The organism is Nitrosospira multiformis (assembly GCF_900111585.1).
GTDB classification, from domain to species: domain Bacteria; phylum Pseudomonadota; class Gammaproteobacteria; order Burkholderiales; family Nitrosomonadaceae; genus Nitrosospira; species Nitrosospira multiformis_B.
The window spans coordinates 1-97,306 of record NZ_FOHI01000009.1; the positions used below are offsets into that span (position 1 = coordinate 1).

Annotated in this window: 84 protein-coding genes, 1 tRNA gene and 1 pseudogene; 44 read left to right on the plus strand and 42 right to left on the minus strand. The window is 52.7% G+C overall.

From position 1 onward, the window contains the following. The 11 genes from BMW46_RS12405 to BMW46_RS12450 all read left to right on the plus strand — a co-directional run. Positions 1-191: c-type cytochrome (locus BMW46_RS12405; protein WP_371113513.1), on the plus strand; the 191-nt coding region annotated here is incomplete at its 5' end. Positions 192-345: 154 nt separating this feature from the next. Then, the gene (gene ctaD, locus BMW46_RS12410; protein ID WP_074708987.1) at positions 346-1,938 is read left to right on the plus strand and encodes a cytochrome c oxidase subunit I; all 1,593 of its coding nucleotides are present in this window, start codon (positions 346-348) and stop codon (positions 1,936-1,938) included. Between the two features lie 28 nt (positions 1,939-1,966). Next, positions 1,967-2,110 (plus strand): hypothetical protein, encoded by a 144-nt coding sequence (locus BMW46_RS15415; protein WP_177171089.1) that lies wholly within the window; start codon positions 1,967-1,969, stop codon positions 2,108-2,110. A 53-nt stretch (positions 2,111-2,163) separates the two neighbouring features. Continuing rightward, positions 2,164-3,015, plus strand: a complete 852-nt coding sequence (locus BMW46_RS12415; protein WP_074708988.1) for a cytochrome c oxidase subunit 3 — start codon at positions 2,164-2,166, stop codon at positions 3,013-3,015. 52 nt (positions 3,016-3,067) lie between these two features. Then, a complete protein-coding gene (locus BMW46_RS12420; protein ID WP_074708989.1) occupies positions 3,068-3,538 on the plus strand; it encodes an RrF2 family transcriptional regulator in 471 nt (156 codons plus the stop codon). 30 nt (positions 3,539-3,568) lie between these two features. Further along, complete coding sequence (locus BMW46_RS12425) at positions 3,569-4,351, plus strand: cyclic nucleotide-binding domain-containing protein (protein WP_074708990.1); 783 nt, start codon at positions 3,569-3,571, stop codon at positions 4,349-4,351. Between the two features lie 808 nt (positions 4,352-5,159). Next, positions 5,160-6,047 (plus strand): hypothetical protein, encoded by an 888-nt coding sequence (locus tag BMW46_RS12430; RefSeq protein ID WP_074708991.1) that lies wholly within the window; start codon positions 5,160-5,162, stop codon positions 6,045-6,047. A gap of 133 nt (positions 6,048-6,180) precedes the next feature. Then, entirely contained in the window at positions 6,181-6,480 is a 300-nt protein-coding gene (locus tag BMW46_RS12435; RefSeq protein ID WP_074708992.1) for a ComEA family DNA-binding protein, read from the plus strand. 308 nt (positions 6,481-6,788) lie between these two features. Then, positions 6,789-8,600 carry a translational GTPase TypA gene (gene typA, locus BMW46_RS12440; RefSeq protein ID WP_074708993.1) on the plus strand — a complete coding sequence of 604 codons (1,812 nt, stop codon included), beginning with the start codon at positions 6,789-6,791 and terminating at the stop codon, positions 8,598-8,600. A 131-nt stretch (positions 8,601-8,731) separates the two neighbouring features. Next, a complete protein-coding gene (locus BMW46_RS12445) occupies positions 8,732-9,355 on the plus strand; it encodes a DsbA family protein (protein ID WP_074708994.1) in 624 nt (207 codons plus the stop codon). Between the two features lie 48 nt (positions 9,356-9,403). Next, positions 9,404-9,901, plus strand: coding sequence for an RcnB family protein (locus tag BMW46_RS12450; protein WP_074708995.1), 498 nt, complete (start codon positions 9,404-9,406; stop codon positions 9,899-9,901). A gap of 74 nt (positions 9,902-9,975) precedes the next feature. On the opposite strand, the gene BMW46_RS12455 is transcribed toward BMW46_RS12450, so the two are convergent. The 3 genes from BMW46_RS12455 to BMW46_RS12465 all read right to left on the minus strand — a co-directional run bounded on the left by BMW46_RS12455 (position 9,976) and on the right by BMW46_RS12465 (position 12,835). Beyond that, complete coding sequence (locus tag BMW46_RS12455; protein ID WP_074708996.1) at positions 9,976-10,635, minus strand: hypothetical protein; 660 nt, start codon at positions 10,633-10,635, stop codon at positions 9,976-9,978. A 474-nt stretch (positions 10,636-11,109) separates the two neighbouring features. Next, positions 11,110-12,180: a phosphotransferase gene (locus tag BMW46_RS12460; RefSeq protein ID WP_074708997.1), complete on the minus strand. Its 1,071-nt coding sequence runs from the start codon at positions 12,178-12,180 to the stop codon at positions 11,110-11,112. A 208-nt stretch (positions 12,181-12,388) separates the two neighbouring features. Then, positions 12,389-12,835, minus strand: a complete 447-nt coding sequence (locus BMW46_RS12465; RefSeq protein WP_011381082.1) for an exosortase system-associated protein, TIGR04073 family — start codon at positions 12,833-12,835, stop codon at positions 12,389-12,391. 496 nt (positions 12,836-13,331) lie between these two features. Here BMW46_RS12465 and BMW46_RS12470 point away from each other — a divergent pair, with 496 nt between their 5' ends. Beyond that, positions 13,332-15,935 (plus strand): glycosyltransferase family 39 protein, encoded by a 2,604-nt coding sequence (locus tag BMW46_RS12470; protein ID WP_074709054.1) that lies wholly within the window; start codon positions 13,332-13,334, stop codon positions 15,933-15,935. A 132-nt stretch (positions 15,936-16,067) separates the two neighbouring features. Further along, on the plus strand, positions 16,068-17,534 hold the full coding sequence (locus tag BMW46_RS12475; protein ID WP_074708998.1) for a DUF4139 domain-containing protein: 1,467 nt from the start codon (positions 16,068-16,070) through the stop codon (positions 17,532-17,534). 183 nt (positions 17,535-17,717) lie between these two features. Here the strand turns inward: BMW46_RS12475 and BMW46_RS12480 are convergent, their stop codons facing one another. The 4 genes from BMW46_RS12480 to pdxJ form a co-directional block, all read right to left on the minus strand. Beyond that, positions 17,718-18,152, minus strand: coding sequence for an Hsp20/alpha crystallin family protein (locus BMW46_RS12480; RefSeq protein WP_074709055.1), 435 nt, complete (start codon positions 18,150-18,152; stop codon positions 17,718-17,720). 275 nt (positions 18,153-18,427) lie between these two features. After that, positions 18,428-19,477, minus strand: a complete 1,050-nt coding sequence (gene nagZ / locus BMW46_RS12485; RefSeq protein WP_074708999.1) for a beta-N-acetylhexosaminidase — start codon at positions 19,475-19,477, stop codon at positions 18,428-18,430. After that, entirely contained in the window at positions 19,478-19,855 is a 378-nt protein-coding gene (acpS, locus tag BMW46_RS12490; protein WP_074709000.1) for a holo-ACP synthase, read from the minus strand. It lies immediately after the preceding gene. After that, positions 19,852-20,577 (minus strand): pyridoxine 5'-phosphate synthase, encoded by a 726-nt coding sequence (gene pdxJ / locus BMW46_RS12495; protein WP_074709001.1) that lies wholly within the window; start codon positions 20,575-20,577, stop codon positions 19,852-19,854. Before pdxJ ends, acpS begins: the two co-directional genes overlap by 4 nt. 288 nt (positions 20,578-20,865) lie before the next feature. Here pdxJ and BMW46_RS12500 point away from each other — a divergent pair, with 288 nt between their 5' ends. Continuing rightward, positions 20,866-21,240: a YidH family protein gene (locus BMW46_RS12500; RefSeq protein ID WP_074709002.1), complete on the plus strand. Its 375-nt coding sequence runs from the start codon at positions 20,866-20,868 to the stop codon at positions 21,238-21,240. Positions 21,241-21,339: 99 nt separating this feature from the next. Here BMW46_RS12500 and BMW46_RS12505 read toward each other — a convergent pair whose 3' ends face one another. The 12 genes from BMW46_RS12505 to BMW46_RS12560 form a co-directional block, all read right to left on the minus strand. Beyond that, positions 21,340-22,200, minus strand: a complete 861-nt coding sequence (locus BMW46_RS12505) for an MBL fold metallo-hydrolase (protein ID WP_074709003.1) — start codon at positions 22,198-22,200, stop codon at positions 21,340-21,342. 158 nt (positions 22,201-22,358) lie between these two features. Further along, positions 22,359-23,087, minus strand: a complete 729-nt coding sequence (recO, locus tag BMW46_RS12510) for a DNA repair protein RecO (protein WP_074709004.1) — start codon at positions 23,085-23,087, stop codon at positions 22,359-22,361. Positions 23,088-23,319: 232 nt separating this feature from the next. Further along, positions 23,320-24,228 carry a GTPase Era gene (era, locus tag BMW46_RS12515; protein ID WP_074709005.1) on the minus strand — a complete coding sequence of 303 codons (909 nt, stop codon included), beginning with the start codon at positions 24,226-24,228 and terminating at the stop codon, positions 23,320-23,322. Positions 24,229-24,342: 114 nt separating this feature from the next. Then, positions 24,343-25,035 (minus strand): ribonuclease III, encoded by a 693-nt coding sequence (rnc, locus tag BMW46_RS12520; protein WP_074709056.1) that lies wholly within the window; start codon positions 25,033-25,035, stop codon positions 24,343-24,345. Positions 25,036-25,108: 73 nt separating this feature from the next. After that, the gene (lepB, locus tag BMW46_RS12525; protein WP_074709006.1) at positions 25,109-25,915 is read right to left on the minus strand and encodes a signal peptidase I; all 807 of its coding nucleotides are present in this window, start codon (positions 25,913-25,915) and stop codon (positions 25,109-25,111) included. A 108-nt stretch (positions 25,916-26,023) separates the two neighbouring features. Then, positions 26,024-27,820: a translation elongation factor 4 gene (gene lepA, locus BMW46_RS12530; RefSeq protein WP_177171094.1), complete on the minus strand. Its 1,797-nt coding sequence runs from the start codon at positions 27,818-27,820 to the stop codon at positions 26,024-26,026. A gap of 250 nt (positions 27,821-28,070) precedes the next feature. After that, positions 28,071-28,340, minus strand: coding sequence for a glutaredoxin family protein (locus tag BMW46_RS12535; RefSeq protein ID WP_074709008.1), 270 nt, complete (start codon positions 28,338-28,340; stop codon positions 28,071-28,073). After that, positions 28,341-29,762, minus strand: coding sequence for a DegQ family serine endoprotease (locus BMW46_RS12540; protein ID WP_074709009.1), 1,422 nt, complete (start codon positions 29,760-29,762; stop codon positions 28,341-28,343). Between the two features lie 123 nt (positions 29,763-29,885). Beyond that, positions 29,886-30,875: a MucB/RseB C-terminal domain-containing protein gene (locus BMW46_RS12545; protein WP_074709010.1), complete on the minus strand. Its 990-nt coding sequence runs from the start codon at positions 30,873-30,875 to the stop codon at positions 29,886-29,888. Between the two features lie 9 nt (positions 30,876-30,884). Beyond that, positions 30,885-31,448 carry a sigma-E factor negative regulatory protein gene (locus BMW46_RS12550; protein ID WP_074709011.1) on the minus strand — a complete coding sequence of 188 codons (564 nt, stop codon included), beginning with the start codon at positions 31,446-31,448 and terminating at the stop codon, positions 30,885-30,887. A gap of 1 nt (position 31,449) precedes the next feature. After that, entirely contained in the window at positions 31,450-32,052 is a 603-nt protein-coding gene (gene rpoE / locus BMW46_RS12555) for an RNA polymerase sigma factor RpoE (RefSeq protein WP_011381063.1), read from the minus strand. A gap of 449 nt (positions 32,053-32,501) precedes the next feature. Continuing rightward, positions 32,502-32,843, minus strand: coding sequence for a four-helix bundle copper-binding protein (locus BMW46_RS12560; protein ID WP_074709012.1), 342 nt, complete (start codon positions 32,841-32,843; stop codon positions 32,502-32,504). 215 nt (positions 32,844-33,058) lie between these two features. Between BMW46_RS12560 and BMW46_RS12565 the strand changes: the two genes are divergently transcribed. Both BMW46_RS12565 and nadB read left to right on the plus strand, forming a co-directional pair. Then, positions 33,059-34,033, plus strand: a complete 975-nt coding sequence (locus BMW46_RS12565) for a cation diffusion facilitator family transporter (protein WP_074709013.1) — start codon at positions 33,059-33,061, stop codon at positions 34,031-34,033. Between the two features lie 147 nt (positions 34,034-34,180). Beyond that, positions 34,181-35,785 carry an L-aspartate oxidase gene (gene nadB / locus BMW46_RS12570; RefSeq protein WP_074709014.1) on the plus strand — a complete coding sequence of 535 codons (1,605 nt, stop codon included), beginning with the start codon at positions 34,181-34,183 and terminating at the stop codon, positions 35,783-35,785. A 40-nt stretch (positions 35,786-35,825) separates the two neighbouring features. Here the strand turns inward: nadB and BMW46_RS12575 are convergent, their stop codons facing one another. Together BMW46_RS12575 and BMW46_RS12580 are read right to left on the minus strand one after the other, a co-directional pair. Beyond that, positions 35,826-36,263, minus strand: a complete 438-nt coding sequence (locus BMW46_RS12575; protein WP_074709057.1) for a hypothetical protein — start codon at positions 36,261-36,263, stop codon at positions 35,826-35,828. Then, positions 36,260-37,195: a zinc dependent phospholipase C family protein gene (locus BMW46_RS12580; RefSeq protein WP_074709015.1), complete on the minus strand. Its 936-nt coding sequence runs from the start codon at positions 37,193-37,195 to the stop codon at positions 36,260-36,262. The genes BMW46_RS12575 and BMW46_RS12580 overlap by 4 nt, the downstream gene beginning before the upstream one ends. A 194-nt stretch (positions 37,196-37,389) precedes the next feature. Here BMW46_RS12580 and BMW46_RS12585 point away from each other — a divergent pair, with 194 nt between their 5' ends. Beyond that, positions 37,390-39,219: an ABC transporter ATP-binding protein gene (locus BMW46_RS12585; protein WP_074709016.1), complete on the plus strand. Its 1,830-nt coding sequence runs from the start codon at positions 37,390-37,392 to the stop codon at positions 39,217-39,219. Positions 39,220-39,280: 61 nt separating this feature from the next. Here the strand turns inward: BMW46_RS12585 and BMW46_RS12590 are convergent, their stop codons facing one another. Together BMW46_RS12590 and BMW46_RS12595 are read right to left on the minus strand one after the other, a co-directional pair. After that, positions 39,281-40,225 (minus strand): CysB family HTH-type transcriptional regulator, encoded by a 945-nt coding sequence (locus BMW46_RS12590; protein WP_074709058.1) that lies wholly within the window; start codon positions 40,223-40,225, stop codon positions 39,281-39,283. Positions 40,226-40,629: 404 nt separating this feature from the next. Next, complete coding sequence (locus tag BMW46_RS12595) at positions 40,630-41,178, minus strand: protein YgfX (RefSeq protein ID WP_074709017.1); 549 nt, start codon at positions 41,176-41,178, stop codon at positions 40,630-40,632. 115 nt (positions 41,179-41,293) lie between these two features. Between BMW46_RS12595 and ygfZ the strand changes: the two genes are divergently transcribed. The 15 genes and pseudogenes from ygfZ to BMW46_RS12670 all read left to right on the plus strand — a co-directional run bounded on the left by ygfZ (position 41,294) and on the right by BMW46_RS12670 (position 64,780). Continuing rightward, positions 41,294-42,340 carry a CAF17-like 4Fe-4S cluster assembly/insertion protein YgfZ gene (gene ygfZ / locus BMW46_RS12600; RefSeq protein ID WP_074709018.1) on the plus strand — a complete coding sequence of 349 codons (1,047 nt, stop codon included), beginning with the start codon at positions 41,294-41,296 and terminating at the stop codon, positions 42,338-42,340. A gap of 202 nt (positions 42,341-42,542) precedes the next feature. Continuing rightward, a complete protein-coding gene (locus tag BMW46_RS12605) occupies positions 42,543-45,467 on the plus strand; it encodes a bifunctional glycoside hydrolase/polysaccharide deacetylase family protein (protein WP_256377059.1) in 2,925 nt (974 codons plus the stop codon). Next, positions 45,457-48,204: a tetratricopeptide repeat protein gene (locus BMW46_RS12610; RefSeq protein ID WP_074709020.1), complete on the plus strand. Its 2,748-nt coding sequence runs from the start codon at positions 45,457-45,459 to the stop codon at positions 48,202-48,204. Before BMW46_RS12605 ends, BMW46_RS12610 begins: the two co-directional genes overlap by 11 nt. After that, positions 48,201-49,472, plus strand: a complete 1,272-nt coding sequence (locus tag BMW46_RS12615) for a protein PelD (protein ID WP_074709021.1) — start codon at positions 48,201-48,203, stop codon at positions 49,470-49,472. Before BMW46_RS12610 ends, BMW46_RS12615 begins: the two co-directional genes overlap by 4 nt. Further along, positions 49,472-50,611 (plus strand): protein PelE, encoded by a 1,140-nt coding sequence (locus tag BMW46_RS12620; protein ID WP_074709022.1) that lies wholly within the window; start codon positions 49,472-49,474, stop codon positions 50,609-50,611. The genes BMW46_RS12615 and BMW46_RS12620 overlap by 1 nt, the downstream gene beginning before the upstream one ends. Continuing rightward, a complete protein-coding gene (gene pelF, locus BMW46_RS12625; RefSeq protein WP_143121464.1) occupies positions 50,608-52,191 on the plus strand; it encodes a GT4 family glycosyltransferase PelF in 1,584 nt (527 codons plus the stop codon). Before BMW46_RS12620 ends, pelF begins: the two co-directional genes overlap by 4 nt. Positions 52,192-52,195: 4 nt before the next feature. Beyond that, complete coding sequence (pelG, locus tag BMW46_RS12630; RefSeq protein WP_074709023.1) at positions 52,196-53,566, plus strand: exopolysaccharide Pel transporter PelG; 1,371 nt, start codon at positions 52,196-52,198, stop codon at positions 53,564-53,566. 542 nt (positions 53,567-54,108) lie between these two features. Further along, the gene (locus BMW46_RS12635) at positions 54,109-55,104 is read left to right on the plus strand and encodes a ComEC/Rec2 family competence protein (RefSeq protein ID WP_074709024.1); all 996 of its coding nucleotides are present in this window, start codon (positions 54,109-54,111) and stop codon (positions 55,102-55,104) included. 41 nt (positions 55,105-55,145) lie between these two features. Next, on the plus strand, positions 55,146-55,280 hold the full coding sequence (locus BMW46_RS15610; RefSeq protein WP_143121465.1) for an efflux RND transporter permease subunit: 135 nt from the start codon (positions 55,146-55,148) through the stop codon (positions 55,278-55,280). After that, a complete protein-coding gene (locus BMW46_RS12640) occupies positions 55,277-56,368 on the plus strand; it encodes an efflux RND transporter periplasmic adaptor subunit (RefSeq protein WP_368086241.1) in 1,092 nt (363 codons plus the stop codon). Before BMW46_RS15610 ends, BMW46_RS12640 begins: the two co-directional genes overlap by 4 nt. A gap of 21 nt (positions 56,369-56,389) precedes the next feature. Further along, positions 56,390-59,569, plus strand: coding sequence for an efflux RND transporter permease subunit (locus tag BMW46_RS12645; RefSeq protein ID WP_074709026.1), 3,180 nt, complete (start codon positions 56,390-56,392; stop codon positions 59,567-59,569). Continuing rightward, positions 59,553-60,989, plus strand: coding sequence for a TolC family protein (locus tag BMW46_RS12650; protein WP_139176891.1), 1,437 nt, complete (start codon positions 59,553-59,555; stop codon positions 60,987-60,989). Before BMW46_RS12645 ends, BMW46_RS12650 begins: the two co-directional genes overlap by 17 nt. A 93-nt stretch (positions 60,990-61,082) precedes the next feature. Beyond that, positions 61,083-61,708, plus strand: a pseudogene (locus BMW46_RS12655) (IS6 family transposase); the annotation flags it as partial. A gap of 1,140 nt (positions 61,709-62,848) precedes the next feature. After that, positions 62,849-63,688 carry a hypothetical protein gene (locus BMW46_RS12665; RefSeq protein ID WP_074747480.1) on the plus strand — a complete coding sequence of 280 codons (840 nt, stop codon included), beginning with the start codon at positions 62,849-62,851 and terminating at the stop codon, positions 63,686-63,688. Positions 63,689-63,799: 111 nt separating this feature from the next. Continuing rightward, positions 63,800-64,780 (plus strand): glutathione S-transferase family protein, encoded by a 981-nt coding sequence (locus BMW46_RS12670; protein ID WP_074709030.1) that lies wholly within the window; start codon positions 63,800-63,802, stop codon positions 64,778-64,780. A gap of 93 nt (positions 64,781-64,873) precedes the next feature. Here BMW46_RS12670 and BMW46_RS12675 read toward each other — a convergent pair whose 3' ends face one another. Further along, positions 64,874-66,373 carry a RimK family protein gene (locus BMW46_RS12675; RefSeq protein ID WP_074709060.1) on the minus strand — a complete coding sequence of 500 codons (1,500 nt, stop codon included), beginning with the start codon at positions 66,371-66,373 and terminating at the stop codon, positions 64,874-64,876. A gap of 62 nt (positions 66,374-66,435) precedes the next feature. Then, positions 66,436-67,809, minus strand: coding sequence for a hypothetical protein (locus BMW46_RS12680; RefSeq protein ID WP_074709031.1), 1,374 nt, complete (start codon positions 67,807-67,809; stop codon positions 66,436-66,438). A gap of 274 nt (positions 67,810-68,083) precedes the next feature. Between BMW46_RS12680 and BMW46_RS12685 the strand changes: the two genes are divergently transcribed. Further along, the gene (locus BMW46_RS12685; RefSeq protein WP_371113514.1) at positions 68,084-68,836 is read left to right on the plus strand and encodes a c-type cytochrome; all 753 of its coding nucleotides are present in this window, start codon (positions 68,084-68,086) and stop codon (positions 68,834-68,836) included. Beyond that, positions 68,833-70,146 (plus strand): c-type cytochrome, encoded by a 1,314-nt coding sequence (locus BMW46_RS12690; RefSeq protein ID WP_074709032.1) that lies wholly within the window; start codon positions 68,833-68,835, stop codon positions 70,144-70,146. The genes BMW46_RS12685 and BMW46_RS12690 overlap by 4 nt, the downstream gene beginning before the upstream one ends. A gap of 68 nt (positions 70,147-70,214) precedes the next feature. Here BMW46_RS12690 and BMW46_RS12695 read toward each other — a convergent pair whose 3' ends face one another. From BMW46_RS12695 to BMW46_RS12710, 4 genes are all read right to left on the minus strand, one after another. Then, positions 70,215-71,483, minus strand: coding sequence for an NADH:flavin oxidoreductase/NADH oxidase (locus tag BMW46_RS12695; protein WP_256377060.1), 1,269 nt, complete (start codon positions 71,481-71,483; stop codon positions 70,215-70,217). A gap of 164 nt (positions 71,484-71,647) precedes the next feature. Further along, positions 71,648-71,911 carry a hypothetical protein gene (locus BMW46_RS12700; protein ID WP_074709033.1) on the minus strand — a complete coding sequence of 88 codons (264 nt, stop codon included), beginning with the start codon at positions 71,909-71,911 and terminating at the stop codon, positions 71,648-71,650. A 98-nt stretch (positions 71,912-72,009) separates the two neighbouring features. Continuing rightward, on the minus strand, positions 72,010-72,447 hold the full coding sequence (locus BMW46_RS12705) for a CHRD domain-containing protein (protein ID WP_074709034.1): 438 nt from the start codon (positions 72,445-72,447) through the stop codon (positions 72,010-72,012). 295 nt (positions 72,448-72,742) lie between these two features. Continuing rightward, positions 72,743-73,234 (minus strand): CreA family protein, encoded by a 492-nt coding sequence (locus BMW46_RS12710; RefSeq protein WP_074709035.1) that lies wholly within the window; start codon positions 73,232-73,234, stop codon positions 72,743-72,745. A 317-nt stretch (positions 73,235-73,551) separates the two neighbouring features. Here BMW46_RS12710 and BMW46_RS12715 point away from each other — a divergent pair, with 317 nt between their 5' ends. Further along, positions 73,552-73,905 carry a DUF488 domain-containing protein gene (locus BMW46_RS12715; RefSeq protein WP_074709063.1) on the plus strand — a complete coding sequence of 118 codons (354 nt, stop codon included), beginning with the start codon at positions 73,552-73,554 and terminating at the stop codon, positions 73,903-73,905. Between the two features lie 237 nt (positions 73,906-74,142). On the opposite strand, the gene BMW46_RS15180 is transcribed toward BMW46_RS12715, so the two are convergent. The 4 genes from BMW46_RS15180 to ypfJ all read right to left on the minus strand — a co-directional run bounded on the left by BMW46_RS15180 (position 74,143) and on the right by ypfJ (position 78,407). After that, positions 74,143-75,024, minus strand: a complete 882-nt coding sequence (locus tag BMW46_RS15180; RefSeq protein ID WP_143121466.1) for a PEP-CTERM sorting domain-containing protein — start codon at positions 75,022-75,024, stop codon at positions 74,143-74,145. Positions 75,025-75,479: 455 nt separating this feature from the next. Beyond that, a complete protein-coding gene (locus BMW46_RS12730) occupies positions 75,480-77,117 on the minus strand; it encodes a phospholipase D-like domain-containing protein (protein ID WP_074709038.1) in 1,638 nt (545 codons plus the stop codon). Positions 77,118-77,197: 80 nt separating this feature from the next. Further along, positions 77,198-77,512 carry a phage protein NinX family protein gene (locus BMW46_RS12735; RefSeq protein ID WP_074709039.1) on the minus strand — a complete coding sequence of 105 codons (315 nt, stop codon included), beginning with the start codon at positions 77,510-77,512 and terminating at the stop codon, positions 77,198-77,200. Positions 77,513-77,543: 31 nt separating this feature from the next. Next, the gene (ypfJ, locus tag BMW46_RS12740) at positions 77,544-78,407 is read right to left on the minus strand and encodes a KPN_02809 family neutral zinc metallopeptidase (RefSeq protein ID WP_074709040.1); all 864 of its coding nucleotides are present in this window, start codon (positions 78,405-78,407) and stop codon (positions 77,544-77,546) included. A 298-nt stretch (positions 78,408-78,705) separates the two neighbouring features. On the opposite strand from ypfJ, the gene BMW46_RS12745 reads away from it, so the two are divergent. Then, positions 78,706-78,876 carry a hypothetical protein gene (locus BMW46_RS12745; protein ID WP_256377061.1) on the plus strand — a complete coding sequence of 57 codons (171 nt, stop codon included), beginning with the start codon at positions 78,706-78,708 and terminating at the stop codon, positions 78,874-78,876. Between the two features lie 60 nt (positions 78,877-78,936). Here the strand turns inward: BMW46_RS12745 and BMW46_RS12750 are convergent, their stop codons facing one another. Continuing rightward, positions 78,937-82,251 carry a bifunctional diguanylate cyclase/phosphodiesterase gene (locus BMW46_RS12750; RefSeq protein WP_074709042.1) on the minus strand — a complete coding sequence of 1,105 codons (3,315 nt, stop codon included), beginning with the start codon at positions 82,249-82,251 and terminating at the stop codon, positions 78,937-78,939. A gap of 264 nt (positions 82,252-82,515) precedes the next feature. Between BMW46_RS12750 and BMW46_RS12755 the strand changes: the two genes are divergently transcribed. Continuing rightward, positions 82,516-83,394 (plus strand): hypothetical protein, encoded by an 879-nt coding sequence (locus BMW46_RS12755; RefSeq protein ID WP_074709043.1) that lies wholly within the window; start codon positions 82,516-82,518, stop codon positions 83,392-83,394. An 82-nt stretch (positions 83,395-83,476) separates the two neighbouring features. Here the strand turns inward: BMW46_RS12755 and BMW46_RS12760 are convergent, their stop codons facing one another. Next, positions 83,477-84,205 (minus strand): HAD family hydrolase, encoded by a 729-nt coding sequence (locus tag BMW46_RS12760; protein ID WP_074709044.1) that lies wholly within the window; start codon positions 84,203-84,205, stop codon positions 83,477-83,479. Between the two features lie 31 nt (positions 84,206-84,236). Beyond that, on the minus strand, positions 84,237-85,232 hold the full coding sequence (locus BMW46_RS12765; protein ID WP_074709045.1) for a phosphotransferase: 996 nt from the start codon (positions 85,230-85,232) through the stop codon (positions 84,237-84,239). 275 nt (positions 85,233-85,507) lie between these two features. Here BMW46_RS12765 and BMW46_RS12770 point away from each other — a divergent pair, with 275 nt between their 5' ends. Continuing rightward, positions 85,508-86,617 carry an NAD(P)/FAD-dependent oxidoreductase gene (locus BMW46_RS12770; protein ID WP_074709046.1) on the plus strand — a complete coding sequence of 370 codons (1,110 nt, stop codon included), beginning with the start codon at positions 85,508-85,510 and terminating at the stop codon, positions 86,615-86,617. 63 nt (positions 86,618-86,680) lie between these two features. Here the strand turns inward: BMW46_RS12770 and ygiD are convergent, their stop codons facing one another. Further along, entirely contained in the window at positions 86,681-87,460 is a 780-nt protein-coding gene (gene ygiD / locus BMW46_RS12775; RefSeq protein ID WP_371113515.1) for a 4,5-DOPA-extradiol-dioxygenase, read from the minus strand. Between the two features lie 157 nt (positions 87,461-87,617). Further along, the gene (locus BMW46_RS12780) at positions 87,618-87,806 is read right to left on the minus strand and encodes a hypothetical protein (RefSeq protein WP_074709048.1); all 189 of its coding nucleotides are present in this window, start codon (positions 87,804-87,806) and stop codon (positions 87,618-87,620) included. Positions 87,807-88,100: 294 nt separating this feature from the next. On the opposite strand from BMW46_RS12780, the gene BMW46_RS12785 reads away from it, so the two are divergent. After that, the gene (locus tag BMW46_RS12785; RefSeq protein ID WP_256377062.1) at positions 88,101-90,086 is read left to right on the plus strand and encodes a GumC family protein; all 1,986 of its coding nucleotides are present in this window, start codon (positions 88,101-88,103) and stop codon (positions 90,084-90,086) included. A 101-nt stretch (positions 90,087-90,187) separates the two neighbouring features. Here the strand turns inward: BMW46_RS12785 and BMW46_RS12790 are convergent, their stop codons facing one another. Together BMW46_RS12790 and BMW46_RS15420 are read right to left on the minus strand one after the other, a co-directional pair. After that, a complete protein-coding gene (locus BMW46_RS12790; protein ID WP_074709049.1) occupies positions 90,188-90,550 on the minus strand; it encodes a hypothetical protein in 363 nt (120 codons plus the stop codon). A gap of 36 nt (positions 90,551-90,586) precedes the next feature. Beyond that, positions 90,587-90,907 carry a hypothetical protein gene (locus BMW46_RS15420; protein ID WP_177171091.1) on the minus strand — a complete coding sequence of 107 codons (321 nt, stop codon included), beginning with the start codon at positions 90,905-90,907 and terminating at the stop codon, positions 90,587-90,589. A gap of 155 nt (positions 90,908-91,062) precedes the next feature. Between BMW46_RS15420 and BMW46_RS12795 the strand changes: the two genes are divergently transcribed. Further along, positions 91,063-92,499 (plus strand): homospermidine synthase, encoded by a 1,437-nt coding sequence (locus BMW46_RS12795; RefSeq protein ID WP_256377063.1) that lies wholly within the window; start codon positions 91,063-91,065, stop codon positions 92,497-92,499. 149 nt (positions 92,500-92,648) lie between these two features. Here the strand turns inward: BMW46_RS12795 and BMW46_RS12800 are convergent, their stop codons facing one another. Further along, complete coding sequence (locus tag BMW46_RS12800) at positions 92,649-92,846, minus strand: hypothetical protein (RefSeq protein ID WP_074709050.1); 198 nt, start codon at positions 92,844-92,846, stop codon at positions 92,649-92,651. 545 nt (positions 92,847-93,391) lie between these two features. After that, entirely contained in the window at positions 93,392-94,630 is a 1,239-nt protein-coding gene (locus BMW46_RS12805; protein ID WP_074709051.1) for a vanadium-dependent haloperoxidase, read from the minus strand. Between the two features lie 342 nt (positions 94,631-94,972). On the opposite strand from BMW46_RS12805, the gene BMW46_RS12810 reads away from it, so the two are divergent. The 4 genes from BMW46_RS12810 (at position 94,973) to BMW46_RS12820 (ending at position 97,071) form a co-directional block, all read left to right on the plus strand. After that, positions 94,973-95,191: a hypothetical protein gene (locus BMW46_RS12810; RefSeq protein WP_074709052.1), complete on the plus strand. Its 219-nt coding sequence runs from the start codon at positions 94,973-94,975 to the stop codon at positions 95,189-95,191. Between the two features lie 579 nt (positions 95,192-95,770). Continuing rightward, positions 95,771-95,914, plus strand: coding sequence for a hypothetical protein (locus BMW46_RS15425; protein ID WP_177171092.1), 144 nt, complete (start codon positions 95,771-95,773; stop codon positions 95,912-95,914). Positions 95,915-96,232: 318 nt separating this feature from the next. After that, positions 96,233-96,308: transfer RNA gene (locus BMW46_RS12815), tRNA-Asn, on the plus strand. A 226-nt stretch (positions 96,309-96,534) separates the two neighbouring features. Then, positions 96,535-97,071, plus strand: a complete 537-nt coding sequence (locus BMW46_RS12820; protein WP_074709053.1) for a hypothetical protein — start codon at positions 96,535-96,537, stop codon at positions 97,069-97,071. Positions 97,072-97,306 lie beyond the last annotated feature (235 nt).

Here is a 97,306-nt window from a genome sequence, read left to right on the forward strand (position 1 = left end):
CGAAAGTTGCCACCGGGCCCAAGGATGGCCACATCAACATCGTCATGAATGGCAAGAGCGGCACGGCAATGGCGCCATTCAAGCATCTGTCGGACATGGATATTGCCTCGGTGATCACCTACCAGCGCAATTCCTTCGGCAATTCGACAGGCGATGCCGTCCAGCCATCCGAAATCAATCAACTCAAGTAATAGTTAAGGAGAAATCATGAACCTGCGTATTCGATGTTGCCCAACAGGGCATTGCAGCAGGATGACAGAGCGATCGCTATCCTCCTTTGATGAGTTGGGATAACAGTCGACAGAGATATCAAAAATATTCAAGAAACAGCATCCAGGAGAAACCATGGCAGCAATACCTGATCACGATGTCGTGCATGGCGCCGATCACGCGCACGACCACCACCTCACCGGCCTGATGCGGTGGCTGACCACCACGAATCACAAGGATATCGGTACGCTTTATCTCTGGTTCAGTTTCATCATGTTCCTGACAGGGGGCGTGATGGCGCTGACCATTCGGGCCGAACTTTTTCAGCCGGGCTTGCAGATCGTCAATCCCGAATTTTTCAACCAGCTCACCACCATGCACGGATTGATAATGGTATTCGGCGCCATCATGCCGGCCTTCGTCGGTTTTGCCAACTGGCAGATACCGATGATGATCGGCGCCCCGGACATGGCCTTTGCGCGAATGAATAACTGGAGCTTCTGGCTGCTTCCTCCCGCAGCATTGTTGCTCATCACTTCTTTCTTCGCGCCCGGCGGCGCTGCTGCCGGGGGCTGGACTTTTTATCCTCCGCTGTCAGTGCAAATGGGCATCGGGATGGACATGATGATTTTTGCCATCCATATACTCGGTGCTTCCTCCATCATGGGCTCGATCAACATCATCACCACCATTCTCAACATGCGCGCGCCTGGCATGACGCTGATGAAGATGCCCATGTTCGTGTGGACCTGGCTGATTACCGCTTATCTGCTGGTGCTGGTCATGCCGGTGCTGGCGGGTGTGGTGACCATGCTGCTGACCGACCGCAATTTTGGTACCAATTTCTTCAATGCGGCGGGCGGGGGTGATCCAGTGCTGTTCCAGCATGTTTTCTGGTTCTTCGGGCACCCGGAAGTCTACATCATGATCCTGCCGTCATTCGGCATTGTCTCCGAGGTGATTCCCACTTTTTCCCGCAAGCCGCTGTTCGGTTATTCCTCGATGGTGTATGCAACTGCTTCCATCGCCATTCTTTCCTGCATCGTCTGGGCGCATCATATGTTCACTGCGGGCATGCCGGCGGTAGGACAGCTGTTTTTCATGTATGGCACCATGCTGATCGCGGTGCCGACTGGCGTGAAAGTGTTCAACTGGACCGCCACGATGTGGCGCGGCTCCATGACTTTCGAGACGCCCATGCTGTTTTCCATCGGCTTCATTTTCCTGTTCGTCATCGGGGGTTTCAGCGGCGTGGTCTGCGCCATTGTCCCGATCGATGTGCAGGTGCAGGATACCTACTATGTAATCGCGCACTTCCACTACGTGCTGGTATCCGGTTCGCTCTTTGCCATCTTCGCCGGGGCGTACTACTGGCTGCCGAAGTGGACGGGTCACATGTATGACGAGACGCTGGGCAAATGGCATTTCTGGCTGTCGATGTTCTTCTTCAACCTCACCTTCTTCGTGCAGCACTTCCTCGGACTCGCCGGCATGCCGCGCCGTATTCCCGACTATGCGCTGCAATTTGCGGACTTCAACATGATTTCCAGCATTGGAGCATTCGGATTCGGTACGACCCAGTTGTTGTTCCTGTATGTGGTGCTGAAGTGCATTTGTGGGGGGGCGAAGGCGCCGCAAAGACCATGGGAGGGTGCAAAAACACTGGAGTGGACCTTGCCCTCGCCGGCGCCGTATCACACTTTTGAAACGCCGCCGCTCGTGAAATAACCCGCTAATCGATAAACAGGAGATCGTCATGTCGAAAAATATGGATATGTCGCAGCCCCTAAGCCTGTCGGAAGACGAGGAGATCGAGAGGAAGCTTGCAGCAATCAGAACGGCTTTATATGCGCTGGCTTTCTCTCTGGTGGTGCCCCTTATGCAATATTTTTGGCAATAGCTGCTGTCGAAACCATTCGGCATCCTATCGATTAACTATAAAGAGAGAAAAAAGTGAGTCAAGAAGCGAGTCATTACTACGTTCCGGCGCCGTCACCCTGGCCGATAACCGGTGCGATCGCACTGTTATTCATGGGCTTCGGCGCTGCATTTTCCGTCAACCGGCTTCCCCTGGGTTACGGATTGCTGGCAACGGGCTTTGCCATACTCGTCTACATGATGTTTGGCTGGTTTGGCACCGTGGCCGGTGAAAGCGAGAGCGGCAAATTCAACAAGCAGGTCGATAAATCCTTCCGCTGGGGGATGAGCTGGTTCATCTTCTCGGAAGTCATGTTTTTCGGGGCTTTTTTTGGCGCGCTGTACTACATGCGCCTGCATTCCATACCGGATCTTGCCGACCTGGACAACAAAATACTGTGGCCGGACTTCACCGCCGACTGGCCCACTGCCGGTCCCGGCATCCAGGAGAAATTCATGCCCATGGGCCCCTGGGGTCTCCCCGCGCTCAATACCCTGATCCTGCTGACCTCGGGCGTGACAGTCACTTGGGCGCACTGGGCACTGAAGCTGAACAAGCGCGGGCAGCTCAAATTAGGGTTGTTCCTCACGTTCGCCCTGGGATTCCTGTTCGTGGGCCTGCAGGCTTACGAATACAGCCACGCCTACTCGGAGATGAACCTCAAGCTCTCCACCGGAGCCTATGGCGCCTCGTTTTTCATGCTGACCGGCTTCCACGGTTTTCATGTAACGTTGGGTTCCATCATGCTGTTCGTCATCTGGTGCCGTGTGCTGAAGGGCCACTTTTCACCCGAGAATCACTTCGGCTTTGAAGGCGTCGCCTGGTACTGGCACTTCGTGGACGTCGTCTGGCTGGGCCTGTTCATATTTGTTTACTGGCTGATATAGGAATTAGTCTTAAAAAAATTCTAAATATTCGCCGTATTTTCTCCGGTTCTCGATGATTCTTTCGCGTACGACCCAATATGCCATTCAGGCGCATATCTACATGGCAACCCAGCCTCCCGGGGTGGCTGTGCTGAATCGCACAATAGCGGAATACCTGAGGTCGCCGCCTACTTATCTCGCAAAGATTCTGCAGGAGTTATGCAAGGGCAACCTTTTGTATTCTTTTCGCGGAAAGCAGGGGGGGTTCTGCTTGCGGGAAAGCAGTGACAAGATTAACCTGATGCAGATTGTCAGGATCACCGAGGGCCCGGGATTTACGGAGGAGTGCGTTCTGGGGCTGAAAGTTTGCAGCGACACCACCGCTTGTCCCATGCACGCAAAATGGTGGCCAATCAAGCAGGAAATCGTGAAACTTCTGCAAGGCCAGACGCTGGATACCCTAGCTGCGATGGTGGTAAGCGGCAAGTATCAGTTAACGGATTTTCCCGGAGCGGTTCTCGGCAACATCGAGTTGCCGGCATAGCCATCCAATTTATTGCCTATAGGTTCTTACATGTCAAAACACGCACTCAAGCTGATCCCTTCCTCCACGGAGCACGCGGATGTACCCAGTGATTGCAAGAATTGCGGGGCGTATCACCTTTGTATGTCCCTCTGGCTCAAAACCGGCGATTCATCCCTGCTTGAGCGCGTGGTAAAAAAGAAACAGGTATTCAAGCGTGGAGAGGTGCTTTACCGTATGGGCCAGCCGCTGGAGTATATCTATGTCATTCGCGGCGGATCGGTCAAAACCTGCGTGAGCACCGAGGATGGAGAGGTTCAGGTGATGGGTTTTCATACAGCCGGGGAACTGCTGGGACTGAATGCCATCAGTAATCGGGAGCATAAATGCGAAGCGAGGGCGATGGGAGTGACCTCCGTATGTGAGGTTTCTGTCGAGCGTTTCGAAGAACTGGCCAAGAAGGATCCGGCCATTCAGTATGAAATTCTCAAAATCATGAGTGCCGAAATCCATCACGGTCAGGAATTGCTGCTCCTGCTCGGTAAACACAATGCCGAGGAGCGGATCGCCATCTTTCTGCTCAACTTGTCCAGGCAATTTGAAAAGCGGCATTGTTCGGCCACCGAATTCACCTTGTGCATGTCCCGTAGCGATATCGGTAATTATCTCGGCATTGCGGAAGAGACGGTCTGTCGCATATTTGCCCGGTTTCAGGACGACGGCCTCATCAGCAGTGAATACCGTAATGTCAAACTCAAGGATATCAAGCGGCTTGAGCAGATTGCCAACCAAAGACCCTTGAGGCAAACCAACGTCGCCTCTCTTTACTCGTGAAGTGAAGTGACCCCAGGCAGGTTGGCCGGGTTTTGCAGAGTTGACCCTGCCAGTCCCCCGCTCGGCGGAGATCACCTTCTTTCCGCTTTTTTCTGATTCACCATCAATACCACCGGGCAACTCCACCATTTGTTCAAGCTGATTCCGGGTTGATGGCCGGGGGCGATACCGTTTCCAGTCATCTCGTCTCCAGCCCCGGAAGCTCCTGCGCTTCTTCTGTCTTCCCGTTTGGGATTCCCGTTTGGGATTCCTGCTTGGGATTCCCGTTTGCCTGCCTCATTTAGAGGCAGAACATTTTTCTGCCCGATTCAGTCCGTTCCGGCCCGGATATCTTTTTATCATGATGACGAAAGCATTATTGGTTCTGCGAAGGCAGAGCCCAAAGGCGGATACAGCCATGTGAAAAGGTAGTGAGCGGTAGTGAGGGCAACGAGAAAGAAACCTAATGGCATAGAGGTTCCGGGAAAACAACCAGAACATGACATTCATCAACTTTTTTTTGGAGGGCAAGACATATCATGCTTTCGCGATATGAAATCCGATTATCCATATTTCCTGACTCGAAGCTCAGATAACCCGTCCGATGCGGTTGTCCGTCCTCTTTCCTGCATTCTCATCCAGTCTTCCCCGGAATCACCGCGAGAGTCTGTTGCTATCGTCAGGAGCGCGATCCGCATCGCAGCGGAGGGTAGATGGCAGAGCGCAGCGCAGGAGTGTCCACCGCTCCCCCGGACCTTCCGCGCATCTTTTCCTGCTTCCGGGAAACGGGGAGTCAGCAAAATTCGACAACAACCATGGAGGAAATTAGATGAAATATTTTTTTGACAAGATGCAAACGACTGCTGCCGTTTCTGCTGCTTCGATTGCTATTGTCATATCTGTGGCTGCACCCGCGGCTTCCGCCCAGGATGCGAGAACGCAAGCATTGGAGCAGCAACTCAGACAGCTGGAGGCGAGTCTGCAAGCCGTTCGAAAAGAGCTGAACCAGGTGAAAGCGGAATCCGCGCGAGAAGCGCAGAGGCTGATGCAGATCGAGCAGAAATCGACGTCGATAGAAAAACGCCAGGCGGTGGACGCGCAAAAGATTGCGAAAATCGAAGAGAGTGGGTCCTCATTCGAAAGAACTCCAGATCAAAAAGCCCACATGGTTTTTTTTCGGGGTGGCTATGGGCGCAGCAACGATCTTCGTAACGGAGTATCCATTCAAAGCGGTGGAGCTGGTGGCCCCGGAGGGCAGGCGGACCGGGATGCCTGGTATATCGGCGCGGGGCTGGATTTCAATCTGACAAACGATGTCTGGGGTCTGATGCCAAACACCAGTGTCCTCTCGGAAGTCATGTTCGAATACAAGGAATTCGGCAGCAAGGTAGCCAGTAGTGCGCTTCCTCCCCCCGGCTCCGGCGTGAATATCAGTCAGTTCACCTTGACGGCGGCACCCAAGATCAAGTTTTTCGAGGGCTCCCGCTTCAGGCCCTGGATCATTCCCGCAGGTCTCGGCCTCCATGTGATCAGTCCGCCTTCCGAATCCATCACGGTATTGATTCCCGGCGTCATGTTCGGTGTCGGGGCCGACTATCAGATTTGGAAAAACTTCTTTGTCGGTATCGATGGCCGCTATCACCTGACCAGTGGCAGAACCGATGGCGTCAAGATCGATGGCATGACTGGCGGGGGCTACATTGGAATGGGTTTCTAGGGAGGTCGATTGTCAGCCTCAATATCGTACGGGTTTAAACCTGCCTCCTGCCAGATCGGGGTGTTGAAAAAATTCGGGCAGTCTACCCGAATGTCGTGCAACCGCAGTTCATTCATACAAAGAGGAGAAAACCATGCGCAAACTGCTCATCATTATTTCAGCACCGCTGATCTTCGCAGGCAGTGTTCATGCCGCTGTCAATATCAATACCGCTACCCAGCAAGAGCTTCAGACCTTGAGCGGTATTACTTCCGCCAAAGCCAGGGCGATCATCGAATACCGGTCGAAGGCGGGCAAATTCAGGACGGCGGAGGACCTGACAAAGGTAGATGGCATCAATCCCCGTTATCTGGATATGAAGCAGCTCTACAAGGATGTTTCAGTCGCCGGACCGACCGTTCTGAAGGTGGGAGCAAAGCCTGCGGGTAAGTAATGTTGCCGCAATATTAGATTGCGATAATGCGATAGATAATGGAGATGGCTGGTAGGAAGGACAGGCAGCAGGGCATAGCCGTACTGGAAATGCATAAACCTGCCGGCACGATCGCTGCTTGACAAAGACCCGCTCGCGCGGGTTTTTGTTTATCTCCCGCCTGCTTTTTACATCTGGATTCAAGGCATGAAAATTTTCCAGGGTAGCGACACCTTGGAACTTCATGAGCACCCCGATGTCAGCATGCATGTCACTCATCGACCTGTTATAATTCCGCCCCTTTTGACATTGTAAGCCTACGAACCTTTATGTCTCGTTCCCTCCGCAATATCGCCATAATCGCTCACGTCGATCATGGAAAGACGACACTGGTGGACAAACTGCTGCATCAGGCCGGCTCCTTCGCGGCACATCAGCACATCGCCGAACGCGTGATGGATTCCAATGATATCGAGCGCGAGCGCGGCATCACTATCCTTGCAAAGAATTGCGCAGCCGATTACGAAGGCGTGCATATCAATATCGTGGATACGCCGGGTCATGCCGATTTCGGGGGTGAAGTGGAGCGTGTCTTATCCATGGTGGATGGAGTGCTGTTGCTGGTGGATGCAGTGGAAGGTCCGATGCCGCAGACGCGCTTTGTTACCAGGAAGGCGCTTTCGCTGGGATTGCGTCCGATCGTCGTCATCAACAAGGTCGATCGGCCCGGCGCACGGCCGGATTGGGTGGTAAACCAGACCTTCGATCTGTTCGACAAGCTTGGCGCAAGTGAAGAACAGCTTGATTTTCCGGTTGTGTATGCTTCGGCACTCAACGGTTACGCCACGCTTGACCTGAAACAGCCGGGCATCAATATGCGCCCGCTTTTCGACACGATCCTCAGTCATGTCAGAGCGCCGGTGGAGGATATCGATGGTCCACTGCAATTACAGATCAGCGCGCTGGATTATTCCAGTTTCGTGGGACGCATCGGTATTGGACGCATCAATCGTGGAAGACTTAAACCCGGTCAGGATGTCACTGTGTTGGCGGGGAGCAATCCGCCCAGGAAAGCTCGGGTCAACCAGGTTCTGGGCTTCCGGGGCATTGAACGCGTCCAGCTCGCCGAGGCGTTGGCGGGTGACATCGTCCTCATCAATGGTGTCGAAGAGCTGAGTATCGGCGCGACGCTTGCCGATATCGACGAGCCTGAGGCATTGCCCATGCTTGCCGTGGACGAGCCTACGCTCACAATGAATTTTCAGGTGAATACTTCACCTTTTGCAGGAAAGGAAGGGAAATTTGTCACCAGCCGGCAACTGCGCGAACGCCTGGAAAAGGAGTTGCTGACCAATGTTGCCATGAAGTTGGAGGAAACCAAGGATACCGACTCTTTCCTGGTTTCAGGCCGGGGCGAATTGCATCTCACCATTCTGCTGGAGAACATGCGGCGCGAAGGCTATGAACTGGCGGTGTCGCGGCCCCATGTCGTGATTCGCGAGATTGACGGCGTCAAATGCGAGCCCTTTGAGATGCTTACGGTTGATGTTGAGGAGGCGCATCAGGGCGGGGTGATGGAGGCGCTGGGTGCGCGGCGTGGCGATCTGCAGGATATGGTTTCCGATGAGCGCGGGAGAGTGAGACTCGATTACCGCATTCCTGCCCGAGGCCTGATCGGCTTTCAATCCGAATTCATGACCATGACGCGGGGCACGGGTCTCATGAGTCATGTATTCGACGAATACGCGCCCATGCGGCCTGAAATAACCGCACGTCGCAATGGGGTTCTGATATCCGCCGAGCAGGGTGAAGCGGTGGCGTACGCTCTGTGGAAATTGCAGGAACGTGGACGCATGTTTGTCAGCCCGGGCGAGCGCCTGTATGAAGGAATGGTGATCGGTATTCACAGCCGCGACAACGATCTGGTGGTCAATCCTATCAAAGGCAAGCAACTCACGAATATACGAGCATCGGGAACTGATGAAGCCGTCGTTCTGACGCCGCCCATCCAGCTCACCCTGGAATCGGCTATCGAATTCATCGCGGATGATGAACTCGTGGAGATTACGCCTAAAACCATTCGCATCCGCAAGCGCCTGTTGCAGGAGCACGAACGCAGGAAAGCGGCTCGCGCGGCGTAAGCCGGTTTCTTTCTCCGTTTTCTTCCGGTGAGTGACGTTCAACCGGAAAAAGACGCGCGGCGGTTCAGAGCGCGACTAGAACATTGCTTTCCTGAACCCGATCAGTCGAAGCGATCTCGGGTGTTACCCTCATGAACGAAAAAATCCTCTGGTATATCGCCGATCCGATGTGTTCCTGGTGCTGGGGATTTTCGCCGGTGATCGAGAGAACCCGACAGGAGTATGGCGATCGCCTGAGGATGGAGTTATTGCTGGGCGGATTGCGCGCCGGGACCAAAACTCCCCTGCCTCCTCAACAGCGTGAGGAAATACTCCATCACTGGCATGCCGTGCAGCGTGCAACAGGACAGCCGTTCAGCTTCGAAGGCGCGATGCCGGAAGGCTTTATCTACGATACGGAGCCTGCAAGCCGTGCAGTTATCGCCGCTTCCCGGATCAGTCACGATGCCGTATTCCCATTTTTCAAGATCATTCAGTCTGCGTTTTATGTCGATCAACAGGATGTGACCCGGCAAGAGGTACTGGAACGATTGGCTGTTGTTGCAGGACTGGATGCACGGCTTTTCTCTCAGGTATTCGAATCCGAAGCCGTAAAGGAATTGACGCTTGTCCATTTTCAAAAGGTCCGCCAGTGGGGCGTGCACGGGTTTCCCGCTGTGGTCGGGCAGGAGAACACGGATTACGCGGTATTGACCAGAGGCTATTGTTCATTTGAAGATTTCCGCCCGAGACTGGACAGTTGGCTCGAGAATTGATCGTTGCGAGCCTTCGCGCCGCAAAACTTATGATTTCCCCGGATAATTATGCAAAAAATACTTCTGGCATTCCTGGCTCCGGCTTTTGCTCTCTCGATGTTTTTGATCTCCCCGCCTGTATTGGCTGATAAGTGGAGAGATGACGATCATCCTGGTCGGCACGGTCACGAAGGAAAAAAGTGGAACAAAGGCAAGGACGGGAAAAACCACAGAGGTGGCAACAGCCACGGCCATTACTATTTTGATGACCGGCAACGCGCCATTGCTCACAACTATTATGCACCGCGTTTTCAACATGGCCACTGTCCGCCCGGTTTGGCAAAAAAATATAACGGTTGCATGCCGCCGGGACAGGCGAAGAGATGGAGAACGGGTTATCCGTTACCCCGCGAGGTTATTTTTTATGACTTGCCTCCCGTTTTGCTGCAGCAACTGGGCTATCCTGCTCCGGGCTACCGTTACGTTCGGGTGGGAATCGACATACTCCTGATTGCGGTGGGAACCGGAATGGTCATCGATGCAATCCAGGATTTGAATGCAATGTAGCAGCGCTTGCAGTTCGAGGGGGATCGATATCGCTCGGGATTGCTCCGGTTATGTAGGATTCCGTCGGCTATTTTTCACATCCCCGACCCGGTAGACCAGCCAAAGCGCTCCAATAGCGCTCTAAACGCCTCGCTGGCAATGATGAAGGCGATAAGATATGACGTCAAGCTTAGCAGGACGATTGTCCAGATTGCTCGCCAGGGACTCAGAGTCGAGTATTGTTTCCATTGCGAGAGAAAAGCGGCATCGTCCTCCTTGCTTGCGCGGTTCAAGCTCAGTTCGGCGAGAACGTTCTCCCGCGCTCGCCGCAGCGCATTCTCGATCCCCGTTCGATAAGTGGTATCGATAAGATCCAGGCGCTTTGCTTGCGCTTGCGAAGTTTCCGAAACTGTTTCCCCAGCCGCCTGTGCATAAAACTCGCGCATGCGTGCGAGGTATCGTTCATCCGCCAATAGATCATTGATTGCTTTCTCCACAGACTTCGCTCCCCCGGCCGAGTCCATAGATTTCCCATCGATCTTCTTCTGTTTCGCAGTCCTTATTTCCTGTATGAACTCCTGCTCCTTGCATCCGATCAGCCTGAGCCAGATCGCTTCCGCAGCTTGAGGAGATGGACCGCGTGAAGTTGAACCGGTGGAAGGCCCCGTCTCGAATAGTCTGTCAAGTTCCGCTTTAGCTGCTCTTTCGCAATCCGCATCGATTGCTTCGAGCCTGCTGTTGAGATCGTCATTCATGATGTCTGGAGGCTGAAGGATTGAACTGCTGCCCTGAGTGCAGACAGTGTAACGTAAATTTCCAGAGACAAGGGAGCGGCAAAAGTGAAATTGCAATATGCAGAGTTTCCGGTTATAGCGCTCTGCTGCCGGACTAAGTTAGCAGTCAAGGCTCTAAAAGATTGCTACCATTGGTTTAAGGAATTAAAACTTCATTTACCAACTTCTTTCAGTTCTTCCATGGGTTATTCCTGAACTCCCCCTCTGCGAACGCTGGGGCGGGAATTATGGTGTCGGGCCTATCAAGACATCGTCATGCCCGCAAAAATAGGTATCCAGATTTTTCAAGGCAATAATATTATAAATCAACGTATTTCCAATCTTGGAGAAATGACATCGAGGTTTTCCTCAAGAACTCTTCGTTATTACAGAACGACCGTCTTTTGCCTATGCAGTTCTCTGGATGCCACTAATTTTATTCCAGACAGCAGGGGGTTATAGCGGGATTGCCGCAAAAGCATCGAGGTCGTTCACAGCGGTGGCGACGCGACGAATCAATTCGCGGTTGGTTTCCGGTTTTATCATTCCGCCGACAGCAAGCGACACCACCATTGCTTCGAACGGATAAACGAGGTGAGCACGGTATCTCTGCTTCAATATCTCGCTGTCAATGTTTTCGATACCACTGTTGGTGAGCTCTTCGGCATAGATAGTCAACAGATTTGCCTCATGATTTCGCCGCACCTCGGGCGTAAGAGCGGTAGCAAGAAAATAAGCGACATCGCTAATGCCTTCGCCAAAACGCACGAGTTGCCAGTCAAGAAGACCCGGTTGAGATTGGCTCCAGAACAGGTTGCCGGGGTGACAATCATGATGAACGAGTGTTTGCGGTCGCCCCGAAAGAAAGCGCATGGCGCGCCGGCGCTGGCGAGCATAATTTATAGCGGGTGCATGAAGCAGCGAAGGTATGAGTTTTTCCGCCTGCCGGAGCCCCCGCTTCATTAACGGAACGGCAAGCGCAGTCCCCAGGTGATCTTCGAGTTGGCGTATGGGACCCGCCAGCCAGGCATATTTCTGCATGAGATCGAATTTGTTCCAGAAGCGGGCATGCAGCCGGGCCAACTGCTTGATGACAAGTGCGGCGCGATCAGGCGTCAGTGCATCGTCGGGGTTGCCGGCAGTAGCGCCGGATTCAGTCACATCATTCAAAACCAGCGTCGCACCCTTACCAGGTTTACTCTGACCCGCGAGAAAACCGGGTACGGCAATAGGCACCGCCTGCGCCGTTTCATTGTAGAAGCGGGTTTCAGTATGAAGCAACCCTGGCAACGCAGTAATCAGCCTTGGCCGCCAGGCCAGCGAAGGTAATTTTACAAACCACTTGCGTGAGATCGTCCTCGGACCATCATGTTCAACCGCAATACGAACCCGTGTCGTCGTTCCTATATCCACGGAAACCAGATCTACCCTGGATACCGTTACATGGGAACAATGACAATTCACTACCCGTTGCGCCCAGCCGGCATTCAAATCGCTGAGTTGGCGAGCGAGAATATTATGCTTCATTTACAGGCTGGAGCGGGGACTGAACCCGACGAAGTTGAATCGGGGGGGTACACTCGGATTTTCTTTTGGGAGGTTGCTGAGGCGCATCAGAGAGACTGCGGTCGATCAGGAATTGCAGTATGCACATTCATTTATTTAGAAATACATTGGTTCCCATAGAAAAGGGAGCCGAAGCTCCCTTTTCTATGGAATGCGACAGCAGCAGGAATTACTGATAACGTTGATCCGCAGGTGGCTGCTGCTCATAAGACCCGGCGGGCTGGCGATAGGATTTTTCCTTGGGTTCATCCGTGCTCAATTTCCAGTCAGGATGATAGTGTGTCTCTCTATCCCAGTCTTTCCAGATATAGTCGGGATAGATAAGGGGTTTGGTTGGAATGACAAATGTGACCAGGTCTACCGCACCCGTCAATGTGCGGCCGATACCGTGCACGATACCTGTAAGCAGGCCAGCGGTAAGTCCGTAGCCAAGTCCCTTCTCGTTGGTTCCTATCATGATGTTCTTCGGCACTTCGCCTATGCCTGTGACTGTGTTGGCAAGGCCATGCGCAAGCTTGTCGCCCACGCCTTCCGCATAGCTGTGTGCAAACGCTGCTTGTGGCGAAACGAATAATAATGCAGACAGTATCATTAGCGTTTTCAACATATTTTTCATCGATACCTCCCTTAATAGATTAAATAAAAATTTAATTCCAACTTAATACTAGCATACCGCTAAGAAATATGGAAAAGGCATGTAAAATTCGTAGGCTCGGCGTCGTATCTGCCGCGTGGTCAAATTGGTTAAAGGCGGGAATTTTTGTGGATATCAGCACCTGCAGCGAATGTACCGGCTTCACGCAGCGCGGCAGTCCGCTTCAAAATGCGGTCGAACCAGCAAATGTGATTCTTATCGGTATTTGTGCTTCCCGGTCATCTTAATCATTCAGCATTCAGGCGTTCTTGCACGAATTGTGCTACGCTTCCGCATGTTTCGTAATTGTGAAACCATCATCTGACGGATTGCAAGCAGAAACTGTGGCCCGTCCCCGTACAAGAAAAGCAGCTACGTGAGTTCTTTACCTAAATCACCGGAAGCATCCGGCTTCCTGTCTTTGCGTTCGTTTTCCTCGGCATCACTCCATCCTTCAAGCATCCGCCTGGCAGGTTCCATCCAGTTTTCGGTAATCGTTCCCACACTCAACGAGGCCGACAACATCGACCCGTTACTGACCAGGCTATCCGCGCTTGATTTGCCGGAGGGAAGTTTCGAAGTCATCTTTGTGGACGATGGCTCATGCGATGGAACGCCGGAAAAAGTCCGCGAATGGGAAAGTTGCGGCAACATAAGACTGATCGAACGCCGGGAAAAACCCGATCTCACGCGTTCAATTCTGGCGGGAGCGGTATCGGCGCGAGGAGATGTTATTGTCGTGATGGATGCGGACTTGAGTCATCCGCCCGAGCGATTGCCCGCCCTGATCGCGCCGATATTGGATGGGAGTCATGACGTCGCAGTCGGGAGTCGTTATGTACCTGGCGGCAGTACAGAGGGCTGGCCGCTGCACCGGCAGTGGCTGTCCCGCCTCGGCAACTGGCTTGCCCGTTCCCTGTGTGACATCAATGATGCGACCTCCGGATTTTTCGCATTCCGCCATGAATTGTCAGGAACTGTTGCGGAACGTGCGGGCGGATACAAGATATTGCTCGAACTGCTCATGGCAGGGCAGGGCAAGCTTCGGGTGGTGGAAGTGCCGATCTGCTTTCGCGATCGGATTCACGGGGCGTCGAAGCTGTCGTTTTCACATCGATGGACATATTTGCAGCGCCTGATGACCCTGGCTGGCGGCACGATTTCAATGGGCATAACCAGCCGCTCCGCAGCAGCAGGATTATTTGGCGTTTTTGTCGATGCGCTGCTGTTCCAATGGTTGTTGAGCAGCGGAGCAAGGCTTGCGCTGGCACATATCCTGAGTTTTTTTGTCGCTACCTCGGTAAGTTATTCGCTCAATTCCAAATGGTCTTTTCATCTAAACCATGAAGGATACTTGCGGTGGTCGCAATTCGGGCGTTTTCTGACGGTCGGGTTGTTCGCATTGTTGATGCGTGGAGGCGTGCTGGCTCTCCTCGTTCACGGCTGGCATATGCCGCCACTGCTGGCGATATTTCCCGCTATTGCGGCCGCGGCTGCCGTTATTCATATGGGCTCGGTTTTCTACGTATTTCCGGTAAAACAGAATCCGCCCTCCCTGGATGTCCGGTGGCGCGTCGCCTCGTTTGGAATCGTCGCGTTTGCGGTACTGCTGCGCCTGATCTATATCGGTATAGCGCAGCTGATTCCGGATGAAGCGTACTACTGGAATTACGCGCAGCACATGGACCTGAGCTTTTTCGATCATCCGCCCATGGTGGCCTGGCTGATCTGGTTCGGGACCTCGATCTTCGGTGACAACGAGTTCGGAGTACGGATAGGCGCCTTCATCTGCGGGCTGATTACAATAGGTTATCTGTACGCCCTCTCGCGGAATCTCTACGACAAATCGACCGGTATCCGCGCTGTCCTGCTGCTGACCGTGCTGCCCCTTGGCTTTGTTACCGCAACGCTCATGACGCCGGATGCTCCGTTAATGGCTGCCTGGGCTGCTACCTTGTACTACATGGAGCGGGCATTGATAGCGGACCAGCGATGGGCCTGGCTGGGCATGGGCATTGCATTCGGACTGGGTATTCTGTCCAAATACACGCTGGGACTGCTGGGTCTTGCAGCACTGCTGTTTGTAGTGATCGACCCGGGCTTGCGTCGCTGGTTGCGTCGGCCGGAGCCCTATCTTGCGGCAGCGCTTGCACTATTGCTGTTTACACCCGTTATTGCCTGGAATATGGAGAACGACTGGGCATCCATTATGTACCAGTCCCAGCGCGCGACGGGAATAGGCAGCAAGTTTTCCTTGCACCTGCTTTTCTTTCATATGCTGCTTGTCCTGACGCCGGTTGGTTTGGTTGCAGCATTCATGGCGCTGGTTGTGCGCCATGAGCGAACGGTCAACCCCCTGATACGCAGACGCCGCCTGTTCATGCAGGTGTTCACGATTGCGCCGCTCGCGGTATTTTTCTGGCTCAGCCTGTTCGGCTGGCCGAAATTCCACTGGACTGCGCCCGTCTGGCTGGCGATTCTGCCGGCAATGGGGTGGATGTTGGGCCAGACGGATAGCTGGAGCAAGGTGGCAAGCCGTTTGCGCGCAGCATGGAAACCAACCATAGGAGTCTGTATGTTTCTCTATGCATTGGCACTACATTACGTCGTCCTGGGCATCCCTGGCATTCCCTACGTGGGTTTCAGCGAACACTACTTCTGGCGCGAAACCACGCGTGAAGTCGAACGGCTTGCGGCAGAAGTTGCGCAGCAGACCGGAAAAAAACCGCTTATAGTGGGGATGAGTAAATGGTCAGTCGCGAGTTCCTTGTCGTTTTATAACGATAAAAGCGAACCGCTGGATATTCGCGGACGCAACATGTTCCTGCAGAGCGCGGCCATGTATGATTTCTGGTATCCCTCGGAATCCCCGACGAATCGTCCCATTATTCTGTTTGGAATGAAAACGCATCAGCTCGAGCATGACATCGATGGCAACGATAACATTACTCCGCTGCTGGTGCAGCCTGGCCCGATCAGGGAATTGAAGATCGAGCGGGAAGGGAAGACGCTGCGCGGGATATATTACCGGGTTGCACAAGGTTATCTCGGTCTCCCGGCAACCGGTTCTCAGGTACGTTAGCCTCTCGCCTTCCATTTTCCCTGGCGTTGCGCCTTACCCCTTACCCCATTAACAGGCCCTATGTAAGAGTGCCTCCTTTCTCCATTTCCTACCATGACAATTTATGCCAAAAACATAATGCGGAAAATATTAATGGATCATATGATGTCGCTTGCGTGCGGATTGATCTTTATCCTGTTCTCTACGTACAGCATGGCGGGGCTACCTGCCGGGAAAGATGAAAGAATTGCTGATACTTCGCAACAGAAAGAGGTTGCCATCACGATTTATGGCAATAACCTGGGTTTGATAAAAGATACGCGCCACCTTGGTCTCGCGCGTGATTTCAATCAACTCATCTGGCTTGATGTTGCAAAGCAGATACGTCCGGAAACGGCACGATTGCGTAATCCTGCTCATTTCCGTGGATTTCGCGTACAGGAACTGAGTTTCGACCTCGATCTGTTAACCCCTGGAAAACTGCTGGAGCGATACATCGGCAAGGAAGTAACGGTCATTCATGCGAATCCAGCGACAGGGAAGGAGAGTAGAGAGACCGCTATAGTACTTTCCGCACATGACGGCGGAGTGTTCAAGTATGCGGACCGCGTTGAAATCGGCAACCCCCATCTGGACCGATTGGCTTTCCCCGCTGTTCCCGCGAGATTACAGGACAAGCCCAGTCTGGCTATTTCCTTTGTCAATCCGGTTGCCGGCGAACAGGACCTGGAACTTTCCTATTTGACAACGGGGTTATCCTGGCGAGCGGATTATGCAGTGGAATTGAATGAGCGCGAGGATCATGCGGATATTCAGGGCTGGGCGACCATAACCAATCAAAGTGGAACAGCCTACCTGAACGCTGCCTTGCAACTGGTTGCAGGGGATGTCAACCAGGTGCGTCAAGGCGCGCCTGTACCGCGCCATGTCATGGCCATGGCAAAAATGGCCGAGGCGACCGACCTGAAACAGGAGCCGCTGCTTGAATATCACCTCTATACCCTCGATCGCCCCATAACGCTGGCGGAGAACCAGATCAGGCAGGTAGAGCTGATGTCTGCAACCCGCATACCGGTGAAGAAGGAACTGGTCTTGATGGGTTCCGATTATTACTACTCCGGGAAATATGCTGATATAGGGCAGAAGCTGAAGCCGGCGGTATTCCTCGAATTCAGGAACAAGGGAGAAGGACTGGGAATTCCCCTGCCTGCAGGAATAGCACGAATATATAAAAAAGACTTACGCGGCCATATCCAGTTTGTGGGTGAGGATCAGGTGGATCATTCGGCTGCAGGTGAAATTGTCCGGCTGAAACCGGGAAATGCATTCGATGTAACAGTGGAAAGAAAACAGACGGACTTCCTGAAGTTGGCGGGAGAAGGACTGAAAGACTCGCGGGAGGGGAACACGTTCGAAAGCGCATTTGAGATTCTTTTGCGCAATGCCCGCAAAGAAACTGTCACAGTGACGGTGCGGGAACCAATACCCGGGGATTGGCAGGTCGTATCCGAATCGCAAGCACACAACAAGGTTTCTTCGAATATGGCGGAATGGAAAGTGGTTGTTCCTCCCGCCGGCCATAATGTTCTGAACTACCGGGTTCGTGTAAAAAACTTCTGAAAAAGTCCCTATAGTCTTTAGCCTCTACGCCTTATCCCCTATCTCCTTATCCCTTTCGAGCAGCTGGAAACAGGCTGAGGGATGAGGTGAGGGGTGAGGACCAAGTGGAAAGAACGTCGATCCAAAAAAGGAAACCCGGTGGAGCTTCGCTTCCACCGGGCTCTGTCAGCCGGTTTAATACTCTTATTGAACGGTCACGTTGATCTTTTTCGGCTGGACCGGTTCGCGTTTGGGGATGATAATTTCCAGAACGCCCAGGTTGGACTTGGCGGATATCGCGTCCGCGTTGGCAGTGTCCGGCAAGCTGAAACGGCGGTGGAAGGAGCCATAGGCGCGCTCGACACGCTTGTAGCCTTCCTTCTCGGTGGTGGCCTCGGTTTTCTTTTCGCCTTTGATCGTGAGCATGCTTTCTTCCATGCTGATATCGATATCTTCGGGTTTTACGCCGGGAAGATCAGCCTGAAGAACGAACTTGTCCGCTTCTTCCTTGATATCCACTGCTGGCGCCCATTCAGCGGTCGCGGCGGAGCCATCGCCGGCAACGTTCTCCCGCGCACGATCCAGTTCCCGATGTAATTGGTGGAGCAAGCTCCACGGTTCATACCGACTAATAGCCATAATATCTCCTTTGAAATAAATGTCTGACATCAAGCTGATGCTGTGAATCAGCACTTATTAATCAATATAGGTTCGTTTGGCTATTTTTCAACCGATCCCCTCGATTTTTTTGCCACCCTCAGCCTCGGGATTTGTTCAGCAGCTTCCTAGGTGCGGTCGTATAGTGAAAAGTGGCAGAGAACGCTGGAGCTGCTGCTGCGGATGAGAGTCGCAAAACAGAGGAAACCCGCCGTGGCAGGATGAGCGGGGATATGGAAGGTGAGTTTCAGATTTTGCTACACCAGCGGCAACTCACCGCTGCGAACGCCGATACCTGCAATTTTTTCCACGGCACTGACGAAGTTCGGGTTTTCGTGCAGTTTCACCAGCGAATCCGGGTTTGGCCGTCCACGCATGCGGGCGAGACGAATCACCCCGAGGGCGGGCAGGTCCCAGTGTAGATCCGCGAGCAGCATTTCGGCTGCTTCCGGGTTATTACACAGCAGCACCATGTCGCATCCCGCATGCAATGCTTTCTGGGCCCGCTCCACCGGATTGCCTGCAAAAGCTGCTCCCGCCATATTCAGATCATCGCTGAAGATACACCCTTCGAAACCCAGCTCACCCCGCAAAACCTTTTTGAGCCATACTTCGGAAAAACCGGCCGGTAATGCATCCACCTTTGGATAAATGACGTGGGCAGGCATCATCCCGGTAAGGCCGAAACCGATCATTTTACGGAATGGAATGAGATCATCCATTTCAATCTGTGCGTAAGTTCGTTCGTCCACCGGCATTTCGAAATGGGAATCGGCCTCGATATAACCATGACCAGGGAAATGTTTGCCCACCGCTGCCATTCCGGCTGATTTCAACCCGCTCATCAGACTATGGGCCAGATCGGCAATGGCTTGCGGGTCACGGTGAAAAGCACGGTCGCGGATGACGCTGCTTTGGCCATAATCCATATCCAGGACTGGTGTAAAACTGAAATCCACGCCCGCAGCCCGTAGTTCCGCCGCCAGGACATATCCCGCCTGATGCGCCAGATGCCGCGCCCGGGCAGGATGCTCATCCCAGATCCTGCCGAGTTCTCGCATGGGGGGCAGGCGCGTGAAATCTTCCCGGAAACGTTGAACCCTGCCTCCTTCGTGATCGACTGCGACCAAGAGCGGCGGCGTTCGCAGCGCATGGATTTCAGCAGTCAGATGCAGGAGTTGCGCAAGCGAGGAATAGTTGCGCGTGAACAGGATCACCCCTCCAACCAGCGGGTGCCGGAGTTTTTTCTTATCGTTGGCGGTGAGTTGCGTGCCTTCGATATCGAGCATGACGGGACCGAGCGACATTTATTTTTCCAATATGACAAAAGCGCATGCGAGGTTCAATTCGTCACTGATGGAGAGATGGTGACGGGTGATGCCTTCGTTTTGGGCGAGGGTATGCAATTCAGGGTGGAATTTGAAATAAGGTTTGCCCAAGGTATCATGAGTTACTCCGATATGGCTCAGGCTGACAGGATGACGAATACCCGTGCCAAAGGCTTTGGCGAGGGCTTCCTTGGCGGCAAAACGCTTCGCCAGGAACATTGCGGGCTGCATGCTTTTTGCATATTCCGGCCACTCCTCGTCTGTCAGCAGGCGCCGAGCGAAACGCTCTCCGTATTTTTCCAGCAGGTGCGCAATACGCGAGGTTTCAACCAGATCGGTTCCGATCCCATAGATCATTTACATGCTTCCAGCATCAGGTTTTTCATTTCCCGGACTGCCTGCTCGAAGCCTACGAACAATGCGCGAGCCACGATCGCGTGGCCGATGTTGAGCTCCGACACGCCGGGGATTGCTGCAATTGCCTGAACATTCAGGTAATGCAATCCGTGCCCTGCGTTGACCGTGAGCCCTTGGCCCAAGCCCTTGCTTACCGCCGCCCGGACCCGCTCCAGCTCGCCTTGCTGCTCGTCTGCCGTTTGGGCATCGGCGTAATGTCCCGTGTGAATTTCGATGACCGGTGCGCCGGCCTCGACGGACGCATCGATCTGCGCGGGTTCGGCATCGACGAAGAGTGAAACCCGGATGGCGGCTTCAGCCAGCCTGCGGCATGCGCGTTGCACTTGCTCGAAATGCCCTACCACATCGAGTCCGCCTTCGGTTGTCAATTCTTCGCGCCGTTCCGGCACAAGGCAGATATCGTGGGGTTTGATGCGGAGCGCAAATCCGATCATTTCATCCGTGACCGCGCTCTCCAGATTCATGGGGGTCTTGAGCGCGCCGCGCAGGATTTCCACGTCTCTATCCTGTATGTGGCGCCGGTCTTCCCGCAAGTGCAAGGTGATGGCATCTGCTCCGGCCGATTCAGCAATGAGTGCCGCCTCTATTGGATCGGGATAGGTTGTACCGCGCGCTTGGCGCAAGGTGGCGACGTGATCGATATTAACGCCGAGTTTGATCATGATAGTGGCGAGAGTTTTCCTGATTCGGCTTTTTTCAACGATTGCCTGAATGATATTTGCTCTCCCGCACATCTGGAAGAGGCAAGAGAGATCGGGCAAAAAATGACTATATTATAATAGCGTATGCGGCGAAGACAGTATGTACATAAAAGCGGATCGCCAAGTTGATTGCCTTGGGGACTTTACTCTTTGGGTCGTTACTCCTGGCTGGTCCGTATTTGATTGAAGAGGGCGACTATAAATCCCGCGTCTGAAAACCTGCGAGGAGGAAAGGGGGATCTGGAGAAAATGTCGGACCCGCGCGTTTTCTTCGCGGCGGAGCGGACACTTCTGGCATGGGTGCGCACGGGGCTAACGATCATCGCACTTGGTTTCGTCGTCGCCCGCTTCGGTCTGTTTCTGAATCTTCTTGTGGTTTCCGGGGAAATTTCCAAAAATGGAGGTACTGCCAGCGCTCATGGAATCTCCGGTGTGTTCGGCATTATTCTTGTGCTCTCAGGCACCGCGACCATTCTCGGCGCATTGCTCAATCACAGACATTATGTAAGCTCATTGCCGCCTGAGGATTTGCCCAAGCTGTCCTTACCCTGGCTCTCATCGTTCCTGTCTTTATCGGTTGCTACCATAGGATTTCTGCTGGCGGCTTACCTCTTGTTTACATGAAACATATAGGGAGTTGATCATGTCAGAAAGGGGTTAACAGGCCCTAGCTCCTGAATCGGCTGCCGCCATTTCTGCCGTCTCTGACAGGTGTGTAATGGCTCAGATGACGTTCAACGGTATTTTGAGATACGAAATACCGTTATTCTCGGGCGGCGGCATGAGGCCCGCGCGCACATTCACTTGGATCGACGGCAGCAGCAGCGTGGGCATTTCGAGCGTCCGATCGCGCGCTTCACGCATCGCGACGAATCGGTCTTCGTCAATGGCGTCGCGCGCATGTACGTTATTTGCACGCTGTTCCCCTACACTCGTTTCCCACCGAGGGGACCGGCCTTGCGGCGGATAATCATGGCACATGAACAGTCGGGTATCCGCGGGATAATCCAGTATTTTCCTTATTGACCGGAATAGTCTGCGTGCATTCCCTCCCGGAAAATCGGCGCGCGCCGTACCGACGTCCGGCATGAACAGGGTATCGCCGACAAAGATCGCTTCCTCTACCTGATAGGACAAGTCCGCCGGCGTATGACCCGGTGTCGAGAGCGCTTTCACGTTCAGTTTGCCTACGCTGAAAACTTCGTTATCGGCGAATAAATGGTCAAACTGTTTGCCATCCGGCGTGAAGTCTGCTTCAAGGTTGAATATTTCCTTGAAGGTTTCCTGCACGAGGGGAATCTCCTTCCCGATCGCCGTCTTGCCCCCCAATCTTCCCTTAAGATAGTGTGCTGCTGTGAGATGATCGGCGTGCGCATGAGTCTCCAGAATCCATTCTGTCGCCAGATTCTTTTCCTCGATAAAGGCGATCAGTTTATTGGCGGAGGTAGTGCGCGTTCTGCCTGATTTGGGATCGTAGTCCAGTACTGGATCGATGATTGCACAATATCCATTCGGTTCATCGAAAACTACGTAGCTTACTGTCCAGGTCGCGCCGTCAAAAAAAGCTTCAATATTCGGTTTCATTTTCTCTCTCTTCAAAGGCTTGATTGGGATATCCGGAAGCAAGGCGATCTAAATAAAGTCTGGGAATTCTACGCTGAACACAGCGCTGCACTCTTCCGTGAGGAAGGCTTACTCTCATGCCGCCTGCTGACCCTCGCCCTACTCCGCAGGGACGAGCGTTACAATTGCTGAAACTCTTTCAGTAACTGGCGTGTATGCAATGGCTTATCTCCCAGATAGTGGCTGAGCAGGTGGCGCATCAGGATCCTGCTCTGCAGACGGGTCAAAGGGGCTGAATAGTCTCCCTGACTCATATCCAGCAGTGTTTTTCCGCTTAACTGGAGATTAAAAGGACAGCCGCCGTTGCTCGACGCAACGGGTCCTCGCTCGATTTCGTAGCAGTACGTCTGGGTTGGTTTAATCAGTTTTCCCGATGAAACATCGCGATCGAGCGTCAAGGCATAGCCCATCTCCTCCAGGAGACGCTGCTCGAAGCTGCGTAGTATGGGAATGTAGTCGCTTGCCGTACTCAGATCGGACAAGGCCTCCTGATAGCAGGCAAATAATCGTTCGTGCGGATCATTACGGTGCAATAGCCGTATCAAAAGTTCATTGAGATAAAATCCGCAGATCAGGGCAGTTCCCTGTAAGGGTAATTGCCCACCCTGCCATTCCGCCTTGTGCAAAGTGCGTAATTCGGACTTTCCTCCCCAGCTCAGCAGGAGAGGCTGGAATGCGCGCAGCAATCCCCGTAGTGCAGATGTCGGACGCTTGGCGCCTTTCGCAACCACGGCAATGCGTCCGGAATTTTGCGTGAAAACTTCCACGATAAGGCTGGTTTCAAGATAAGGATAGCTATGCAACACAAAAGCGGGTTGTGCTTCTTGACGCTGTTTATCTACGCTCATGTTTTAGCGAGCACCGGCTACGATCTTCGCTTATGCGGTTTCTCGCAACCCGCTCCGGGGTCGCATCTTCCTTCGGAAGACACTGCTCCCCCTCCGCGCTAGCGCCCCAAATCGTTGTATACGGGATTCCAGAAAAGTGATCGAGCGGTGCAGAAACTTAATACTCATGGGGCCAGTAACCCGCTCCAGAGTCGCACCTTCCTTCGGAAGGCACTGCTCCACCCTCCAAGGGTTACTCATACCCGAGCGTCTTCAGCATCCGTGCATCTTCGGCCCAGCCGCTTTTGATCTTTACCCAGACCTTGAGATAAACCTTGCCACCGAAGCTTTCTTCCATGTCCTTGCGCGCCTGGGTAGCGATCAGCTTCAATTTTTCTCCGTCCTTGCCGATGACAATCGCTTTCTGGCTGGATTTGTCCACCACAATGGAAGCGTGAATCCTGCGCAACTCGCCTTCCATCACAAACTGATCAATGATGACGCTGGTGGAATAAGGAATCTCTTCTCCCAACAGCCGGAACAATTTTTCGCGAACCAGTTCCGCGGCTATGAAGCGTTCATCCCGGTCGGTTACTTCATCTTCCAGGAATAGTGGCGGATTTTGCGGCAGGTGCGGCTGTATCGCAGCTCTCAATTCGGGCAACTGCTCTCCATTCTCGGCACTTACCGGCACCATGGCTGCGAAATCAAATTCCTTTGACATCTTTTCGAGGAAGGGAAGCAGTTGGGATTTATCCGTCAGGCGGTCTATTTTGTTGAGGGCAAGAACCACAGGCTTGTTCTTTGGCAGGAGTTTCACCACCAGTTTGTCGCGATCGTCGAAGCGCATCGCTTCAATCACCAGTATCACGACATCCACATCCCGCAGCGTCTGGGTAACCAGACGATTCATTCCGCTGTTCAAACGGCTTGTATGCCGCGTCTGGAAGCCCGGGGTGTCGACAAAAACAAACTGGGAGCATGCATCAGTGAAAATCCCGTGTATGCGATGCCGAGTCGTCTGGGATTTTTTTGATGTAATACTGATCTTTTGGCCGACCAGCCTGTTCAACAGGGTGGATTTTCCCACGTTGGGACGGCCAACGATGGCAATATAACCGCTGCGATAAACGGGGTCTGCAAGGGGAGCTTCAGTGTTCATCAGAAAAGGTTTTGCGCCATATACAGTTGGGTAAATCCCTCGCAGCCTTGCTGTTGGAATATTTTGGCTCTGCCAGGAAGTGCTTCACAGTCTAGGAAAGCACGAAAGGTGTTTCTAATGCGACTGGAGTTGCTCATAAGCTTGCCTGGCCGCGTCCTGTTCCGCACTGCGACGGCTCGCGCCTTCGCCCAGAGTGCGGATTTCAGGCCGGGAAATCACGCATTCCACCTGAAACTGCTGCTGGTGAGCTTCGCCTCGGGTAGCAACGACAGCATACCGGGGCAGCGCCAGCTTGCGGCTCTGGAGATATTCCTGCAAAAGGGTTTTGGGATCCTTGCCGAGGGCATGGGTGTTCAGCTCCCCCAGGGAGGGAATGAAAAGATTTTCAACTGTCTTCTCGGCCTGCTCAAAACCTGCGTCGAGATATATGGCGCCAATCACAGCTTCCAGCGCATCCGCAAGAATCGAAGGCCGCTTGTCTCCTCCACTTTTGAGCTCACCCTCGCCAAATCGGATAAGCTTTCCCAGCTCAAGCGTTTGCGCCAGTTCGGCCAGCATCTTCTGGTTTACGAGGTTCGCCCGTATCCGGGACAAACTACCTTCGCTGAGATCAGGAAAATGATGGAATATCAATCCGGCGACGGCGCAGTTGAGGACGGCGTCACCCAGAAATTCAAGCCGTTCGTTGTGAGGTAGGCTGTGGCTGCGGTGCGTCAGCGCTTGCCGCAGCAGTTCGGGCCGATGGAAGGTGTGACCGAGTTTCCGACACAGTGCCGCACTCTCCGTATTCCGGTAAGCTGTCCCCAATTTTGCGCGTTCCCTCCGACCAATTGTGGCGAGCTGATCAGCCACATGCTCAAGGTCCTGATTACCGCCCGAATTACTTGATCGATAATCCGATGCGTTTCAGGTCGCTGAAATTCCACCAGATCATGAAAGCCTTGCCGACAATGTTCTGGTCGGGTACGAATCCCCAATAACGACTGTCACTGCTGCTGTCCCGGTTGTCTCCCATTGCAAAGTAGTTGCCGGGAGGAACCTTGCAGGTAAATCCACGATCGTTATAGCTGCAATTTTCATGATGAGGGAAGGGGAGCACACCCCCTAGCTGGATACTATGCTCCTCTTGGGGATTGATAAGGACATTATAGCGGTGATTTCCGAGTGACTCCGTGTAGCTGCGGCTGTAAACGAATTTCAGGCCTGATTCCACATAGGTATATTCCCCGTTCGGCTCCATTCTCACCGGTACGTTGTTGACGCTCAGTTGCTTGTCGCGATAGGTGATGATATCTCCCGGTACCCCCACGATACGCTTGATGTAATCCATGGAGGGATCCACCGGGTAGCGGAAAACCATGACCTCCCCACGCTGAGGGGTGTTTATATCCATCAACTTGACGTTGGCGACCGGCAACCGGATACCATAAGTATATTTATTGACGAGAATGAAGTCTCCTACCAGCAGAGTCGGAATCATCGAGCCCGAGGGGATTTTGAAAGGCTCAACCAGGAAAGAACGCAGGCAGAACACGACAAGAATCACCGGGAAAAAGCTTTTCGGATACTCCACCCACCATGGCCCCTGGTCTCCCGGCGCGCGGTGTCGTTGCAGCACGGTACGATCGAGCAGGGCGATACTGCCGGTGATTAACAGCAATATCAGCATAATGAGCGGAAAGTTCATTCTTATTCCTTATTCCCTTCGGGTGAACAGTCCATTGCTCGCGCGGAAACGGGATTTTCCCGGTGAGCATGTGCCCCTTGTTGAAGGCGAGCCATCGTATTGTTTGAACTACTTTTCTCCAACCTGCAGAATAGCGAGAAACGCTTCCTGCGGAATTTCGACGTTACCGACTTGCTTCATGCGTTTTTTACCGGCTTTCTGTTTTTCCAGAAGCTTGCGTTTACGGGTGATATCGCCGCCATAGCATTTGGCCAGCACATTCTTGCGCAAAGCCTTGATACTTTCCCTGGCGATAATGTGCGAGCCTATGGCGGCTTGAACAGCAATATCGAACATCTGCCGGGGAATCAGTTCACGCATCTTCTGAGCGAGTTCCCGTCCGCGGTACTGGCTGCTCGCACGATGCACAATCAGCGACAAGGCGTCCACACGCTCGCCATTGATGAGGATATCCAGCTTGACGAGATCGGAAGCCCTGAACTCCTTGAATTCATAATCAAGTGAAGCGTAACCGCGGCTGGTCGATTTTAACCTGTCGAAGAAATCCATGACGACTTCATTGAGCGGGATTTCATAGGTCAGCATGACCTGCCTCCCCATATATTGCATATTCTTCTGGATTCCCCGCTTGCTGATGCAAAGCGTAATGACCGATCCGACATATTCCTGCGGGACGAGGATGGTTGCCGTAATGATCGGCTCCCGAATCTGCTCTATTTTTGAGAGATCAGGCAATCTGGATGGGTTTTCGATTTCAATGACTGATCCATCGCGCAGCACCACCTGATACACCACCGTTGGCGCGGTGGTGATGAGGTTCATGTCGTATTCCCGCTCCAGTCTTTCCTGTACGATGTCGAGATGAAGGAGCCCGAGAAAGCCGCAGCGAAAACCGAACCCCAGCGCCTGCGACGTTTCCGGTTCGTATTGCAATGAAGAATCATTGAGTTTCAACTTCTCCAGCGCATCGCGCAGGGCGTCGTACTGGTTGGATTCAACGGGGTAGAGCCCGGCGAACACCTGCGGTTTGATCTCCTTGAAGCCGAGCAGCGGTTGGGGGGCGGGGCGGTCAGCGAGTGTTACGGTATCGCCGACCTTGGCAGATTTCAACTCCTTGATTCCGGAAATAATGAAGCCCACTTCACCGGCGCTGAGAGATCCCCGGTTTCTGGATTTGGGCGTAAATACGCCCACCTGTTCACACAAATGGGTAGTTTTACTGGCCATCAGCAATATTCTGTCCTTGGGCTTCAATACCCCATCCATTACCCGCACCAGCATTACCACGCCCACATAGTTGTCGAACCAGGAATCGATGATAAGGGCTTTCAGGGGTGCTTCCGGATTCCCTTTCGGTGGGGGAATACGCGAAATGACCGCTTCCAGGATATCCTCCACACCGAAACCGGTTTTTGCGCTTGCCCGCACGGCATCCTGCGCTTCTATGCCGATGATATCTTCAATTTCCTTGATGACGCGTTCCGGTTCGGCAGCGGGCAGATCGATCTTGTTCAATACCGGTATGACTTCTACGCCCTGTTCGATTGCGGTGTAGCAATTTGCAACGGTTTGGGCTTCCACGCCCTGGGAAGCATCAACCACCAGAAGGGCTCCCTCGCAGGCTGCGAGCGAGCGCGATACTTCATAGGAGAAGTCGACGTGGCCGGGCGTATCGATCAGATTCAGGAGATAGCTACTGCCGTCACGGGACTTGTATTCCAGAGCCGCCGTCTGCGCCTTGATGGTGATTCCGCGCTCGCGCTCCAGTTCCATCGAGTCCAGCACCTGTTCTTCCATTTCCCGGTCGGATAACCCTCCGCATAAATGGATGATGCGGTCCGCGAGCGTGGACTTGCCGTGATCGATATGGGCGATGATGGAAAAGTTGCGGATGTGCTGCATCAGGGATCGGGATAGCAAGGGAAGAGGGTGATAACAGGACGATGCCGGAATTCACCGGCAATCAAAAAAGGGCACATGGTGTGCCCTCTCATGGCGTGGCCCTCTGGTCGCACGTATATCCGGTCCCTGCAAATTCTTGTTCAAGACGGACATTTTATCGAATTTTGAGGAAATAAGCACCTGCCGAGTCGCCTCCTTCCCCGATGATAAAGGGGAAGGAGGCGGCCCCCGTTTCCACAAAAGAACAGGAGTGCTATTTTTCGATTCGCTGAAATATCCGGCCAAACGCATTCAGGTCGAGGTGATAGTGGCAAATTTCCCTGTTCCCGGCCATCAACACCGGAACGCGTTGCCCGTAGCGCGATTGCAGATCGCTGTCGCTATCCACATCCACGACCTCGAGCTGAAAAGGATAGCTTGCTTTCAATTCCTGCAGGGTTGCGAGCATGTCCTGGCAGAGGTGGCAGTGCTCCCGGCCATAGACTGTCAACAAGACAGGGAGATCAGGATCGGGAGCAGTCATTTATTTGTGTTCACCATTCATCTTCATGGTGATGAAGGTGGCTGTATCACCGCGTTTGACCAGCAGGGCGATATTGCGTCCTTTCTCGACCTTGTTGAGCAACTGGTTGAATTGATTAACCGTTTTGACATCCTGATTATTGATGCTCAGAATGACATCGCCGGGTCTGACCCCCGCGCGGCTTGCGATACCAGGCACCATATCCTCGACCAGAAGCCCGCTCTCAGTTTCCAGTTCCTTCTTCTGATCCGGAGTCAACTCGATCAGGCTCAAGCCGATGCGATTTGCCGTATCCGGCATCTTGCCCCGCTTTCCAGAACGCGCCGCTGGTTTTTCATCCTCCGGAAGCTCATCCACTGTAATCGTAAACTCCTTGGTCGACCCATTCCGCCACACCTGCATCTGCACTTTCGTGCCTGGCTTGGTCGAGCCAACTATGCGCGGGAGGTCGCCCGAGGAATTCACGGTCTTGCCGTCGAACTTGAGAATGACATCCCGTGCTTGAATACCTGCCTTGTCTGCCGGACCGCCTTTCTGGACAGAAGCTACCAGCGCGCCGGCTGGCTTGGGTAAACCGAACGATTCCGCCAGTTCCTTTGTGATTTCCTGAATCAGCACGCCGATTCTGCCTCGGCTTACCTTGCCGCTCGCAATCAGCTGATTCGATATATCGCGGGCAACATCGATGGGAATGGCGAATGACAAACCCATAAATCCGCCAGTGCGGCTGTAGATCTGGGAATTGACACCGACCACCTCACCGTTCATATTGAATAGCGGTCCACCGGAATTCCCGGGATTGATCGCGACATCCGTCTGGATGAAGGGTACGAAATTCTCCTGTGCCAGAGAGCGTCCTTTGGCGCTGACAATCCCGGCAGTGACGCTGTTTTCAAAGCCGAAGGGTGATCCGATCGCTACCACCCATTCTCCCACCTTCATTTTGTTGGGATCCCCCTGGGTAACTTTCGGCAGTTCCATAGCATCGATCTTGAGGAGGGCGATGTCCGTCTTGCGATCCGCGCCGATCAGCTTTGCCCGGAACTCCCGCTTGTCCGTAAGCTTCACATTGATTTCATCGGCTCCATCCACCAGATGGGTATTTGTCAGAATATAGCCGTCCGAACTGATAATAAAGCCGGAACCTACCGATTTGGATTCGAAATCTCGTGGCATTCCTCCATGCGGCTGCATGTGTCTCCGGAAAAACTCGAAAAACGGATCATCCTCGGGTATGTTCGGCATTCCCGGGAAAGCCCGTTCCGTGGTTGCGTTGCCTGACTGAACGGTGCTGATATTTACGACCGAAGGTCCTTCTCTTTCGACCAACCCGGTAAAATCCGGCAATTCGCGCGCTGGCGTCTCCGCGAACGCGCTCGTAGATAATCCAAGCAGCACCATCAGTAAAAATTTAGCAATCATACTTTTTCTTCCATGGAGTAAAAACGGGTGAACCCTTCATCCATCTGCCCAAAATCATGGGATAGTAGTACCTAGTACCAGATCCGCATTCAGACCGGGCCGCGATCGGACTGTCTTGATGACCTAACGACTGGTAACAGAATTGCCGATTTGCATTACGGTGGCTGGCGGTACTTCACCTATGGCAGTTACCCTATTGTCACCGAGAGTACGTGTATAGATATTGATCGCGCCGCGGCTGTGGTAGAGACCCTCGACAGGAGAGGAAGCCTCTCCCGAACTCGGCTCGATAAATACCGAGACGGCGGCAAGACCATCCGAGAGAGCAATATGCGCAACAGGACGTGATTTACCGGAGAGATTACGTTTCATTTCCACAATCTTTTTGAATCCTGGAGGCGGGTCTTTGACTTGCCAGCCAAGTTTTCCGCTCCCCTGTGTCGAGGAGATAAGATTTGTCTTGCGCCATTCGGCAGCTTGGCCCAAATATTGGGATTTCAACAGATCTTTGTCTATTTCACCGCCAATTTTCAGGTCGGTGAATACAAATTGTTCCACCACCCGGCCCTTATCCATTACGGCGGCTTTCAGCAACAGGCCGGTATTGGGGTCCATCCATAATTTCTGACCATAACGCTTGTCATCCCTGGGCTCCAACTCGATGACCTGGCTGACATAATCGCTGACCCGCTCCTGCTTGCCCTTTTTGACGATATAGTTGTCGTCGAGATTGATCAGCGGTTGAGGCAGCAGTGCGGGAAAAACTTTTCGCAACCATCGTTTTTCCGTCACCACGGTCTTGTTTTCCGGAAGATAACATCTCATTTCGTCGTTGTTGCGGATAATCTCACGGGGAGGACCATCCAGCACCATGCTTTTTTCCTGCTCACCTTCCTCATTCACCAGATGGATGATGCGGGATGTTTCTATCTGATCCTCGGACGAATAGACGAATGTCCCGACATAGTTGTAATGGCGGGGCGCGGCGGCAATCTTTTGCAGCCAGTTAAGCGCCTCGGGGGATGAGGGAGGAGATGAACTGGAGGGATTCTGCGCGAATGCGGATTGAACGATAACTGTCAGCAACAGGGAAGACAGTGAAACCTGTGTCATCTGTGAACGTTATCGCGCGCTTTCCGCCGCTGTACGCATGAAAGGAATTGCCCCGTGCATGGTGGTGCTAGGCGAGAATTGCTGATGCGCCAGGAGATAGTCGTTGATTTGCGCAGATTCGGACGCAGCGATGGAAGCTTTGGCAGGAATTGCAGGATAAGTGGCAACAGGCGCCATAGTGGCTGCAGAAGTCGAGGGCGACGTCCTGTTGGTGGCCAGATTCTGCCTCAGAAGATCCGATTCGTGCGTCGTTTGCAGAATTATCCACCCACCCACCATTGCTGCCGCGATGGAGGCCGCGGCAGCATAGGCGCCTGGCCTGCGCTTCGGTGCCGGATAACGCAATGTTGCGCTTGATACTGCGAATACCGTAGGTTCCGCTACCAGTCTTGCGTTAACTCGTCGCGTAATGTCGAGTGGTTTGACCTCCGATTGACCCAACGCATCGCTGATCAGGTGGTAAGCAATCCAGTGTTCCCGTAATTCCTCCCCGTTCTTGAATTGCTCGATCAGTACCGACGCATCGTCCGCGTCCAGTTCACCATCCATCAATGCCGATATTTTTTCTTGCATATTACCACCTCTTATCTTTACCAGTCCCCAGCAAGGGGCGCAATTTTTCCGCTATTGCTTCCCGTGCACGAAATATTCGCGAACGCACCGTGCCGATAGGACAATTCATGATCGCTGCGATTTCCTCGTAGCTCAGTCCCTCAATTTCTCTCAACGTAATTGCCGTTCGCAGTTCTTCAGGCAATTCTTCCAGCGTTTGGTTCACCGTTTGAGCGATCTGTTTACTTGTCAGTTCGCTCTCGGGCGTATTCATTTCGCGCAGTTGGCTCGCTTCTTCAAAACCTTCGGCCTCTTCGCTATCGAATCCTGTCGTGGTGGTAGGCGCCCGTCGTCCTTGAGCCACCAGAAAATTCTTGGCAGTATTGATGCCGATCCTGTACAACCATGTATAAAACGCACTGTCTCCACGGAACGACGGTAGTGCGCGGTAAGCCTTAATGAAGGCCTCCTGGGTCACATCCTCTACTTCTGACGGATCGCGGATGAATTGCGAAAGAAGACGTGCAAGCTTGCGCTGGTACTTGATCACCAGAAGATCGAAGGCCTGCTTGTCGCCGTGTTGCGCACGTTCCACCAGTTGCTGATCGATTTCCCGGTCACCCATGCCACCTAATTCCTGAATTGACGAATCTCTTACTTGTAACTGCTTTGTTATAAGGCAGCTCAGCCAAGTATACCCGTTCAGGAGCCCATCGGGAATTACGCACCGGTCTATCATCCGCGGTCTGAGTGAACAGACACGCGTAGTATAAATTAGTTCAGTTGAAAACGTGGTTATTCCAACAGATGGAGTACATGTCAGATTCAGGGTCTGTTAGCACTTGTTTCATGCTCCGAAGAAGACGGATTTTATTCGCCGCAGGGCAAAGCTCTGTAAGCGGCAAATAACGATGGACTGGGTAAAATCCATCCCTTCGGAGGGCGCCCGAAAAACGTGAATGCTGCGTTGCAAAGCTCGACCCAGGTTCATTACGCCTTCGCTTGCGCCTTGGTTAGGTTTTTCCGTGCAGCAACGCGCGCCGCGAAACAAGTGCTAACATACTTCGTATGTTTTTATGCTGCCATCTTGTGGCAGTGCTCCGCGCACTGGCGGCAAGCTTGCACACACTCTTCCATTCCATCCAGCTGTTCGCAACTTTTAGCACAAGCGTCGCAAATTTCGGCACAGACGCCACAGACCTTGGGACTGAATCTGGAGGCGCTGAGCATGAAATTCAGCGACGTGTGGCAGATTTCCGCGCAATTCATCATCAATCGGAGGTGATCGGCCTCAACATGTTTGCCGCCTGATTCGAGGCAATGGTTCATGGCCATTTGCAAGCAGGTGCGATAACAATGGTTACATGCATCGATACAGGCTTGCAGATCCTGATCGGTTTCCGTATATAAAAACATGGTCATCTCCTTTTCCGTTTTGGGAAATTCTTCGGGTCGATGGAGCTTCCTCAAACCCGCTAGCGCATAATGTGCGCCCGCCCCACCTCACATTCTGTACGGTAGCAGACATAAATTCAGGGGCGGGAAAGAGACTGGCGATGGCGGAGCAGGAATAGGGATAGATTGTTGCTATCATTGTTCGGATTACGCGTCTTCCATTCAGATTGAGGCAAATGGCAAATCATCACAGTCGCGGACACGGTTTTTCCAACATGCCATCTCATATCGACCACCCTGGACACCACAACCATTCTCCCGCACGCGATCATGGACGTGCCTTCGTTATTGCTATCGCCTTAAACGCCGGCTTTGTCGTAGTTGAATTCGGTTACGGCTTTGCCGCCAACTCAACGGCACTCATGGCGGATGCAGGGCATAATTTATCGGATGTGCTCGGGCTCGCGTTAGCCTGGGGCGCGGCGATTTTGAGCCACAAGGCTCCGAGCGAACGTTATACCTATGGTTTGCGCAGCACTTCCATACTCGCCGCGCTGGCAAATGCTGTTCTGCTTCTGGTGGCGTGCGGGGCAATCGCTTGGGAAGCTTTTCAGCGGTTTTCACAACCGCCGCTGGTAGCGGGCCTCACCGTTGCTTCCGTCGCGACCGCTGGTCTTCTGATCAACGGTCTGTCTGCCTGGCTGTTTTTGAAGGGGAGCAAGGAGGACCTGAATATTCGCGGTGCTTTCCTGCACATGGCGACAGATGCCGCGGTTTCGGCGGGCGTGCTGGTGTCGGGAGTGGCGATCCTTTTTACGCACTGGTATTGGCTCGACCCGGTGATCAGCCTGATGGTCGTTACCGTCATTATGTTCAATACATGGGGTCTTCTGCGCGACTCGGTTCAGCTTGCGCTGAGCGCCGTGCCCCCGCATATTGACATTGTTGCGATCGAAGCTTTTCTGCGCAACCAGCCGGGTGTGACGGACGTACATGACCTGCATATATGGGGCTTGAGTACGACCGAGAGCGCACTCACTGTCCACCTCGTCATGCCGGACGGTTACCCCGGCGATGCGTTCATGGACAATATCAGGAACAACCTTGAATCGCACTACGCAATCCACCACAGTACCCTGGAGATCGAACAGGGAACCATCAGTCATTATTGCCCGGTATCGACGGGATCGGAGTCGATTGATCTTCGTTGATTGGAGTTAAAATCGCCCAGCGTCCACGGAAAGAATGAAGTGAGGCGGAAGATCAATCGCCTCTGACCCTATTGACTTTGCTGCCGTAAAAGCATCCGTCAGGTCTGTTATCATTCCCTGCTCACAAGAACAAAATAACGACGACCAGTGCCACAGCTTACTTTCGATACTCTGATAATTGGCAGCGGCCTGGCCGGGCTCACTCTTGCGCTCAATCTGGCCCAAAACAGGAAAGTGGGCCTCATCACCAAGCGTGCCTTGCTTGATGGGGCAAGCGGGTGGGCGCAGGGAGGAATCGCCGCAACATTATCGGAAGAAGATTCGCCCGAAGCTCACTTCCACGATACTCTTGTCGCAGGCGCAGGTCTCTGCAATGAAGATGTGACGCGATATGTAGTGGAAAATGGTCCTCAAGCTGTCCAATGGCTGATCGACCAGGGCGTACCTTTCACGCGCGATGGCGGTAACGGAACCGGCTATCATCTGACGCGTGAGGGAGGTCATAGCGTTCGCCGCGTCATTCACGCGGCGGACGCGACCGGCAAGGCAGTGCAATTGACATTGATCGAAAGAGCGCATGCCCACCCGAATATCACCGTGCTCGAGTATCACGTTGCAATCGACCTCATAACAAGCGTCAAATTAGCCGGCCGTATCGAGCATCCTTACAAGAAGGGCAATCGCTGCCTGGGCGCTTATGTGCTGGACAGCAGGGAAGGGAGGGTACGCACCATAGCGGCGAATAACACCGTGCTGGCGACAGGTGGGGCGGGCAAGGTCTATCTTTACACTACCAACCCGGATACTGCGACCGGCGATGGCATCGCCATGGGCTGGCGCGCCGGTTGCCGCATAGCGAATATGGAGTTTATCCAGTTTCATCCAACCTGCCTTTATCATCCTCACGCCAAATCGTTCCTCATCAGCGAAGCGGTGCGAGGCGAGGGCGGGCTGCTGAAACTGCCCGATGGCACGCGTTTCATGCCCGCGCATGATGAACGTGCGGAACTTGCGCCGCGTGATATCGTTGGGCGCGCAATCGACTTCGAAATGAAGAAGCGCGGGCTCGACTGTGTGTACCTGGATATCTCGCACAAGCCGGGAAACTTCCTGAAGGAGCATTTTCCGACCATTTACCAGCGCTGCCTGGAATTCGGGATCGATATCACCAAAGAACCGATACCTGTGGTGCCTGCGGCTCACTATACATGTGGCGGTGTCGTCACCGATTGGAACGGAAAGACTGATCTGGACAATCTTTACGCGATTGGCGAAACCGCGCACACGGGTCTGCACGGAGCCAACCGTCTGGCAAGTAATTCACTGCTCGAATGCCTGGTATTCGGCCAAGCCGCGGCACGGGATATCAAGCAGCAGGCACCTGAGCCCATCACCGCGTTGCCGCAATGGGATGAAAGCCGCGTGACCAATGCCGATGAGGAAATTGTCATTTCCCATAACTGGGATGAATTGCGGCGCTTCATGTGGAGCTACGTTGGCATTGTTCGCACCACTAAACGTTTACAGCGCGCGCAGCACCGCATCAATCTTTTGCGTGAAGAGATCAACGAATACTACGCGAATTTCCACGTCACCAACGATCTGCTGGAATTGCGCAACCTGGTGGATACCGCGGGTCTGATCGTGCAAAGCGCCATGCTGCGGCATGAAAGCCGGGGGCTACACTACAGCAAGGATTATCCGGACTTGCTGCCGGAGGCAAGGGATACGGTGTTGAAGCGGGGACAGTAAGGATGGATCTGCTGTACTGACAGAGTGGCAGCGAAGTTCATCAATTTCTTGTGCACACTTCTTTCGTATCGATCGAAAACTCGCATGGCTGTGGCTTGCCCATCCAGCGGTGACGATCCATGCGCCCGGAACATCCTGCGTCTTCGAGAAGGGCGCGCTGCCCGGAGGCATCGCAAACCAGCACGACGGAGTGCTTGTTCTGGCGCAGCACTCTCACCTTATAGCCTTTAAAGTTTCGCAGCAGTGCCGGATCATGTTGCGTCGCCCGCATGAGCAACTCCTTTTCATCGAGCCCGGACGGGGGATTCTTGTAGCGGACCGTGGATTCTACTGCGGTGGCGAGCTTGGTCAGTGCAGAAGCCTTGATAAACATCTCTTCGCTGTAAGGAAGTTTTGGGGTGGGGGCGCAACCTGCAACGAGCGATAGCACAAGCGTGACAGTTATGCTGAGACGGATACCGGCAGGACGTATGCTCACGAGACACCCTTTTTCCAATAGATGTGGTTGCCCTGCTCATCTTTTCCTGTATCCAGATTGCAATTCACCACGGCCGTCGCGTAGCTATTATCGTTTTCGAAGACGGCCTTGGCGATGAGCGACCCGGTAGCAAGAACATTCTCCAGGGCACGATCAAATATCGCATCATAGCTCATCGCTTCAAGCGGGGTCGCAAGGCTTTCCAGATATTGGGGGTCGAGATCGGCAACCGCGGGGTAGGTCAAACCGAGGTTGGCGGCGACATGTCGCGCAAAAGGAGGAAGCACATGGCCTTCTTCCGCTTTGTCGACAACGAACTTGAATGCGCCGTGCCAGTTGTCGATGAGGGGAGGGTCGGTTTGGTAAGCGCCGGCATAGCAGGTTTCAAGCATACTCTGCCACGTACGTGTGATGACGGAATCGAGTTTTCCGCTGCCAGGCTTATCGCAGCAGCCCCATATTCCGGAATCCAGATGTTCCGCCAGGCCTATCTCACCGAGATTCAATCGCTGGAAAATATAGGCATCCTGATGCATCTCGCATATCCGGTGCTTATCCTTGTTCTTCTGGTATTCACCCACCTTGAGTTCGATGACGGGATGAATGGTCGTATCAGTAACGACATGGCTGGTGTATCCCAGCAGCCATGAAAATGCTTTTTGCCGGGATGCTTCATTGAGTCTTCTGATCCATTCGACCCCCGCTTTGATCATGTCCCCGGTTCTCTGATAGTGCATTCGATCCGCCCACTGGCCAGCACTGGAGTGAGCAATGTCCAGATAGGGATAATCAGGGCTCACGGCGCCAAGCTCACAGAAACGGAAGTAATCCAATACCGAGACAATTGCTTCCGGAGGAAACCCCTGCTTTTCAAGCCGGTCCGGTTCCTTGACCAGGTTCACCATGGTGAGGTGTGCATAAGCGCCAGGCATGGATAGTCGCAAAGAGTGATTGATCGAGAATGCAATGGAGAACAATGTTATTGTATATCTTGCCTCGTTTTCGGGAAGTATTCAGACAGCAGGCGGAATATCTCCTTCCCACGGTGGTCATACGGCCCACCAAAGATCGAATCTGATCACACCAGATTTGGCATGATTCGCTATAGATTCCTACAATGGTTTAAATGCTCAGCTATTTCGAGAAACTGATTTACCCCTATCCCGATCCCATCGACAGGATTCCCCCAAAAGGTTTTTTTACCTTTATCTGGGAAGCAACCGAGGGTGTAAGACGATACTTGGTGGCGATGACGCTGCTTACCGCATCAATAGGTGCGTTTGAAGCTTTGTTGTTCGCGATGCTGGGAAAAGTCGTCGACTGGCTCAACCAGATCCCGCCCTCTCTTCTATGGGAACAGGAGCGGAACACGCTTCTTCTGTTTGCTGGACTGCTGGTTGCAAGCCCCCTGTTGGTCGGTATACAAAACCTCGTCAAGCATCAGGTGTTGGGCGGGAATTTTCCGATGCGCCTGCGCTGGAATTTCCATCGCCTGATGCTGAACCAGAGTATGCACTTCTATCAGGATGAGTTTGCAGGGCGGGTGGCGGCCAAGGTGATGCAAACCGCTCTCGCGCTGCGCGATGTCTGCTTTATTCTCGGCGATATACTCGTCTATGTAACGATTTACTTTTTTACCCTGGTTGCCGTGGTGGGGACATTCAATCCCTGGATATTGGTGCCTTTCGCAGGCTGGTTTGCTCTCTACCTTTGCGCACTGCGCTATTTCGTGCCCAGACTCAGCAGGGTATCCCAATCTCAGGCGGATGCGCGCGCCTTGATGACAGGACGCATCAGTGATGCTTATACCAATATCGCCACCGTAAAACTCTTCTCTCACGCTGGCAGGGAGGCCGGTTATGCCAAACTGGCGATGCAGGAGTTTCTCGGGACAGTACATAGTCAGATGAGGTTGATCACCTGGTTTGAAACCGTGAACCAGGTGATGGGGGCAAGTCTCATCATCAGCGCAATTGCGGTTGCCTTGCTGTTGTGGATGGATGGGCAGATCGGCGTGGGCGCGGTGGCAGCCGTCGGCGCCATGTCGTTGCGGCTTAACGGGATGTCGCATTGGGTCATGTGGGAAATGACTTCATTGTTCGAACAGGTCGGTACCGTACGCGATGGAATCACCACCTTGTCACGTCCCCACCTGGTGACCGATCATCCCGATGCAAAACGTCTTCAGATTAAAACCGCCGAGATACGATTTGAGAATGTGGTTTTCTGTTACGGAAGTGACGTTCCCGTAATAGATCATCTTTCGTTGCATATCAGGCCGGGCGAAAAAATCGGCCTGGTCGGACGCTCGGGCGCGGGTAAATCCACTCTCGTCAACTTGCTGCTTCGTTTTTATGATGTGGAGGAGGGGCGCATACTGATCGACGGGCAGGATATCCGGTATGTTACTCAGGACAGTTTGCGTGCCAATATCGGCATGGTTACGCAGGATACCTCCCTCATGCATCGTTCGGTAAGGGACAACATCGCTTATGGCCGACCTGACGCAACCGATGCGGAAACGACCGCCGCTGCAAAGAAGGCGGAGGCGCACGATTTCATTATGGGCCTGACAGACCCGGGGGGACGCTATGGCTACGATGCGCATGTGGGGGAGCGAGGGATAAAGCTTTCGGGCGGCCAGCGCCAGCGGATCGCCATAGCGAGAGTAATGCTGAAAAACGCACCGATTCTTCTGCTTGATGAAGCGACCAGCGCGCTGGACTCTGAAGTGGAGTCAGTCATCCAGTCCAGTCTCTACCGCCTGATGGAGGGCAAGACGGTGATCGCCATAGCGCATCGCCTATCGACCATTGCTGCCATGGATCGATTGATCGTGATCGACAAGGGGCGGATCGTAGAGGAAGGAACACATCAAAGCTTGATCGCAATGAACAGCCTCTATGCCCGGCTCTGGGAGCATCAGAGTGGCGGGTTTCTGGGGGAAGACGTATAGAAATACTGCTTGAGAAAGCGATATCTCCTGCGGTTCAAACGGTTTTCGATCGTTTCTGCAGTCAGTCGCCGAGTTCCACTCCTGCTCGCGGCCTCACACCCGCCCGGATAGCGGCTTCCGTCAGGGAAGGAAGGCAAAGCTCGATGAATCGGTAGGCGTATCCCCGCAGGTAATGACCACGGCGGATCGAGATGTTGGTGGTGTTTTGCCCGAACAGATGTGAACTGTCCAGCAGAGTCAGCCGGGTGTCCCGCACGGGATTGAAGGCCATTGACGCAACAAGACCCACCCCCAGCTCCAGTTCCACGTACGTTTTAATGACATCTGCATCGAGTGCGGACATGGCGATGTCCAGCACTAATCCTGCCCTGGCAAACGTCTGATCAATTCCTGTCCGGCCGGTAAAGCCTTCGTGATAAGTGATGATCGGGAACTCTGCAATGCCTTCAAGCGTGAGCGGCTGTATTGCTTCCAGTGGGTGTCCGTGCGGCACAATGACAGCGTGATGCCACGAGTAATAAGGAAAAGAGACCAGTTCTGCAACGCTCTCCAATGCTTCGGTGGCAATGCCGAGATCGGCCACCCCGTCCAGCAGCATCGATACGATTTCGCCAGGGCTGGCCTGGTGCAGGACGAGATGCACCTGGGGAAAGGTTTTCTTGAATTGCGTGACCACCGTAGGGAGTGCGTACTGCGCCTGCGTGTGCGTAGTGGCGATGGTCAGGCGTCCCTTATCCCGCTTGCTGAACTGTTCAGCCAGGCGCTTGACATTCTTTGCATCCAGAAGGATGCGCTCGACAATCTCTATCAATTCCTTGCCCGGATTGGTCAGGCCGAGCAGTCGTTTGCCTTTGCGCACGAATAATTCGACGCCCAATTCATCTTCAAGATCCTTGATGTGTTTGCTGACACCGGACTGGGAGGTGAACAGGGCATTGGCCGCTTCGGTCAGGTTATAGTTCTGGCGGACTGTCTCATGGATGATGCGCAATTGTTGAAAGTTCATATTTATAAGCCGTAGCCTGTTATTGTCGTGATCGGTTTCGAGTAATGATGGAGGTGGAATGCTCATTCAAAAATCATTATGGCTTCCCAGGGGTGTGATAAAGAAAAGGCGCGAGCCGATGGCCAGCGCCTTGAAAATAACAACAACAACGGAGAATAACCACATCCGAAAGTTATCAGTTCTGTTTTCCCCAGTGAACCAATATTAATTCATTTGTTTATACGTTTTTATGCATAACCCGCGGGAAAGAGCGCCCGACGCTCACGGGCAGGAAGGACAGGAGACGTAAACGAGCAGGATGGCGCCGATGCTAAATTCCCTTGATCCTTTATATTGGATGGAGAAATAAAAAATGTCTTTCCATAACTCTCCCCGCCTTGCTGTCAGTCTGTTCATCTCACTGATCAGTCTCGAGGGCGCCTGCGCGACACTGAACAGCGGCTATTCAAGCCGCTCAATTCACCTCCGCTTCTCCATCTCCATCGCAACAGCACCCGTAACTGCCTGAATTCTTCCGGGTTTATTCCATCTGGAAGGATTACAATACTGCGCGAAAAGTACCGGCTCCACTGTCGTGGAGAGGCGTCTGTTTTATCGATTTTCAGGGGTCTCAAGTCGAGCACCGTCAGATAGGGGGCGACGAAACTGCTGCCAAGCAAGGCACAGGCGATCTGCCTTCCATCCTGGGTATTCAGGGTGAACACCATTTCATCGGTTACTTCGAGGCCGGAAACGGAATCCGGCGAGCGCAACAAGGCGTAGCGCTTCAGGTAGAAAACAAGGCTGATGATGAGCAAAGCGGAGCCCGTCAATTTGGCTGAAAGGGGCAACATCAGGGGCCACAACAATACAATAGCCACAAAGTGCGCGAAGCTGAGGACTATTCCTAATCTACGGGAGGGTTTCAGGTGGACGACGAGGGAAGGCGCGGGGCGTTGCACAACGGGTTGCATGTTCTAAAATATTGATGAGTTTGTTATCTCAATGCGGGCAATTTGCCGCCCAGTTGGAGTGTATGCTTTATAATTAACTTTTTTCGCGCATTCTTCGAGCAATATCTGCCTTTACATGAATCCTGTCTGGCACTCCTACCTGCAACGCCGTGGTGCGATTTTTCGGGAAGACTGCATTGTCAGCTACGGCAATGCTGCTGCCGAACTTGAGAGTACCCGATCTGCCAACGTGCTGAGTGATCTTTCTCATTTTGGCCTGATTCACTTTTGGGGAGAGGATGCGGAAACTTTTCTGCAAGGACAATTGAGTTGCGACATAAGGCATGCCACTGCTTCGGCAGCTTCCTATGGAAGTTATTGCAATCCCAAAGGCAGAATCCTCGCGACTTTTCTGATTTGGCGCGCGACCGATGACAGTTATCTCATGCAGTTGCCTGCAATCTTGCTCGCGGGGATCCAGAAGCGCCTTGCCATGTATGTGCTGCGGGCCAAGGTCAAATTGGCGGACAGCAGTGGAGCGTGGGTCCGCATAGGTGTTGCGGGCTGTCATGCTGCTGCCCTGTTAAGGAAAATCCTGGGGGAAATTCCTGTCGTGCCTCTGGGAGTGAGGCATGGCGAAAGAGGAAGCATCATTCGTCTTGCAGAGGATCGCTTTCAACTCCTCATTCTTCCGGAGCAGGCGCCCACCATATGGGAAGATTTGAGCAGGAATGCGACCCAGGTAGGGAAGCCCTGTTGGGACTGGCTGGAAATCCGGGCAGGTATTCCCCACATCCTGCCGGCAACTCAGGAACAATTCGTGCCACAGATGGTGAACCTGGATGCTCTCGGGGGGATAAGCTTTCAGAAAGGCTGTTATCCCGGCCAGGAAATCGTTGCCCGCACGCAGTATCTCGGCAAAATAAAGCGGCGCATGTATCTTGCAAATGTTCGTCCGGCAACGGGTGATCTGCCAATCGAAGCGGGGGATGAGTTATTCAGCGCCGACTTGGGGGAACAATCTGCGGGTATGGTAGTCAACCCAGCATCGTCCTCCGACGGAGGAACTGATCTACTGGCTGTCATTCAAACTAGCAGTGTCGAGGCAGGTGAAATTCACTGGAAATCGCTGGAGGGTCCCGCACTGGGAATTATGCCGCTACCTTATTCCGCGAATCAGTAAAGAGTAAAAAAGGTATGTGCTCGATTTTGTCATTATCAAATAGCAGCCTTTCTCTTGATGAAGCCCGCCTTGACGGTCAAACTCCCCATCAAAAAACCAGGCAGAAAGAACATTTCCTGTTACCTTGCGAAGCACCTTAGTACAAAATGCATTCCGGTACGCCCCACTGGCTTCCGGAGCAGAAAGGATATCTCGACAAGTTTTGCAAACTGCTACACCCAATCCCATTATTCCCGGCATTGACATCGGAGACGGGGGTGCCCTGCGTATCTGTAAAGGCCGCAAAGACCGTGGCGGCCTCCATGGCAACCTGCTTCAACTATCAGGATTCCGCCTCCTGTTCCATTTTTCCGGTTCGATTTGGAGCAAAGTATCGTCGCTCTGTTCAGGTATCTGGCAACTGCTTCTGTTGCTGATGCTGATGGCATCCACGGCCCACGCAGACGGGCTGGAGCTGGAGAAACGCGATATTGTTTTTTACTATGGCAGCAGGCCGCCTGTCGAAGACCTGCGCCATTTCGACCAGATCGTCATTCAGCCAAGCCAGATTCTGCCGCATGAGAAAACAGCACTGTTGAATCTGGATTCTTCACTCGTCTTCGCCTATGTCTCGTTTGGTGAAATCGCCCGCAACAGCGAAGATATGGCGCGTATCGATACGGATTGGTCGATAGGCGTCAATCCTGCCTGGAACAGCCTGGTAATGGACATGACCGATCCAGCCTGGCGCGAATATCTGCTGAAGCAGCACTTCGAACGCTTATGGCGTGACGGCTATCGCGCCTTTTTTCTCGATACGGTCGACAGTTACCTGATCGTGACCCCGGAAGGCAAACAACGCGAAGAGCAGGAAAAAGGACTGGTTTCATTGCTCGCGGAAGTCAAACAGCGTTTTCCAGGATGCAAGCTCATTCTCAACCGTGGCTTCGAAGTGTTGGACCGGGCCAGTCAGTATGCTGATGGTATGGTGGCGGAATCACTTTTTCAGGGTTTTGACCCGGTTAGCGGTAAACACGCCCCAACCAAGGAAGAAAACAGAAAGTGGCTGCTCGACCAGCTGGTGCGGGCACAAAACGAATTCAAGGTACCCATTACGGTGCTCGACTATGTCGATCCGGGAAACTGGGTAGAGGCGGAAAAAACGGCACGCAATATCCTCAAACTGGGATTCATGCCCTGGGTTGCCAATGGAGACTTGACGTGGCTGGGGCACGGGCGAATGCGCCTGGCTCCCCGCAAGCTGCTGGCTATCGTAAACGGAACACCTGCGCAGCAGATGGAGCACGATCTGTTTCGGCGCGCTGCCATGCCACTCGAATATCTTGGCATGGCGCTCGACTATTGGTACGTCGATCAGCTTCCCTTGCCGATTGAACCGCTCGTCGGGCGGTATGCCGGGATTATCGCGTGGCTGGGGAACGACAGCGCAAATGGCACCGAACGGTATGAGAGTGTCTGCGCACGGCTGCAATCAGAAGCGAATGCGGGGCTGCCGATAGTGTTCATGGGTTATCTGCCTGCGGGTGTTGCGTGCCGGAATCTGCTGGATTATCAGGGTGAATTACAGCCGACGACCGGCATACTGAAACTCGATGGCATTAACGAGCGCCTGGGACGCCCTGAGTCCGCTCCGGTTATCGGCAGCGGCACGCCCGATGTGCGGGTTCGAGATCGCAATAACGCATGGCTCACTTTGAGCAGTGCTGACAAAATATTTCATCCGATTGCGGTGACGAGCTGGGGCGGTTATGCGTTACATCCCCATATCCTGAGTGAAAGCGTCTCCGGGCGCCACGAATGGCTGCTCGATCCTTTCGTTTTTTTCCAGGCGGCGTTGCGTCTGCCGGTGCAGCCGGTTTTTGACATGACAACGGAAAACGGGCGACGCCTGGGGATTATCGAGGTGAGGGGAGACCGCCTGTTTGCAAAGGATGAGCAGGGTGTGGAGGCGATCGATCGGCTTAGGGCCTGGATGGAAAAAAATCCACTGCCGATAACATTGGGTGTCATCGAAGCGGAAGTGGCCACCGAAGAACAGCGGAGCAAGCTGCGCCAGGTAGCCAGTTTGCCTCAGGTTCGTCTGGCGAGCCATACTTACAGCCATCCCTTTTATTGGGGGGTATTCGAAGGTAAGACAGATGCGGATCAGCAACCCTACCGTTACAGTGTATTCATGAAGGATTACGCGGCGGAAATGACGCGCGAAACGGGCGGCACTCTTCCATTCCTGCATACGATGGCACCGGATTCTCCTCCGTTATTGATCTGGTCCGGGGATGGCAAGCCAGGACCCGCTGTGCTAGCAGCTGCGCAGAAAGGCGGGCTGCCGCATTATGGCGGAGGGGGGCTGCATTGGCAGAGCGGACAGATATCGCTTGCAGACCTTGATCCCGCACTTCGTCCGACTGAATGGGGTATTCAGGTGATGACGCCACTGATTGCCGAACCTCTGTTCGCGCAACTCTGGTACGGCGAAGCTCTGAATTTTGGCAAGGTTGGCGAGTGGAACCGCGAACTCGACCTTGCGCGCCGGTTGCGTGTTTCGTCCATATCAATTCATGCCGATGCATTCCTGAACGAAAGGGGGAGGGAGCTTCTGGAGCAGATGGCGGAGGCGCAGCGGAAGGAAAATGTGCTCGGCATCTGGGTCGATGAATACGTTACCCGCGTGCGCGCGTTCCAGACCGCGAGCATCGCACGCGATCTCGATGGCAATTGGTCTCTTTTCGGGGATACGCTCAGAACAGTGCGATTGCCCCCGACCGAAATGACGCCGGAAATCTCCAGCGATGTAGTCGGATATAATGACCGCAATGACAACCGCTACATCTACCTTGCCCGGAATCACGCAATCCTGAAAGCCGCCCAAGGTAAACGGAACGGAAATCCGGGACTGAGATTGATCGAGGCCAGTGCGCCCCTTAAATCCTGGCATATCAACAATGATGGTTCCGCCACGCTTTTATTTGAATCGGGGGGGCGTCTGGCTCCCTTGACTGTCACGGCTCCCGCTTCCTGCGCCTTGAGCATAAATGACACAAAATTGACGCCGCAGGCGAAGGGTACACATTCCGTTTATACAGTTCCAGGAAACCTGACAGCGGGAAAATTCCGGCTTGAGTGTTGAAACGCAACGCGAATCTCTGCTAAACGCACCCGCGTTGCTGTTCATGAGCGCGGTAGTTCTCATTGCCTTCTGGGTATTGTTTCCGCGTCAGCCCGCATTCAGAGATCCAGTCAACCTGTCAGCAAAAGATGCTTTGTCAGTAGCTTATCTTCGCGTTCTCGTGCAGTCCGATCCGCGTAACGCCCCCCTGCGCCTGTCGTTCGTACAGGTACTGACGGAAGCGGGCATGACCGATGAAGCCATTCTTGCCATGGAACCCCTGCAGAATGCTCCCGAGTCAGGGTTGACTTACGAGATTCGCCTGGCAGAGTTGAAGCTGGCGCTGCAGCAGCTTTACCGACATCCCCCCCGGGATGTCGAGACATCACTGCGAAGGCGTATCGGGGAGCTGGTCCCTGCATTGTTGCGCTTGGCTGACAATGACAAAGAGTCGAATCAGGTGGTGTTGCTGGCAGAGCAGTTTGGCGAACCCTCGGTCGTAGCGGAAACCTTCGAGCAATTGGCTGGCATGCAGAATGAAACCCGGCAGACAAAATCCCGCTGGCTGGCTTTTGCTGCCAAACAACGGCTTGCAGCCGCACAACCCAGAGTTGCAGCACGAAATTTCTGCCAGGCTCTCACTTTCGAACGAATAGCCAGGAAGAAAACAGAATTGGCGAAAGCCTGTTTAGGCGCCTATCTTCAGGCGGGTGTCGACCGGGAGGCCTTGAAAGCCGCGATACAGATCCTTTCCGCTTATAGCGGACCAGCTGATGTCGCAGGTTCCGGTAATTCCGGCGCGGTTGCCCCCTCCAGCGCGGACGCGCAGCTGCTGCTGCTAGCGGCCGACGTTGCCCAGCCGATGGGTGATCGTGATCATGCATTAGTTTGGCTGGAGCAGGCAAGTGCACATCTACCTGCGGATCAGAAGCTTGCGGAACGTATTGTCCGGTTACAGGTTTCGATGGGTCTCCTCAGCGAAGGTCTTGCCCGAGCGGACGTGCTGCGCGCTTCTCTGATTCCTGGAAGTGAACGTCAGCGACTGCTTGCCCATTTGTATGACTGGAACGGTCAGGCCGATGAAGCGCTCGCCTTGTGGTTGTCTTTTGCGCGCCATAAGGCTGATGAGGAGGCTGAAACCCGGGCCTTTGCACTGGCTCAGGCAAAGCCGGATAATGAGGCGATTGTGCAGCTTCTTGAGGCAATCATGTCCCGCCGCAAGCTGACGGCTACCGAAGCGGGAGCTTATGTCAAAGCAGGTCTCGCTGTTGCACAGCCGTCTCGTGTGGAAAAGCAGTTGCGACGTCACGCGGAGCGATTCGACAATCCTCCGCCCATACTTAACGCACTGGTGGAGGTTCTTGTTCTTCAGGGCAAACCGGATGCAGCGCTCACGTTGTATGAAGATATGCCGGAAATACAGGATGGGCGGCAGAGACTTGCATTGGCGAAGCTATATGAGGAAGCCGGCAATACGCAAAAGAGCTTTCAGTTGCTGCTTCGGGATATCGACTCGCCGGATCCCGCTTCTGCAGAAGAATACTGGCTGCTGCTGGCGAAAGTTTCCACGCAACTGGGGCAGGATGCATACGCCAGCAAAGCCTACGAAAAGGCGTTGATCCTTCGCCCGGACGACGTGGAAATTCTGGAAAACCTGCAACGTCTGGCTCTACGTCATCATGATGATAAAAAAAGCGAGCGGCTTGCGCATTATGGATGGGAAAGATTGAAGCGCATCGAGGACTTGCAGCGCCTGATGCGTTTTTCCTGGAAGCGGCGGAATTGGGAGGAACTGGATCACTGGCTCAAGGTTGCGGAAAAACTTCCTTCCGCAGGGCAGGCGCCGGATTACTGGTATTTCCAGGCGATGCGCCGAATGGCGCATGGGGAGCAAAGCGCTGCACGTGATGCGCTGCAGGAGATCCTGAGATTGCAGGCTGCAGATCCGGAAGTTACCGAAGCTATGATCTGGCTATTGCTGTCATACGAGAAAATTGATCGTGTACTGCTTGATTCCGTCGTTGCCCCCTATCGTGCCCAGTCAGCCAATCAGTCCACGGTCAATCCGGCCTTAGCCGAAGCCCTCGCGGCAGCGGAGCAAGGTTTGGGCAGGTCGGTTCAGGCAGCCGCCTGGTTTTTGCGATCGCTTTCGACCCGGCCCGGGGATTTTCTCTGGATATTGACGCTGGCGGATAATATGGAATGGGCGGGTTGTCCGGCTCACGCCAATTATGCCCGTTTGCGGGCGCTCGAAATATTCGCTTCAAAGCAGAATTCCCAAATTGAAGTGAAATATCCGCCACGCCTCGCCGAATACTTCTTCGGATCAAAGTATCTCCCAGCCAAAAGGGATGATACCGAGGATGCAAAGAAACAGGAGGAATTACAGTCGATTCGGAACCAATGGGGCTTTGGAGGAAAACTGGATAATGCCGACTATTTCGCATTGCGTAGAGAGGTGGAACGACTTGAGCTGTCACAATGGAAAAACTTTGCAAAGGCAGTCAGGAACAGGAATGAGCGTGAAGTGGCGCGGCAGTTGGCGCTCGTTTCGGAACACCTGAAGCGTCAACCTGCGGCCGCCTCACATCCGGACATGCTCCCCTTATCTATAGACGATGTGGATCGCGCGAATCGCTGGTTGGCGGGCGAACCGGAGCCCAACCCGAGCGATTTGGCGACGGAGCTGGATATCTGCCGCGAGACGCTGACCAAGATTCGGGAATTTCCTGCAAACAGTGAGCCTGTAAAGCGATGAAGAAACCCTGGCTGGAAGGTATAGAGGTTATCGATGTAAACACCCCCGTATCTGCGTGGGGCGGCTGGTTTGAAACATTCGTTATAACTGTTGTTGTAATTGCGGCATCATTCATTACCCAGCAGGCTGACCCTTTCCGGTTGAGTGGCGGATTCCCGTGGGCAGTGCTGGCGCCCCTGTTCGTGGGGTTACGGTACGGGTTTGTCTTTGGTTTTGTCAGCGCCCTGCTGACACTCGCAGTGCTTGGCGTTGCCATTGATCAGCAATGGCAGGCAGCGAAGAGTTTTCCGCTGCCTTGGGCGATAGGCGTTGTGGTGGTAGCGATGGTGGCTGGGGAGTTTCGTGACATGTGGGGGCGTCGCCTGCACCGGCTGGAGGGCGCGTATCAATACCGTGCCGAGCGTCTTGAAGAATTCACGCGCAGTTACCAGTTATTGCGTCTGTCGCATGACCGTCTCGAACAGACCGTTGCCAACAGCGGCTTTTCCCTGCGTGAAGGCATCATGCACCTTCAATCCACCCTGGATGCCATCGATGGATTGACGGAAAGCTCGCTGCAAAAGCTTATTGAATTTGTGGCGGAATATGGTGCATTGACTCAGGCCTGCATCATCGGGATTACTGCCGACCGCATTGATACTTCCCACGTTCTGGCCTGCGTGGGAGAGCGATTTCCCATCGATGTGACTGATCCAGTGCTGAGAATGGCGCTCGACAGCGGCGAACTGGCCACGGTGAATCTTCTGCAGGATTCAGGGATGGATCAGGCCCAGCTTCTGGCTGCGGTACCTTTAGCCGACTCCATCGGGGAAATAAATGCCGTGCTGGCAGTGCGTTCCATGCCTTTTTTTTCGTTTCATGAAAGCAATCTCAAGCTTATCGCCGTGCTGGTGGCGCATGGCGTGGACCATCTCCGTTTCGGAACAGCGAGGCCATCGGTTCTTCGGTTTATTGCCTCATTTGAACGGGCATATCAGGATTTTTCGCGCTTCAGGCTCGATACGGCACTCCTGAGATTATCCGGAAATCCGGAGGAGATGCGGAGCATTCACGAAAAGCTGCGGTTTTCGATTCGTGCTATCGACTTTATCTGCCTTGCGCGTGAAAAGGAGCAGCATGTCGTCTGGGTAATGTTGCCCCTGACGAATATTACTGGCACACAGGCATGGGCGCAGCGAGTAACAGATATTCCCGCAACAATCGCGCAGGAATGGATGTCTATCAACGAAATTGATCCGCAAAGGATCCGTTCCCTGGAGCAGGTGTGATGCGTCGCATGTATCGCCTGCGTGCATTCTCGGGAGTGACTGCTGAAGTAGTGGCTGTTCTCCTGGTGTGGTTGAGCGCGGATGAGGCGCTTGCGGATTGGCAGGAAGGCGCGCTGCTGTTCACGGCGGCTGTATTTCACTCTGCTTCATCCTATTACCTTGCGCGCATGTTCTGGCAGTCGTTGCCGCGTCGCTACAAACTTCCTCCTCGCAGGAGTCTGGGGTTGCTGTTTACCTTTCTATGGATTCTGCCGGTTTTCGGGGCGCTGGGCGTGCTGTGGAGCATAACACGTGCATTGAAACGGCCCCGGACCCGTTCCGCGAAGAATGTAAAGATTATAGTCCTGCCTGAGCTGCCTTTTTCACCCCCTGTCATTTTCCCTGTTCCCCCTTACAGCCAGGGGGCTCTGCGCCAGATCGTCCATTTTGCCGAGCGCTCACTCAAGCGGTTGAAAGCGGTGATGGCAACACGGCACATGGCGCCGAGAGAAGCCATGGAGGTCTGGTCGAAGGCTACTCGCGATCCGATCGATGACGTAAGGCTGCTTGCCTATGCAATGAAGGATGCCCATGAAAAGAGGCTCACCGACCGTGTCCTGGCTTTAACCGAAGCACTGCCACACCTTCCTCCACGAGCACAAAATGCCTGCCGCAAAACGATCGCCGCGCTGTGCTGGGAGCTGGTATATCACAAGCTGGTACAGGGTGCTGTCAGACAGCATTGGCTGAAAAACGCCCGCGCACAAATGGAGGCTGTATTGACCTTGCCATCCATTCCGCGGCGCGACGTTCCCTCTGCATCTGTATCGGCTCCCGTGGGGACTGCATCCGAAGCATCTCTGGCATCGTCCAAACATGAGAGGAGTGAAGCGTCCTCTCTATCCGGGGGCGGGAACGCCGACAGTTGGTTGTTGTATGGTCGGATTTTATTGGAATCAGGTGAAGACGTCCTGGCGAGAAAGGCTTTTGTCAACGCACAAATCCATGGCGCGGATCAGCAACAACTGTTGCCATGGTTTGCCGAAATCGCTTTCCGGGAGCGGAAGTTTACCGAGGCAAAGCGCTGTTTATCGGCGCTTGCACGTGTTGGGGAGAAGGGGCGGGAACTGGCCCTGGTAAGAGCGTGGTGGAATAAATGAGCATGATCCAGGCAGGAGCGGAGAAGCCTGCGATGGTACGGGCAGCAGGATCGGTTGTGGAACGGGTGGCGGATATAGCCCTGCTGCTGGAAGGCACCTATCCTTATGTCCGTGGCGGGGTATCTTCATGGGTCCACCAGATCATAAACGGTTTGCCGGAATTTACCTTCGCCGTGATCTTCATAGGGGGTCAGAAGGAAATGTATGGACCGGCGCAATATCAGTTCCCGCCGAATGTGACCCATGTCGAAACGCACTATCTGCTGCACCGCAGCCTTGGGAAGCCGCATGCCCGCAAGGGCAATCGCCAGGCTTTTCAGGAAATGGAAGATCTGCATGCCATCATGCGGCAGCCTGGGAAATTGGCTGAAGGGAAAATGATTGATGCATTTGCGCGCCTGGGCGCCAAAGGCGGCATCAGCCAAGAGGATTTTCTGTATAGCGAAGCTTCCTGGGATTATATTACCCGACAGTATAAAGAGCGCTGTACCGAGCCCTCGTTTGTGGGTTATTTCTGGGCGATACGAGCAATGCATGCGCCCCTGTTCGTGCTGGCCGATATCGCGGCTGGGCTTCCGTCGGTTCGGGCAGTGCACGCCATTTCGACCGGTTATGCAGGATTGCTGGGCGCGATGATACGGCTGCGGCGAAATATTCCTTTTGTGCTCACCGAGCATGGTATTTATACCAAGGAGCGGAAAATCGATCTGGCCCAGGCTACCTGGATCCATGATCACAATGACGATGTATGCAATACGCTGCACGATGAAATGGGGTATATCCGCGGTCTCTGGATCAGGTTCTACGAGCAGCTCGGGCGTATGGCGTACGCGCAGGCCTCACCCATTATCAGCCTGTATGAGGGGAATCGGTCGAGACAGGTTGCCGATGGGGCAGCCCCGGAAAAAACACGGGTCATTACCAACGGAATCAATGTGGAACGTTATCGGGTCGCACTCGAAAAAAGACCGGAAAAGATTCCACCGGTGCTGGGACTGGTCGGGCGCGTGGTACCGATCAAGGATATCAAGACGTTCATCCGGACATTGCGGATGCTGGTCAAGGAGCGTCCTGACGCGCAAGGATGGATTGTCGGTCCGGAAGACGAGGATCCGTCGTATGTGAATGAATGCAAGGAACTGGCCGAAAGTCTCGGCCTGAGGAATCATCTCAGATTCATGGGCTTTCAAAATATGCTGGAAATTCTGCCCCAGCTTGGCCTGATGGTACTGACCTCGATCAGTGAAGCCCTGCCGCTGGTAATCCTCGAGGCTTTCGCCAGCGGTGTTCCCTGCCTTGCCACGGATGTGGGGTCCTGCCGGGAGCTCATCGAAGGAGCGGCCGAGCAGGATCGGGCACTGGGGGCAGCGGGTAGTGTAGTGCACATTGCCGATCCCGAAGGCACGGCAAAAGCAGCGCTCGAACTGCTGAACAACCCGGAGAAGTGGCGCGCTGCGCAGCAGGCGGGGCTTGCGCGCGTGAAACGCTACTATGACGATCAGCTCATGTTTTCATCTTATCGGGAAGTCTACTCGGGAGCCCTGGGCGTACCGCGGCATCCGAGTAGCGAACTGATGTAACTATATGGCCGGCATCGGTTTCGAAATCCGCAAAATCCTGGAGCGCGACAATTACTGGTCGGTGTTGCGTGCCTATGGTTATGCCGGCCTGGTCAGCGGTGGTCCCTGGGTGCTCTCAATTCTGAGCATCATGATGATAGGCGTTCTTGCCGTCATGCTGGGTGTGGAACAGCGCGAGGTCAACGCCTTTCAGATCTGCGTTACTTACATGATGGCGGGTTCGCTGATCTGGACCGGGGGTATGCAGCTCATGTTCACACGGTTCGTCGCGGACCGGACTTATGCCAATGACAAGGCAGAGGTGCTGCCCAATCTTTTCGGCGTCCTGATGTTGACCATGGCGGGTGGCTTTACGTGGGCAGCGCCCTTTATCTTCTCGCTTTTCACGGGACCATTTTTCCAGCAACTGTTGCTGCTGTGCAATTTTATTGTGCTGAGCGGGATGTGGATTGTCCTCATTTTCCTGTCGGGGATGAAGGCGTATGGGCGCATCATCTGGACCTTGGCCAAGGGTTACTCCCTGGGAATTGCAGTCGGACTCCTCGCATTTCCATGGGAACTCAACGGCCTGTTACTTGGCGTGCTGACCGGTCACGGCTATCTGCTGTTTTCATTCCTGCATCATATCGTGCGGGAATATCCCGGAAATTCTCTGCTCAAATTTGACTTTCTCGATCGAAGCCGGAGCTTTTACAGCCTGTTTGCGGTCGGCACGCTCTATTACCTGGCGGTGTGGATCGACAAATTCATCTTCTGGTTCGTGCCCTACACTTCCGAGGCAGTCATCGGTCCATTGCGCGCGTCCATCATCTACGATCTTCCCATTTTTCTGGCATATCTATTCATTCTGCCGGGGATGGCCGTATTTCTGGTGAGCATAGAAGCGGATTTTGCCGAACAGCACGAACGTTTTTACCGTGCCGTGCGTGAAGGCGACACGCTGATGCATATTGAATACAGGCGTGACCGGATGGTGTATGCTGCCCGGCAGGGTATCTACGAAATCTTCAAAGTGCAGGGTCTGACGGTGGTGCTGTGCCTTCTGTGGGGCAGGGGCCTGCTGCAAACCATTGGCATATCCCCGCTCTACATTCACTTGTTTTATATCGATGTGGTTGCAGTCAGTGTGCAGGTGCTGCTGATGGCGATACTCAACATACTTTTTTATCTCGACGCCCGGCGGGAAGTACTGATCGTTACGGCATGTTTTTTTATAACCAACCTGCTGTTCACCGTTGCCACGCTGCAACTGGGAGCCGAATCCTTCGGATACGGCTTTGCGGTATCGGTGACGCTGTCCGCATTTCTTGGTCTCTTCATCCTCTCGCACAAGTTCAACCGGCTGGAGTATGAAACATTCATGCTGCAGGGTTAGCCCGCGTCTCTCAAAAATACCAAGTGCATAGCAGCCCAAATTATGACATAGTCATTTTACGGGAATGACTCGAATCATGAAATGGAGAGTCTCGCCCGTATGGGCGCCGACGCCCAGCACCGGATTTTGCGCCATCGATAAACTCTCCTCGCGCCACGCCGTGCAATGAGCGCCTCCGCTTCGGTCAGCACTTCCCCTCCAGCACTTCCTCCTCTCATACGGACTTCTATAACTGTCCACATTTTTTGACTTGGTGATCAGGTCTGCAGTATTCACAAATTCACCACCTATCCATCATAGTTCTCTTACAACGAGTGTGGTAATTTTGATTCCACACTGGCCGTTGGCATCCCTTAAACGTATGCCGATCAGTCGAAGAAAGACCACTGTGGAAAGTGTCGCGTTTAACCGCTGAATCGATCATCCGCACTTCATAATCGCCCGTCTATCAGCCGTTGCAGCGTGATAGCACGCAGCTGACGCTCTCGGTGTGCGAGTTACCTGTTTATCTTGGAAGGGGGAAAACTTGAAAGCTCATCGCCATGCAACTCACCATCCATACGATTGACGTCGGGCAGGGAGAAAGTGCGCTCGTGGTTGCGGCAGACGTGGCAGCCGGGCGACACCGGACGATATTGATCGAGGGCGGACTACTCGGGTATGCCGAGACAGTCCACAACTTTATCGATCCCATCCTCAGGGGTTACGGTTACTCCCTCGATCACATTCTTGTCAGCCACTACGACAAGGACCATTCAGCGGAAGTCATAGGACTCCTGAATGCGGACAACATGCGCGTCGTAAGCGAAACCATTTCGAACGCGGTGGCAAATGCGGCGCAATGGGCTGCAGCAGGCACTCGCCCCCAGCAAATCGCCTGCGGAGCCGTGGCCGCATCGGCAACGATCCTCGGAGCTTGCGAACGGAACCTAACCCAAATCCTGGCAATGTGCCAGGCTGTTTTTCCCCGGGCTGCCGGGAAGACAGACGACGAAGCGGCGGAGCTTGGATTTAACTATGCGCTGGAGCATACCGACAAGGTTCAGAGCTTTCCCGCTCTTGAAGTCGGCAAAACTGGAAGACGCAGAAATATTGCAAAAATATCCGCGGTCGCTGCGGCGATTGCCATCGCGTCGGGAAACAATCCGGCTGCCGCAGCCTTCGGCGCCATCTTCCTCCTGATTGCCAAAACACTTCCCAATCAGCTGCGGCTCGATACCGGCGGCCGATACTGCAACGTCCATCTTATCGACATCGAACAGCCAATCTGGCCATTGCGATCTGCCGAGACATACGCCGGCACGGCGCTCGGGCAGCACATAACGAAGGACGAGATTTTCAGGAACAGCGGGAGCGGTACGGCTCTCTCTTCCCCCCATTCTCCCGGAATATTCTGCCGGGTGATCAGCTTCTGGGTTTGGCAAGGGATGGGCAGTAATCCTGTTCAGACTGTCTGGAGACGCAAGGCGGGAGACTGCACGTCCAACCTTGTAAGGATTTGCAAAAGAATTGCCTCATCCTTACGTGCAATATTCTAGGTAGATGAATTTTTTACCGAAGGCATAAGAGAGAACATAGTATGAACCAGATCGTAATTATGGCGCTGCGGAAACCTTACACCTTCGTGGTTCTTTCCATTCTGATCGTCCTATCTGGAATCAGGGCGATGCGGCATACGCCGACGGACGTCTTTCCCACTATCAAGACGGCATGAAAATGGTCACTAAATTATCCATCGTTCTAGGCTTAATCGCCACTCTGGTATTGAGTGGATGCCAAAAACACGAGACACATGAAGAAATGCCGCACTATGCGGCAACCACACCATTCCGTGAAGACACTTCCATCCTGGAACCCTATGTCTGTCAGATTCGTGCCATCAGACATATTGAAGTCCGCTCTTTGGAAAAGGGCTATTTAACCCATATTTTTATAGACGAAGGGCAATGGGTAAAAAAGGGACAGCCCATGTTCAAAATCATGCCCAACGTCTATCAGGCAGAACTTCTAACCGCGGAAGCCGAAGCGCAAAATATGAACATCGAATACCTCAATACCAAGGCCTTGGCTGATAAGAATATCGTATCACCCAACGAATTGGCTTTGGCAAAAGCAAAATTAGATAAGGCCAACGCGCAGGTGAACTTGGCGAAAACCCACTTGGGGTTCACCGATATCAGAGCACCTTTTGATGGGATTACGGATCATTTGGCTGTTAGGATCGGCAGCCTTCTGGATGAAGATGATTTGTTGACGGAGCTGTCTGATATCGCCCACTTGTGGGTCTATTTCAACGTCCCGGAAGCTAAATATCTGGATTTTATAAGGCGCGAAAAAGGCAAAACCAATGAAAAAGTGCAGTTAAGGATGGCAAATGGCGAGATTTACGATCATACGGGGGTTATCGAGACAATTGTAGGTGATTTTTATAATACCTCCGGCAATATTCAGTTTCGTGCCTTGTTCGAGAACCCGGACAGAGTTCTCAGGCATGGTCAGACAGGAACAATCCTAATGACCGTACCTTACCCGAACGCCATGCTCATCCCTCAAAAAGCGACGTTCGAAATCATGGATAAAATCTATCTCTACGTCGTCAACAAAGAAGAAAAAGTGGAGCAAAGGCTTCTCCAGATAGAGGCCGAATTGCCCCACATGTTTATTGTTAAAAGCGGCGTGAATGACGGCGAGAGGATTTTGATCGAGGGTATGCGCAAAGTTAGTCCTGGAGACAAGGTTATGATCGATTTAAAGCCACCCCAAGAGGTTCGCTCAGAGTTGATGAAATTGTATACCGAGTAACCTTTTAGTCAGGATTAAGCCATGTTTGGTATTTTTCTCAAAAGACCTGTGCTGGCGATCGTGTTATCGCTGTTGTTCATATTCATGGGCTTGTTGGCAATGAAATCATTGCCCGTTTCCCAGTTTCCGGATATTGCACCGCCCCGGGTCACGGTTTCAGTATCGTTTCCCGGTGCCAGCGCCCAGGTACTGGTGGAATCGTCCCTGATCCTCTTAGAACGCGCTATCAATGGCGTGCCTGGTATGAGATACATCACTTCGGATGCAACCAGCGCCGGAGAAGCGACCATTCAAGTATATTTCAATTTAGGCGTCGATCCGAATATCGCGATGGTTAACGTGAAGACGCGCGTGGATCAGATGATGAGCAGGCTACCCGTACTGGTGCAGCTGGAAGGCGTGATTGTAAACTTCGTCCAGCCCAGCATGCTCATGTATGTCAACCTCTACAGCAAAGACAAAGACGCCGATCAGAAGCTTTTGTTTAATTATGCCTATGTCAATGTTATTCCGGAGATTCAACGCATTACTGGAATTGCCCAAGCAACGATATTGGGTTCCCGCCAATATGCGATGCGGATTTGGATGAATCCGGAACGGATGAGAGCCTATGCCGTCTCGTCAGAAGAGGTGATGAAGGCACTGGCGACTCAAAGCATTATCGGACGACCTGGTCGGCTGGGCCAAAGCACAGGCATGCTCGCCCAGTCCAAAGAGTACGTGCTGGTTTATAAAGGACGCTTTAACAAGCCGGAAGAATATGGGGACATTATTCTCCGGGCTGCTCCAACAGGCGAGATTCTGCGCATTAAAGACGTTGCCAAGGTCACTCTGGACAGCGAGTTTTATAATATTTTCTCCGATAAGGACGGATTCCCTTCCGCGTCCATCGTGCTGAAGCAAAACTACGGCAGTAATGCCCAAGTAGTCATAGAGAACGTGAAGAAAAAACTGGAAGAATTGAAAAAATCCTTCCCGGAGGGCATGGACTACGAAATCAATTACGATGTGTCGCGTTTCGTTGAGGCGTCCATCGACCAAGTGCTGCACACATTGGTGGAAGCCTTCATTCTGGTCTCCTTGGTGGTTTTCATTTTCCTTGGCGACTGGCGTTCTACCCTGATTCCCGTCCTCGCGGTACCGGTTTCGCTGGTCGGAGCATTTGCCGTCATGTCTGCGTTCGGGCTTTCCATCAACCTCATCACCTTGTTTGCCTTAGTGTTGGCTATTGGTATTGTGGTCGATGATGCCATTGTGGTAGTGGAGGCAGTGCATGCAAAAATGGCAGCCGAGCATTGCACCCCTTATGAGGCCTCCCGAAAAGTGTTGCAGGAAATCGGTGGCGCCATTATAGCGATTACGCTGGTCATGGTATCAGTGTTCGTCCCTCTTGCGTTTATGCCAGGACCGGTCGGGGTGTTTTATCGACAGTTCGCTATCACTATGGCGTCGTCGATCACTATTTCAGCAATTGTGGCTTTATCGCTCACCCCGGTACTGTGTGCCATGATTCTTAAAAACACTCACGGCCAGCCGAAACGGAGAAACCCGATAAACATTTTCATCGATGGCTTTAACTCTGTTTTCGAAAAGGTCACCGGCCGCTACGTCAAATTCCTGAATGTCACGGTCACCCGGCGCCTTGTCACGCTTTTGGTATTGGTCGGGTTTGGCTTCGGCATTTTCGCGGTCGATAAAGTCTTGCCTTCCGGCTTTATTCCCGGCGAAGATCAAGGCATGATTTATGCGATTATCCAAACACCGCCCGGGTCAACCATCGAAGTGACCAACAAAGTGGCACGTGAACTGGAAATAATGGCCGCAGAAATCGAAGGCGTACAATCAATTTCTTCCTTAGCCGGCTACGAAGTACTCACCGAAGGCCGTGGATCAAATGCAGGGACTGTTGTTGTCAACCTGAAAGATTGGTCGCAACGTAAACATTCGGTAACTCAAGTCATCCACGAGTTGGAGGAAAAAGCCCATAACCTAGGTGCGACCATCGAGTTTTTTCAACCGCCCGCAGTGCCGGGATACGGTGCGGCATCGGGTCTGTCGTTTCGCTTGGTGGACAAGACGTTAGACACGGATTACTTCGAATTCGATGAACTTAATAAAAAGTTCATGGCTGCGATGCGTGAACGTAAGGAATTGACCGGCTTGTTCACTTTTTATGCGGCCAATTATCCGCAATACGAACTGGTCGTCGACAATAGGCTGGCCATGCAAAAAGGGGTTACCATCGAAGACGCGATGAATCACCTGGACATCATGATCGGCAGTACTTATGAACAGGGCTTTATTCGCTTCAATAACTTTTTTAAGGTCTACACCCAGGCCGCGCCGGAATTCAGGCGAGCCCCTGAAGATGTGTTGAAATATTTTGTGAAAAATGATAAAGGCGAGATGGTGCCGTACTCTGCCTTCATGACCATGGAGAAAAAGCAGGGGCCCAACGAGCTGACGCGTTATAACCTCTATAACACGGCGGCGATCCGGGCTGAGCCCGCACCCGGTTATACCACTGGCGCAGCTATCAAGGCAATCGAAGAGGTCGCGGAAGCCACTTTGCCGCGAGGTTTTGAAGTTGCCTGGGAAGGCTTGACATTCGACGAAGCCCTCCGGGGCAATGAAGCAGTGCTGATCTTCGCCGTCGTTATCCTGTTTGTCTATCTGGTGCTGGCCGCACAATACGAAAGCTTTGCTTTACCCTTGGTCGTGTTATGTTCGCTACCCCCTGGTATTTTCGGTGCCTTTTTATTGTTAAAAGGATTAGGGCTTGCCAATGATGTCTATTCCCAACTGGGAATGGTGATGTTAATTGGCTTGCTCGGCAAAAACGCGGTACTGATTGTCGAGTTTGCAAGCCAGAGGCAAGTCGAAGGAGGCATGACGGTCAAAGAAGCGGCGATTGCGGGCGCAAAAGAGCGTTTTCGGCCGATTTTGATGACTTCCTTTGCCTTTATAGCCGGGTTGATACCCCTAGCGATGGCTACGGGAGCTGGAGCGGTCGGCAACAGGACGATTGGTACCTCAGCACTGGGTGGGATGCTTACCGGTACCGTGTTTGGCGTCCTCGTTATTCCAGGACTTTATTATATTTTTGCGAAAATGGCAGAGGGTAAAAAATTAATTCAAGGTGAAGACCTTGATCCTCTAGCCGAAACTTATCATTACGGCCCGGATGACAATGAAAAATAAAACATTTCGGCTTATGGCTTTAGTCGTGCTGGGGCTGCTGTTGCAGGGTTGTATTCCTAAAGTAGCAATCAAAAAAGCAGATGTGCCTCTTCCTGCTACTTTTGAACCGGACGTTTTTGAAACGACCAGTACGGCGACCGTCATGCGGAAGGATTTTTTCGATGACCCTGCCTTATCAGATTTGCTAGAGATAGCTGTTGCTAATAATAAAGAAATTAATATTATGCTGCAGCGCATCACCATTGCACAAAATGAAATCCAAGCGCGTAGAGGCCAATATTTGATGCCATTGGTAGGTATTCGTGCTGGCGCAGGCGGAGACAAAGTCGGCGAGTTTACGCGCTTCGGCGCTATCGAAGAGGAACTGCCATTAGCCGGCAAACACTTTCCTACGTTTCTTGGCGATTTTCGATTTGAGCTATTTTCAACTTGGGAGGTAGATATATGGAAAAGATTGAGGAATGCGAGAGAAGCGGCTGTGCTGGAGTACATGGCATCTAAAGAAGGTCAAAATTTTTTAGTGACCAACCTGGTCGCTGACGTTGCTCATTCGTACTATGAATTGCTTGCCCTGGACAACCACCTTGAGAATTTAGAGCAAAATATCAGGATTCAGGAAAATGCGTTGGAGATGGTTAAACAACTTCTGCTGTATGCAAGAACAACTGCACTTGCGGTCAAACGTTATGAAGCAGAAGTGGCAAAAAACAAAAGCAACATATACAAAATTAAACAGGATATTACGGTTGTTGAAAACCGGATCAACTTCCTGTTAGGGAGAACGCCGCAGCCTATCCAGCGTGCTTCCAGTAGTTTTATGGAGCAAAACCCCAAAGTACTCATGACAGGTATTCCGTCGCAATTGCTACAAAACAGGCCTGATATTAGGCAAGCGGAGCTTGAGCTATCGGCAGCGGAATTAAACATAAAGGTGGCCAGGGCAAATTTCTTTCCCACCTTTAACATAAACGCCGGGGTAGGATTTGAAGCTTTCGCGGTTAAGTACCTGTTCAATACCCCACAATCATTGGCAGCCGCTGTTGCCGGAGAGCTAGTAGCTCCAGTGATCAATAGGTACGCTATCAGAGCCGAATATAAAAACGCCAGTGCCAGGCAAATTCAGGCAGCTTATGAGTATGAGCAAAGTATTATCAATGCTTATGTGGAAGTAGCGAATCAAATTTCAAACATCGATAAGCTCAAAAAAAACTATCAGTTCAAGACAAGCCAGGTGGAAGCGCTCGTCCAATCAATTGATGTCGCTAGCCAGCTATTCAAATCTGCTCGTACGGACTACCTGGATGTGCTATTGACACAAAGGGATAGCCTGGAGGCCAAACAAGATCTAATTGAAACGCAACAAAAGCAATTTGACGCAATGGTGGATCTTTATAGATCACTTGGTGGCGGTTGGCAGTAGAAGGATGAGAGGAAGGAGCGGTTCAAAAAAAGGCTCTGTTGCAAAAAATAAGAAGGGAGGTGCCCTATTGTATTTTTCAGGACAGATCCTCAAATGTCCGATTTCAAATGGCGTCATTTTCGTGGGGAGTTGATTCCGGGTTATGTCAGGTGGTATTGCAAAATGCGGGATCAGCTATCGTGATCTGGGTGGAAATGATGCTGGAACGCGGTCTTAAGGTGGATCATACGACGCTCTACCGTTGGGTTCAGCATTACGCGCCGGAAATGGAAAAGCGCCTGAGGTGGTATTGGAAATCTTCCATGGGCTACAGCTGGTGAGTGGATGAAACCTACGTGAAAGTAAAAGGGGAATGGACGTATCTCTACCGGGCACTTGATAAAAAAGGCCGTACGATTGATTTCTATCTCTCCGCTACTCGCAATACCCAGGCTGCCAAACGTTTTCTGGGCAAGGTCCTGAAATCCATGAAACCCTGGGCCCACCCCGGTGCTATCAATACCGACAAGGCACCCGCTTACAGGTCCGCCATTGCCGAATTAAAAGCGGAAGGAAAGTGTCTGCCGGATACCGTGCACCGACAAGTCAAGTACTTGAACAATATTGTCGAAGCTGATCATGGCAAGCTCAAACGCGTGATAAACCCGGTGCGGGGCTTTAAATCGATGAAAACAGCCTACGCCACCATCAAAGGTTTCGAGCTCATGCGAATGTTCAAGATAAAAGGAGGTTTTATGGAAATAACAATTCTAAGGCTTATGACTTCCATGAAGGTAATCCTAATTGTTGCCGCCGTTTGGCTCGCGGCACCCCTTGCGAAAGCTGACACATGGCGTGGCACCGCACCTTTCTGCGATGGACAATGCCTGCCAAATGAGCGAGAGGTTCAAAGAAGCGAGTGCGGTGACGGTGGATGCTGTTCGACAGGTAGTAAAGCCTTATGCGCAAATTTAGAACCTACCTGTACCCCTGCGCAGACAAATGTCTCATGCTATGGAGTTGTGCAAGTTTGCGACAATGGCTATTACTCAGCCCCTGACAGCGTTTGGCACAGTTGTTCCACCTATGCTTGTGGAGTTTGCTTTGGATTTGATTGGCCGATTGCAACAAAGCCATTATCCCGATAATAGAGCCGAATATAGTAATAGATCAGTCAACCGCCTATTTCTTTTTTCCTGCGGCTCGCGCAAATGTACCATATGAGCAGCGTGAGCAGAACTCCGACCTAGCCCGATTGAAACGACGCATCCTGCGTATCGGTTGATGCGAAGACGGGCAGCGATAATGCAAACAAACCAAGAGCTGTTATACCCATCATGTTGTAATTTCTGCTTTTAACGATGTATGGTTTATGGTGGCAGAGCGATCTGGCAATGCGGGCTTTTTCCGTATCGGATTGGTTCTCAACCCAATATTTATTGAAGTACGCCAAAATTAACACATCCTTTATTATTGATAAAATACATTATCGATAATCTGCCCACGGGTCAGCTCAGAGAATTCCCGTCCAAGTCACGATTTTTCTACCGCCTTGCAAAAGGTTGATGATTCCAGAAGAACCATCAAGAATACACCTCTTCCCTTCTTGTCATACACAGATTCTGCACCCGTCCCTGGCGGAATCCAGGATGCAAACGCAGACTCAATCCTGGGAGTCGAAGGAACTGTACAATACCTGGTGTGACTGCCACTCGAAAGGGTATAAAAAGAGGATATAAAGCATATTTATCGGGTCGGCGAACAACCGGTACAAACATACCGGCGGAAGCCGGTCCAGGGGCGTTCAAAGCGCGCCATTATTGGCTTGGCTGGATTCCGGTCTTGCCAGTTTTGTGGAAGTTTGCTCTACAGGTACAGGAATGAAAACTCTTACCAATGTTGTAACCATGAAGGAATTATCACCAAATGGTGGACAACTGAATTATCTGATCAGCGGCGGACGTGTATATGCATCGGCAAAATCATGGGGCAGGGCATTACAGGTGCCGGACGCCATGAAAGTCTGGTTTGAAACAGGTCTGATCAGAACAGCCTTGCTGAACAAGAACGTGATGGATGGCGAACTGGAAATGATCTACAAGGGTGTGCTGGTTTATCGCTGGCATATCGTGGCTGAACAGCTGCGTGTCTTCGACAGACAATGGTATCAAACCCAGTTTAAAGGCAGGCCCAAACAGGAGCAGCGGGATATTGAAAGATTTCATGATAACTACGAACGCCTGGTTCATTGGGGATATGATCTTCAGGAGCGGGCGCTAAGTCATGGAATAAGCTCCAGTACCATGCCGGGTTCACCTGTTACACAAGAAACATTGCTTGAGGTTATCAGGCAGGTTATTGCGCCGCGGTTGGGAGATCACGATAAGAAATTGCATGAACAGGATGTTGTGATTGCAGAATTGAGAGAAGCCGTGTCTGCTTTGCGTGACCAGAAGGCGTTTATTTCTGTCAAACAGGCGATTGCCGAGCAGGGTCTGGATTCAAGCCTCATGCCGTTATACCCGAACTCAAGAGAAAATCTTTCCAGTCTGGTTGGCCATTTTTTAAAGAGACGAGGAGTTGAACAGGGGCCAAACATAGTGGCGAGACTGGATGGAAAATCTTTGTCAACCGAGATGAATACCTACAGGCGCGGTGATATTTACGCGGCATTGAACGAATTCAAGGACGTCAAGCAACTAGACCTCAACATAGAATAGGACAGTAAACGTCAAGTTGGCTGCGGATATGCGGGAAGCAGCCGTGTGATCAAAATCAGTAATCGACCGATTTGATCGTCCTGACTTGGCAAAACAAGAAGGATCTGCAGAATGGGTTTACTCGTCAAAGGCAAGTGGGTGGATGAGTGGTACGATACCAGATCGACCGGCGGTCGATTCATCCGGACCAATGCGCAGTTCCGCAACTGGATAACGGCGGATGGCAGTCCGGGGCCCAGCGGGGAAGGTGGATTTCCCGCCGAGGCAGGGCGTTATCATCTATATGTCTCGCTCGCTTGCCCTTGGGCTTCCCGCACGCTGATTTTTCGGATGCTCAAAGGGCTTGAGAGCATGATCAGTATTTCCGTGGTGCATCCCTACATGGGCGAGCATGGCTGGACTTTTGATGAAGCGCCGGGAGTAATCCCTGATCCCGTGGGTGGCGCATCCTATCTTTATGAAGTCTACCTCCGGTCGGTGCCCGACTATAGTGGACGCGTGACAGTACCTGTGCTCTGGGATTTGCAGCGGAATACCATTGTCAGCAATGAATCGGCCGATATCATCCGCATGATGAACTCGGCTTTCGATGGAATAGGCGCTTTGCCCGGAAATTATGTGCCTGAGGTGTTGCTTCCGCAGATCGATGAGATCAACGCCCGCACTTACGCTGACGTCAATAATGGCGTTTATAAGGCAGGTTTTGCCACCCGGCAATCGGTGTACGAGAAGGCGGTGATGGCACTGTTCGGATGCATGGACGAGTTGGAACAACTGCTTTCACGTCAGCGTTATCTCATCGGCAACTGTATCACTGAAGCCGACTGGCGGGTATTCACCACGCTGATCCGCTTTGATCCCGTCTATCACAGCCATTTCAAGTGCAACCTCAGGCGTCTCGTGGATTATCCCAACCTCTGGGCCTACACCCGGGAGTTGTATCAATGGCCGGGCGTGGCAGAGATAGTGAACATGCAGCACATCAAGGAGCACTACTACCGCAGTCATCCCACCATTAATCCGAATCGGATTGTGCCAGCCGGGCCGATTCTGAATCTCGATGAGCCACACGATCGCACGAAGCTGGCATAGCGCCGCAGGTGCTGGTCAGAGTTCTTGTTATATCCTAACGGATTCAGGCAGGCTGTCCGATAGAAAGGGCATTGTCAAATGCTTGATTGCAGATCAGTGGGATGAGCGCGTAGCGGCTTCAATCCGCCTCAGGAAAACCCGCATGATTTCCTCGTAGAGTGCATCCCCGAGCACTGCGTCTTCGTTGCCGGCATCCACATTCGGGTTATCGTTGACTTCCATTACATAACAGCAGTCATTCGTCTGCTTGATATCCACTCCGTAGAACCCATCCCCGATGAGGTTGGCTGATTCGAGTGCGATACTGATGACCTCTTGCGGCGCTTCATCCAATGGAACAGCCGATGTAGCCCCCTCTCTCAGTTTATGCCGCTGCTCGTCTCGCTCGATAATCTGCCAATGTCCCGGGGGAAAGAAGTATTGAGCCACGAACAGCACCTTCCGGTCGAGTATGCCTACCCGCCAGTCGAACTCGGTCGGCAGCCATTGTTGTGCAATAACGAGCACGGATTTTGCAAGCAGTTCCATTACCTTGGGGATCAGCTCGCTCTCGGTCTCCACTTTCACGACTCCTCGTGAAAATGAACTATCGGGTTGCTTCAGCACGCACGGAAGACCCAGTTCAGGAATAATCCGGTCGACATTATCATGATGGATCAACAGCGTTTTCGGTATCGGCACTTTATGCAGGGCGAGAAGTTCAGCCAGATAAACCTTGTTATTGCATTTGAGGATAGAGTTGGGGTCGTCGATCAGCGCCAATTTTTCCGCGAATGCAAGCCGCGAAAAACGATAGGTGTAGTGATTGACGAAGGTGGTTTCGCGAATGAACAAGGCATCGAAATGCGACAACCGGCCGATATCCGTCCGCGTTATGAAATCCACGCGCATGTCCAGTTTTTCCGCTGCCTTCCTGAACTTTTGCAGAGCTTTTGCATTGGAGGGCGACTCAGATTCATCCGGGTTGCAGAGAATGGCAAGATCATAGCGGGGAGGAGGTTTTCTTGATTGCTGCATGCGTCCATTGAAATAAGTGGTCGCAGCAAGCATCGCGAAGGCCTGGTGTTCGACAGGAATCTCGCCAGCGCCGAGGGGACGCGCGCTGCGCAAGCTCCACCGGTCGCGGTGGCGTTCGAAGCGGACGGCCAGGAGTGGCACCTGCAACAGGTTGAAGAACTGATGACCCAGGGAGTCATAACCGGTAAGCGGATTGCGGCCAAAATAGAAGGCAAGCTGGAAGTCATCTCCCGGCAAGGGCGCCAGCACACTCTGAACGAGATCCTCCAGCTCCTCCATGAGGTGACGCATCAGATTCCGGGAATGTAAATCCTCGATAGTGCCTACTTTGGGTACCGGTTTATGTCCTCGTGCCTCGGCAAGCAATGAAACGTAATATCCAGATCCCTGATAGCGGTACGATTTGCAAAGGTTGAAAACCTTGACAGACTGCCCCGTAGCACATATGCCGCGATTGTTTTCCGCCTGAGCGGCAAAAAATGGACCGGTCAGGTAGGCTCGAGACTCAACCACGGTCACGCCTGGAATCTGAAGAGGCCAATCTTCGGATTTGTCTACGATAATCAAGATATTCACAGAAAAGCCTTTTTGGCCGGCTCGTTGCCGTTGAATTCGTGGAAGCGGTTTTGCTTCCGATGTCATCCCCCAGACTGGGGCGCGCTTTTACTGCTTTCGCCGGGCGGTGTCCCCGCGCTGCGCAGATTAACGAATTTGCTCAATGTATCGAACCAGAAGGGAGCTCCCAGCGTGACAGCAAGTATGGAAATGAGTAGGCCGAATATCTTGTAAAATGCCCACCCCGTATATTTCCACGATAACTCGGGAGGTCGAAAATAACCGGAGTCATACGGGTCCAGCGACCACCCTACCGGCAGTTTGAGATTCTCTGCTGCCTTGAGAGCCGTTTGCGCCGAAACAGCACCCGGCTGAGTCTTCACTGTATCCTCTGCAGCTGCAACAATCGACGCACGCAAAACATTGTCCTTTGAAAGCCTTTCAATAAGCATCACCGTGTCCGCATTGGAAGCAACCACGACCAGAGTCGCGAGACAAAGCAGTACGCGCTGGGTCCAGCGCTTGTACCAGCCGCCAACGCGTTCCATGGCTTTGTTGAACCAGTCTTCGAGATTTTTGCGGAAGGCTTCTGCCTGATGCTCGATCGCAGTCACTTCCCGCCGGGTCTTATCGACAAGAACGAGAAGAGTTTCCTTGGTATGACCCTCGGGTAGTCTTTTCAGCCCTTCCTGTATGTTGCCCAGAGGGTCCGGATATTCCGTAGCAAAATCCCGCGCAAAAGCCAGCGCTTCCTTCAACGTGGCGCCAGCTGTCAGGAGCAATTTAACCTCTTTTGGATTTTTTGCGGACGCGATGGCGGCATGGCGCGCATCGAGCATCTTCAGCGCTGCGCTGATACTATCGGCTTCGTGCCGGGCCTCTGCTTCTGCTTTGACAAGAGCTGTATCGTCCGGTGCGGTCTTTGCCGCTTGCACAGCCTGGCCATAGGCCACCTTTGCTTTTTCGGCAATTGCTTCAAGTGCTACCCTTGCCCTGTCACGCGCATCTTTTGCCTGGATAACGGCTGCAGCGCGTTGCGGATCACTGGGCGCAACTGCCGCTGCTTCCAGCGCTTCTTCATAAGCGTCATCCGCTGCCTCGGCATTCGCCAGAAGATCGCCGTACTTTCCCGCGATGATTCCCCGCGCCGAGAGAATGTCGAGCAAAGCCAGAGAGAAGCTTTCGCCGGACATATAGGAGGGGAGGCGAGTTCGTTTTGCCGGATCGGAAGCGTACTGGGATATTCCGCCTATCAGTCCATGATTGTAGAGTTGCTGCGCCAGCCCGGTAAACTTCGGGTCGTTCAGAAGATTCTTTATGCCCTCCACCAGATTTTTTCCGCGTTTGTCGATCAATGACGCAATTCCTTCGTTAAGGGCTGTACATACGAGGCTGAGCAGTAAATAGACGAAAATGACGGCGATTCCCACTTCCAGTATATTTGACCCTAACAACATATTCCCCTCCGATTGTGCGGAATACACGCTATTCACCCTGAAGTCTAGCAGAACAATCGACATTCGCCGGTCGTGCTCTCCAATGCCAATTTGACCAACTCTGGTTGACCGCAGCACCCCTTCTGGGTGAAACTTAAGGGCTACTGAACAAATCCCTCGCGGGCGCGAGGGAGGCCCTGTCTGGTTCCTGAATAACCTTCCTGAACAGCCTAGAAGCCTAGCACAGCCGCATCAGTGAAACTTTCTGGCAGCATCCGGTAATTCATCAATTCTCATGCGTCAATTTATTTCACTCCTGTTCATTGCTGCTGCCTTATCAGGTGTATCAGGTGTCATGGCTGCCGCTTCGGACGGAATCGCGGCGAGCAGGGCTGCGCCGGTGACCGTGCCGGATACGATGGCCGAGCGGGTCAAGCCCTGCACGGTGTGTCATGGCCAGGCAGACAGGGTGGGCAGGGATGCTTATTACCCTCGGATTGCGGGTAAGCCCGAGGGATATCTTTTCAATCAGTTGCGGGATTTTCGGGACGGACGCCGTTATTACCGGCCAATGACATTACTCCTGGCAAACGTGAGCGATGAATACCTGCGGGAAATGGCAGCCTATTTTTCGGGACTCAGGCAACCTTACCCTCCGCCGGAACAGGTGATATCTTCTCCCACTGAAATAAGACAAGCCCAGAAGCTGATTCAGCAGGGGGATGCCGCGCGGAATATACCCGCCTGCATCGAATGTCACGGCAAGCAGCTCATGGGTACCGCGCCTTTTATTCCGGGACTCCTGGGGCTCCCGCGCATCTATATCGCCGCCCAATTCGGCGCCTGGAAGAATGGTGGAGTGATGCGGGGACAAGCGAGCAACTGCATGTCCGATATTGCCAGACAACTCACGATCAAGGAGACAAATGTGGTTGCGGCGTGGCTTGCCGCTCAGCCTGTGCCGGAAAATGCAGATCCGGTGGATGTGCTGCCCCCCGAGATGGCGCAGCGCTGTGGCAGTATTGTCCAACGGAGCGCAGACCGATGAAAATTGCTGTCGTCGCTGCCGCAGTGGCAGTTCTTGCGGGTATCGGCCTGTCTCCTGAAATAGCGGGCGCAACTTCTCCGAAAAAGGAAGCAAAGGCAGAAAGGAGTGCCTCGCCGTTATCATCGGTTCTTTTGCAACAGCGGCAAGCGCGCGGAGCATATCTTGCGCGAGCCGGAAATTGCATAGGATGCCATACAGCTCAAGGTGGACGCGCCTATGCCGGCGGAAGGAAGCTTTCGACTCCATTTGGCACGTTCGTCACGTCCAATATCACGCCGGATAAGGCGACCGGAATCGGTGACTGGGATGAAGATGATTTCTGGAAAGCGCTGCATGAGGGTAAATCGCGCGATGGGAGGCTTCTTTACCCCGCGTTTCCGTATACGGAATATACGAAAATCACACGCGAGGATTCCGATGCAATTTTTGCCCATCTTCAGGCCCTCGAACCCGTCGTTCAACAGAATCCGCCAAGCCAGGTTGCTTCCCGATACGATTTCCAGCCATTGCTGACCCTTTGGCGTGCGGCTTATTTCAAGCCTGGCGTGTATCAGGCTGATCCCACCAAAAGCACTGAGTGGAACCGGGGTGCTTACCTGGTGCAGGGGCTTGGTCATTGCAGCGCTTGCCATGCCGAGCGTAATCCACTGCGCGGCATGATCAGCCGCAAGGGAGATGATAAGCTGGGGGGCGGGCAGATCATGGGCTCCAACTGGTACGCGCCATCGCTGACCTCAAGTCTGGAGGCAAGTACGGCTGGCTGGCCGGTCGAAGAAATTGTCCAGCTGCTGACCACCGGGATTTCACCGCGAGCGACGACATCAGGACCGATGGCGGAGGTTGTCAGCCAGAGCCTCCAACATCTGACAAAAGAGGATGCCAGAGCAATGGCGATCTACCTGAAATCGTTGCCTGAAACACAATCGCACCAACAGGTAAATCCTCCTGCACAGACGGAACAGGTGCAGGCCTGGTTGCGGTACGGAGCACGGATATACAAGGAACACTGCCAGGATTGCCATGGTGACTCCGGGCAGGGCGCCCCGGGAATTTATCCCCCCTTGGCCGGTAACCGAAGCGTTACCCTGACACCGCCTACGAACGTCATTCGCAGCGTGCTCAATGGAGGTTATCCCCCATCGACCGCAGGCAATCCCCGGCCTTACGGCATGCCCCCATTCGCACAGGTTTTACGCGATGGCGAGGTTGCGCTGGTTCTGTCGTATATCCGCAACGCGTGGGGCAATCGCGCCAGTCTGGTGACAACTGCTCAAGTCGACAAGAGCCGGGAAGGAATAACGGAACGCTGAGGTCGGATGCTCAATCCGGCGCATATCCGCGACTGCTTCTCTTTATCCTTATGGCAGCAGGACTGCAATTAAACTGCCATGTCTATTTTGCAGCGCTTGACAGCATAGCCATACTGGATGGGCCATTCCGGTTCTATCGCTAACGCATGTTGCGCCTTGAGGGGCCAGTAAGGCTCCCGCAGTAACTCTCGGCCTATAAAAACGAGATCCGCCTGACCGCCGGTGATGATCTCATCGGCGTATTGCGAGTCGGTGATCAGTCCCACCCCGCCTGTGTGGATTTGCGCTTCATCGCGGATGCGTTTGGCAAATTGAACCTGATAACCTCTGGCAACAGGAATTCTTGCATCCGGTATCACGCCGCCGGACGAGACATCGATCAGATCCACCCCAAGCAGCTTCAGTTCTCTGCAAAGAATAATCGATTGTTCCATATCCCAGCCTCCATCGACCCAGTCGGTTGCCGAGATTCGCACGAAGAAAGGCAGTTCGGACGGGATAATATCGCGAAGGTGCTTGGCAACCCTTAGCAAAAGCCGCATGCGATTTGCCAAGCTGCCGCCATAATTATCAGTACGATGGTTGCTTAACGGCGATAGAAATTCGTGCATGAGGTAACCGTGGGCCGCGTGAAGTTCTATCATTTTGAACCCGGCGTTCAGCGCACGTCGCGCGGCTGCTCCCCATGCCTCGATACACTCCTCGATATCTGTTTCCGGCATGGGTGTTGGGACTGGGTCATCGGCGTAAAACGGGAGGGGACTGGGCCCAATCACTGACCAGCCTCCTTCCGCCGGCGTTTTCAGGCTGCCGCCACCCTTCCAGGGAGCATCGCAACTGGCTTTACGTCCGGCGTGTGCGAGCTGGATGCCTGGAATCGCGCCCTGCATCTCCACAAACCGGGCAATGCGAGCCAGCGGCTCGATATGTTCCTTTTTCCAGATTCCCATGTCTCCCGGTGAAATGCGGCCCTCAGCCGTGATTGCAGTGGCTTCGACCACCACAAGCCCTACGCCGCCGATTGCCCGGCTGCCCAGGTGGACGAGATGGAAGTCGTTGGCAAAACCATCCTTGGCGGAATACATGCACATGGGGGACATTGCGATGCGGTTGCGGAAAGTAACGCCGCGAAGGGTAAGCGGGGACATGAGATCCACTTCCGGGATTTCCCTGTCATGCTCACTCTGACATTGTGTCTGGAGGGCGGCATTGCTTAGCCGGTGGTCACCGCTCGGAGCGGTTGCTGCCGCCCCCGCAGGGAGGGCGGCAGGATCTGCCATGCTCAAAGCGTCAGGGCTTCCGGTTGTATCGTGCTTGTTCTCGTCATAATGAGACATAATTTTTCCTCATTACCTGGTCGGTGTTTGTCCAGCACTTTTCCGGTAGCACGAGTTGCTTCATGACCGCATTGCGGTGGAACCACTAAATATAGAGAGGTACATTTAACCCTGCCAGCTGCTCCCGCTGGATTCATGTGAGGAGCGAGGAACTCCATTCCCGATCAAAGCAGGGGCTCATCCGCCGGATCGATGATAGGGTCACCCGGCGTGGGATCAGGATCGTAGGGGCGAGGATCGACAGGTTTGTCGGGATTAAAGGGTTCCGGATCTCGTCTTGGCTTATCGGGGTCGATGGGACGAGGCGGGTCCTGAATGGGGTGGTCAGGGGAAGGCCCGGGATCGGGTGCAGGACCTGGCTTGGGGCCGTCGGGTTTGTCCGGCCGGCCTGGCCCGTCCGGTTCTTTCTGCAAACGGTATTTTGGCATGAAGATGAGTCGGGTTTTTGGGCTATCGGGGCTGGGATACCGGCAGTCGTTATAAACCACCGGTCCCAGTCTGGCCTTTTCGGAACAGGAATACTGTATCAGCGTTTTAGCTGGCCGCGTATTTCCCCGTTCTTATGGGCATCGCTGTGAACGTTGATGTAAAGTCCACCTGCCTTGAAGGCGTCATACTGCGCATCTGTCAATTTCGCTCCGTCCGGTATGGACCATTCGTTATCGGAAGTTTTGTTGAGCGTAATGATATCGGGACCATTCTTGCCAACCTGGGCCTCATGGACGTGCGCACCGGTACCTTTTATATCAGAGGTCATGACTTTGCCCTTGATGGATTTGTCCTCCTCTACAGTTAAGGTGCCATGGCCCATTGCGGAAGTCTGGACCGGAGGCACTTCCTGATCGCCAGTCAGGTGCACGGTAATGTCTGTGGCGTTAGCTGCGGTGCCGCTTAAAGCCAGGACAGCCAGCAGCGCAACTGTCCATGCGGGGGGAGCGAAAGGGGTTTTGCGAACTTTATTCATTTAACTACCTCCTCTAGAAATAGAATTATGCAGTTTGGTTGTTGTGGATTGATCTGCCATTTCTTTTGACTTTTCTGGCGGAAGCGCTGTGAACGCTGTGAAAAGTGCTACGCCATACGAAGAATCTCTTTAATTTTATTTGGTATTTGCCGTGACGTCCGTACGGTAGCGTACGCAACTCTCTATTATTCAGCTTCGTTTCATCTGATTTATCAATTTTCTTTTTTACTTCCTTCATCCTTTAACTCGAAGCGATTGAGCGCAATCCCCGTTTTGAAAATGTCCAGGTTTCCGACTATTTCATTGGAATGGGATTGTTCCGGCCGACAGGAACGGCCGTAACGCTGTTTTGCGGACTGCCTTCTATAATTCTGTCAGAGTATGTCAGATAGATAAGCACGTTACGTGCCGAATCCACCACCCGGACCACGTGCAGGCGCTTGAATAAAATTGACATGCGTTCGGTAAACACGTCTTCCTGACGAGGAAGTTTGCCGTGGAACTCGATCGGGTCGCTGACCTGCCGGCAGGCGATCGACGCTTCCGCCCTGTCTTCCGCCAAACCTACGGTGCCTTTGATTCCGCCGGTACGGGCTCGGGAAACGTAGCAGGTTACACCCCGCACTTTGGGGTCGTCGTAAGCTTCTATCACTACCCGATCATCCTTTCCCAGCCATCGGAACGCGGTATCCACTTCACCGATGAGTTCTGCTTTTGCCATACCGCAAAAAACTGTGGAAAATAATGCAACTGCCGCCATTCCCACCATAAATCTTTTTCGTAACATTTTTTCTCCTTATCGATCAAAATTGAAACACTTCGTTTTATCGGCGCATAATTGGCTAAAGGCCGATATACAGGGTTGAATTTACCAAAATGACGCGGGGAGGTGTTGTACCGGTCACGATATGAGGAGGTGGGAACATACCGCTGCACTTCTTCCCGGACTGCTTCTCTTCATCACGACATTCTCCATTCTGTCCCCAGGTGGGAGTGAAGGTATCTGCGAGACACTCAGCCTCGCGATAAGCAGCTTTTGAAGAGGTGGCGCCGGCGAAACCGGATTGGAAAACTGATCTTTCGCAAGAGGAGGTCGAGACAGGGATGAATCTGAAGCTCAAAAGGGTTTACGAACCATCCGACAAGAACGATGGGACGCGCATTCTGGTTGACAGGCTTTGGCCGCGTGGGATGACAAAAGCAAAAGCGGGTGTGGATATCTGGTTGAAGGAACTGGCGCCGAGTGCCGAGCTTAGAAAATGGTTCGGACATGATCCGGGCAAGTGGACCGAGTTCAAGAAGCGTTATCGGGCCGAGCTCGAGGAGAATGATGAGCAGTTGGCGCAACTGAGGGAGGAAATAAAGAAAGGGGCTGTTACATTGCTCTATGGCGCCAAAGACGAGGAGCACAACGATGCTATTGCTCTGGCGGAATTTCTGCGTGACCAAAAGAAATAAGGCATATTCTATGCCACGTTTCTCATGCCTCTGTCACATGATTCGTATCAGGGAGAGGGTATGCACGTTCTCCATGTATTATCACCTTGCTTCTTTCATTCGATCGCGAGGTTGGTACGAGGTTGGTAGTGTTTCGTGGCGGGGAAGAGCACATCCGCTGATTTTAACGCGCTCTTCCCCCGAGCAGGCTTTCCCACTTAAAAAAACCAGTGGAAGCCTCGGAACATCGGCCAGTTTCTAGTTCAGCATTTCCTTTCTGCGCTTCACCATGAAACCCATAAGGCCGAGGCCTGCTAACAACATTGCGTAAGCATCGGCTTCCGGAACAGCCGGAATTGCATCAGCAGTGACCGCCAGTTTTGAATAGACAGGAAGAACCTCTCCGATTCCCGAGGTTCCGCCTAGATCGGCAGTTCCATCTATTTGACTTACAACGCCTATATCTGTTTGCAAGGTATCTACATCAAGTGCAGCAGATGTATCGACATTGGCAGTTGCGTCAGCCGACCCGATTAACGCAGCGATTCCGGTGGAAGTTGATGTATCCACGTCAGCGGCAAGTTTGAGTTTCGGTGTTCCCACACTTACACTGCTGATTGCATCAACGGCCGGCCCGCCTACAGTGATCATACTCGTGGTCCCCAACGCCTGGGTGGGGGCTACCTTACCCGTAATTTCAAGTGCGGGTGCATCGATCGTTACCTTGCTCGTTCCGAGTGTGGGAGTGGAAGCTACTATATCTACCCCACTGTTAGCACCGAATGCCGTTAAGCTTGAGGTGGGGGCAGCGACGCTCGTGCTCCCAGCGATTCCCAGATCCGTAGAAACCCCTATGGCTGTGGAAGTTCCCAATCCCGGAGAAATCCCCAGGTCCGTAGAAGTTCCCAATCCAATGGAAGCTCCAGATCGCGTAGAAATACCTAGATCAGTGGAGGTTGCTGAATCAGTAGAAGCTTCCAGGCTGGAAGAAACTCCTGATTCCGTAGAAGCGAGTCCTACGGAGGCTCCTAATCCGACTCCCAATCCCGCAGAAACTCCTGATGCGCCAGCTGCGGAAGACTCCGCGACCAGTCCCAATACTGCCAACAGAATAGGTACGACCTCTTTCTTTTTTAACATGCCAATTCTCCAATTTTTCTATTATTTTATAAACGTCAAAGCCGGCCAGAATGGAAACTGCCAGAGACAGCCCAGCAATAGCGCGGCTTTAAGGGAATAAGCAATTTGTATGCCAGAAATAATAATTGTTTTGAATCATGGAATTAAAATAGTTTGACCGGTTTTAATCGGAATAGTCGTCCCCCCGCAGAGACGTTTATCACGCTATTTCAGCCAAATGCATGAGCTTAAAGTGTTTTTCCTGTCGTTGAATCAAGACAAGTTTTCTGGTTGCCAAGATATCCAAGCGCGGGGAGCAGGTAAGAGATGATGAAGGACTTCTGGATCCGTGCATGCAGGTACTTCTGGCAGGAAGAGAATCTTCTGGGATCAAGAAAAAGGATTTGCTGGGGAACAGCTTGAAGCCGATTGAAATCAGAAGAAACTCAATTCCATCTGTGTACCAACAGTTCTTCTCAGCGTTGCCTGAGTGCTTTCTGAATTTCCTGTGTTTCCTGGGCTTCTTTCCGGATATCTTCGGGCTGCTGGCCTTCGCGCACGGAGTTGGGAAGCTCGATCACCTTATCCTGAGCCTCATCGGATGCAATACTGGCACTCTGGGCTGCGGCATCATTCTGCCCGTTCCTGTGCAGTCTGTGAGCCTGTATCAACAGTGAAACGCCGATCCATCCCGCAAGCAGCGAGAAAGGGATTACCATGAGCAGGGGCTCCAACAATGCAATGGCAGTCAAAGCAAGCAGCGTAACACCCCCGAAAAACATGATTTTTGCCTCGGCAGCTCCCAGGACGAGTCGACTGGTGATAGCCGCTCCAACAGTGTTGCCTACACGCAAGGCGCCCGCTGTCAGCCTGCTGGCGCTTCCAGACCGGCGCCTGACAGCCCCGTACTGACGGCGAGTGGGGTGGGGAAATTGATCCGCTACGGGGCGAACCCGGTTCTTTTTATTGAGAACGATTTCGGTCGAATTTTCCAGATCCTCCAGGTACATTTGCTCCATTTTCTGCGCAAAATCCAGGTTTTCCACCGCAACGTCCAGTTCCCAATTTCCCAGCCAGCTCGCCATATTGAGATTGCTTGAACCGACGCGGGCCCAACGTCCATCGGCAACGGCTGTCTTGGCATGCAGCATCGAGCCATTCCACTCGAACACGCGTACGCCGGCTTCCAGCAACGGACGATAACCGGCGCGCGAAATCGGCCTTAGAAACTTGAGATCTCCACTCGATCCGGGAACAAGCAAGCGGACATCTACATCGTCCATTGCCGCGCCTCTCAATGCTTGCACATAACTTGTGGTCCCAACGAAATAGGCATCGGTAAGCCAAAGCGTTTTTTGCGCCAGCACGGTGATCAGCTGCTCCAGGCGGTATAAGCCCGCGGTTGCAGCAAAATTTCCCAGTACTCTCACATCGATGTGACCCGCAATCGGAATTGAATCGGGAGCAGGCAGTTCATCCGCAGGTATTTCCGGTCCCGTCTCCGCCCATGCACGCGCAAAGGAATTAATGACATCCGCTACCACCGGTCCCCGCAGCTCGACCCCCGTATCCCGCCAGGGCGCAATATTCCGCTCGGGGTATCCATCCCACATCTGACCGACGCATAATCCACTGACAAATGCAACACGATCATCCACGCAGACCGATTTGCGATGCAGCCTGCTCAGCCAGGCCAGGGGACTGTCGAAGCGCATCGGATTGAAGCATCGAACTTCCACACCTCCGTCGCTCAGGCCACGCCAGAAATTGGATGACGTTTCAGTCAGCCCTCCAAGCCAGTCATAGAGTAATCTTACTCGTATGCCTTCTTTTGCTTTCGCAATGAGGGCGTCCGCAAATCGCTGGCCAACGATGTCATCACGAATAATATAATTTTCAAAATAGACGTTCTTTTCAGCCGACCGAATCGCCTCGAGCCATGCAGGATAATTCTCGCTTGCATCCTTGAGGAGACGGATGTTGTTGCCATGCACCAGAGGTGCGCCTGCGGCCCGCGAAAACGCCTGGGCTGCCATGATTCTGGCAGAAGCATCCTCCCGCGGGGTTTCGTGTGGAATCTCGCGCAGCAGGTTTGTCAGCTTGAACTTGGCCATACGCTATTCGATCCGTTCTCTCTCACGTATGTTCCCTGACAGATCTTTCTTTTTCCCCACCTTTTTATATTTCCCCAATCCTAGTCCGTAACCTCTTCTCCAAACTTGGAATCTACATAGCAGCGCATTGCGGCAATCAGGGGAGTAAGCCCCTTTTGCCGGTTTCTGCCCGATCGCATGAACGCCGTGCAATGCTCGGAATCCGGTTCCAGGCTGTGACTGAGATTTATTCCTTCTCTTTCGATGATCGGTCCTCCTTGAGACCAGTCTACCGAGGGTTCCCAGCGTTGATGGTTGATCACGCAGTGGGAATCGATAACATGCACTTCTTCCACATCGTTGGCTTTTGCCACCCAGTAGTCGAGCAGTTCGTCCTTAAGCTCGGAAACTCTCATGACTGTTCTCCCTGTGAATTTTGAGGCAAGGTTACAGCTTTTCCGATCCAAGAGTATTGCAATCCGTCATGTTTCCCGTTTGCAATCCCCGCTTAAACCAGCCAGTACGCTGGGCGCTCGTGCCATGCGTGAAGCTTTCCGGCACGATCGTGCCCCGTGTCCTGCGTTGCAATGTATCATCCCCGATTTGCGTTGCCGCGTTCATTGCTTCTTCGATATCACCTTGCTCCAGCCATCCCTTGGAACGTTGCGAATGGTAGGCCCAGACCCCAGCCAGACAGTCCGCCTGCAATTCGACACGTACCGACAAGGAATTCGCCTGTGAGCGCGGCAAACCAGCGCGAGCGGCATTCACCCGATCGGAGATGCCAAGGAGATTCTGTACATGATGCCCGACTTCGTGCGAAATGACATATGCCTGAGCGAAGTCGCCTCCTGCTCCAAGCTGGTTTGCCATCGTATTGAAGAAGTTCAGATCGATATAGATGCGCTGGTCCTCCGGACAGTAGAAGGGACCCATTGCCGCACTTCCCTGGCCGCACGCCGTTAGAGCAGCACCTCGAAAGAGCACAAGCTTGGGTGGCTCATAAGTTTTGTTTTCCTGCTTCATCAAGCCCGTCCATACATCCTCGGTATCGGCGAGGACCGTCGAAACGAAGACTGCCTGCATGTCCCCTGGGGGCGCAGCGGGTGCAGGGCCTTGTTCCTGAACCATGCTGCCTCCGCCGGTGATCACGCTGAGCATGGTGAAAGGATCGATGCCGAACAACAACCCACCGATCAACGCTATGACAATCGCACCGGCGCTGATTCTGCCGCCACCCAGTCCAAATCCGCTGCCCGAACCTCGGCGATCCTCGACGTTACTACTTTGGCGATAACCTTCCCACTTCATTTTCGGCTCCAGGTATAATCAGTTCTTCTTGTGTAATCCCTTGCGCGGCTTCCAGAAGCTTTGCCTCCAGCCTATTTCCATCGAAGACCGCTCGCGGTCTGCTAGTTGTCAGCCCGAGCTTAAGCTATCGCACTTCTGTGGCTGGTGCAGCGCTCGGGCCGCCTGCCGCCCTGAAACTTTGCAATTTCAGTATACTATGTTCGCATGATGACAAATGTCTGAGATCGTACAGACTTCGTGATTACCATGAGATATTGTTTTTCTTTCCCTGATTTCGATGACTACCACAGGAGATAGCGTGAAGAGAGTTCGAAAACTGTTCTATCTAGCGATATTCTTATTGGCGGCGCCGGCCCTGTCGGGCTGCCTGCTACTCGCGGCGGGCGGCGCGGGGGCCTACGGGGGTTATAAAATGAAAGAGGAAGGGTATACGGTACAAAATCCGGTCACGAAGGAGAAAAGCAGGTAATCAGAAGGACTGAAAGTCAAAACCCGGCGTCCTTTTGAGTGCCGCTTTCGGACATCCCAGCTAGGACGTGGTTCCCACCCGGTTTTGCCATGCGGCTATCCATGCCTCAAACTCATCGGCAGTCATGGGCCACGCAAAGAGATAACCCTGGCCTTCCTTGCATAAGACACTTTGGAGAAATTTCGCTTGCGCTTCCGTTTCTACGCCTTCGGCAATGATACGGAAGCCTAGGTTGAGACCCATTGCCACGATTGCCGCTGCGATGGCTTCGGCATCATTATTACCCGGCACATCTCGTACGAATGATTGATCAATTTTCAGGCGGTCAACGGTAAACTGCCGTAAATAGGCGAGACTTGAGTAACCTGTGCCAAAATCGTCGATGGCGACTTTCACCCCAAGCGCATCCAGTTCGCGCAGCTTGCTCAGCGCGGGTTCCGCGCCCTGCATCACTGCGCTTTCAGTAAGTTCCAGTTCCAGGTTAGTGGGGGGCAAACCGGACTCCTGAAGCGCATTTTCAACGATTCCGACAAAATCAGTCTGGCGGAATTGCACTGCCGAAACATTGACCGAGATACACGCATTCAGTAGTCCGCGTTCATACCACAGCCGCGCCTGCCTGCACGATTCGCGCAAACCCCATTCACCGATCGAGAGAATCAGTCCCGTATCTTCCGCAACGGGAATAAAGCGAACAGGGGAGATCAATCCACGTGCGGGATGACGCCAGCGCATCAGCACTTCCACCCCGATAATACGGCCGGTCGCAAGCTCGATCTGGGGCTGATAAACCAAGAACATTTCACTGCGTTCGACCGCCCCACGGAGATCATGTTCCAGACTGAGCCGCTCGATCGCCCGCGCTGTCATGTCTTCCGAATAGAACTGGTAACGGTTGTGTCCAGCTTCCTTTGCTGTATACATGGATGCATCCGCATTGCGCAGGAGGATATTCGGTTCCTTGCCGTTATCGGGATAGATGCAAATGCCAATGCTTCCGGTCAGCAGCAGCTCATGTTTTTCGATCTGGTACGGTTGTGAAAGACCATCTATGATTTTTTGCGCTACACGCGCTGCATCCTCCGCGGTTTCGATCTCGTTCAGGAGCACAACAAATTCGTCGCCTCCCACCCGGCTTACCGTATCTACGCTGCGGATCGAGGTTTGCATTCGTTCGGCCACAGCCTTGAGAAGATGGTCGCCAACGTCATGACCAAGCGAATCATTGATTGCCTTGAAACGATCCAGGTCTACGAACAGTACAGCGAGGCGTTTGGCTTGCCGCGCTGCACGATTGATGGCCACCCTCATCCGGTCGGCCAGCAGAGCGCGATTTGGCAGGCCGGTGAGCGAATCGTAATGCGCCAGATGCAGTATTCTTTGTTCTGACGCCTTGCGTTCCGTAATATCACGCGCAAGAACGATAAAACGGGGGCCCGTTGCGGAATCGACATGTTTGCGCGAAACGGAAAGCTCGAACCACCACTTGTCTTCCCGGCCGGGAAGGCGAAGTTCCAATTGTTTCCCCGAGGAGAGCCCTTTCTCCTGTGCCTCCGCCAATGCCGACAGGATAATATCTACTGCCCCGGCCGGGAGAACATCCGCAACCTTTTTGCCTACAAGGCTTTCACCGGACACCGTCGGAAACTCGGTACGCCGGACCGAATGCCACGCATGGACACAACCGTCTGCATCAAGCTCGAACAGTAAATCGGGAATGGCGTCGAGCGTGGCCTGGAGTTGGCGTCGCGCCGCCAGAATCTCAGTTTTCCGACGTTCCTGCTCGGTAATATCCCGGATCATGGCAACAAAATAATGTACCGTGCCATCGTCGTTGCGGACACATTTGACATCCACATTGGCGAAGATTACTGAGCCGTCTTTACGAATGAAGCGCTTGTTCATCGCATAGCCTTCAGACTCACCTTTCATGATGCGCTCGCGCTCGGCATTACCTTTAGTGACATCGTCCGGATGAGTTACCTCAACCCAGGTTTTTTTTGCCAACTCCTCACCTGAGTATCCCATCATCTCGCAAAACTGATTATTGAACCGCAGCCAGCGTTTGGTATCGGGGGAAGTAATCGCCATGCCGATGAATGGCAGGTCATAGAAATACTTGAGAAGACGATCCTGCTCGGCGGTGTGAATGATCAGTGCCAGTTGGTGCGCGCGTTGCTGTTGACGCCATAGCAGCAGCAGCACGACGCTTACCGCAGTAACCGCAATGAGAATGACGGCACTCATCCAGAATACAAGAGTCCATAACTGCGCCAATACTTCATTCTGGTCGATTTTTGCGAGTAAGAGCCAACCGGTACCGGTAAGGGGGCGATAGGCCACGAGCACCCGCTCTCCCCGGTAGTCGATTCCATGCACTGTCCCCTGTTTTTCGTCCCGGGTGGCAATGACGCTAGCAAGTTCATCCCTGGCGATGAGCGCATGATATCCATGCGTGCTGTGTGTCCCCTGAAAGCGGTGCAATTTATTAAGATAATTGACGGTTTCATTCTTCTGGGCGATAAGCAGTATCTCTCCGCTGCGACTGATACGCGGCCACTTCTCGACGAGTGGAAGAAGGAATTGCTCCAGATCCGCCCGTAAGAGCACAACGGCAACAGGGTCCTTGTTTGTTGTCTCTGCTACCAGAGGCACTGCAATATCCAGCAGAGGTTTTCCGTTTTCATCCAGAAAGAAATCGGTACTCTGTATCTGGCGCGAACGTAACGCGGTAGATAGTAATTCGTGGGTAACGGGTGGCAGTTCATGCTTTTCGCCTAACACGAGCAGAGGTTGGCTTTCAACATCAAGCAATACCACTGACTCATAGCTGTAGGCTTGCCGCACTGCCTCCAGGCGATTACGGATAAGCTCCAGTTCGTGCGCGTTTCTTCTTCGTTTGAGATCGACCACTCGCTCGATAAGCGCCTGACTCGCCAGCAATGCCTCCGCGTCGTTATGCCGTTCAGCAAGCCAGAGTTCGATCTGCTCCGCCTTAAGATCGACGATGGTTTGCAGATCAGCATAGGCACCTTGCTCTATCTCCGGGCCATACACTTTTACAATCATTATGCTGATAATGGGCGCCACCATCGCCAGCGAGAAGAACGCCAACATCAACCGGTTCAGCCGGAAACCTGGCGGAGCCGAAGCTGTAGCATTCCCTTCGCGAATGGAGGTGTCCCGGCTCAGTTTAAGCAGCACATAAAAGAGGATACTGCTAATGGCAATAAGAACCAGTTCCTTTGCCAGATCGGCGCGACCCCACAAAACCGGATCTTCGAGCATGAGTGATATCAGATAGCCCGCAACGGCCATCCAGAGGGTCGATAAAGCGACGTAAAGCAAGACGATAAGCCAGGGAGAACGACTCATCGTATAACGGTTGAGCAACGGAGAAACTTTATCATCGGAATTCGGAAACCCGGTATCAATGAGGGGATAAAGTATCTCCCGGTTATTTGTTTATTTATTGGCAGAGCCTGAGTTCAGGCCCAGTTCAGCATAAAGTTAGACAATTGTCTGTGTGATTGATCACAATGGGTGGGTTTTCTGATTGTCGAATCTTCCTTGAGGCAAAGCCTTCTTCTGGCCTAGTAACATCTTATATATAATATGCTTGCCTTCTGGAGGAGCATCATGAAAAAGGAATATATTTCCGCTCTCACGCTTATTCTGTCTGTCGCGCTGATCTGGCCAATTCTGCCGGGGAATGTGTTTGCCAGCGAAACGTGCCATAGCACTCTGGCAAATGGATTTTATGATGAATACCAGAGGATTACGCCGCCCCTGAGAGATCGGGCAATGTATGCAGAATTGTGCGCACTGAGGTACGAGGACGCGCAAAAGGCGATCAAGCGTGCCCAGCAGTTCGGCAAGGATAAATCACTGGGACTGACGTATGGGCTTGTCAATCTGGATGATCTGCCGCCTGCCAACAGTCCGGATTCGGACTCAACTCCGGCAGATACGATGAGCGACATGCGATTCGGGCAATGGAAGGGTGGATATTGCGCTCAAAATGCAACGCTCGATCCTTCCCAGGCTTCGGAGTTTTTCATGCAACGGGCAGTGGCCGTCAATAGCGATGCATCCCGGGCAGTCCAAAACTGGTCAGCATGTCTGCGCAAGCGCCCGGGGCTGACCTGTTGGGCAACTCCAGCCAAGATATCTTCCGCAGAACAAGGAGAAGAGTTCGTGCTCAATGTCAACTGGGCATCAGGCGGCGTTTCCGAATCCCAGGTTCAGCCCGAGGTCGAATACTCCTATCTGACGAGAGGCGGGGTCGCGAAGTTCGAAGGTGTGCCGGCGTCCCGAATATTGCCTGACCGTTATAAGTTGAAAGCAGGAACGCTGCAAATCCCTGTTACCCGACCCGCAGATAAGGGTGTGTTTGCAACCCTCAAGGTGAGCCATGCCGGAACGGAACACAGCTGCAAGGTTTTCGTACCGGGCGACAGGGACTTTTCGTTGTCTGAGCCATTTATTAACCGATTGAAGATTAAATATCCGGGTTGAGAGCAACTTTCCCCAGCTATCCTTTCTTTCATCTCCTTTTTCATAGGGGCGGGAGAATCGATTCTCCGCGCTGCGGTCGACGTTACCGTTGCGCCAGTTGAGCTATGCCAGTGAGGATATCCTCGAATTGTTGGGCCCGATACGCGGGTACAACATTCTCGTAAGTTTTGGTGCCCTGATTGGAGTCAAAAAAAATCGTCCTGATATCGAGAAGCTGAGCTCCATATATGTCCCGGAACATATCATTTCCGATCGCGATTACCTCTGAGCGCGAGATACCCATTTTATCGAGCGCTTTGTTGAAGAGACGGGAATCGGGCTTTCTGAAACCGTAATAACTGGAAATGATGACAGGATTGAAATAACTCTCAAGACCCACCGCCCGAATTTCGGGCAGTGCAAAACAAGGTTGCGCGTCGGACACCAGCGCGAGTTGGTAGCGCGTCTGAAGTTCATTCAATACTTCTTTTACGTTTGGATAGAGTCGAAGACGTTTGCGGGAGATGCCGCGATAAATATGAGCGATCACTTTTGCTTGCTGTCCCCGGACGTAGCTTGACTTGATGCCTTGCTGGAGGAGCAGTTCGTTCCATATGGCTTCCACATCGATTTCCGGGTATTCCTCATCCTTCGCATCCTTCTGTTGTCTCATGATGGCATAGTAGCGCTCCCGCACCTGTCCACGATGAAGATATACACCCTGGTAAACCAGGTAGTGCGCGATGGCGCGATAGATTTCATCGATGGATTCATCGGTTTCGATGTCGATCAGCGTGCCGTAGAGGTCAAACAGGATGCCTTTTATTGTCATAACGCATGTACCCCGCTGTTATTACTTGTTACTACTCCAATGTCCTCCTGGCCTCATCCAGTAATCGCTTCCGATAAGCTGCGCCGATCCACGCATTGCGGCTGATGCGCAGGAGAGTGAGCGCGGCATAGAAGGGAAGGCGGTGGGTTATCGCAGCGAAGGCTGCATCGCGATCGGGAAAATGACAACTGTATTCCCATAGAAAATGCCCGATAAAGGGTTCAGCGCGCCACTTGTCGCCCGCCTGCTGCAGGAAGAAATGCTGAAGTTCGCCTACGATGCGGCCCAGATCAAATACCCTGTCAGATGATTTCATCCGCTCCAGGTCGAGCATGATGACCCAAAGGCCATCGCCAAAAAGAACATTATCCGGAGTAACATCGCCATGGATCAGAACCTTGCAGTCTTCCCACATGCAGGCTTTGTCCCTCCATCGGTTTTTTAGCCGATACAAGTCCTGAGCCTGATCCCCTCCAATCCATGCTGCGCTTAGCAAGCGGTTCATGACCTGGTCAAAGTAATCGCATTCTTTGTTGAAATCCACCTTGCTCTCGTGCGCTGTCCGGTTATGCAGCGTGGCAAGAAAATAAGCGAGCGCGGTAAGCTTCTGGAAAAGAACGTCGCGCACATTTTCTCGGATTGCCTTGAGAATGACATGTTTAAAATGTGTGCCATAGCAATATTCTTCCACAACCACACGGTTAAGGCTGGCGTTGCGGCCGAGAGGGCGCGCCACATAGTGGGGATAGGCATTGAAGCCGATTCTGCGCAGATAGTTCAAATTATTGAACTCCTGCTCCATGTGACGTAACGCAGCGTCAGGGCCGATATGCGGAACACCTCCGAAGAATTTTCCAATAACCCGCGCTCCGCTGTCCCGTTCTTCGTAAAGGTAAACATGGTTGGAGGCCCGCAACTCATAAACCCTGAAATCCGGATGATTCACGGAGTGCAGCGCCGGGAGGATGTCGTACCGGAGGTATTCATAAAAGGGGTCATCTGTCGAAAGATGGCCTAGGTATTTCATTAACCTCTACGATGCCTCCGGTTTTTTAGTGTGCCTACAGGATCATTTGCATTGAGCAGTTAACCTCTGAAGGCAATATCGAATATCGCGACCTTTGCTAGCACGCATGGTTGATATCCTCTTTTAGCCGTGCCTGGTCCCGATTCTATGGATACAGGAAGGGAAACGTGAACCAGCAAGCCTATCCTTTCGGCATCACTATCCAGTTCTTCCCTATAGAGTGACAGTAGTACAGAATAGTCCTGTTTGCCAGGAAAAAGGACCGATAGCAGCAAATGTTTCCCGACGGAGAGATATCGGATGTAGTTGTCATAGGCGGCGGACCGGCGGGCGCCATCTGCGCGCTCGCGCTCGCGCGCGCGGGTGTCGATGTAAAGCTTATGTACTGGGGAGGTTACGCTCCGGGCGGCATCGAATTCGTATCGGGTCGAGGGCGCCATTTTATCGAACAGTACTCTCCCGATTTTTTTTCAGAGGTAGTGCATGGAATAGAGATTCATGAAACCGTCTCGCTATGGGATACGGCCGAGCCGGTAATATTCAATGCAATGTTTAATCCATGGGGCGCTGGGGTAGCGGTTGAGCGTCCGCTTCTGGATGACGCTTTGCGAAATCTTGCTTCCGGCGCGGGCGGCACTATAATCCCCGACGCCAAGGTAGTGGGCGTAGAGCGCCAGCATGACAGATGGCGGCTGATCGCGCGCTCTTCCCAGGATGCGTCTTCCAATGAAACCACTTCCGGTGCAGGCGAATGCGCTATCTATGCGCGTTTTATAGTGCTTGCGACAGGGCGCGTGCCGCTGCCGTTTTTCGATCATGCACCCGTAGCAGAGTCCTCGCAAATTGCCCTGATGACTTCCCTCCAGGCGCGGATAGCGCCTGGTCATACTCTCTATATCGAGCGTACACGCAGTGGCTGGTGGTACGCTTTGCCCGCCGAAAAAGGCTATTTCGCCGGTTTTTGTATCGAACGGAATGAACTCAAGCAGCGGCAGTCGCGCTTGAAGGATTTTTTCTTTCAGGAATTGCAGTGTACCCATCTTCTCGCGCCATTGTCGGCAGGAGCTTTCAATCAGCGGCCGATATCCGGACGGATGGCTGGCGCGACGATGTTTCCAGCAATGGGTGGAGATGCCTGGATAGCAGTCGGAGATGCAACAGCAGCGCCGGACCCTCTCAGCGGAACGGGGATCGAGTGGGCAATCGAATCCGCGCAACTCGGCGCAGATATATTACTGGAAGCTTTGCAGAAATCTGAAGGCAATGTTCTTTTCGATCTCCCGCGCTATGAAAATGCGATACGCCAACGCGTCGCCGCTCAGAAAAAGACAGCCGCTTACCATTATCATAGGTTAAAAGAGATAAAGGAAACAAAGGAAACGTGAGGAAGGAGAAGGGTTTTCGTGGAGATACGCGAGGTTCCAATCTTTGCCTCAGATAAGCGGGCCTTATACCCCGATCTGGACTGCCGTCATGGAAATTGATCCATCATCAAATCCTTCCACCGGAAAACTGATTTCCTCGTTGTACTGCCTCTGAGCAAGAATATAGAGAAACGGAAGGTAATGATCGGGGGTTGGCACCGATAGCAACGCGTCCTTTCCCAGTTTTTCATATGCGATGAGGGATTCGACATTGTCTGATCTCAACGCCGCACGTACCATTTTTTCGAACCTCAGAGCCCAGTCATAGGGCTCTGCATCATGCTTTCCCCATGAATAGGTGTGCAGATTATGGACGATATTACCGCTTCCCAGGATAAGCACCCCACGATCCCGCAACGGGGCCAGATTTCGCGCCATCTCATAATGCCATGCGGCCTCTTTGGTTTCATCTATACTCAATTGGATGACGGGAATATCCGCATCCGGAAACATATGGACGAGGACCGACCAAGTACCATGATCGAGCCCCCAAGTTGTGTCCATGACCGCATCCGGCAGGAGTAAATCCGCGACTTCCGCTGCAAGTTCCAGGGATCCGGGCGCCGGGTACTGGACCCGATACAATTCCTGCGGGAATCCGCCGAAATCATGAATCGTGGGAGGATTTTCCTGTGCAGTTACCGCTGTTTTCGGAATGTACCAATGAGCGGAGACACAAAGGATAGCTTTAGGTTTGGCGGGAAGGCCCGTGCCAATAGCGGACCAGGCTTCAGTATACGCGTTGCGGGACAGGGCATTCATAGGGTTGCCATGACCTACGAAGACTGCGGGCATTGCGGTCATCAGATTGAGCAGGAGCTATGGAAGTGAGGAAAGTTGGAGGAGCGTTGCCGGGCTTATTGGATCGCCATGATTGTCGAAGCCACGTCCGGAAAGCATTTTGGCAATCGCAGGAAAGCGTGTAGAGAGAGCGGTACACTCCTAGTCGGACGGGAGCTTCTTACACACTTTCTCTGAAGTATATCACACCATGATTTTTTCCCGCTTCCGGTAATCCTTCAACCGTTTTCCACTGCCTGCGTTTGTTCGTTTGAAAATGTTCAAACATTTTTTGCCGGAATGCCGCCGATCGATGATCGAACGAAGCAAAGGCATTACCGAACAGAACCTGATCAAGATGTTTTTTCATTTTCGGTTTCCTGAAAGGATTAAGATGCTGATTTAATTTCAATTTGGTATAAACCCGCCGCTTGCTCTGTGTGCGATTGCTAACCGTGAAGTTAAAGCAAGCGTTTTACAATAATATGAATATGCCGCTTTTTAGTTGGCACATTGTCAGAGGATGAACCCTTTCTCGTTTGTGCGGCACCGTACAGAGGCTTCATTTATCTCGTGACATTTGTATCGAATCAGTGGAAGAATTGCGCGGAGGAGTGTGGGTGATAGATGGCATGGCAGCGGCTGGCGCAGGGGAATTGCAGGCATGATGAAAAACAGAGTCAACTTGCATCTTGGGGGCAACTCACACCAAATGGGGCGGATTGCCGATAAGAGTGAATTCCCTTGGTACCAATCTCGCAGGTTCAACATTTTTGGACTTGTATTTCTGACGAGCGCTGCTATCAGTCTCGCTTACGTCTACAGCCAGCCGGCAATTTATCGCAGCAGCGCGACATTGCTTACCTCGGCCATGACACCGATCGACCAGCAGAGCGATGATGCCGATGTCCAGCACGTTGCAATCCAGCGCCAAATCCTGCTTGGGCGGGAGCTTGCCGCCGAAACCCTGAGGAAATTGAAGGCTTCTTCCGCCGGCAAATCTCTGAATCGATTGACTGAATCTGATATTCAGACTTTGTTGGCCGTCGAGCCCGTTCCCGAAACCAACCTCGTCGAGGTCACGGCGGAAGGCACGGATCCCCGCTTTTTGCCTTTGCTCATCAATACATGGATAGACGTCTACCTGGAAGCGCGAAGTGAAGAAGTAAAACGTTTGAAGAGCAATACTGAACGTATTGTCGAGGATGAGCTGGAAGGGTTGGCTGATAAGGTTGCTGCCGCGAGGGCGGCGCTGGAGAATTTCCGTGAAAACAATAACATTCTATCGACAGAGCGCGATGAGAATGAACCATCGGCCCGGCTGAAGGGGCTGAACGAGTCGCTTAACAAGGCTTCCGAGGCTGAGGTCAAGGCGAAAGCGGAACTGGACGCCATCAGAGCTGCAATTGCCCGGGGAAAGGCAGTGGTTCCGGATGATGAGAAAATCAGCCTGGCCGACCTCGAGAAGCGTCTGCATGATTCACGTGAAAAACTGGCGGAATTCGATAAAAAATTTACTCGCGAGTACTTAAACCTGCAACCCGACCTGAAGTCTCTTCCTGAGCAGATCAAGGAACTCGAGACTGCTATCAACAATAAGCGGTTGCGTGGTCAAAATGTAGTTTTGAATGAAGCCGAGGTGAATTATGCGGCCGCACGACAGACCGTCAGGGATATTCGCGAGCAATTGGGCGAGCACAGGCAGCAGGCATCGGTCTTCGCAACAAAATTTACCCAGCACGAGGCGTTGAAGACCGATCTGGAAGGACTGGAAAAGCTGTATCGGGATACGCAGGAACGGCTGGTACAGGTGAAAACCGGCCGCAAGGACAAATATCCGCAGGTCGATGTGATCAGCAGGGCATATGAATCAAGGGAGCCAGTAAGGCCGAACTACAGTCGTGAAGCCTTGATAGCGCTCGCCGGCTCCCTGCTTCTGGGATTGATCAGCGTGTGGGTTTTTGAGTATCTGACCCAAAAGAAGGAACAACAGCCTTCCATTGCAGTATTCGGTGTGGAGAGATATACCCCGCCTGCTACCGAGCTGATTGATCATCCTCACGCCGCGCTCGGGGCCCAAGCCGAACCGTTAGAGCAGAAAACCAACTTTGCCTTGCCAAAACCGGTGCACCGGGAACTTTCGAGTCATCAGTTACGGACCCTGATCAATGCTGCCAACCTGAAGGGGAAGCAGCTTATCGGTTTGCTGCTCAGTGGCCTCGACATCGATGAAGCGGCATCATTGAAGGCGAATCAGATCAACGAGCGTGCCAATCTCATCACCCTCGAAGGAAGAACTCCGAGGGCGGTGCCGCTCAACAATCCGCTCAAATCCTTGCTCCAGCAGTCTGGTAACCGCCCGGTATGGGACCCGGATGATTCGCAGACACGCGTCGATCTGTCAACAGCGCTGGTTTGCGCCGCAATCGATTCGGGATTGCCTGATCCCCAGGAAATCACCGCCGAGACGATCCGGCACAGCTACATTACTTATCTTGTACGCCAGGGCTTGCGGCTTTCCGATCTGGAGCAGGTCGTCGGTCATCTGGACCCTTCGGTGATTTCGAGTTATGGCGCTTATTCGCCGCCACAGCAGGGGCGGCCTCTGTACGAGATCGAGGTGCTGCATCCTGCGTTGCTCGTAATCTGAGCAGAATACCTCACGCAAGCAATAGTACGCTGCCCTTCCTCTAAACCAGTCAACCTCTTTGGCTTGGGGGAAGCTCTCCGAAGGAATGCCTGGAGACAGGATCACCCCACTGTCTTCACCGGACCATGATCGTCGCAATGGTCATCATGGGGATGGTGAAGATGGCCTCCGACCAGATAATCCACATGATCTCCGTGAGGCACGGCTTCGTGCCCGCAGTTGGGGCCATGTACATGCCCTTGCGCGTGACCTTCGCATTCATGTCCCGGAGTACAGTTCTGCGGATTGATCTCACTGACGTCTATGACATGCTCATCGATATGGTTGCCGTGCGGGTAATGCAGATGGCCTTCGTGAAGATAGCAGACATGGTCATCGTGCGCGACGCCCGTGTGGCCGCATTCCGGGCCGTGGGGATGGGTATGATTTTCATGCTGCGGCAGGATACAATTAGAATTCGTCATAGCGCTTTTCCTTAAGCCTCAATAAGGTGAATCAGTTCAAAAGCTACTGCATCCATAACAATAAAAATGAAACCGCCATAACACTCTTGCACTCGAACCCACCCGTTTTTCTTCCTTTTGACTTCCGTTACCGGTTACCCTTGATGATGACGAGGTCACGCCCGCATTCGGCAGGGTCGCATGCAATTTGAAGGGTATATTAAAATAATAATAATTTGACCATTGTTTGACTCCATCGGTTCCTGCTCGAGGAAAATCCATGCCGGAAAGACCGGCGGGAGGAGTATTTGCAAGGGGACGTTTCAATCCTGGTTTGGCGGCAGTTAAAAGTGGAGCGTGAGTACCGGCAGGAGCCAAGCAATCTCAAGGATTCTATCTGCCATAAATATCAGTGATACCAGTGTGGATGATATGTGGATCGAAATTGGGAAATTATGGGATGGAAACTGATTGGCAATTGGAAAAGGCAGTGATGGCAGTGACCAGTAATAAGAAGGAGGGTTAATTTCGATATGGAAATGAAAGCGCACAAGCAGGCAAATACCAAACACGCGCATCTGCAGGGGAATTTGATAATAGTGGGTTTTGGCAGCGTAGGCCAGGCTTTGCTTTCGTTATTGTTTCAGAATATCGAGATTCGCTCCGATCAGGTGAGGATAATCGCAGCTGATGAACATGGCAGTGAAATCGCTCGCAAATTTGGCGTCTCATTCACACCCCATTCGCTGACCCAGGAAAATTATCTCGCTGTGCTGGAGCCTTGGCTCGATGAGGGAGATTTCCTGCTTAATCTCGCAGTAGACGTTTCCAGCCTTGCCCTGATGGAATTGTGCTGGCGGCGAGGCGCATTGTATCTGGACACTTGCATTGAACCCTGGGCCGGCGGATATGTTGACCGATCCGTTTCTCCGTCTTTGCGTTCCAATTACGCGCTGCGTGAGCAAGCGCTCGCTTTTGCGCGGGAAAAGGGGGAAGGCCCCACCGCGCTTCTGTCGCATGGTGCGAATCCGGGTCTTGCCTCGACGTTTGCGAAACAGGCATTACTGAACATTGCTGCTGACACCGGTCTGGCAGTGAAAAAACCGACAAACTCCTGCGAATGGGCGCACCTTGCGCATCAGCTCAATATAAAAGCAATCCACATTGCAGAGCGTGATACCCAGGTTGCTTCCCAACGCAAACAGCCCAATGAGTTTGTCAACACCTGGTCAGTGGATGGTTTTGTCGGTGAAGGTCTTCAGCCATCGGAACTGGGATGGGGTAGTCATGAACGCCATTGGCCGGTGGATGGAGCGCGTCATGGATTCGGATGCGATGCCGCCATCTATCTCAGCCGCCCCGGCGCTGCTACCCGTGTGCGCAGTTGGACACCCCTCGGCGGCTCGTATCATGGTTTTCTGATAACCCATAACGAATCCATTTCGATAGCCGACCATCTGACATTGAGAGAAAAGGGAGAAGTAATTTACCGTCCAACGGTGCATTACGCTTATCTTCCCTGTGACGATGCTGTACTTTCAGTTCACGAGCTTGCGGGCAGAAATTGGCAAATACAGGCGAAAAAGCGCATTCTTCGGGATGAACTGATGGAGGGAACGGACGAGCTTGGTGTGCTGCTCATGGGCCATGCAAAATGTGCTTACTGGTATGGATCCCGGTTATCCATAGGGGAAGCGCGCCGGCTTGCCCGGTTCAATAGTGCTACCAGCTTGCAGGTCGTGGCTGGCATTCTTGCCGGAATGATATGGGCTCTGCAGAATCCGAGATCGGGGGTAGTGGAACCTGAAGTGATCGACCACGAGCTTGTCCTGGAGGTAGCCAGGCCCTATCTGGGAGAGCTTGTGGGAGTCTATTCGGACTGGACTCCGTTGCAGGATCGAGGATGGTTATTTGACGAGGATATCGACAGGGGTGATCCCTGGCAATTCAAGAATGTCCGCGTAACATAAGATCTGCTGCTTTAATCTTTGAAGTTTCGCGACTGGGACAACTGGGAGTTCACTTTTCAGTGACAGCCCGAGATGCACTGCCATTGCTGCTGTATGGGACACAACTGCGGCAACAGGTGCTGCCGCCGCATTCCTGAGTTTTGGAACTGCTAAACTTTTTCTTTTCCTTCCCGCAAAGATTGGGATCTGCTGGCAGACTTTGGAGCTGGCGAATTTTTTCCCATGCTATCAGGGGTGTCGGCCTTCGATCGAGAATGTTCGAGTTTTTTCTTGGTAAAGATTTCGGCTCCTTTATCGAGCAAGTCAGAAAAAAGGATATATTTGTGCAAAGTGACATGCTGTTTCACGTTCGACCTCCTAAAGTCCGTTAGAACAACCCGCTACACGCTTAAACTCAAACAACAAGCGGCAAAACGTCGCTATAAAAGTTTTAGGCACGGTCCCAACGCTTTTGTTCCCAGACATGTTCATTTCGTCGTTTCTTGTCGATTCCACGTCATGCTTCATTCATGCCTGTCAAGATCTTGTTTTCCACAATAACTGTGGATAACTTTGTTGATAAGGTATGAGCACACTTGATAAGTGACGTTTCCATAACGGATTTTTTTATTCGGCCATTTTTTGTCTTCAAAAAAACAGATTTATTTTCAGTTGCTTATAAATAAGCCTTATATCCAGAAAGTCTTGCAAAAGAGATTTTTCGAAAATATGGCACTTTTATGAAGTTGTGGATTAGTTCAATTTGTCAAGCCCATTTTGAACACTGGTTGCCTCATTTACTGCGGTTGATATCGTCGTGAATGTGGAAAAGCGCTGGCACGAAACCGCAGGGGATCGTGCGCACCGTGCGTAAGGCCGGCGCTCAGGGAGAGTTTCTGAGGGCACTAAAAGCTTACTGGTCAGTGCGGAAATATTTCATAACTGCCAGCTCGGCAATTCGCCTGCCCATGGCGGTGCCTACCTCACCGGAGTTGCGGTAGTGTACTCCATCATATATGCGCGCATTGGCCACTTCCTGGACGATCTCATCGATATTTTTCCAACTGCGTATCACGCCGCCTGCGGCGCGGCTGGTAGTAGCCAGAGGCGGTACGGGATCTGCGCCAATCTCAGCTTTCAGTACTGTTCCTACCGCGCCTGCGACGATGCAGTGAGCGCACGGGTATTCAGGATGCATGGGCGTGTCGATAAAGGGAAGCCATGAAGGATTCCGCTCTGTTGCGTTGTTTCCATCAACATCACCATTGCGAATGGCGGTAACCGGGCGCCAGAAGCCGTAATGATACTTGGCGTCAAATACCGCTATAAGTGCATCGGTCGAAGCCTGGGTTGCCGCCGCAAAGAGGCGTGCATTTCGGGTGATCTCCCTTCCTGGCGCTTCGGCAACCGAACGTATCACTCCATGGTAGATCGGAGGCATTACTTCTTCCCAAAAACGGGCAATTTCGGTCTGAGCAGTGGTGCGGTGCTGGCTGTACTTTCCACCCAGCGCCTTGACTTCATTGTAGTCGCGTGCCCATAACTCGCTTTCGAGGGGGGGAGGAGGGCCGGGACGAAATTGCGCAGGGTTGTCCATAAGCCAAGGCTTGATTTGCAACCAGTGTGGCGCTTCCGGTATTACAGTAGGTACATAGAGTCCGGGAGAGGTGTGCGGGCGGTATGATTCTCCTGCATCGGCACCGTCTTGTGCTCGCTGCGACAGAATTCCCGCTGCGGCTTTTTCGCCAATCGCAAGGCCATCGCTTCTTGCGATGTCGTCCGGGATCGCGGCAAGCGCCTGGCGATAGGCAGTATCGATGGCTGTCCGTTGCACCGGTACCAGGGCTGTAAGCGTAGCGCGATTTGCCGCTGCAATGGCGGCCTCAACCGAGGCTTCCGGCTTACCTTTCAGCTTGAGATCGCTGGCCGGATATTGCTGGGTAATTGCGTTTGTTGCCTCATATACCGCGGTTTGCACGATCGCGAGAGCACGATCTGCCGGTAGCGGGCCCAATCCCGAGTCCATGATAATATCGCCTGCCACGCGGTTCCAGTGCGTCACTGCGTCGGCTCGCGCCGCGGAACTGACAAGAATAGATATAACGACTATTGCCAGTACCGGTAACCGATTTTTCTTTACATCTTGAGTCATTGTTTTTTCCTTGCTGACGATTGGCAGGATAGGATATATGAATCCACATAAAAGCCTCCTTCCTGCCGAGGTGCATGCTGCTGAACGTTATCCCGATAGGGCAACGGACTATGAAACAGGCGGGGGATTGAGGAGGACGAACATCGCTCGTAGTATTTCTGGCTTTGCCGGCTAACCAGCGCTTGCAGGCTAACCAGCGCTTGCAGGCATTCACTCAATTAGTGCTGGCTGGCTCAGGACGAGTGCAGAATGAAGCAATTGGTATTAGTATGAAAGTATAACTGCTACAGTCTGAGTTTGATCGGTTATATTAACATTTCCAGATGCTGAGGAGGCTTAACGATGGATATTGAATGGAAGATAGTTGATGAGCATCATCAGGAGGTATTCGTAGAACAGCATGTAAGAGGGTTATTGTGGATCACGACCGCAGGGTTTTCTTTCTGGCACAGCTATCCCAACCCGGGAATCGATTTGTCGCACGTAAAGAACATTGAGGAGGCCAAGGAAGTCGTGGAAGCGGCATTGCGACAAGAGGAGTATGAAAAGCCCGTACGGTAGAAACAGACGGACGTTTAATACTGTTTGATACTTTGACCAGGCTTCAAAAAGTGTCTTTCAATCAGGAATCTTAAATGCTGAAGCAAGCGAAAGTGACAAGGATTCCTGACGCGTAAGTGTCCGTCTGAATTCCCTCGTATGCGGCACCTTTTGCATCTCCTGACACCGTTACATCCGACGTTTTATTTTCCACAATTGCTGTGGATAAGTTTGTTGATAAGCTGATGAAAGGAAGAGTAAGTCGCCCTCCTGTAACAGCTTTTTCTTATCTGGCTATTTTTTGAACATTTCTAAAAAGGCTTTACTATCAATAAATTAAAATAAAGTCAAGCTTTGTTGCAACCTCCGAAGAGCACAGCAATTTTCGGTCCTGAACTCAGAACGGAACTGTGGATTATTCTAAATGTCAAGAGAAATCTTCCCGGTAGATATGCTCTTCCGCTGGTTCTCGTACGGATACAAAGAAAACTTGCTCGTCAATAATGTGTGCTAACGAACGGTTTTGATTACAACTTTAGCCTATTGTAATAACTCGGCCCATTCATTTACTTCATGCCGAATTACAAAAGGATCATTCCTATGAAAATACTAAAATTGTTTACAGCGACGTTATTGCTCGCTCAAATCGCAGGGTGTGTATCCGTAGAGCGTCCTGCAGAAAAAGAAAAAGAGAAGGAAAAAATTATTGTCGTGCCCGAGAAAGATTCGGAGAGAAACTATTGATCGGTTCAGAAAATTACCGGCGCCTATGCGTCGGCCAATCGCGCAACCAAATACTTCATTAAATGTGGATCGTCCAATATTAAACGTGATCCCTTGCGGGAAATTTAATATTGGACGCGAGCAAGAAGTGGCCTGGACTAGGGGCCGGCATAACTTTTCTGCGCTGTGCTACTTGCAAGTCGATTTCCCTCTTTTGTTGAGATACAAGGCCACGGCATTTCAGTTCCATCAGCCTTAATGGCTTCTGTCAAGGCCAATAACTCGTCCCCCCTGATTGACCAGCTTGGCTTAAGCTATTAGTATATGCACCTCTCCAATTCCCCGATAGCTCAGTCGGTAGAGCGACGGACTGTTAATCCGCAGGTCCCAGGTTCGAGCCCTGGTCGGGGAGCCAAAGAATCAGTGGGTTAGGAAGAGTCGTGCTGCCAAACCTCGTCCCATTGCTACCATATTGCTACTTTATCCTCTACTAAGGTAGCTGTTTATGTAAACCATCTGTTGATCTCCTGGTGGAATCACGAATTGATGGGCACCCTTCGCCTGAACCTCAGGCTACCAACCAAGGTTCGAATCCTGCCGGACACAAGCTCGTCCAGTATTCCTCTAAAAATTAACGACAAATGTTCTTGCCGTCTACATTTAACGAGTTCATTCAGCTTGTCGGTGTTGGTGGCGCGATCGCAAGCTTCCTTTGGGGCGTGTGGGTGTGGAAAGACAAATCGAAAAAAGAACTGGCTCAGCAGCGTGCGGAGGCTCAGCGGCTTGCTGATAATCGGCGGATCGAAGCGACGAAACCATTTCTAGAGAGACAACTTAGACTATACACCGAGGCTTCAGAGGTGGCAGCGTGTATTGCAACCGGGACAAATGCTGTTGTCGACCATATTGAAATTCAGACGGCTAAAAAAAGGTTTTGGCAGCTGTATTACGGTGAGCTTGCCCTTGTCGAGAATGTGGAAGTGGAGGAAGCGATGGTCCAGTTGGGCGAGGCGATAAGCAATGGAATGGATCAGTCCGAACTCCGTAGGGCCTCCTTAAACCTCGCATCTGCATGTCGGCGATCATTGGCCACCTCATGGGGTATTCAAGCGTGGGAAAATCCAGATGGGGATTCTTTGAATAATATTCAATTGCTGACAGAGAGAGCAACGCGATGAAGGGTAATGGATATTCCCGCCTGACCTTCGTATTCCCCACTTCTCCCTAAGTGGAGCATAAGCAACTCTTCGGTATCGACCCCCTGAAAGGCCTCAACGGAGCGAAACGTCCATCCATTCGAAACGCAGTTTTTTTCCGTTGTCACCGGCAAATGTAAATTGATACAGGGTGGCAAGTGAGAATTGATACACCTCGACATAGGGATAATTGCCGCTTTTTGAGCGGCGATGTTTT

Bases quoted from the DNA above. Each gene is read 5' to 3' on its own strand.
- BMW46_RS12790 (WP_074709049.1), bottom strand. From the start codon at position 90,550: ATGACGAATTCTAATTGTATCCTGCCGCAGCATGAAAATCATACCCAT.
- pelG (WP_074709023.1), top strand. From the start codon at position 52,196: ATGGCCGGCATCGGTTTCGAAATCCGCAAAATCCTGGAGCGCGACAAT.
- BMW46_RS12535 (WP_074709008.1), bottom strand. From the start codon at position 28,340: ATGACTGCTCCCGATCCTGATCTCCCTGTCTTGTTGACAGTCTATGGC.
- BMW46_RS12820 (WP_074709053.1), top strand. From the start codon at position 96,535: ATGTTCTTGCCGTCTACATTTAACGAGTTCATTCAGCTTGTCGGTGTT.
- BMW46_RS12765 (WP_074709045.1), bottom strand. From the start codon at position 85,232: ATGAAATACCTAGGCCATCTTTCGACAGATGACCCCTTTTATGAATAC.
- BMW46_RS12795 (WP_256377063.1), top strand. From the start codon at position 91,063: ATGGAAATGAAAGCGCACAAGCAGGCAAATACCAAACACGCGCATCTG.
- BMW46_RS12560 (WP_074709012.1), bottom strand. From the start codon at position 32,843: ATGTTTTTATATACGGAAACCGATCAGGATCTGCAAGCCTGTATCGAT.
- recO (WP_074709004.1), bottom strand. From the start codon at position 23,087: ATGAGCGTAGATAAACAGCGTCAAGAAGCACAACCCGCTTTTGTGTTG.
- BMW46_RS12595 (WP_074709017.1), bottom strand. From the start codon at position 41,178: ATGCAACCCGTTGTGCAACGCCCCGCGCCTTCCCTCGTCGTCCACCTG.
- BMW46_RS12480 (WP_074709055.1), bottom strand. From the start codon at position 18,152: ATGGCTATTAGTCGGTATGAACCGTGGAGCTTGCTCCACCAATTACAT.
- BMW46_RS12425 (WP_074708990.1), top strand. From the start codon at position 3,569: ATGTCAAAACACGCACTCAAGCTGATCCCTTCCTCCACGGAGCACGCG.
- BMW46_RS12465 (WP_011381082.1), bottom strand. From the start codon at position 12,835: ATGAAAAATATGTTGAAAACGCTAATGATACTGTCTGCATTATTATTC.
- nagZ (WP_074708999.1), bottom strand. From the start codon at position 19,477: ATGTCGCTCGGTCCCGTCATGCTCGATATCGAAGGCACGCAACTCACC.
- BMW46_RS12550 (WP_074709011.1), bottom strand. From the start codon at position 31,448: ATGCAAGAAAAAATATCGGCATTGATGGATGGTGAACTGGACGCGGAC.
- BMW46_RS15180 (WP_143121466.1), bottom strand. From the start codon at position 75,024: ATGTTAAAAAAGAAAGAGGTCGTACCTATTCTGTTGGCAGTATTGGGA.
- ygfZ (WP_074709018.1), top strand. From the start codon at position 41,294: ATGAATCCTGTCTGGCACTCCTACCTGCAACGCCGTGGTGCGATTTTT.
- BMW46_RS12565 (WP_074709013.1), top strand. From the start codon at position 33,059: ATGGCAAATCATCACAGTCGCGGACACGGTTTTTCCAACATGCCATCT.
- BMW46_RS12445 (WP_074708994.1), top strand. From the start codon at position 8,732: ATGAACGAAAAAATCCTCTGGTATATCGCCGATCCGATGTGTTCCTGG.
- BMW46_RS12615 (WP_074709021.1), top strand. From the start codon at position 48,201: ATGAAGAAACCCTGGCTGGAAGGTATAGAGGTTATCGATGTAAACACC.
- typA (WP_074708993.1), top strand. From the start codon at position 6,789: ATGTCTCGTTCCCTCCGCAATATCGCCATAATCGCTCACGTCGATCAT.
- BMW46_RS12665 (WP_074747480.1), top strand. From the start codon at position 62,849: ATGAAAACTCTTACCAATGTTGTAACCATGAAGGAATTATCACCAAAT.
- BMW46_RS12500 (WP_074709002.1), top strand. From the start codon at position 20,866: ATGTCGGACCCGCGCGTTTTCTTCGCGGCGGAGCGGACACTTCTGGCA.
- BMW46_RS12635 (WP_074709024.1), top strand. From the start codon at position 54,109: ATGCAACTCACCATCCATACGATTGACGTCGGGCAGGGAGAAAGTGCG.
- BMW46_RS12805 (WP_074709051.1), bottom strand. From the start codon at position 94,630: ATGACTCAAGATGTAAAGAAAAATCGGTTACCGGTACTGGCAATAGTC.
- ypfJ (WP_074709040.1), bottom strand. From the start codon at position 78,407: ATGAAGTGGGAAGGTTATCGCCAAAGTAGTAACGTCGAGGATCGCCGA.
- BMW46_RS15415 (WP_177171089.1), top strand. From the start codon at position 1,967: ATGTCGAAAAATATGGATATGTCGCAGCCCCTAAGCCTGTCGGAAGAC.
- BMW46_RS12730 (WP_074709038.1), bottom strand. From the start codon at position 77,117: ATGGCCAAGTTCAAGCTGACAAACCTGCTGCGCGAGATTCCACACGAA.
- BMW46_RS12715 (WP_074709063.1), top strand. From the start codon at position 73,552: ATGAATCTGAAGCTCAAAAGGGTTTACGAACCATCCGACAAGAACGAT.
- BMW46_RS12645 (WP_074709026.1), top strand. From the start codon at position 56,390: ATGTTTGGTATTTTTCTCAAAAGACCTGTGCTGGCGATCGTGTTATCG.
- ygiD (WP_371113515.1), bottom strand. From the start codon at position 87,460: ATGACCGCAATGCCCGCAGTCTTCGTAGGTCATGGCAACCCTATGAAT.
- BMW46_RS12620 (WP_074709022.1), top strand. From the start codon at position 49,472: ATGCGTCGCATGTATCGCCTGCGTGCATTCTCGGGAGTGACTGCTGAA.
- BMW46_RS12545 (WP_074709010.1), bottom strand. From the start codon at position 30,875: ATGACACAGGTTTCACTGTCTTCCCTGTTGCTGACAGTTATCGTTCAA.
- BMW46_RS12755 (WP_074709043.1), top strand. From the start codon at position 82,516: ATGAAAAAGGAATATATTTCCGCTCTCACGCTTATTCTGTCTGTCGCG.
- BMW46_RS12690 (WP_074709032.1), top strand. From the start codon at position 68,833: ATGAAAATTGCTGTCGTCGCTGCCGCAGTGGCAGTTCTTGCGGGTATC.
- BMW46_RS15425 (WP_177171092.1), top strand. From the start codon at position 95,771: ATGAAAATACTAAAATTGTTTACAGCGACGTTATTGCTCGCTCAAATC.
- BMW46_RS12420 (WP_074708989.1), top strand. From the start codon at position 3,068: ATGATTCTTTCGCGTACGACCCAATATGCCATTCAGGCGCATATCTAC.
- BMW46_RS12450 (WP_074708995.1), top strand. From the start codon at position 9,404: ATGCAAAAAATACTTCTGGCATTCCTGGCTCCGGCTTTTGCTCTCTCG.
- era (WP_074709005.1), bottom strand. From the start codon at position 24,228: ATGAACACTGAAGCTCCCCTTGCAGACCCCGTTTATCGCAGCGGTTAT.
- BMW46_RS12540 (WP_074709009.1), bottom strand. From the start codon at position 29,762: ATGATTGCTAAATTTTTACTGATGGTGCTGCTTGGATTATCTACGAGC.
- ctaD (WP_074708987.1), top strand. From the start codon at position 346: ATGGCAGCAATACCTGATCACGATGTCGTGCATGGCGCCGATCACGCG.
- BMW46_RS12785 (WP_256377062.1), top strand. From the start codon at position 88,101: ATGATGAAAAACAGAGTCAACTTGCATCTTGGGGGCAACTCACACCAA.
- BMW46_RS12710 (WP_074709035.1), bottom strand. From the start codon at position 73,234: ATGTTACGAAAAAGATTTATGGTGGGAATGGCGGCAGTTGCATTATTT.
- BMW46_RS12780 (WP_074709048.1), bottom strand. From the start codon at position 87,806: ATGAAAAAACATCTTGATCAGGTTCTGTTCGGTAATGCCTTTGCTTCG.
- BMW46_RS12585 (WP_074709016.1), top strand. From the start codon at position 37,390: ATGCTCAGCTATTTCGAGAAACTGATTTACCCCTATCCCGATCCCATC.
- BMW46_RS12750 (WP_074709042.1), bottom strand. From the start codon at position 82,251: ATGAGTCGTTCTCCCTGGCTTATCGTCTTGCTTTACGTCGCTTTATCG.
- BMW46_RS12430 (WP_074708991.1), top strand. From the start codon at position 5,160: ATGAAATATTTTTTTGACAAGATGCAAACGACTGCTGCCGTTTCTGCT.
- BMW46_RS12435 (WP_074708992.1), top strand. From the start codon at position 6,181: ATGCGCAAACTGCTCATCATTATTTCAGCACCGCTGATCTTCGCAGGC.
- BMW46_RS12455 (WP_074708996.1), bottom strand. From the start codon at position 10,635: ATGAATGACGATCTCAACAGCAGGCTCGAAGCAATCGATGCGGATTGC.
- BMW46_RS12810 (WP_074709052.1), top strand. From the start codon at position 94,973: ATGGATATTGAATGGAAGATAGTTGATGAGCATCATCAGGAGGTATTC.
- BMW46_RS12760 (WP_074709044.1), bottom strand. From the start codon at position 84,205: ATGACAATAAAAGGCATCCTGTTTGACCTCTACGGCACGCTGATCGAC.
- BMW46_RS12580 (WP_074709015.1), bottom strand. From the start codon at position 37,195: ATGCCTGGCGCTTATGCACACCTCACCATGGTGAACCTGGTCAAGGAA.
- BMW46_RS12680 (WP_074709031.1), bottom strand. From the start codon at position 67,809: ATGTTGTTAGGGTCAAATATACTGGAAGTGGGAATCGCCGTCATTTTC.
- BMW46_RS12670 (WP_074709030.1), top strand. From the start codon at position 63,800: ATGGGTTTACTCGTCAAAGGCAAGTGGGTGGATGAGTGGTACGATACC.
- BMW46_RS12650 (WP_139176891.1), top strand. From the start codon at position 59,553: ATGACAATGAAAAATAAAACATTTCGGCTTATGGCTTTAGTCGTGCTG.
- BMW46_RS12705 (WP_074709034.1), bottom strand. From the start codon at position 72,447: ATGAATAAAGTTCGCAAAACCCCTTTCGCTCCCCCCGCATGGACAGTT.
- BMW46_RS12640 (WP_368086241.1), top strand. From the start codon at position 55,277: ATGAAAATGGTCACTAAATTATCCATCGTTCTAGGCTTAATCGCCACT.
- rpoE (WP_011381063.1), bottom strand. From the start codon at position 32,052: ATGGGTGACCGGGAAATCGATCAGCAACTGGTGGAACGTGCGCAACAC.
- BMW46_RS12685 (WP_371113514.1), top strand. From the start codon at position 68,084: ATGCGTCAATTTATTTCACTCCTGTTCATTGCTGCTGCCTTATCAGGT.
- BMW46_RS15610 (WP_143121465.1), top strand. From the start codon at position 55,146: ATGAACCAGATCGTAATTATGGCGCTGCGGAAACCTTACACCTTCGTG.
- BMW46_RS12475 (WP_074708998.1), top strand. From the start codon at position 16,068: ATGGATCATATGATGTCGCTTGCGTGCGGATTGATCTTTATCCTGTTC.
- BMW46_RS12505 (WP_074709003.1), bottom strand. From the start codon at position 22,200: ATGAAACCGAATATTGAAGCTTTTTTTGACGGCGCGACCTGGACAGTA.
- acpS (WP_074709000.1), bottom strand. From the start codon at position 19,855: ATGATCTATGGGATCGGAACCGATCTGGTTGAAACCTCGCGTATTGCG.
- BMW46_RS12700 (WP_074709033.1), bottom strand. From the start codon at position 71,911: ATGCCAAAATACCGTTTGCAGAAAGAACCGGACGGGCCAGGCCGGCCG.
- BMW46_RS12695 (WP_256377060.1), bottom strand. From the start codon at position 71,483: ATGTCTCATTATGACGAGAACAAGCACGATACAACCGGAAGCCCTGAC.
- BMW46_RS12735 (WP_074709039.1), bottom strand. From the start codon at position 77,512: ATGAGAGTTTCCGAGCTTAAGGACGAACTGCTCGACTACTGGGTGGCA.
- pdxJ (WP_074709001.1), bottom strand. From the start codon at position 20,577: ATGATCAAACTCGGCGTTAATATCGATCACGTCGCCACCTTGCGCCAA.
- pelF (WP_143121464.1), top strand. From the start codon at position 50,608: ATGAGCATGATCCAGGCAGGAGCGGAGAAGCCTGCGATGGTACGGGCA.
- BMW46_RS12590 (WP_074709058.1), bottom strand. From the start codon at position 40,225: ATGAACTTTCAACAATTGCGCATCATCCATGAGACAGTCCGCCAGAAC.
- BMW46_RS12460 (WP_074708997.1), bottom strand. From the start codon at position 12,180: ATGAAGCATAATATTCTCGCTCGCCAACTCAGCGATTTGAATGCCGGC.
- lepB (WP_074709006.1), bottom strand. From the start codon at position 25,915: ATGAACTTTCCGCTCATTATGCTGATATTGCTGTTAATCACCGGCAGT.
- BMW46_RS12770 (WP_074709046.1), top strand. From the start codon at position 85,508: ATGTTTCCCGACGGAGAGATATCGGATGTAGTTGTCATAGGCGGCGGA.